Genomic DNA, 112,442 nt, shown 5'->3' with positions numbered 1-112,442 from the left:
CGTTGAGCGCGGTCCAGGCGGAGGTGAAATCATCCGTCCGGGGGTGGGCGATGGCGACATCGAAGACGCATTTGCTGTGCGCGCTTTTCGGCACACCCGCCGTGGCCAGCGTGTTGCGGGCCTTTTCCAGCCGGCTCAGAGCCGTGGCCGGTGTTTCATTGCCGGCTGCCATCATCGCCGCATAGGTTTCCTCGGCCGGCGGATAGCGGCGCCACCAGGGGGCGGCGACTTCCTCGAGAATGTCGTAGAACATGCTGGCTTGCGAATAGCTGCCCCCGGCACACAACATGACAAGCGCGGCGGGGGCACCGCCGGATGACAGGCTGCGGCCGCCGCGCCGCTTGCGCTCCGCTTTCAGCGTTTCCATCATCTTGACCAGGCCGCCGCCATCACGGTTCGAGGCCGCCAGCGCGGCCCCGTAGACCAGCCGCATGGCGGTGGACGGGCTGTGCCAGCCGGACCTTGAGGCATTGATGGCATCGCGTTCGCGGAGTGTGCGCCGCACCAGGGTCGCGGGCGGATCCTTTGCGCCCAGACAGGCTGCGGCCGCAAAGCGCGCGGACATGCGTTCGGATTTTTTCGTGGTGTCAAAAAAGGCGGATTCGAGTGTGCGATATTCCTCAATGGCTGCATGAGCCATGGCTGTCCCTCACAAGTCTGCGCTCCCCCGAGCGGGGCCTGTCTAGCAAAATACCCACAGGATGGCAGGGGGAATGCCACTCAAAGTGTCCCCCTTTTGCGGATTCGGGCCTGTGCGCGGCGGAACCGGCAGGCTAGATTTGCGCCGATGAGCGATCCAGTCCTGCCTTCGCGGTTTGCCCGCTGGTTTGCGGCGCGCGGCTGGCAGGCCCGGCCGCATCAGCTGGAGATGATCGACGCCGCCCGCAAGGGTGAGGATGCGCTGCTCCTTGCGCCCACCGGGGGCGGCAAGACGCTCGGCGGCTTTCTGCCCAGCCTGATTGATCTGGCGGATGTGGTGGCCGACGGGCCGAAACGCCCGCACCGCCTGCACACGCTCTATATCTCGCCGCTCAAGGCGTTGTCCGTCGATGTCGCCCGCAATCTGATGACGCCGGTGGCGGAGATGGATCTGGATATCCGTATCGAGACGCGCACGGGCGATACACCGGTCTCCAAGCGCCAGCGCCAGCGCGACAAGCCGCCCGACATCCTGTTGACCACGCCGGAACAGCTGGCGCTGTTTTGCGCCTCGCCCAATGCGCGGGCCTTTTTCGGCGACCTCGAACGCATCATCATCGACGAAATTCACGCCCTTGCGCCGCAAAAACGCGGAGACCTGCTGTCGCTGGGCCTGGCCACGCTGGCACAATGGGCCCCAGGGGCCAGCCGCGCCGGCCTGTCGGCGACGGTGTCGGACGAAGGCGGGCTGGCGCGCTGGCTGACGCCGCAGGGCGAGACACCGGCTTTTGCCCGGATCGTGCGCGGCCGTGAGGGTCCGAAACCGCAGATCGACATTCTGTCCAGCACAGAACGCATTCCCTGGTCCGGGCATTCGGCACGGCACGCCATGGGCGAGGTCTATGCCGCGATCAAACAGGCGCGGCTGACCCTCGTCTTCGTGAATACGCGGGCCCAGGCGGAAGCCACTTTCCAGGCGCTCTGGCGCTTGAATGAGAACGGGCTGGCGATTGCGCTGCATCACGGCTCGCTGGCGGTGGAACAGCGCCGCAAGGTGGAAGCCGCCATGGCGTCCGGCCAGCTCAAGGCGGTGGTGTGCACCTCGACGCTGGATCTCGGCATTGACTGGGGCGATGTCGATCTGGTCATCCAGATGGGCGCGCCCAAGGGCTCGGCCCGGCTGATCCAGCGTCTGGGCCGGTCCAATCACCGGCTGGACGAACCCTCGCGGGCGCTGCTCGCCCCGGCCAACCGGTTCGAGCATCTGGAATGCGAGGCTGCGCGGGCGGCCGTTGCCGAGGGCGTTCTGGATGGTGAGCCCTTGCGTGCCGGAGCGCTGGACGTGCTGGCCCAGCACATGACGGGCCGGGCCTGTGGCGAAGCCATATCCAGCGATGATCTTTTCGCCGAAGTGACGCAGGCCGCGCCCTATGCGGGCCTCACCCGCCGTGAATTCGACCGGGTGCTGGAATTCTGCTCCACTGGTGGATATGCGCTCGACAGTTATGAGCGTTTCCGGCGCCTGATCCGCAACCGGGACGGGCTGTGGCAGGCGCGCAATGCGCGCGTGGCCCAGCGGCACCGGATGAATGTCGGCACGATTATCGAGGCCGAGATGTTGACCGTACGGTTGAAGGGGCGCGGCGCGCGAGGCGGCAAAGCGCTGGGCGAGGTGGAGGAATGGTTCCTCGAACAACTGGTACCGGGCGATACTTTCGTCTTTGCCGGGCAGATCCTGGAATTCCAGGGCATATCGGAAAACGCGGCGCTGGTGACACGATCCTCCGCCAGCGAGCCGAAAGTGCCGTCCTATAATGGCGGCAAGTTTCCGCTGTCGACCTATCTCGCCCGGCGTGTGCGCGAGATCGCGCATGATCCGGCGCAATGGTCCGTCCTGCCCGATCAGGTGCGCGACTGGCTGACGCTGCAGCAGGAGAAATCGCGCCTGCCGCAGCCGGATGACCTGCTGGTCGAGACCTTTCCCAAAGGGGGCAAGCATTACCTGGTCTGCTATCCGTTCGAGGGCCGTCTGGCGCATCAGTCTCTGGGCATGTTGCTGACGCGGCGGCTGGAGCGGTTGCGGATGCGGCCAACCGGCTTTGTCGCCAATGAATATGCACTGGCGGTGTGGGGGCTGCGTGATCTCTCCGGCGTCGATATGGACGCGTTGTTTTCAGAAGACATGCTGGGCGATGATCTCGATGCCTGGCTGGCGGAGAGCCCTCTGATGAAGCGGACCTTCCGGCAATGCGCAGTGATTTCCGGCCTCATCGAGCGGCGGCTTCCGGGCCATGAAAAGACCAGCCGGCAGGTCACTTTCTCCGCCGATCTGATTTATGATGTGCTGCGCGAACACGATCCGGAGCATATCCTCTTGCAGGCGGCGTGGCGCGATGCGGCGACAGGGCTGCTGGACATTCGCCGTCTGGGCGAGGCGCTGAAGCGCGTGAAGGGGAATATCCATTCCATCAATCTGCCGCGGGTCTCGCCGCTGGCGGTGCCGGTCCTGCTCGAAATCGGGCGCGAACCGGTTTACGGCGAAGCCCATGAGAGCCTGCTGGCGGATGCGGCGGATGATCTGGTGAAAGAGGCCATGACGGATGACTGAGGCTGCACGGAAAATCGAGGAGCCGGTTTGCCGCGTCAATGGCGTGACGGTCGTGCCGCATCTGTCTGGCGCGCTGTATGTGCCGGATTTTTCGGCGCTGCTGGTCGCCGATCTGCACCTTGAAAAAGGCTCGGCCTTTGCCGCCGGTGGCCAGCTTTTGCCGCCCTATGATACGCGGAAAACGATTGCGCGCCTGTCTGAAGCGATTGCCGCCTGCGGCGCGCAAACCGTCATCGCGCTGGGCGACAGTTTTCATGACCTTGGCGCGGATCATCGTATTCATGACGAGGATGCGGAAAGGCTGGCCGGGCTTGTCCGGTCCGTTGGCGACTGGATATGGATCGAGGGCAATCACGATCCGGAGCCGCCGGCGCGTTTTGGTGGCCGCACCGTGCCGGAGATGGCGCTGGGCGGGCTGATGCTGCGGCATGAACCGTCAGCGGATGATGCGCCGGGCGAGATTTGCGGGCACCTGCATCCCGCAGCAAAGGTCGCCGGGCGCGGGCGGCGGCTGCGTTGTTTTGCAACCGATGGCCGGCGCATGATCCTTCCGGCCTTTGGCGCTTATGCGGGCGGGCTTTCGGTGCGGGATGAAGCGATCCTGTCGGTCTTCGGGCGCTGCCCCGATGCCTGGGTCATGGGCCGTGATGCGGTCTATCCGATCCCGGCGAAACGCATTTCAGGCTAGATCAGCATGGCGGAGAGCAGGCTGAGCACTGCGCCCGCCGTCAGAAGAATCCGCAGCGGCAGATACCATTTCGGGAAAAACCCGCTGCGGATGGCGGTCATGTCCCACAACAGCTGAAGCAGAAATGCTGCCGTGAGCACGCCATACGCGGTGGCCGGGTGTCCCGATGTATACACCAGGATAGCGGTCCAGCCGGCCAATGGCGGTGCCATGGCTATTGTCAGAACCACCCCGTTGGGGGACTGCTGTTGACGCGAAATCTCGGCTCCCCAGTGCGCCCCGCCCAGAAAGGACAGGATGGCGGCGCCATAGCCGATCAGTGCCAGATTGGTTGCGTCCAGCGACACGCCGAATCCGAGCACATGCAACAGCGCAAAAAAGAAGAAGGGTACCAGCCCGGCCATGCCGAGTGTGAAAGGCCAGACTCTGTGCGATGTCATGTCTACCTCCGGCTGAAGATGGCGGCGGCGCCCCAGCCGAACAACAGGGCAAGGGCGACGGCGACGAGACCATACAGCCAGCCATGGGTGTGGGCAAAATTATAGATGACCCGCTCCAGCCCGGCCTTCCGCACTTCCAGCGTGACCGTGCCGGCGGCCACCGCATTGCCGTTGCGGAAAAGATAGACATCGGCCTCGTAATCGCCGACCGGCGTGGCCGGGGGCAGGGCGACATTGGCGCGGAACAGCCCGCCCTCCAGCATCTGGACGCCGGTCGTGGTTTCCGCGAACAGGGCGTCGCGCCGCCGGTTGCGGCTGATGGCATCGCGGTATTCGATGATGTCCTCGCCGATCTCGCTGACCGTGACCTCGACGCCGAGGCGGATTTCGGTGCGCTCGGATTCCGGCGCTGACAGGCGCAGATGCTGCAGGCCGATGCCTTCCCGCCGTAGGGCGGAGAAACCGCCCACATCGGAGAGGGGCCGGGTCGAGGCGACGGAATAATAGCTCGGTACATCCTCGAACCGCACCGGTGCGCGATTGATCCAGATGCCGAATGTGCGCTCCTTACGCATGACACGCAGATCGGCTTCGGGTCCGCGCACGACGATGACCAGGTCATCCTCCGCCTGCATGTTGGTCACGGCCCCGAAGAGGATGATTTCCGCGCCGGCAAAATCGGAACGGATTTCCACGACTTCCTGGCTCAGCGCGGCAACGACTCTTGGTGTGCTCTGCGGTTCGATATCCAGCGCGGGCTGGCCTTGCAGGAGGATGGCGGCGGCGAGTGCGGTGATCAATGTCCCCCCTCCCTCAGTGGCAGGATGGCGAACAGGTCGGCAGGGGTGGCGACCAGATCCCAGCCCAGCTTGGTGCAGACGGCCAGCACCATCAGCGCCAGGGCAATGCGCAATTCCTCGGCCTTCACATGGCGGCCGGCGCGCGCGCCGAATTGGGCGCCGATGACCCCGCCGACGATCAGCAGAAGCGCCAGGACGATGTCCACCGTCTGGTTCTGCGCGGATTGCAGGAAGGTGGTCAACGCGGTGACAAAGAGGATCTGGAAGAGCGATGTGCCGACCACGACACTGGTCGGCATGCGCAGGATATAGATCATGGCCGGGACCATGATGAAGCCGCCGCCCACACCCATGATCGCCGCCAGCGTGCCGACGAAAAAGCCGATGATGATCGGCGGAATGACCGACAGGTAGAGCCCGGAGGCCGGAAAGCGGGTCTTGAAGGGCAGGCGGTCGATCAGGCGGCGTTTGCGGCGTTTCGAAACCGGCTGGCTGGCATGCCGGGCGCGGTTGCGGCGCAGGACGGCGCCGACACTCTCGATGAACATCAGCCCGCCAATGATGCCGAGGAAGCCGACATAGCAGAGCGAGATGATGAGATCGATCTGGCCGAGACTTCGCAAGAAGGAGAAGAGCTGGACCCCGGCGATGGAGCCCGAGGCCCCTCCCACCAGCAGGAGCAGGCCCATCTTGATGTCCAGCGTCTTGCGCCGCCAGTGCGCCAGCGCGCCCGAAGACGACGAGGCAACGATCTGGTTGGCTTCGGTCGAGACGGCGACGGCCGGGGGGATACCGATGAAGATCAGCAGCGGCGTCATCAGGAAGCCGCCACCGACGCCGAACATGCCGGACAGAAAGCCGATGCCGAGGCCAAGACCGAGCAGGAGGAAGATATTGACCGAAATTTCGGCGATTGGCAGGTAGATCTGCATCGCCCGCCGGCCCTAACCTGAGCGGGCGTTTTCCAGGCGCCCGATCAAGGCTGGATCGATTATGCCGGTCACCGGCAGACCCCGGTCTGTCTGGAAGGCGCGGACCGCGGCCTCGGTACGAGGGCCCGGCTGTCCGTCGGCCTGACCGGCCTCATAGCCGAGCGCGTTGAGCAGGCTCTGGGCGGAGGCAATCAGCTCGGTGTCGAGGGTGATGGTTGCCCCCCAATTGCGGCTGTACTGGCCATTGATCTCGGCGTCGAAAGGCCGGGGCGTGAAGCTGGAGACGATCTGGTCGGCCTGTGCCCGCACGGACGGATCCAGGGTGGGCGCAATCGCGGCGGCCTGCTCGCCGGCACCGCTGTCGCCACCGGCCGCGGCAATCGAGAACCAGGCATAGGCGTCGGCATCGCTTTGCGGCATGCCCTGGCCCTGCTGGAACAGGACGGCGAGATTGAATTGTGAATCCGTCAAACCGTGCAGCGCGGCTTCCTCGAACCAGTGTGCGGCCTCATCGAGATTTTCCTCGCCGCCCGATCCGGTGGCAAACATGACACCGAGATTGTGCATGGCGCGGCGGTGGCCGGCTTCGGCGGCGCGGCGCGTCCATTGACGCGCGGCGGGCAGGTCCTGCTCCACGCCTTCGCCGCGTTCCAGAAGCTTGGCATAGCGGTACTGGGCGGCGGGCACATTCTGCTCGGCGGCGCGGCGGATCAGGGCGGCTGCCCCGGCCACATCGCCGCTCGACAGGCGCTGTTCGCCGAGGAGATAGCGCGCCACCGGATCACCGGATGCAGCGGCCTGCTGCAAGGTGGGCAGGGTCACAACAACCGGTTCGGCGGACGGTGTTTGTGCGGGGGATGCCGATTGCAGATCCGCCTCGCGTGCGGGAGCCGTTGGTTCCGGGACATCCCGTGCGGCGGTCTGTTGCGGCGCGGGCGTGACGTCTTCTTCCGGCGCAGCTGACTCTTCCGGCGGTGTGGCCGCAGGCGTTGCGGCAGGCTCGCTCGTATCGCGGGTTTCCCCGGCCCCGATTCTGTCCGGTCCGCCGGCGGCAGGGAGATCGCCCAGCACTTCGGATGACAGGGCTTCGGCGGCGCTGGCCGGCTCGCGGTTGAAATTGTCGTACAGCAACATGCCGGCCGCGGAGGCGATGGCGAGGAAGCCGAGCACGCTGGCCGCGATCATGATGGTGCGGCCGTTTCCGCTTTCGCTGCTTTCGGTGACATAGGGATCAAAGCTGGATGAGCGGTCGCCGCGCGTGCGGCTGCGCGCCGCTGCCAGGAAATCGGCATCGGCGGTGGCTCCCAGCGGGGCCCGCGATTTCGGTGCTGACTGTTGTGGCTGTTGGCTCTGCTGTGGGCGGGGGCGCTGTTGACGCACCGGCTCATCGACCGGCTCCATCGGCTGCAGGATCATGCCGGTATCGGCTGACGGGCCACGGCCGGGCCGGTCCGGCGCGCGCGACCGGGGCTGCGCTGCCGCGACTTCCGCGTCCAGGGTCCGCTCGTCGATCAGGAATTCATCATCCTCCGCTTCCCGGACCGGCGCACGCGATGGCGGTGTGGCGGCCTCGGCGATGATGAAGGGGTCATCGACCTCGTCTTCGTCAAAGCCCGGCGGTGTTTCCGCGTCCGGTGGCGGGGGCAGGGGGGTGTCGAAATCCGGCTCGTCATAAGCGGGCTGGCGCATCGCCGGGGCAGGTTCGGGCTGAGGCTCGGGTGCGGCCTCTTCTTCCACATGGCGGTTCTCGATGGCTTCCAGCCGGTCGGCCAGCGCATTCATGGCGCGTTGCACCGGTGACAGGCTTTCCGCGGTTTCCGCACGGGCTTGTTCCAGCCGTTCGGAAATGCCGCCGATTGCATCCTCGATGCGCTTCGCCGTGCGCTCCTCGGATTGGCGCAGGCGCTCTTCGAGATCGCTTTCCTGGGCCCTGGCGGTCTGGCGTTCTTCCAGCCGGGCCACCGCTTCGGACATCGACTTTGTGGCCGTCTCGATGGCTTCGGCGGCGCGGCTTTCGCTTTTCTCGACGCGCGCATTCAGGGACTGGCCGAGCGCGGACACGTCATCGCCCAGTTTGCGGATGGCTTCGCGGTTTTCCGCGCGCACGGAGTCGAAACGCTGCGCCAGCTCGCGGTCGGCCCTGTCGGTATTGTGGAGGGCTTCGGCTTTCTTCTCGCTCTCGCTGATGCGGTCGTCCATGACGCGGGCGAGGCGGGTGATTTCGAGGCCGATCCGGCTCAGCGATTCCGAATGCGAGGTCTCGGCAGCGGCAATGCGCGTTTCCGCGGTTTTCAGGGCGCGCTCGAGGCGTTCGACGCGCGGTTCGGAAACCGCGTCCTCCAGTTCGCGCGCCACTTGCGCCCGTGTGTCGGCAACGACGCGGGCCAGCTCGTCGGACAAAAGATCGAAGCGGCGGTCCAGATCTCCGGTATCGGTGGAGAAGGGCCGGCTTTCGAGCGAGCGCAGGCGGGCATCAATGCGGGCCACGGATTGCTCGAAGGCGCTGGCCGCATCATTGGTCAGGCGCTCGGTATCCTCGATCCGGCGGCGCAGGCGGTCGGCGGTCGTGTGCAGGCCCTGCAGGACCTGACCTGTGCCTTGCGTGCGCCCAGCGGTCTTGCGCAGATCGTCGCTCAGACGGTTCTGGCCCGCCTCGATGGCTTCGATACGCTTCTGGAGCGAGACGGTCGCCGTCTCGGTGGCCTCGCCGAATTCCTCCAGCGCGGACTGCATGATTTCCGCCGAGCGCAGGCTGTCATTCTCGTTACGGAAAACGCGCGCTGCGAGCTTGCCGAAAGCGGATTCGAACGTCTTCAGGGTTTGCGGGTCAGCTGTGCCTCCCGCGTCCTCGATGCGTTTGACGCGCAGGGCCAGCGCCTCTGCCGCGGACCGGGCGGCCTCGGCCAGTTCGCGCGTCTTCTGCTGGTCCTGACGGATGGTCTGATCGGTGGTCTCGACGCGCTCGGCGAGATCGGAAATCGAGCGGTCGACCTCGTTCAGGAAACTGGCGGAATGCTGTTCGGTGGATTCAATGCGTTCGGTCAGACGCTCGACCATGCCGCGCAGCAGGGCGTCGCCCTCATCGCTGCGGCTGCCAAAGCCCGGATAGCTCTCGAGATTGGACTCCCAGCGGGGTTCGCCATCGCGGTCGGGGCCGGAATCCAGAATGACGGTGTTCAGCCATTCGCCCAGCGTCATGCCTTCCCGGCGCGCTGCGGTTTTGGCGCGGGCGCGGGCGCGGGGGTCTATACCTTTGACACTCCAGGGTCCCGCCGAGGACATGACGAATCGCACTCCATTCCGATATCCCACGCTAGCTGACTGGTTAATCTTGTGTAAACCAACCACAGACCCTCAAGATATGGTATATCCACAGGTCTAACAGCAACGCAGCGCAGGCCGACAGCCACACAATCCGTTAATGACTGCGGTTTCGGTTAATCCCGGGTAAAGATGTCTTAAGACCAGAGCCCTAGCGCGGCAGGAAGAATTCAGGTGCCAGCGTGCGCAACCGGTCTTCCAGTACGGCCGCCTGTTGCAGCAAGCCGGCTTCGCCTTCGGGCAGCACAGAGCGGCCGGTATCGAAGACCGTCCAGCCCGACAGCGGGTCACGCAGGACGAGCAAGGCATTGCCGGTTTCCCACCAGACGCCGCTGGCAGCGGGATCCAGCTCGATGGCTTCGGCAAACAGATCAAAGGGCGACAAATCCCCGGGCGGGCCTTCAGGGTCGCGCGCCGCCCAGGCCAGCAGCGCCTTGGCTGTCAGCACGCGGGCGGCGGCACCGGCCAGATTGTCATCGCCGCGATAGGGGGCCATCGCCTCGACCATCTGCTCGTTTCCGGTTCCCACAGGACCGGCAATCAGGCCGAATAATTGTTCAAAAGCGGAATCGCCCAGACCGGCGGCAATCAAACCGCTCACCTCTGCACAGACCGGCCGGAGGGCGGACTGCGCGGCGGGTGGACAGGCGCCGTTATGGTTCAGCTCCTGCAGGCTGACGAGATAGGCGCGGACAAAATCTCCTCTGGCGCGGTGGGCTTCGAGCTCGTCCAGGAAACGCTGCTGATCAGCCGAATAGCCGTCCTCAATGGCCGACCGGGCGGCAGGCACCAGCCGATCAGCGATCAAATCGCGGCCGGTATAGGCCGGTGCCAGACCGGGCGCCAGACGCAGACCCGGCTCGACCGCGTCAACCGATTGCAAAGTCCAGATTTCGCGGCGGCCATCCGGGCTTTCCGGGCTGACGACGAAAAAGGCAAACTCTTCCGGAATGCGGGGCGCCCCTTCCAGCGCGCCGAGCGCGTCAGGGTGAACCGGCAGGGCATGGCGCATCCAGCGGCGCAACAATTCGGCCTGAGCCTGTTCGGCCGGATTGCCGTCCGGATAATTGATCGCAGCGTCACCGGCCTGGAGATTGATCGGGCTGGCCGCCTGCGACAGATCAAACACCACGGATTCCCCGGATGAGAGGTCGACCGGACGTGCAGCGTCGCTGATACTGACGGGACCGGTTTGGTCTGCTTCTGCTTCTGTGGATTCCGGAGCGTTGCCGGCATCCGCATCGGCGCCGGCCAGATCGCCGACATCGAACCGTGCGGACAGCACCGTCTCGCCGCCATTACGCTCAACCGTCAGGACGCCGTCACCATACGCGCGGGTCAGGGCGGCCGGCTCGCGGCGGATTCCCATGGCCGCCTCCAACCAGAAACGATGGAAGGAGCGGTCCGGCCCGAGCGGTATATCGCTCAGGCGTCCCCCTTGTGACAGGCCGAGATAGGTGTCGAGACGGCGGCGAACCTCGGCGGCAAAGGCGATGTTGGTCATCGTGCCGGCATCGGGGTCGATTTCGAGATGGCGGCTGGTCAGAAAGTCATAGACGGAAACCGAGTTCGGAGATTCGTCGCGGACAAAGCCGGGGGCAATGACGAGTGTCCGGGTGGCCGCGTCCCCCAGGGTTTCGCCCTCGGCGTTTTCGCGCCGGACCGACCAGACGAGCTGCAGCGCTTCTCCGGTGCTTTCGGGACGAAGCTCCAGATATTGTGTGCTGGTCAGGAAGGGGGTGGCGGGCGTCAGCGCCAGCGCTGACGGTTCGGCGATTGCCGTTTCAGCTCCGTCCACAGGATCGCTGTCATCTGCGGTCCCGGTACCGGATTCTTCCTCTGCATTAGTGGATGTTCGGGGGGCATCCTCAGCGGCGTCTTCCGCGGGCGCCTCCCCGTCAGGTCCGGGGGCTTCAATCTCTGCCGTTTCATCGGCCGGATCGGTGCCGTCTACGCTGTCGTCTGCACTGTCTTCGGCTGGCTCCGAGTCATTTTCTGACGCGTCCTGCGCGTCGCCTGTTTCCGCTGCCGCGCTGCCGCTGCCGGAATCTTCCGGTGCATCGGCCGGCGCGTCCCCGCCTGATGCCTCGTCTCCGGGACCCGCGGCCGGAATCTCCAGTTCGCTGCCATCATCGCCGCGCAGCGAGAGCCCGCCTGCGGCGTCCTCATCGTCTCCGGCAGATGTTTCTGCGGCGTCGGCATCGAGAAGCTCGAGCAGGTCTGCGATATCCGATTGCGCCGGACCGTCAGTGGCATCTGTTGCCGAGCCGGCGGCCTCGTCCTGGGCCCAGACGGGGGCGGCGAAAACAAGGGCGGCGAGGGGGGTGAGGAAGCGTTTCATGGCGACGTTATCCATCTGCAGCCACCCGGACACAAGCCTGCAGCGCTGATTGGTCAACACTGCCAGCCGGTTAGGAAATGTCATAAAGTTGACGTTGACGTTCGCGTAAAGGTGAGTCACATTCACCTCTCACGGGAGGACTGCATCATCAAAAGCGAATTCACCATCCGCGATCTGGCTGCCGAATTTGATGTTACGGCGCGCACGCTGCGCTTTTACGAGCAGAAGGGTCTGCTCAATCCGGGACGGAAAGGCGCATCACGCGTGTATTCGATTGCCGACCGCGCCCGCCTGGTGCTGATCCTGCGCGGCAAGCGCGTCGGCTTCTCGCTCGATGAAATCCGCGAGATGCTGGATATGGAAGCCATCACCACGCAGGATCCGTCTGCCCTGACCGATATGCTGGAGCGTTTCCATGACCGCATTGATGCGCTGAACCACCAGCGTGAGGATATTGATGCGGCGATTGCCGAGCTGGAGGCCGGGCGCACCTGGCTGGAAGACCGGCTGGCCAATCGTGAACCCACCGATGAAATCAAACACCGGGCCCGCGCTTTTGAAGCGCTGGCGGCGGCCCGCATGAATGTCTGGACGGGCGCATCGCCCGAACCGGGCTCTCACGAAACCCAGACCTGATTTTCAAGGGAGAGGTCCTGATGCCTGTCTATACTGCCCCGACACGCGATTATAAATTCGTCCTGCATGATGTTCTGAACATGTCGCAGTATGGCAATCTGCCCGGTTTTGCCGATGCCGATGCCGATACGGTGGACGCCATTCTGGAAGAGGCGGCGAAAGTCTCCGAGCAGGTGCTGGCCCCGCTCAACCGCATTGGCGATACACAGGGCTGCACCCGTCATGATGACGGGTCGGTGACGACGCCGGAAGGCTTCAAGGACGCTTACACGCAATTTGCCGAAGCCGGCTGGATGGGGCTGTCGCAGCCGCAGGAATATGGCGGTCAGGGTCTGCCGCAGGTGCTGGGGCTTGCCACCGGCGAAATGACGTCCTCGGCCAATATGGCTTTCGGCATGTATCCGGGCCTCACGGGTGGCGCGGTGCGCGCCCTGTTGGCCGGCGGCTCGGAAGCGCAAAAACAGATGTATCTGCCGAAAATGATCTCCGGGGAATGGACCGGAACGATGAATCTGACCGAGCCGCATTGCGGAACCGATCTGGGCCTGTTGCGGACCAAGGCGGTGCCGAATGGCGATGGCAGCTATAAAATCTCCGGCCAGAAAATCTGGATTTCCTCCGGCGAGCATGATCTGGCCGGAAACATCATTCACCTTGTCCTGGCCCGCATTGAAGGTGCGCCGGACGGGGTGAAGGGCATTTCGCTGTTTGTCGTGCCCAAGCACATTCTTGATGACGAAGGCAATCCGGGCACCCGCAATTCGCTGGAATGCGGCGGTCTGGAAGAAAAGATGGGCATTCACGGCAATGCCACCTGCGTGATGAATTATGACGAGGCGACCGGCTGGCTGGTCGGCGAGGAAAACAAGGGCCTCAAGATCATGTTTGTCATGATGAACGAGGCGCGCCTCGGCGTGGGCCTGCAGGGTCTGGCCGTGGGCGAGGTCGCCTATCAGAACTCGCTGGCCTTCGCGAAGGACCGCCTGCAGGGCCGGTCGCTGACGGGGCCGAAAAATGCTGATGGCCCGGCCGATCCGATCATCGTGCATCCGGATGTGCGGCGCATGCTGATGGATCAGAAATGCTTTGTCGAAGCGGCGCGCTGCCTGGTTTCGTGGACGGCGCTGCATGGCGATCTGGAAGAAAAGTCCGACGATCCGGAACAGCGCGAAAAGTCCGGTGATTACATGTCGCTGCTGACCCCGATCGTAAAGGCCTATCTGACCGACAAGGGCTTTTTGTCCGTCTCCAACGGCCTGCAGGTCTTTGGCGGTTCCGGCTATGTCGAGGAATGGGGGATGAGCCAGTTCCTGCGCGATGCGCGCATCACCCTCATCTATGAAGGCACGAACGGAATCCAGGCGCTGGACCTGGTCGGCCGCAAGCTGGCCATGAATGGCATGCGCCCGATCAATTCCTTCTTCGCCGAGCTGGATGCCTTTGCCGCGTCCAGCGGATCAGATGCGACACAGCCCTTCCTCGACGCGGTGGCCGCGGTCAAGGCGCAGCTGAAGGAAGCGACCGACTGGCTGGTCGAGAACGGGCTCAAGGACTTCAACAATGCGGGCGCGTCCAGCCATGACTATCTGCAGCTCTTCGGCCTGACCTGCCTCACCTATATGTGGGGGCTGATGGCGAAGGCCGCGGAAGCGGGCGATGCGTCCGATTCCTTCTATTCCACCAAACTCGCAACCGGCCGCTATTTCCTCGACCGCTGGGTCCCGGAAGGCGGCATGCATCTGGCCAAGGTGAAGGCGGGTGCCGCCTCCATGATGGCGCTCGAAGCGGAGGCATTCTAAATGCTGGCAGATCCCCTCAACGTCAAACGTCCCGAATGGCTCGACCAGGAAGACGTCAATATCTTCTATGAAGCGGTCAAGGGCTTCATCGAGAAGGAATGCCTGCCGCATGGCGAGCGCTGGGAGAAGGAAGGCGTTGTCGACCGCGAGGTCTGGACCAGGGCGGGTGAAGCCGGCCTGCTCTGCCCGGCCGCGCCGGAAGAATATGGCGGTGCCGGCGGGGACTGGCGTCACGACTATGTCTTCCACATGGCGGTGTCCGAACTGGGTGTCGATGGCTGGGGCGCGTCGCTGCACAATTCCATCGTCGCCCCCTATATCTGGCATTACGGCTCGGAAGAGCAGAAGAAGCGTCTCCTGCCGAAAATGATTTCCGGCGAATATGTCGGCGCGATCGCCATGTCGGAACCGGCGGCGGGCTCTGACCTCCAGGGCATCAAGACGACGGCGAAGAAGGACGGCAACGGATACCGGATCAACGGTTCCAAGACCTTCATCACCAATGGCGGCACGGCGAATTTCATCATCGTCGTGGCCAAGACCGATCCGGCCGCGGGCGCCAAGGGCACCTCGCTGTTCATGGTCGAGACGGACGGGCTGGAAGGCTTCCGCCGCGGGCGTCTGCTCGACAAGGTCGGCCTCAAGGGCCAGGACACGGCCGAGCTTTTCTTCGACGATATGTGGGTGCCGGCCGATGCGCTGCTGGGACCCGAAGAGGGCCAGGGCTTCATCCAGCTGATGCAGCAATTGCCGCAGGAGCGCCTGCAGATCGCCGTTCAGGGCGTCGGCATGATGAAGCGCGCGCTGGACGAGACCATCCGCTATGTCAAGGAGCGCCACGCTTTCGGAAAACCGATCATTGGCTTCCAGAACACGCAATTCAAACTGGCCGAGCTGAAGACCAAGGCGACGATTGCCGAGGTGTTCTGCCAGCATTGTTCCGATCTCCTGCTCAAGGGCGAGCTGGATGCGGCGACTGCCTCGATGGCGAAATACTGGGTGTCGGACACGCAGTGCGAGCTGATCGATGAATGCGTGCAGCTGCATGGCGGCTATGGCTTCATGAATGAATATCCGGTGGCGCGCATGTGGCGCGATGCCCGCGTGCAGCGCATCTATGGCGGCACGAACGAGATCATGAAGCTGCTGATTTCACGGACGCTTTAAACACGAGAATTCAACGGGAGATTCCCAATATGACCGAAGCCTATATCTACGATGCGATGCGCACGCCGCGCGGCAAGGGAAAGAAAAACGGTTCCCTGCATGAGATCACCGCCCTGCAGCTGGCCACACAGGCGCTGCAGGCGATCCGTGACCGCAACAATCTCGACACCAGCCATGTCGATGATGTCGTCCTCGGCTGCGTGTCGCCGGTGGGTGAGCAGGGCGCCGATATTGCCCGCGCCGCGGTGATCAATGCCGGATTCGCTGAAAGCACCGCCGGTGTGCAGATCAACCGTTTCTGCGCCTCGGGTCTGGAAGCGACCAATATGGCCGCGGCGAAAGTCATGTCCGGCGAAGCCGATATGGCGATTGGCGGCGGTGTGGAATCGATGAGCCGTGTGCCGATGGGCTCGGACGGTGGCGCGATGGCGGCCGATCCTGAGATGGCCTATGATCATTACTTCGTGCCGCAGGGCGTGGGCGCGGACCTGATCGCCACGCTGGGCGGCTATTCGCGCGACGATGTCGACGCCTATGCGGTGGAAAGCCAGAAGCGCGCGGGCAAGGCCTGGGAAGAGGGCCGCTTCAAGAAATCCGTCGTGCCGGTGAAGAACCAGCTCGGCCTCGTCCAGCTGGATCATGACGAGCTGATGCGCCCGCAGACCGATATGCAATCGCTGGCCGCGCTCAACCCGGCCTTCCGCGATCTGTCGGCCTTTGTCGGGTTTGATGCCGTGGCGATCCAGAAATATCCGCAGGTGGAGAAAGTCAATTTCGTCCACCATGCCGGCAATTCCTCCGGCATTGTCGATGGGGCCGCGGCGATCCTCGTCGGCTCCAAGGAGATGGGCGAGAAGCTCGGCCTCAAGCCGCGTGCGCGCATCGTCTCCATGGCCTCCATCGGCTCGGAACCGACCATCATGCTGACCGGCCCGGCCCCGTCGGCGCTGAAGGCGCTGAAGAAAGCCGGCATGAGCGCCAGCGATATCGATCTTTATGAAATGAACGAGGCCTTCGCGTCCGTCGTTCTGCGCTTCATGGACGATATGGGCATCCCGCACGACAAGACCAACGTCAATGGCGGCGCGATTGCCATGGGTCACCCGCTGGGCGCGACCGGCGCGATGATCCTCGGCACGCTGCTCGACGAGCTGGAGCGCACCGGACAGTCCACCGGCCTCGCCACGCTGTGCGTCGGCGGCGGCATGGGTACGGCGACGATCATCGAGCGGGTTTAGTTGAACCTGCGCCCTTCGAGACGGCCTGACGGCTTCCTCAGGGTGAGGTTCAACTGGTTACCTCATCCTGAGGTGCCCGCGCAGCGGGCCTCGAAGGACCGGAAAGGACAGGACACGATGAGCGACAGGGAAGCAACCGAGACATGATCCGGCTGGCACTCATATGCCTGCCGTTTCTGGCGATGGCTTGCGCGAGTGCCCCGGAGCGGGAAGCGATTGACTATTCCGAAATGCAGGCTTTGGAGGCCCCATTGAATTGGCCGGGTAGGGACAATCATTGTGGTCACTTTCAAAGCGGATCTGACGAAAGTTGGGATAGCTTTGACGCAATTGGGTTGGCAGACCGTTTTCCAAATTGGAGAAGCGGTTTGCCTTTGGAAATCTCCGAGCAAACTTTTTGGCGCGAGTTCGTTTCAGGCTGCCAGGCACAATACTTCGCGATCCGTTCGCATGATCCGCTGGAATTTTGGCTTCTGTGCGACGGCTCTACGCCACAAATTTCTGCTTATCGAACCGAAACAGATACTTTCACAGACTCGAGGATTATGATTACCGCCTGCGATAGGAACATCGGTCGAAGTCGTGCCCCGAGCAACCAGCTGGCCGAAATAGCTCTTCCGCTTCAAGAGATGACGTCCGAGAACGCGGAGGAACCGGTATCAAATCAATTCGCTGGCGCTCCAAATGTGAACGGCATGGCATGGCCTTGGCTTGGACGGGACGATAATTGCGAAGGCAACAGTATAGCGCCCGGATGGCAAGAAGGTCTTCCTGCAGAGCTAAATTTGACCACGGTCGAATCTGTCTTCCGGTTTGATAGCGCTGATCATTCGTTTGCCTGTGGCAGAACAGCATTTGCGGCGGCAAACCACGACGAAACAAGATTTTGGATCGCTTGCGCTGGAAACCCAATCCAAGTCGCCCAAATCGAAACACCCTCTTTCACAACCATAGACGAACGATTTTTGGTGGCGGCCTGCCACCCCAGTCGCGAAGCCTTAATCGATCGCAACCAACTGCGAAACAACACTCAGGAACGGAGTGACTAAACCCATGAACCATTTCAAATTTGAACTCGACGGTGACGGCATTGCGCTGATCACTTTTGACAGCCCGAATGTCTCGATGAATGTGCTGTCTGCGGGCGTCATGTCCGAGCTGGGCGAGCTGGTCGAGAAAATCTCGACCGATGACGCCATCAAGGGCGCGGTCATCACCTCCGGCAAGAAAGCCTTCTGCGCCGGGGCGGATCTGTCCGAGCTGGGCAGCGGCATGATGGATCTGTCGGGCCTGTCGGAAGACGAAGCCAAGCAGAAACTCTTCGACATGGCCTTCCGCCTGAATGCGCAGCTGCGCCAGCTGGAAACCTGCGGCAAGCCGATTGCGGCGGCCATCAATGGTCTGGCGCTGGGTGGCGGGTTCGAGGTCACGCTGGCCTGTCATTACCGCGTCATGGCCAATGATACCGGGGCCAAGCTGGGCCTGCCGGAAGCGCTGGTCGGCGTTCTGCCGGGCGGTGGCGGCACACAGCGCCTGCCGCGCCTGATGGGGGTGATGAATGCCGCGCCGATCATGCTGCAGGGCAAGCAGCTGGATGCGGAAAAGGCCAAGGAACAGGGCGTCGTCCACGAGATTGCGCCGCTGGCCGAGATTGTCGCCAAGGCGAAAGAGCTGGTGAAAGCCGATCCGATTGGCGCGAAACAGCCCTGGGACCAGGACAAGTTCAAAATGCCGGGCGGGGCGGTCTATACGCCGGCGGGCATGCAGACATTCGGCGCCGCCAATCCGATGCTGCTGAAGGAAACCAAGGGCAATTACCCGGCCCAGCGCTATATCCTGTCTTGTGTCTATGAAGGCATCCAGGTGCCGATTGATGCGGGCTTGCGGATTGAAAGCCGCTATTTCACCAAGCTTTTGATGCGGCCGGAAAGCCGCAACATGATCCGCTCCATCTTCCTGTCCAAGCAGGCGCTGGACAAGGGCGGGGCGCGTCCGGCCGGCACACAGCGCGAGGACATCTCGAAGATTGCCGTCATCGGCGCCGGCTTCATGGGCGCGGGCATTGCCACCGTCTCGGCCCAGGCCGGGCTGGAAGTCATCCTGATCGACGTCAACCAGGAAGGCGCGGACAAGGGCAAGCAGCACGCGGTTGATCATTTCGCCAAGGGTGTGGCGCGCGGCAAGGTCACGCAGGAAAAGGCCGATGCCATGGCCGCGCTGATCACGCCGACCACGGATTATTCCCTGCTGAAGGATTGCGAGCTCGTGGTCGAGGCGGTGTTCGAGAATTCCGAACTCAAGCACAAGATCACGAAAATGGCCGAGGAACACATGGCCGAAGACGCGATCTTCGGCTCCAACACCTCGACCATTCCGATCACCTCGCTGTCGGAGGCCTCGTCACGGCCGGAAAATTTCTGCGGCATCCACTTCTTCTCGCCGGTCGAGAAGATGATGCTGGTGGAGGTGATTGTCGGCGACAAGTCCGGCGACCGTTCCATCTCGCGGGCGATTGATTTCGTCACAAAGATCAAGAAGACGCCGATCGTCGTCTCCGACACGCGCGGCTTCTATTGCAATCGCTGCGTGATGCGCTTTGGCGAACAGGGTCTGGCCATGCTGTCAGAGGGCTATGCCCCGGCGCTGATCGAGAATGGCACCCGCATGGCGGGCATGCCGATGGGCGCGATGGAATTGATGGACATGACCGCCATCGATCTGGCCTGGAAAATCCAGGAGCAGACGAAAAAGGATCTCGGCGCGGCCTACGTGGCCGGCAAATCCGATCCGATCATCACCAAGATGTACGAGCTGGGCCGCTATGGCCGCAAGACCGGCAAGGGCTTTTATGATTATGCCGAGGACAAGTCGAAGAGCCTGTGGCCGGAGCTGAACCAGTTCGCGGTGGACGGTCTGAAATCCGTTCAGCCGGACGTGCAGGAAGTGAAAGACCGCATCCTCTATGCGCAGGCCATTGAAGCGGCGCGCTGCATGGAAGAGGGCGTGGTCAAGGATCCGCGCGAAGCGGATGTCGGCTCCATCCTCGCCTGGGGCTTTGCGCCCTATACCGGCGGGGTGCTGTCCTTTATCGACACGATTGGTGCGAAGGCCTTTGTCGAGAAGGCCGACCAGATGGCGAAGGATTTCGGCGAGCCGTTCAAGGTGCCCGATCTCCTGCGCGACATGGCCGCAAAGGGCGAGACCTTCTATGGCCGCTTTGGCGGCACACAGGCTGCGGCGTAGACCGGAGGGACCGGGAGCAACGCAGAGAAGGGCCGGGCGCTGAAAGGCGTCCGGCTTTTTTGTGGCGCTTTGCTCCCCTCGCCCCGGGTCAGGTCCGGGGCACTCCCCCCCGTAAACGGGGGGAGAAACTAGCAAACGTTCGCTTGCCACTCAACAAAAGGTTGATTGGTTTCTCCTCCCCCCCCCCCCCCCTTCACGGGGGAGGGAAGGGCGCTGGACAGATCCAAATGCGTCATCCCGGAAAGGCGAAGCCTTGTCCGGGACCCATGCTGTAAGGGTGACGTTACGGAATGGGTTCCGGGTTCGCGCCTGCGGCGCGCCCCGGAATGACGAAGCGAAAGGTGACAAAAACCCGTTGCGCCCTAGCTCCGCGAAAAATAATCCGTATTTGGACTTTTCCCCGGAAAGCGATTCGTTATCCACACGAATCGAAGGGGGATTGATTGACCGGGCCGCGTTTCAGGCGTTTCCTTCAGCCATCGGGACACACCGGGATCTGGTCTTCACAGGGCAGATCAACGGAAACCGGTCCTTCAGATGGCCGCTGTGTCAAAGCAGCAGAGCGCTGGAGGGTTCCGGACCGGACGGGCTTAAACCCGAACGGAAAGGAACAGGCCCGGAAAACCGGCCCGTCAAAGGATCAAACCGGCGACACGGCACGGAAACCGGACCAGCAACGGGGAAAGACCGGAAACGGAAAATCCCCCCGCGCCGCCGCCCGCCGCTATCCTCGAAAGAGGGAAGAGACGGGCGGTTGGTGTATGCGGCAGGTCCGCTGTCCCTGTCTTCCGATGTCAGCCTGACCGCTCACGGTCATCATCCTGTTCGGCTTTCAGCGCTTTACGCTGTTCCTGCAGGGCGTCCGGATAAGAGCGGACATCGCCGAATTCGAGGAAGGTATCATAGCGCTTGTGCGTGCCCTTTACCCGCTCGGCATGCTTGATCGGGCACCAGTATTGCTCGGTGCGCGAAGCGATTTCGAGAACATAGGCGAGGACGCCATTGGCATAGGCGCAATAGGTGCAGTTGATCTTCTGCATGACGTTCAGATAGGCGAGGCGGTGGCGGTCGAAGACGACATAGTCGCGGCGTTTGACCTGCCTTATGCCATAGACGCGGAAACAGACCGCCTGGAAGGCGCTGGCGAAAATATCCAGCAGGACCAGCGGGATCGTCACCGCATAGATGAAGGGCGAAGTGAGGATTTCCCAGAAGCCCGATGTCGCGAAAAAGCGCCCGGCGGAGATTTTCAGCTTGCGCTGGCGTTCTTTCACCTCGCGGCTGAAGACCGCCCGCCCGTGTGACCATTTGTATTCCAGATCGCGGCGGCGCTCGATCAGCTTCTCCTCCAGCTCGGCTTCCAGCTCCCGGATCCGGGCGGTAAGCGCGTTGATCTCGGATTTCATGTTGTGGCCCCCATTGGCGTCGCGGCGATAACCGGCGCGGCAGACATGTACGGTCACATGCCCGGTGCGAAGCTGCAAGCTGTGGTGAGAGGCATTCCGGACAGGCGGTTGCGCCTGAAGAATAAAGCCGGGCTCCGGGCTCGCACGGAGGTGAAGTCTCTTACCGGTTATTCATGTGATGAATAATTCCGCGGCCGATAGGATTGCCGCAAAAATGGGGAGAGACGCATGAGCGACTGGTTCAGGGCTGATAAAGAAGCCAAGGGTCAACTGGCAGGGCCGCGCGAGGCCGGCCTGCCGATTCCGACACGGATCATGTCCAATGGCGAGTATTCGCCGCTGCCGCAGACGGAGGACCAGCGGCGGGTCGAGGCCGCGCTTTTTGATCTCGCGGACCGCTTTGCGCCCCGGCTCGACATGGACCGGCGGCGTTTCCTGCAATCGAGCTTCGGCTTGGCGGCGGCATTCGGCGCGCTCAATTCCGTTTTCGGAGCGAGTTATGCCGTCGCCCAGGACGAGATCGCCGATACGGGTGCGGCCGCAGAATGGGCAGCGCGTCATGCCGGCCAGTTCATATTCGACGGGCATCTGCATTTTGTTCATGATGATTATGACTGGCCGGGCATTCTGGGTTTCCGCAATGCTGCGCGTTTCATGCAGGCGGATGGTATTCCGCAACGCGACCCGGACTTTGACGATCTGAAGTTCGAGAATTTCGCCAAGGAGGTCTATTTCGACAGCGATACGACGGTGGGGATTGTCTCGACCGCGACGTCGGATGATCCGGCGCGCCGGTTCCTGACCAATGCGCAGATTGCCGGTGATGTCGCCCGCCTGAATTCCGCGGCCGGATCGCGGCGCCTGATGGGGCATGCCGCTTTCCATCCCGGTGCGGATGGCTGGTGGGACGCCCTTGAAGAAGCGATCGAGGTGCACCGCCCGATCAGCTGGAAGGGCTATACGGTGGGCGATCCCCTGTCGCCGACCTCGATTGCCCCCTGGCGCCTGGATGACGAAGCCCTCGTCTATCCCGCCTATGAGCGCATGGTGGAAGCGGGGATCACCAATGTCTGTATCCACAAGGGCCTGATGCCGGCCGATTATGCCACGCGCATGCCGGATCTCTGGCCCTATGCCACGGTGGACGATGTCGGCAAGGCGGCGCAGGACTGGCCGCAGCTGAATTTCATCATTTATCATGCCGCCATGCGGCCGGTGGTGATGTTCGATCCCGGATTTATCGCGGCATTCGAGGAGACCGGACGGATGGAATGGGTCAGTGATCTGGCCGATATCCCGGAACGGTTCGGCGTTTCCAATGTCTATGCCGATGTGGGCACGAGTTTCGGGCAGGGTGCGATCACGCAGCCGCGCCTGGCGGCGGCCATGATGTCGATTCTGGTGAAGGGGCTGGGCGGTGATCATGTGTTGTGGGGGACGGATGCCGTCTGGTGGGGGTCCCCGCAATGGCAGATCGAGGCGTTCCGCCGGATTGAGGTGGCCGCCGATCTGCAGGACCGGTTCGGGCTCCCCGCCCTGGGCGCATCGGATGGCGAATTGAAGACCCGCATTTTCGGACTGAATTCCGCTGACCTCTATGGTTTTTCCGGTACGGAACGGACGGTGGCGCATTATGCGGATGACCGCCTGTCGCAGCACAAGGCCGATTATCTGCGCGATGGCGCGGACCGGTCGAACGCCTATTACGGGTTTATCACCGGCGAATAGGGCGCTTCACCTGCGGTTCGCGGAGGCGTAATCCCCGGCGCATCTTCCGGGTGGTAGACTGGCGCCGCTGGCGTCATTATGTCCCCGTCCGGCCTGCATTCCGGTCCTGCTGCTACCGCCATAATTGTAGTAGTAGTAGGAGTCGAAAACGCAAAAACTGGAAAAATGTGGCAATTCACGCCGCATTGCGGGGATAAGCAGATGAGCCAGACCGCCCTCCCGGAAGATGATTACATCATCGGGGCCAGCCAGCAGGAAATCCTGCGCCTCGGCCAGCAACACGCCATCTGGCGCGAACGAGCCCTCGCCGGATGGCGGCGGGCCGGGCTGAAACCGGGCATGACCGTGCTTGATATCGGCTGCGGGCCGGGCCATGCCAGCTTTGATCTGGCGCAACTCGTCGGTCCGTCCGGCAAGGTGATTGCGGTCGATCAGTCGGCGCTGTTTCTGGATGCCGTCAATGCGGGCGCCAAACAACGCGGGCTGATCAATATCGAGACCGTGAAATCCGATCTGGGACAGCTGGTCCTGCCAGACAACAGCGTGGATATGATCTGGTCGCGCTGGGTGTTGTCCTTCCTTCCCCATCCGCAAGGCCTGTTCGAGCGCCTGCAAACCGCGCTCAAACCCGGCGGCCGGTTCATCGCCCATGAATACGGCCATTATGAAACCTTCGGATTTTTCCCCGCCGATCCGGTCCAGGACCGCTTCATCGCGGCGGTCAAGAAGAGCTGGCGCGCCTTTGGCGGCGAGCCGAATATCGCCAAGCAGCTTCCGGCCCTGTGCCGCCGGGTTGGCTGGACCACGGAATTCATGACGCCGCACATTTTCACCACGCGGCCGGGCGAGCTGGTCTGGGAATGGCCGGTCGGCTGGCTCAAATCCGACGGCATCGACCGCCTGGTGGAGCTGGGCTTTCTGAGCGCGGAAGATGCGGAACGATTCCATACCATCATGCAGGAACGCGCGGCGGATCCGGACAGCGTTCTGACCACGCCCATGGTGATCGAGGTCATCGCCCGGCGGAAAGACGAAGGCTAGGCTGGCAAAATGGACCGCATCGATACGCTCCGCCTGTTTGTGTCCGTCGCCGAGCTCGGCAGTTTTACCAAGGCTGCTGAAAAAGAGGGGATGACCCCCGGAGCGGCGTCCAAGCAGATCACCGCGCTGGAAACCCGCCTGCAGGCGCGGCTTCTGGAACGCACAACGCGGTCCGTAAGGCTGACCGATGCCGGCGAGGCATTGCTGGAACGGATCCGGCCGTGGCTTTCGGAATTCGAATTGATCGAGGACGGGTTTGCCGAGGAAGGTGCGGCCCCGGTGGGGGTGTTGCGGATTTCCGCGCCGGTGGATTTCGGTGCCCGGATCCTGATGCCGGTGGTGGCCGATTACATGCGGAAATGGCCCGGTGTGGATGTCCGCCTGTCGATGGCTGACCGTATGGTCGACCTCGTCGATGAAGGGTTCGATCTGGCGGTCCGGATCGGTCAGTTGACCGATTCCAGCCTGATCGCCCGCAAGCTGGCTCCCGCCTGCATGTCGCTGGTGGCGTCGCCTGCGTTTCTGGAAAAAGCCGGTCCGTTGAATTCGCCGGCCGATCTGAGCGCGCTGGACTGCATTATCGACCGCAACAAGCCAGCCGCCCAATTGTGGAAATTCACGAAGGACGGAGAGACCATCGAGGCCAAGGTCAATGGCCGCATCACGCTGAACGGGGCCACGGCTGCGATTGAAGCGGCGGCGCAGGGGCTGGGCATAGCCTGCAGCCCGAGCTGGTCGGCGCGGCAGGCGCTGGCAGACGGGCGTGTGGTGCCGGTCCTGCCGGACTGGTCGCCGGATCATCGTGATCTGTGGGCGGTATTTCCGTCCAACCGTTATCTGGCCCAGCGGGTAAGGCTGTTCGTCGACCATCTGGCGGAACGCTTCAAGGATGGTCTCTAGGTGCATGGCGGCAGATTTTATGGCACCATGGCTGCACTATCTGGAATATGCGCGGGGGGTGCTTCATGAAACGGATTTTGACGATACTTATTGCCGCTGCGGGCCTGACGGCCTGTGCCACGACCAGTCCGGGCGGCGATCTGGCCAGCAATGCTTTCGACTATGAGCCGCAGCGCTCGGCCGAACTTCCGGACCGCCATTTCGGCTATGAGATGCGCAGCGATGCGGGCTGGAATGGTGCCATGATCTATGAGGCCACCGCGCAATCCATAGATGTCGATTTCACCTTTTCGGGAAATGGTAGCGAGATCGCGGCTGCGCTGGACATGGAAGAGCCCTATCTCAATGAAGGCGTCCGGCGTTTCAGCGGCCGGTCAGAGGATGGCCGCGACGTGTTCGTGATGTTGCAGGCCGGACCCTGCGGCGAGGGTGATCAATCCTATTTTGCCACGCTGGTTATCGGGGGCGAGCGGTATCGTGGCTGTGCGTCAGAGCGGGCAGCCAATGACCGGTGGTCGAACTATCTGGCCGACTGGATGCCAGCCATTGATCTGTGCATGGCCGAGCTCCGGCATCAGGCTGACCATGTCACTTTCGCCTATTCCACCGCCAGCGGAACGGCGGTCCGGATGGCCGATTCCGCCGGCAATCGCTGGGAATGCATCACGGTGAATGATGCGCGCGTGAATGCGGTTGTTCCGCTCACCGCTGTCGATGTCCGGTTGGGCGAAGCCGATCCGATTTTCGTCCGCTCGGAAATGCCCGCGCGCGGGGATGCCTGTTATGTCTATGAAACCGTAAGGGAAGCTGATGGCACGCTGATCGGGGCTTTCGGATATGATTCCTGCGCAGGTCCGCGCGCGCCGGTCAGTTAGGCATTCCTTAACCGGCGCGGCCCAGTTGGAATAGCATGCAGCGCTTCTTCTTTTCCTGCCTGTCAGGGCTTGTTTTTTCTGCTGTTGCGGCCGCGGATATCACTGATTTGCGCGAGCTGGATTCGAGCGGACAGGCGGCCATTTTCATCGGCTTTGATGATGCGCCGGAATTGTTGTCCTCACGGATCAATGGCCGCTCGATCGAACTGGAGCTTGCCGGTCAGCGAGCAGGTTCGCGCCGCATAGAAGCGGCCGGCGGGCAGTGGATCCGGGCCATTGAAGCCGTGCCGTCCGAAACCGGACAACTGATCCGCATTGAGTTGCCGGCTGGCGCTGACGGGCTCGAAATCCTGCCGACAGAAAGCGGTTACCGGCTGAGTTGGCATTCCATAAGCGCCGAAGGAGGCTGGGAAGATACAGCCGATACGGTGCTGGCAGATATGTCCGAAGCCCCTGCAGGGGGTGTGACCAGTGCCAACGCCTTGCCAGAGGGCGCGCCGACGGATTCTGTGGAGCGGCCGGCTGAAACCATTGGTACAGCAGCGGCATCAGGCACATCACTGGCGGCCGATCCTTGCACTCAGGCAGCGTCTGCCGTTGAAACCGATCCATGGGATATTGATGCGTTGACCCGCCACGCCGAATGTTTGCTGGATGCCGGGCAGGCTGATGAAGCCACCATCCTTCTGGAACGGGTGATCGCGTTCGAGCCGGGGCGCTTTGACGCCGTTATCGCACTGGCCGAAGCCCATGCGGCGCAGGGAGATGTTGATGCGGCCCGCGCCCTCTACGAACAGGCTGCCAATGTTGCTGCAACGGATGGACAGGCTATCGCTGCCCGGGCGCGCGCCCGGGACCTTGAGGACTAAACAGTCAGTTCCGGTTTGCAAACCGATTGAAGCGCGGCCAGCGTTTCGTCATCAGCCTTGACCAGCTTGCGTTCCGTAAGATCCATAATGGCTGCGACACCCTGCATTGACCAAAGCAAGCGCCCGCGGCGGTCAAATACCCAGTGAACGATGCTCCGCACATTGCGATCCGCGGATTGCACGCCCGAGCGAATGACATAGCCGTCGCCGATCGTCGGCCAGCGGCGTACGCAAATACGGCCTTCGAGAAGTGCGCCGCCGATGCGGATATTGCCCGACGCATGGGCCGCAGATTGTTCGGGAAAGGCTTCGGAAAAATTGGCGGCCGAGTTTGAAATCTTGCCCTGCAAGTGTTCCGGCATCAATTGCCCGAAGGGGCCGCAATCTTCCGGATTGATGCGGCCGCGTCCGATCTCGGCCAGGCTCAGCGCATCTGCATGCTGTAGGCGAATGCCTTTTCGTGGGGGTGCCGACGAAAGGCTGCGGGGCCTTGCCTCCTCCGGAAGCGCGCTTTTCAACGATTCGAGTTTTTGCCGGATACGTTCGGGCCATTCAAAACTCTTGCGGCGGCCCGCAACGCAATGGCGCAGCGTGATACGGAAGATGGCGGCCATTTTTCCAGATGCCGCATTGCGGACGACCAGGCAAATGCCAGCGGTTTTCGATTTGACGCCGATGACAGCGCCTTCGATCACCAGCGGGGTCCCGGGGCGGATCTCGCCCAGATAACGGATGACAATTTCACCCGGCAGCAATGTTGCGACGTTTCCCGGCCCGAATGCGCCCGGCATGCCAACCCGGTCTGCCAGATCACCGACCGCTTCCCAGGCTTTTGCCAGATAGAAGCGGACGTTGAGATGGCCGAGCTCATCGCATTCCCAGGCGTTGGCGCAGCCCCGCCAGAGCTCAATCATATCTGACTCCCGATGCCGCTAACGGCATTTCGCGCAGAGACCGTAATGCTCCACAACGGAGCGCTCGGTTTCAAATCCGTCCGGCGCATTCCGCGGCTCGGGCGCACCATGCCGCTCGTCGACCGAGCCACATTTGCCGCAGATATAGAGCTCTGCACCACCCTTGTCGTGACAATGAGCGCAAGCAATGTAGGCATTGAGGGCTTCCACCTTGTGGGCCAGCCCGACGTCCATCAGGAAATCCAGTGAACGGTAAACTGTTGGCGGCTTGGCAGACCCATCTTCCGACCGCATCTGGTCAAGAAGATCGTAGGCCTTGATCGGCTCTCCCGCCCGGACAAGCAGGGCGAGAACGTTCCTGCGCAGCGGAGTCATGCGCATCCCGCGTTCGGCGCAATGCGTCTCTGCGTGCTGCAGGGCGGTGGTTACAGAATCACTATGAGCCATCTTGCGAAGATTTAATCCAATCGGGCTGCGAAAATCGAGCCCTGATGCTTGCTGTCTACGTTATGTTATAATATCACATGCGCAGATTTTCGAGAGGTCAATCATGTCCCCGATGAAATATGGTGTGTGTGTTGCTGCGCTGCTAGGTGCTCCAGTCATGGCGCAAAGTACGGAAGAACCGGTGGTCGACCGCATTATCGTGACGTCATCACCCTTGCAGGTGCTGGCGGATGAAATAGTTGGGTCTGCCACCATCCTGACAGCGGATCATATCGAGGAAAACCTGTCCGGCAGTCTGGCGGATACGATTGCGCACGAGCCGGGTGTTACCACGACCTATTTCGGTCCGGCTTCCAGCCGCCCTGTTTTGCGCGGACTGGGGGCTGACCGGGTGAGAGTGCTGGTTAATGGAGTCGGCCTCGTCGATGCCTCGACCGCCAGCCCTGACCATGCTGTTTCATCAGAAGCACTGGAAGCCGAACGGGTCGAGATCCTGCGGGGGCCAGCGGCAATCGCCTATGGCGGCGGCGCGATTGGCGGCGTGGTGAATGTGATCGATGGCCGCATTCCGGAACGGCTGCCTGATGGTGGCGTCGAAGGGCGCTTCTATGCAGGCATGACGAGCGTTGACGAAGGTTATCAATTTGCCGGCCGGAGCCGTTTTTCGGCAGGAAATTTCGTCTTCCATGTCGAAGGGCTGGATCGGGCTTCAGAGAATTACGACATACCCGGTTTTGCCGAGTCTGCGCGCCAGCGGGCTCTGGAGGCCGAAGAACATGATGACCATGATGATCATGGCCAGCCACGTGTTGCTCTTGCGGAAGAAGATGCGCACGGCCTTGAGGAAGAAGAGGCCTTCGGGTTTGTTCCGAATACCGATCTCGCATTCACCAGTGGTTCGGTTGGCGTGTCATTCGTGTCTGACTGGGGTTTTGTTGGTGTGTCCTACCGCACCAGTGACAGCGCCTATGGTCTTCCCGGTCATGCCCACGGGCATGAGGAAGAGGGTGATCACGGCGACGATCATGATGACGGCCCGTCCCTGATCGCATTCGCTGAAGACGATGATCACGATGATGCGCATGGCGAGGAGGGCGATGCTCGACTTGTGATGACGCAGAATCGCTGGGATGCGCGCGGTGATATCCGTTTCGATGGCGCGCCTATCGAGCGTGTGAGATTCTCGCTTGGAACAGGTGATTACCGGCACAGCGAAATCGAAGGCGATGAAATTTCGACGACCTTCACGAATGAAGGCTGGGAAGGGCGGTTGGAACTGCGCCACCGTCCCTTTGGTGATGTTGAAGGCGCGTTCGGTATACAGTCCTTCAGCCGGGATTTCGCTGCCTTCGGGGCCGAGGCCTACATCGTTCCTGTGACAACGGCTGATACCGGAGTTTTCATCGTCGAGCGTTATGATGCGGGTGACTGGGGCCTTGAAGGTGGCTTGAGGGTTGAAACCCGCGATGTCGATACCGCAGCGGTATCCCGATCCTTCAACACTGCCAGCGGATCCGCAGCGGTCTTCTTCCGGCCCCAGCCGGACGTTTTCCTGGCTGTGACAGGCGCCCTGTCCGAACGCGCACCGACGGATGTCGAGTTGTTTGCCAATGGCGCTCACCTTGCGACCCAGGCCTTTGAAATCGGCGATGCCAATCTCTCGCCGGAACTCGCAACGTCCATTGACTTCACGGCCCGGCTCGACCGGAGCAACTGGTCTGCCGAGGGCGCTGTGTTCTTCGCTGATTATAACGGCTTTATCGGGTTGTTCCCAACAGGTGCAGAACAGGATGAATTGCCGGTTTTTGAGTATGCGCAGCAGGATGCGTCCCTGTGGGGATTCGAAGCCCGTGTGGAGCGCGAAATCGGTTCCGCTTCGGGCTGGGACTTCCGGGGGGAAGTGACAGCGGAATATGTCCGTGGCGAACTCGATAATGGCGGCAACCTACCGCGTATTCCGCCGCTCGGCCTGTCGGCCATGATTGAAGCGGAACGCGACATTGCGACGGCCCATCTTGAAGTGCTCTGGTCTTCCGAACAGGATAACATTACCAGTTTCGAGCTGCCCACCGACAGCTATACGCTGGTGAATGCCCAACTCGTTTTGCGGCCGGTACAGGACCGCGATGTCCGGCTGATTCTGGAAGCCCGAAATCTGACGGACGAGGAAGCGCGGCTGCATACCAGCTTCCTGAAAGACCTGCTGCCGTTGCCGGGAAGGAATTTCCGTGCGGCCCTGTCAGTGGCCTTCTAGAATGGGAAGTGCGGCAGGCTGCCGCGCGGCGTTTCGTACACTGCCCAAGTCATGCGGCGCCCCCTAAATTCCACATATCAATTGTGGACATAGGGGGTTCCCATGAAATCGACATTATTCGCCGCAGCCATTGCCAGCGTGCTCGGCAGCGGAGCATCGTTTGCGGATCAGGGCGACTGGCTCATTCGCGGGCGCTTGCTGAACGTTTCACCGAATGAAAGCGCAACCATCAATCCGATTGGCGGTGATGTTGATATCGATACCAGCTTCGTTCCGGAACTGGACATTTCGTACTTTTTTACTGACCGGATCGCCGCTGAACTCATCCTCGGCGTTACGCCACATGACGTCATGGCCGTGGGAACGGCCGCCGGGAATGTGGATCTGGGCGACGTCACGCTTCTGCCGCCCACGCTGACATTGCAGTACCATTTCCTGCCTGAAGGCACGATCCACCCGTATGTTGGGGCCGGGATCAACTACACGGTCTTTTTCAACGAAGACCTTCCGGCCGGTGGCATTGCGACATCTATCAATTATGACAACAGCTTTGGTCTCGCATTGCAGGGCGGTATCGACTTCGATGTCAACGAAAACTGGTTTTTCAATGTTGACGTCAAATACATCGATATCAATACCGATGTGACCATCAACAATGCGATCACGGCGGATGTTGATATTGACCCGTGGGTCTTCGGGATCGGCATTGGCCGCCGTTTCTAGCCGTTTTCGAAATGTCACACCTGATGGCCGTTCGGCAGTCCGCCGGACGGCCATTTAACGTCTGGGTGACGCTCTCCGTTGTGATATGCGCTTCAATTCGCTATCTAGCCCCAAATCTTGAAACCCAAAGGACGACGCCATGGCTGACGCCCCTGCCAACCAACCGCTTTCCGGACAGGTTCCCCTGTACAAAAAGCCGGAGCCCCTGAACAAGGAAAAGCACCGCAAATTCGGCATGTCACCGCCGAAAGAGCCGTTTGCCTTCCTGAAGGATGCACATTTTCTTCCGGCCATCGTCGGCGAGTTCTCGCAATATGCCGGTTTCTTTCCGGTCATCTTTCTTGGCGAGAAACGTTTGCCGGTCGTGGTGATGGGACTGAACCGGGGTGAAAATCTCTTCGTCGATGCCGATGGGAACTACGAGCAGGATACGATGTTGCCGGCCTTTGCCCGCCGCTATCCATTCGTCAGTGCCTCCAATGGTCCGGATCAGCCGTCAACGGTCTGCATCGACATCGAAGCTGACGGTATTGGTGAGAACGCCCAATTGCCTTTCTTCGACGAGAATGGCGAGCCAACCCAGGCCTTGCAGCAGGCGATCGATTTCGTCAGCGCGTTTGATGCTGATGCACGGTCAACGGAAATGTTTGTCCAGCGCATGCTGGATCTCGACCTGTTCGAACCGAAGGATGTCACGCTCAACGACAATGCGTCGGGCGAGAGCAAGAAGGTGGCCGAGTATTTCGGTATTTCGGAGAAGAAGCTGAACGCGCTGCCAACTGACGTCTATCTGAAGCTGCGGGATGAAGGCTTCCTGCCGGCAATTTATGCGCATCTGATCTCGCTCAACCGGTGGGACCGTATCCTGAACAAGGCAATCCGCCGGCAGCAGGCAGCGGCCCCCAAGGCCAACTGAAGTATTCAACACGCAGTGTTCACGAAGGTGCGAGAGGGCTAGCCCTCTCGCCCTTTTTATATATGTCCTGATGTCACCCAAAAAGAGTGACTGGATATGATCCGCTTTCTGAGTTTCATTTTCGCTATTCTGACAGCCGCGCCATTTGCGGCAGCACAGACGTCCGGACCGGGCCGTTCAGCGCTCGGCAATGAGGCGATGGTCCAGACCCGCCTCGTAGCAGACCATGTTACGGTCACCCCCGGCATGACCTTGCATGTCGGGTTGCGGATGGAAATCGAACCGGGCTGGCACACTTACTGGCGCAATCCGGGAGATTCCGGCGAGCCGACCAGCATTGACTGGGATTTACCCCAGGGCGTGACAGCGGGAGAGATTATCTGGCCTGCGCCGACAGCCTACCCTTTCGGTCCGTTGATGAATTATGGCTATGGCGATGAAGTTGTTCTTCCGGTGCCGCTGACCATTGGCGAGGATTTTGACGGCCGTTTCCTCGAAATTCGCGCTGCGGCCAACTGGTTGGTGTGTGAAGAGGTCTGCATACCGGAATCGGCTGATCTCGACCTGTTTTTGACGGTCAGTGATACGGCATCGCCGGATAATGCCGGCGCGGCGCTGATCCAGTCAGGGCTGGACCGTGTGCCATCGGAAAGTGATTTGTCCGCCGGCATAGCCCGGTCGGCGAGTTCCCTGATTCTAACCCTTGAGCGGCCCGAGGCCGGGCGCATGGTTCGCAATCCGGCATTCTACCCCTACGCGGATACGGTGATTAATCATGCCTCCGAACAGGTCGAGTATATCTCTGACGACGGAATTGCACTGAAACTGGACCCTGCACCTGAAGCCCGTTCGGGCCTGACCTGGGCACCGCAGGGCGTTTTGACCTATGAGGTTCAGGATGGCGGCGAATGGACCACCCGCGCGATTGTGATCACGCCGGAACCAGGGGTCAAAGTCATTGATGTGCGGCAGGATGCGTTCGCGGGCCCGATGCTGCCGGTGACCATCAGTGGTCTGGCCGTCACGCTCTTTCTCTCTCTGATCGGCGGGTTGATCCTCAATCTGATGCCGTGTGTTTTCCCGGTGCTCTCCATCAAGGCGCTCGGTTTCGTGGAGCGCGCGCACTCTGCTCCGGGTGAGTTGCGGCGCCATGGCCTGCTGTTTCTGGCGGGTGTTCTGGTGACATTTCTTGCGCTTGCCGCGATCCTTCTGACTTTCAAGGCTATCGGTGATCCGATCGGCTGGGGGTTTCAGCTCCAGAACCCGGTAGCGGTAGGCATACTGGCGCTGATCTTTTTCGCAATCGGGCTCAACCTGGTCGGATTGTTCGAAGTCGGTACAAGCCTTCAGGGCGTTGGTGGCCGCTGGGCGAATCTGGGCGGCGATGCAGGTGCTTTCATGACCGGCTTGCTGGCCGTCGTCGTCGCGGCCCCGTGCATTGGCCCCTTTGCGGCCGGCGCGCTTGGCCTGGCCTTTTCCCAGCCCGGGTTTGTGCTGGTTCTGGTTTCATTGATGCTGGGGCTTGGGCTGGCACTGCCCTATCTGATCCTGTCCTTCTATCCATCGTTGCTGAAGTGGCTGCCCCGGCCAGGTCCATGGATGACCCGGTTCAAGCAGTTTCTGGCTTTCCCGATGTTTGGTGCCGCCATCTGGCTGGTCTGGGTTCTGTCCATGCAGGGCGGCCCGCAGGGCGTGCTGATGCTGCTGACCGGTTTCCTTGCCGTTGCTTTCCTGGTGTGGGTTCTGAAGTTTCCGGTCCTTCTGGCACGGATCGCGGCCGCCGCAGGGGCTCTGGTTCTCGTTATTTCTCTGTTCGGGGTTTCCCGCAGCACGGTTGCGGGAGAATATGCCGGTGAGCCCTGGTCACAGGACCGCGTTGATATGCTGGTGGCGGAAGGGCGACCGGTCTTTATCGACTTTACCGCGGCCTGGTGTGTCAGTTGCCAGTTCAACAAGCAGATGACGTTGAACTCTCCACAGGTCCTCAACGCGTTTGAGGAGAATGATGTCGTGGTTTTGATTGCTGACTGGACCAATCGTGATGACCGGATCGCCGCGGCAATCCGGGGATATGGTGCAGCCGGTATTCCGCTGTATGTCTATTATGCGCCCGGCAGCTCAGAGCCCCAAATCCTGCCACCGATCATCAATACGCGTCTCGTTGTTGAAACCGTGAATGGCGGCTAGCGCAACGCTCCGCGGGGACAGCCGGGATCGACGCCCGTGAACGGTGCAATATCATCCTGATCCGCGATCGGCCCGATCTCGGCGGCATGATCGAGCAGGTAGGCCAGATTGGTATAGACGTGAATGCGATCAGAACGAATCTCTGCATTTGACAGGGCCTGACGCTGGTCCAGTGCATCCTGTGCCATCCCGCGGTAGATACATCTCAGATCTTCCGGTCCGTTGCGCCTTTCCATGGACAGGGACAATTGCATGGCGCGCGCAGAAAGCTCGCCTAATCCATTATACAGTGTATCCCCGGGGGCTAATTCCGGGGCGGATTGTGCGGCGTGGGCCTGAGCATCGACTATGCGCGCCTGAACCTCGGTTTGCAGATCTGCGGCCAGCGTTGCAAATTCCGCTCCCGGCGTTGACTGAAGGCTGGTCAGTGCAATTAACAGGGCTGAAAGGAGGGGCATTGGACTCTCTCTTGCGGCCAATCCGTGCCGGATGTGGAGTCAGGGATCATGGCGACGACCCGTGAACAAGCCGTTGAAGCAATCCGTGCGCAGGCCGAACGTGATGCGGGCCGCAGTGCACTGGATTTTCTGACGACCGAAGAGCGGAGGTTGGAGCAATGCCTCCTCGAGGGGGCCGGGCTGACATTCGATTTTTCAAAGCATAACATTTCGCTCGACGGGTTTGCCGCGCTCCTCGGTCTTGCCGCTGCGGTGGGCATTGAGAATGCCATTGCAGCTCTTGGACGTGGGGATATCGTAAACCTGACCGAGGGCCGGGCTGCGCAACACATGGCGCTGCGGGGCGGCGGCAAGGATGAAGTGCGCAAGGCGCAATCAAAAGCAGAGCTAGACCGTGCGCTCGACTTTGCCGGCGAACTTCGCTCCGGCACTTTCACCTCATCTACAAATGAGGCTTTCACGCATATCCTGCATGTCGGCATCGGGGGATCCGATCTCGGGCCGCGACTGGTTCATGATGCCCTCTCCAGTCCGCATGCGCCGGTTGATGTCCGCTTTCTGTCGAGCGTTGACCCGGATGCATTCGAACGTGCGACGTCGGGGCTGGATCCCGCAACGACACTGGTCTTCATCGTTTCGAAGTCTTTCTCCACACCGGAAACGTCGCTGAACACCCGGACGGCGATCAGCTGGCTGGAGGCTGGTCTGGAAGGCGGTATCGGGCGCCATCTTGTGGCGGCCACCTCCCGGCCTGACGCGGCACGTGCGCTTGGAATATCCGATGACCGGATTTTCGAGATGTGGGACTGGGTCGGCGGTCGCTATTCGCTCTGGTCCTGTGTGTCTCTTTCGGTAATGGCGGCCATCGGGCGGGAGGAATTCGAACGGTTGCTGGAGGGCGCGCGGCGAATGGACGAGCATTTCCTGCAGGCCCGTACCAGCGCCAATGCGCCGGTGGTCGCTGCGCTGACGGCATGGTGGCACCGGGCCATTCACGGGCGCCAGTCCTGGGCCGTTGTTCCCTATGCCACGCACCTGCGCCTTTTTCCGGGCTGGCTGAAACAATTATCGATGGAGTCGCTTGGCAAATCGGTGACGATCGGCGGCGCGCCCTTGGCTGTGCCGGCTGGTCCCGTGGTCTTTGGCGGAGAGGGGCCGGACGGCCAACATGCTTTTTTCCAGCTCCTGCACCAGGGGCGGGAGGCCATCCCCGTCGATATCATCGCCTTCGCCTGTGGTGGTGAACGCCGCCATCGCAATGCGCTGCTTGCCAATGCTGTTGCGCAGGCTGAAGCCCTGCTTTCGGGGCGCAGCGAAGCGGCAGCATTGGCGGAACTTGCGGCCAAGGGGATGGATGATGAGCAGGCGCGCGCACTGGCTTCCCATATGGTCATGCCCGGCGGGCGCAGCTCCACCTTCATTCTCGGGCAGGAGCTGGACGCCGAATCACTGGGCGCGCTGCTGGCATTCTACGAGCACCAGACCTTTGTTCTGAGCGTTCTGTTCGGCATCAATGCGTTCGATCAGTTTGGCGTTGAGCTTGGCAAGCAGCTGGCAGCAGAGCTGGAGCGCGAATGGATGGCCGGCGAAGTTGGGCAGCACGATGCTTCCACAAAGGCATTGATACGTCAGATCCGGCACTATCAGGGTGGATAGGGGATTCGGGTGCTTGACGTCCCCTCTTTGTGACGCCAAAGTAACAAACAGGACGGGACCTGACCGTTCAGTCCTTCGGCGTTTCGGGGAGGAGACGCCTCAATCGACCAAACAATTGCGGGCCGGATATTTCCGGCCCGCTTTTTTTGTCCGGATTCCAGCTTTGGCTAGAAATATCCGTGGGGGGTATCGCGTTCGCTGCGTGATGACGATGATGACGTATCGTCATCATTCGCCGGCATGCTCGCACAAGCAGCGGCTGTTGTGGCGAGAAGTGTGGCGGCCAGCATGGCCAGTATTTTCTTGATACGCATTTTTTAGACTCCCTCGAGGTTAAAGCGCACAGCGCCCCCAATCGAAGCCCCTTCCGGTATGTGGTCTGCCCGGACCTTTCCCCGCCCGGGTAAACCGGATTCTATTCGGTTTCGTCCTCGTCGATTTCGATAACAATCCGGCGGCGATCCGAATCCCGGCCGCCAGCCAGACGCTCGGTTTCGAGCCGGTTCAGCCATTCGATTCGCGCGTCGCCTTCAAGCTCCTCGCCATTGACCCAGACGCGGCTTTCGCCCTCTTCGCTGACAAACCGCAATTCGTGACCACCGCTCTCGCGTAGCGCACGGACCACCTCATCATTTATGTCCTGATTGCGTCTGGCGATCACATGAACACGGCGGGCTTCGCGTCCCGCTTCCGCCATCTCACGCTCGGCCTGCTCGAGCTCGATCCGCATGACGCGCAGGGCTTCGGCGCGATCGCCCTCAGCTTCCTGCAATTCGATCCGGACTTCACGCATGGATTCGGCGATTTCTTCGCGGGCACGCATCAATTCGCGCCGGACTTCCTCGCGTTCCTCGTCGGTCATTTCGCGGCGTTCGCCGTTGACCACGACCGTGCGTCGACCCTGATTGCGTGCCAGCTCTTCTTCGACATGGGCGAGCGCGCGTTCCATTTCCTCGCTGTGCAGATCCTCCACAATGATCCGCATGTCCTGCAGATGTTCCATCTGCGCTTCGACTTCGGCCAGGTGAAGTTCGAGCTCCTCGCCGGCGGTCGCGAATTCAAACGTGCTGTGTGCCCCGTTGATGATGCGAACATTGTCGCCGGAAATGACAATCCGGCCGTCTGCTGCGGTCCTGAGGGCATCGCCATTGATGAAGACGTCGCCATCGATCGTTTCAATGTCGACGCCGCGGATGACGATGGTTTGACCGTCAGCAGCATCGCGCTCGACGACGACATGCACATTTTCACGGTATTCATTCTGGTCGCTGGCCATGGCAGCGGTCGTGCAGCCGGCCGCGATTAACGCAGACCCGGCGACGGAAAGGCTGAGAAGCTTTTTCATATGTCCCTCCAGATTTGGAGAGGGGACATTTTCATTGCCGGGATTACCACAGGTATGCGGTTGGCTGAATTTTTCGTCATCTGGTTGAAATTGATGCGGCGGTACATGGGGAAAAGGGGAAGCATGTACCGCCGCGGGAAGGGGCCTTTCATGAAGGCGGGCTCAAGATGATCTGAAGCGCATTACCGCTCATTGGCGAAGGCGTGACGAATTCGTCAGATACAGTCCATGAAAGGGCGCAAAGCTTGCACAGTCCGGTGCCACGGTAATAATGCCATACGAAATCATGATCCGGAGTGAGTAATGCAAAGGCGAACATTCTTGCAAGGCATGGCCGCGAGCGGTGCGACGGCATTTTCGGCTCCGGCATTTGCCAGTCCACAAATGACGCTCCGCCAGAAAGCTGCGCGCATGCTGCTGATGGGCTTTATCGGCGATAATACCGATACAGACGGGGCAGCGGCGGTCGCCGGCCATCTTGAACAGGGCCGGATCGGCGGTGTGCTTTTCCTGCGCCACAATGTGCGTAGCCGCGAAGGCGTCGAGGGATTGACCCGGCTCTTCCGGTCGATTGCGCCCGGCGCCTGGATGGCGGTCGATCAGGAAGGCGGTGCGGTGCAGCGCCTGTCGAGTGATCTGGGCTATTCGCCAATTCCGCGCGCCTATGTGATTTCCGAAGAAAAGACTGTTGAGGAAGCGCGCGCGCTTTATACGGCCGCAGCCGCTGAATTCCGGGAGGCCGGCTTCAATATGAATCTGGCACCGGTTGCCGATGTGCAGGATGACGCGAATGGCGTGATCGGCCGGTGGGGGCGCGGTTATGGCGAGGATGGCCAGACGATTGCTGCCTATGCGGCAGCTTTTATCGATGCCTTCGAGACGGCGGGCGCGGCCTGCGCCATCAAGCATTTCCCGGGACATGGCCGATCATCCGGCGACAGCCACCATGGATTTGTCGATATCACCGACAGCTGGTCACAGGCCGAGCTGGATCCCTTCCGCCGGTTGATTGATGCCGGCAAGGCACATCTCATCATGGGCGGGCATCTGACCCACACCGGACTCGATCCGGCAGGTGATCCGGTCACCGTCTCCCGGCCGATCCTGACCGACCTGCTGCGTGGGCAAATGGGTTATCAGGGCGCGCTCATCACCGATGATCTCGACATGGGGGCGATCCATGAGAATTACGCGCAGCGGGATGCCGTTATCCGGTCCATCCAGGCCGGAAATGACCTGATCATGATGTCGAATTCGGCCGCGCCGGATCCGGATCTGCCACTCCGTTTTGGAGACTGGATCGAGGCCGCGGTCGCCAATGGTGAGCTCACTGAAGCCCGTATAGACGAGTCGATTGCGCGGCTGGACGTTCTGGGGCAGCGAATCTAGGCAAAGAAAAAGGGCGGCCCGATTGAGCCGCCCTTGATCGTTCAAGCATGGTTGGCGTGAACTAGAAGTCCATGCCACCCATTCCGCCCATGCCACCCATGTCAGGGGCACCACCGCCGGAGTCCTTTTTCGGCTTTTCGGCAACGGCGGCTTCCGTGGTGATCATCAGACCAGCGATAGAGGCTGCGTCCTGCAGAGCATGACGGACCACTTTTGCCGGGTCGATCACACCGAAGGCCAGCATGTCGCCATACTCTTCGGTTTGTGCATTATAGCCGAAGGTCGGGCTGTCATTTTCCAGCACCTTGCCGGCAACGATCGAGCCTTCAACACCGGCATTCGAGGCGATCTGGCGGATCGGTGATTGAATGGCGCGGGCAATGATGCCGATGCCCTGGGTCTGATCGGGGTTCTCGCCCTTCAGGCCATCCAGCGCCTTCGCGGCTTTCAAGAGAGCGACACCGCCGCCCGGCACAATGCCTTCCTCGACAGCTGCACGGGTTGCGTTCAGCGCATCATCGACACGGTCCTTGCGCTCTTTCACTTCGGACTCGGTGGCACCGCCAACCTTGATCACAGCCACGCCGCCTGCGAGTTTCGCGAGGCGTTCCTGCAGCTTTTCCTTGTCGTATTCAGACGAGGAATCCTCGATCTGGCGGCGGATCTGGCCGACGCGGGCCTCGATGTCAGCTTTTTCGCCAGCGCCATCAACGATGGTGGTGTCATCCTTGGTGATGGTCACGCGCTTGGCAGTGCCCAGCATGTCGAGGGTGACGTTTTCCAGCTTGATGCCGATGTCCTCGGAGATGACAGTGCCGCCCGTGAGAACGGCGATGTCTTCAAGCATGGCCTTGCGGCGATCGCCAAAGCCCGGCGCTTTCACAGCAGCGATTTTCAGACCACCACGCAGCTTGTTGACCACCAGGGTTGCCAGCGCTTCGCCTTCGACATCTTCCGCGATGATGAGCAACGGACGGGAAGACTGAACCACCGATTCCAGAACCGGCAGCATGGCTTGCAGCGACGACAGCTTCTTGTCGAAGAGGAGGACATAGGGGTCTTCCAGCTCGGCCTGCATCTTGTCCGCGTCGGTGATGAAGTAAGGCGAAAGATAGCCGCGGTCGAACTGCATGCCTTCAACGACATCCAGCTCGGTTTCCAGCGACTTGGCTTCCTCAACCGTGATGACGCCCTCATTGCCGACTTTTTCCATGGCCTTGGCAATCATTTCGCCGATGGCTTTCTCACCATTGGCAGAAATCGTGCCGACCTGGGCGATTTCCTCTGAACCCTTGATCGGTGTCGAAGCATCCTTGATGTGCGCGACGACCGCAGTGACCGCTTTCTCGATGCCGCGCTTGAGGTCCATCGGATTCATGCCGGCGGCAACCGACTTCATGCCTTCACGGATGATGGCCTGGGCCAGAACCGTCGCGGTGGTCGTCCCGTCACCAGCCGCGTCATTGGTCTTGGACGCGACTTCGCGGACCATCTGGGCGCCCATATTCTCGAACTTGTCTGTCAGTTCGATTTCCTTGGCGACAGAGACGCCGTCCTTCGTGGAGCGTGGAGCACCGAACGACTTCTCGATCACGACATTGCGGCCTTTCGGGCCGAGCGTGACTTTTACAGCGTTGGCAAGCGTGTCGACGCCCTTGAGCATCTTTTCGCGGGCTTCAACGCCAAACTTGACTTCTTTAGCAGCCATTTTCCGATTCCGTTTTCTTGATCTGGTTGTTCTTGAGCGAGCGGGGGAGTCCGGCGGGGCGTCAGCCCATCACACCGAGAATGTCCGACTCCTTCATGATGATCAGCTCGTCACCATTCAGGGTGACTTCAGTGCCTGACCACTTGCCGAACAGAATGCGGTCGCCGACCTTGACGTCCAGCGGACGCACGGAGCCATCGTCCTTGATGGCACCGCCGCCGATAGCGACGATTTCGCCTTCCTGCGGCTTTTCCTTTGCCGTGTCCGGGATGATGATCCCGCCCTTGGTCTTGGACTCTTCTTCCACGCGTTTCACGAGCACACGATCGTGCAGCGGACGAAATGACATATTCATACCCCTGTTAAATTTCCGCAGCCGTTTTGGCACTCACTGGTGCCGACTGCTAACGAGCGGGCAGATAGGCATACTTCCGGGCAGCGTCAAGGGGCGGGCTCTGCGAATGGCGATAGGTGCGGCCAACGCATATTCATGTCCCGTTCACCGTGAAATTTTCAACTATCTCTCGTATTTCCGCCATGATCGGCGTATAGTGACGAAAGCTAACCCAACTGGAGTGTCCCATGATTTTCCGCACAATTTTTGTTTCCGCTGCAGCGCTTTCTCTGGCCGCTGCCTGCACCACGACCGACCCCTATACGGGCGAGACGCGGCCGAACAACACGGCTCGCGGTGCGCTGATCGGTGCGGGCCTCGGCGCGGCGCTTGGCTATCTAACCAATACCAATGATTCCGAGGAAGGCCGGACCAACGCCCTGATCGGCGCAGGTATCGGTGCACTCGCCGGTGCGGGCGTGGGTAATTACATGGATCGTCAGGAAGCGGCGATGCGCGAGCAATTGCGTGATTCCGGCGTAGGCGTCCGCCGCCAGGGCAATGACCTCCTGCTGATCATGCCGGGCGATGTGACCTTCGCCACCAATTCCAGCGACATTGAACCGCGTTTTTACTCTGTTCTGAACGATGTTGCCGACGTGCTGAACACCTATCCGGCGACTTATGTCGATGTGATCGGCCACGCCGATTCAACCGGTGCGGCTGACTATAACCAGCAATTGTCGGAACGCCGGGCCCAATCGGTCGCGGGTTATCTGATTTCGCAACGTGTCCTGCGCGACCGCTTCTATGTGGCTGGCCTGGGCGAGACCTCGCCGATTGCTTCGAACGACACGCCGTCGGGCCGCGCACAAAACCGCCGCGTTGAAATCCGCATCCGGCCGCACGTCCAAAGCTAACACGGACGGTATTCGTTAACGATCTGACAACACGGCGCGATCCAACGTAGTCTCGAGCCCATCGTATTGATTCGCTCGAGATTGCCTTGGATCGCCCATGCCCCGCGCCAGCGACATTCTGATCGTCCTCACCTACGCCATGATTGCCGTGGTGTCGGCGCTGGCATTCGAGCGTCTCGGGTTGATGTCGACAAGCTTTGCCTGGCTGATGGGAGCCGGCGTCTTCCTGATCGCAGGTCAGGCGCATTCTGCTGCCGCCCGCTCTATTGAGCGGCGGCAAATGCTTGCCGAGATCGAGGCGCTTAAAGCCGCCAATCTCGACCTTGCCGAGGAAATGGCTGAAGCGCAGTCCCGGCTGGACACGATCGCCGACACGATCCGTGCAGAGGCCCATCAACGCGAAGAGACACTGACGAATGAGGTGCGTGTGCTGGAGGACCTGGTGCGGCGGATGGGCGCCGGGGCATCTGCGTCTGCCGCCAATGCCGGCGTTGCCAGTCAGAACCCGGTAGATATCGACATCGTCCGGGATGCTCTGGCCGCCAACCGGGTCGATCTTTACCTGCAGCCCATTGTCTCATTGCCGCAGCGCAAGACCTATTTCTACGAGAGTTTCTCGCGGCTGCGTGACCGTGCCGGCAATATCATTGCGCCGGCCGCCTTCATCCGTGCCGCCGAGGATGCCGGCCTGATGGCCGAAGTGGACAATCTGCTCCTGTTCCGCTGTGTCCAGATTGTGCGCCGCCTGACGCAATCAGACCGGCGGATCGGCATTTTCTGCAATGTCTCGCTCCGGTCCCTGGCGGACGAGGATTTCTTCCCGAATTTCCTTGATTACATGCGCCGGAATTCCGATCTCGCGAGCTCGCTGATTTTCGAGGTATCGCAGGCGGCGTTTGAAGCGCGGACACCCGGGGCTGCCCGGAACATGGGACGGTTGGCTGATTTCGGTTTCCGCTTCTCGGTTGACCAGATGACCGATCTCAACAGCGATTTCTCCGACATGCAGCGGGCAGGCGTCCGGTTTGCGAAAGTCGAGGGGCAGCGACTGGTCACGGCCATCCGCAATCAGGAACCGATTGGCGGCCTTGAGGCCGGTGCGATCCAGGCGGAGGATATTCCGAGCCTGTTTGCGAAGTACGGAATGGATCTGATTGCCGACAAGGTCGAGCAGGAGCAGACCGTCGTTGAGTTGCTGGATATCGATACCGGTTTTGCGCAGGGGCATCTGTTTGGCGAACCGCGTCCAGTCCGCGATGATATCCTCGACGAAACCACGACCCAGCCTATCCGCCGCTCGGCGTGAAACGGTTTGAATCGCCAGCTGATCCCGCTAGGTAGGGCGGTATGAAATCCGCACCTCATTTCAAAGATATCACCGACCGCTATTCGGCGGTCTTCTGTGATGTCTGGGGCGTCATCCGCGACGGCCATTCCATACTGCCAGACGCCATCCAGGCCCTGCAAAATGTACGCAGGCGTGGCCTTCCGGTGATACTGGTATCGAATTCGCCGCGGCCGGCCCACGATGTTTCACGTCAGCTTGCCCTGATGGGCGCACCGGACAATGCCTGGGACGGCATCGTTACGTCGGGAGACGCAACGCGGATCGCGCTGGACGACTACGCGCCGGGCCCCTTCTTCAAGATCGGTCCGCCCGGCGGAGATGATCTGCTCTATGCCGGGCTGGAGATTGCTTTCAGCGATGCCGAGGATGCACTGGCCATTGTCTGCACGGGGCTGACAAGAGTGCTGGGCGAAACACCTGATGATTACCGGCCGCTTCTGCAATCACTGGCCGACCGACAGCTGCCGATGATCTGCGCCAATCCGGATATTGTTGTCCAGGTCGGCGACGAACTTGTCTGGTGCGCGGGGGCGCTGGCGCGGCTCTATCGTGAGCTCGGCGGCAAGAGCGTCATAGCGGGCAAACCGCACAAACCCATCTATGATCTTGCCTATGACCTGCTGCAGGAGGCCGGCTGGCAGGAGGACCCGTCATCCGTGCTGGCAATTGGTGACGGGCCGGAGACCGATCTGGCCGGCGCTGCGCGCATCGGCGTCGATTCCCTTTTCATCGGAGATGGCATTCTGGGTGGGCATGTCGATGCGACTGATGCCGATGCCGTCCGTCATTTGCTGGCGCAGTACAAGGTGACAGCGACATGGTTTTCGCGGCGCCTGATCTGGTGAGTGGTCTGGACAGGGCACCGGCGTTGCCGTCTAAAGGCGCTGAATTCAATGGAGCCCCGTAAATGACGCAAAAGGCCCCCATTCCACTGGAAGATTTCTGCGTTGGCCAGTCTGCAGAGATTACACGCCTTGTTGATGATGAGACTGTGCGCGCCTTTGCAGACGTTTCCGGCGATCACAATCCACTTCATCTGGATGAGGAATTTGCGCGGCGTACGCCGTATCGCGGGCGTATTGCGCATGGTGCGCTGATTGCGTCCTACCTGTCGGCTCTGCTGGGTAATGAGCTTCCGGGGCCCGGTTCGATCTTTGTCAGCATGGATCTTGGTTTCCGGTCACCGGTCCGGATTGGCGATACGGTACGGTCGCGTGCGGAAATCACATCCATTGACCTGAAGACACGTATGCTCGAGCTGTCGTGCTCCTGCAGTGTGGGCGAGACCGAAGTCATGACGGCGCGGGCTTCTGTCATGGTCCGGACGCGAAAACGGACGTCACGGGAATAGCGCCGCAATATGCAGATTGTCGTAGGCCCGCCACAATCCGACCTGCCGCCCAGCGTTCTGGCGCTGGGCAATTTTGATGGTGTACACAGGGGACATCTGGAAGTCCTGAATACGGCGCTCGCAAAAGCCCGGGACGACGGATGTGTGCCTGCGGTTGCCGTTTTCGACCCGCATCCGCGGCGTTTTTTTCAGCCCGACTCAGCGCCTTTCCGTTTGATGGACGATATTCAGCAGACGGATGCCCTGCGCGATCTGGGGTTCGAGCGTCTTCACGTCCTGCCTTTCAACACCGCCATGTCCAGCATGATGCCCCGGGAGTTTGCCGACACTGTGCTGTGTGGCTGGGCCAATGCGCGGCATATCGTTGTCGGTGCCGATTTCGAATTCGGAAAAGGCCGCAGCGGTGATGTGACCATATTGACCGGTATCGGTTGGCAGGCCGGTTTTGGTGTGACCGGCGTGGCGCTGAAGGCTGATGCCGGCGAGAAAATTTCCTCCAGCCAGATCCGCAAATATCTTGAGTCCGGTGACGTTGGCGCTGCCGCAGACCTGCTGGGGCGTCCATGGGCCGTCAGGGGTGTAGTGGAGCAAGGTGACCAGCGCGGCCGCACAATCGGCTTCCGGACCGCGAATATCAGCTTCGGCGAATATTGCCGCCCCCGATATGGTGTTTATGCGGTCCGCATCCATGTGGCCGGGCAATGGCATTTGGGCGTGGCCAATGCCGGTTTGCGCCCCACGGTTGATGGCACAACCGAGCGGCTCGAAGTTCATATTTTCGATTTCGCGCAGGACATTTACGGTGAATTGGCGATTGTGGAATTTGCCGCTTTCCTGCGGCCTGAACAAAAGTTCAATGGACTTGAGGCCCTAAAGGCGCAAATTGCGGAGGATGCAAAGGCAGCGCGCATTGCGTTGTCTGGACCGGCCTGAACCTCCTTGCTGGAGGCAGGTTTACCAAACAGGCAAGTGGACAAGACATGTTTGAGCGGCGGACTTCCCGGGTGATTCCGATAGCCGGTTTCGGCATTGCCGTGCTTGTGATTGCCCTTGATCAGGCGAGCAAGTACTGGATGCTTTACGGGCTGGATCTGATCAACCAATTGCCCGGCGAGCGCATAGAGGTCTTTTCCTTTTTTCATCTGACGATGGTCTGGAACCGGGGGATCAGTTTCGGATTTCTGCAGGCGCAAGCTTTCTGGCAGAGCCTGTTATTGATCCTGTTCTCACTTGCCGTTTCAGGGCTGCTGTCAAGCTGGATGCTGAAAGCCACGCGATGGCTGCAGGCCTCGGCCTATGCCTTGATAATCGGTGGCGCTCTGGGAAATGCGATTGACCGTGGCATATACGGTGCGGTGGCGGATTTCCTGGATTTCTCCAGCCTTCCCTTGCCCTTCGGCTTCGAGTTTGCCTGGGTGTTCAATGTGGCAGATGTTTCCATCAATATCGGCGTTCTCGCATTGCTGATCGACCTTCTGGTCAATGATCGCGGTACAAGGTGAGGGCCGGACTGGCGAAAGCCCCTGTCTTTGGTTAGAAAACAGCCGACAGAATTTTCGGGAGTATTTTTATGCGTCAGCGTTTTATCACGCTCGCCGTTCTCGCCGCCACGGTTGCGGTCGCAGGATGTGCCGGTGGCCGGGGTGCCGAGCCGGATGAATTCCGCGTTGTCACGATTGCGCCGCTGACAGTACCGCCGGAGTATAATCTGCGTCCGCCGCGTCCCGGTGAACCTCGTCCGGAAGAAATCTACCCGGATCAGGCGGCCCGTGCCGCATTGTTCGGCGCCCAAGGCGATTTTCAGGGCTCTGACGGTGAAGCGCTGCTCGTGGCGCGTGCCGGAGGCGGTGAGGCCGATCCTTTCATTCGCGCCATTATTGATGGCGAAACCGCAGCGGTTGTCCGCAAATCCACAGCTTTCAGCAATCAGATCCTGTTCTGGCGTGAAGGCACTGAAGGCATTGGCGATAATGCAGTGCCGATCGACGCGGAGGAAGAAGCCGAGCGTTTACGGCTGATCCAGAGTGTGACCGGCGGCGGAACCGTGGAAATTGAACGTGATCGCGGCGGCATCGGGAAAATTCCGGGGCTCTAGCCAATAACATTTCCGATTCAAGGCGGCGCAGCTTCGGCTCGCCGCCTTTTTCATTGCTATGGAGAATTTGATGACACAGCTCCTCGCCATTTTCGTGACGGTTTTTCTTGCAGAACTCGGAGACAAGACACAGCTTGCGACCGTATTGTTCGCCTCGGAGCGTCAATCCTCCCCGCTATTGGTGTTTCTGGCCGCCTCGGCCGCGCTTGTGGCGTCAACAGCCCTGGCGGTCGCGCTCGGTACTGCAGCGGAAAGATGGCTGGCATTCCTGCCACTGAAATTGCTGGCGGGTATCGGTTTCATCCTGGTCGGCGGCTGGACAATTTTCGACCACTTCCGGACCGCCGCGCCGGCTTGACCCATCGCCTCGCCTCCCGGAGGCTGAGAACATGACTACGATCCGCCGACTCAGTCCCGAGACCGTCAACCGCATCGCCGCGGGTGAAGTCGTTGAACGCCCAGCCAGCGTGGTGAAAGAGCTCGTGGAAAATGCACTGGATGCCGGTGCCCGTCAGATTGATATCCACGCGGAAAAGGGTGGCCTTGCCAGGCTGACCGTATCTGATGACGGCGCGGGCATGGATGAAGTGCGGCTGGCGCTGTGTGTGGAACGTCATGCAACGTCGAAACTGCCCGTCGGCCGGGATGGGGAAGATGATCTCCTGAATATTGCGACCATGGGCTTTCGCGGAGAGGCACTGCCGTCCATCGGGTCTATCGCGCGTTTGACCATCACGACTCAGGCTCGCGGTACGAAGGAGGCATTCTCGCTCGGCGTTGAAGGTGGCCGGCAGAGTGAAATCAAGCCTGCCCCGCCGCTGGGCTTAGGTGGGACAAGGATTGATGTGCGCGACGTTTTCTACGCCACGCCTGCCCGTTTGAAATTCATGAAATCGGAACGGGCCGAGGCCAATGCGATTGCCGATGTGGTGCGGCGGCTGGCCCTGTCGCGGCCGGATACAGGCTTCACGCTGTCGATTGATGGCCGCTCGCGACTGGCACTGGCAGCCGAGCGTGGAGAGGATGCGCAGCGCCAGCGCCTGTCGGCGATTCTGGGCAAGGATTTTGGCGATAACGCGCTTGAGATTGATCAGGAGCGGGACGGGGTCAGGATCACGGGACTTGCCTCGCTGCCGACCTACAATCGCGGTTCGGCGCAGCATCAGTATCTGTTCGTGAATGGGCGCCCGGTGCGGGACAAATTGCTGGGTGGCGCTGTTCGTGGCGCCTATCAGGATTTTCTGGTGCGCGACCGCCATCCCGTTGTTGCCTTGTTTGTCGATCTTGAAGGCGGGTTGGTGGATGTGAATGTGCATCCGGCCAAGGCCGAGGTGCGCTTCCGCGATCCGGGCCTTGTCCGGGGGCTGATTGTCGGGTCCTTGCGGCATGCCCTGGCGGGCGCAGGGCACCGTGCTTCCACGACAGTCGCCGGGTATGCGCTGGGCCGCGCGCGGCCGGATGGTGCTGTCTATCAGACACCTCATACGCTAATGGCGGCCTGGGGCAGTCCCAGGCCGCCGGAAAACACACAGCTCGTGCAGGATCGGTCTGCCCGCGTGGAGGCGGATTTTGTGCGGCCAGACGGGTTTGACTCGCCCGCGCCGGACCCGGCTTCCGCACATGATTTACCGCTCGGTGTGGCGCGCGCGCAGCTGCATGAAACCTATGTTGTTGCCCAAACGCAGGACGGGATGGTGATTGTCGATCAGCATGCTGCGCATGAGCGCCTGGTCTATGAGCGGATGAAGAAGATGCTGGCGGATTCCGGTGTTGCGAAACAGTCCCTGCTGGTTCCCGAGATCGTTGATCTGGATGCGGCGGAAGCCGAGCGGGTTCTGTCACGTGCGGATGAACTTGCCGAGTTAGGCCTGGTCGTGGAAAGCTTCGGTGCAAATTCCGTTGCGGTGCGCGAGGTCCCGGCTCTGCTGGGCAAGCTGAATGTTCAGGGCCTGATCCGTGATCTGGCTGATGACCTGGCCGAATATGATGCCGCCCTGTCGCTGAAGGAAAAGCTGGAGGACGTCGTCGGCACGATGGCGTGTCACGGCTCTGTCCGGTCCGGCCGTCGCCTCTCGGGCGAGGAAATGAACGCGCTTTTGCGCGAAATGGAAGCCACACCCCATTCCGGCCAGTGCAATCATGGCCGCCCGACCTATGTCGAGCTCAAGCTGTCCGATATCGAGCGGCTTTTCGGGCGGCGGTGAAGGCAGGCGGGATGTGGCATGCGAATGCGATGCATCCAGATTCAACTTTGCTTTATCCCTTAATCCTAGTGTTTCACTAACACGAGCAATCCCTTGTCCGTTGCCGGAGTCCTTCATGGTCCGCAAGCTGCTGCCCGTTGGCGTAATTATTGCCGCCTTTCTCGTAATCTCCATGGCGGTTACAGCGTATTTGCTGATGCAAGGCGAGCGTGCGGACAGGGCCGCAGCCGCACGTGAGATCATTGTCCGGTTGACCATGATCAATAACGAGATCCAGCGGGAACGTGCCTATGTAACGGCTTTCGGTCACACCGACATGCAGCATGAAGGCGTGCAACGGGAAATCGCGGCAACGGATGAATATTGTCTCCTGCTCCTCCCGCAAATCGAGGCGATGACGGATGATGATGGTGTGCTCCGGCATCAGCGGGACACGTTTGCCGCGATTGTTCCCGCTCTGGAGCAACTGGTGGATATCCGTTCAAATGCCGGAGATCACAGTGCATCGCCATTCGAGACATTTGGCGCTTATACGGAGCTGGTGGAGATCATCACGGAAACTGCCGCAGAATTGCACGGGGAGTTGGATATACCGGCCCTTCAGCGGGCCCTTGAACTCCAGCTGCTCGCACTGATGGAATATCTCGCCCGGGAGCGCGGTTATGGAATGGCCGCGCTGACCGGTGCCATTCCGGAATCTCAACTCAATCAACCACGGCAGGTCAATCTGGCAGCACTCCAGCGATTGCAATCCGAAATACACGGGACCCATTCAGCCGACCCGACCTTCGGTATGCTGCTTGTGGCCCTTCTGACAGATATTTCCCGTCTTCATTCCGTCGCCGGCAGGGGTGAGTCCGCGCAAACCGGCGATGCAGCAGCCGATGCGGAGATATGGTTCAATTCCATGTCCGGTCATATTGATGCTGCGCGATTGTTGCATACGCGCCTGCTTGTCCCGGCCGGGCGCGATACCACGCAATAATCACTGGCTGCGTTTCAAAAACACCACTTTTGCAGCGCCCCAGATGCGTTCATCGACCGGCTCCCAGCCGGGAACATCCGGCGCGTCCTCATCCGCCGCGACTTCCAGCACGGCCAACGCATCATCGGCAACCCAATTCCCGTCAATCAGGCCGGTAAGGGCGGGCGGAGCGAGACCCCGGTCATAGGGCGGGTCAAGAAAAACGAGATTGAAGGGTGCACCGAGCTTGGCCGGTTTCTCGCCGAGATCGGTCGCGGACCGCCGGTGAAGGCGGGTAATCCCGAAGAGCTGGAGCGCCTCGATATTGTCGCGGATGGTACCGCGAGCAGCGGCATCTGTTTCCACGAAAAGGCAGAAACTCGCTCCCCGGCTGATGGCTTCGAAGCCGAGCGCGCCGGAACCTGCAAAGAGATCCGCCACCCGTGCGTCTTCAAGCGGTAGAGCCCATGCGGCATGTTCGAGCACATTGAACAGGGCCTGCCGGGCCTTGTCGGACGTGGGCCGCGTATTGGCCCCCTTAGGCGCGCTCAGAGCGCGGCCTTTGAATTTCCCGGCGACGATACGCATGTCAGTCCTTTCCGCCGAGGAAATGGCCGCACTGATCCTGCAGCACGCGCTCGGGAACGGATTTGACCTCGCCAGGTTGCAGATTGCCCAGCTGGAAAGGCCCATAGGAGATCCGGATCAGGCGGTTCACCGTCATGCCGACGGCCGCCAGCGCTTTGCGGATTTCCCGGTTCTTGCCCTCGCGCAGCGACACATTCAGCCACTTGTTGCCGCCCTGCTCGCGTTCAATCTCCACTTCGATCGGGCCGTATTTTACGCCTTCGGCAGTGATGCCCTTGCGCAGCTTTTCCAGCTCGACCTCGGTCACACGGCCAAAGGCCCGGACCCGGTAGCGCCGCGCCCAGCCGGTTGAGGGTAATTCGAGCGCACGCGAAAGCTCGCCATTATTGGTGAGAAGAAGCAGGCCTTCCGAATTCAGATCCAGACGCCCGATCGAGATGACGCGTCCGAGTTCCTTCGGCAGTTTTTGAAAGACTGTGTCGCGGCCCTCCGGATCCTTGTGAGAGGTCACAAGGCCTGTGGGCTTGTGATAGCGCCAAAGACGGGTTTTCTCCGGTTCGCCAACGGGTTTGCCATCAACGGCGATCCTGTCCTTTGGCGATACATTCAGGGCCGGGCTCGTCAACGTCTTTCCATTGACGGTCACGCGGCCATCCGCGATCAGTTGTTCCGACCCGCGGCGGCTGGCGATGCCGGCCCGCGCGAGCACTTTCGCAATGCGTTCTCCGGAGTTTCGTTGATCTGCCAATGCTTGACCCTTCTGCGCTTCACGCATACGCCGCAGGTGTCATGAGCGAGACCCGCGATCAATCCTTTATGCAGTTGGCACTGGCCGCGGCGCAAGCGGCGGCTGAAGCGGGCGAAGTGCCGGTGGGTGCCGTGATTGTTGATCCGGCAACCGATGCAGTGCTTGCCACAGCCGGAAATGCGCCTATCGCCGGGCATGATCCGACTGCGCATGCCGAAATCCGTGCGATCCGCTTGGCTGCAGAAAAGTTTGGCAATTACCGCCTTTCGGGCATGGAGCTTTATGTCACCCTCGAGCCGTGCGCCATGTGTGCCGGGGCGATCAGCTTTGCCCGGATTGGCCGGCTCGTTTTCGGGGCGGCTGACGAAAAAGGCGGTGCGGTGCTGCATGGGCCGCGATTCTTTGATCAACCGACCTGTCACTGGAAACCGGAAATTGTCCCGAGTGTGCTCGCTGATGAGTCCTCGCGACTCCTCAGGACCTTTTTCCGGGAGCGGCGCTGAGCCGCGCTTCCAGTCCCGCCCGTACCTCCGGCCACTCGTCGCTGAGCACCGAAAACCAGACCGTGTCGCGCAAATCGCCGCGCCATGTCCGCATCTGACGGCGAAGCGTGCCTTCATATCTGGCCCCCATTTTCAGCATCGCCGCCTGTGAGCGTTTGTTGAGACCATGCGTTTTCAATTCGGCGCGTTCGGCTCCGCACTCGAACAGGCGCGTCAGCAGCGCCAGCTTGCAGGCCGGATTGACTTCTGTGCCGTGCGCGGTTGCTGCATACCAGGTCCAGCCGATTTCGGCGCGCTGGTTGCGAGGCGAGATCACGAGATAGGCGGAATGTCCGACCATCTCGCCGGTTGTCTTGCGGAAGATGACATGGCTGATCTGACTGCCAGTTGCCTGCGTCTCCAGCATCAGGTCGAACCAGGCATCGAAATACTCACCATCGCCACGGATTGTTGTCCACGCCCAAAGATCCGGATCCGACGCGAGTGGCCGCAACTGCTCGCGGTGCTTCTCTGTCATCGGCTCCAGGCGCACCCAGTCATTTTCCAGTATGGCAGGTGTCAAATTCATCTCTTGCGCTTTTAGCTGAGCAGCATGACGCCACGTATCACATAGACCAGGCCAACACCCGTCACGATCCATTTCGTATATTTGCGGAAATTGGCATCGCTCATCAGATCAAGGACACGGGCGCCCAGCGTGGTGCCGAGTATGGCCAGCGGAGCGGCGGCCAACAGCCATTGCCATTGCGCCAGTGCGCCACCGGCAAGGGCCGGAGCCAGATAAAAGGCGATCTTGGCAGCGTGAGCTGCGACCTGCGTGGCTGCCTTGGTCGCCACAATGGTTCTGCGATCCATGCCGTCAGCGACAAAGAAAATGTCCAGCAAAGGGCCGGACACGCCGGCCACGATGTTCAGCCCGGTCACTGAAAAACCGCACAGTACGGCGTGGCCAGGCCGGCGGGCATCAAGGCTGAGATACTGTTTCGGAATCCATATCAGGGCGGGGACCAGACCCAGAAGGATGAAAAGCCATGGCTTCGAGACTTCGAAGGCAAATCCGATCAGGAGGGCAAAAGCCAAGGCCGACCCGCCAAGATAAATACCCAATACCCGCCAGTCGATGAATCTGCGCCAGAGAATCGCCCGCCAGCCATTGGCGACACTCTGGATAGCGCCATGCGTTACCATGGCGGCGGAAACGGGCAGGAGGAGGGCCAGCACACCCATCAGGATCAGCCCGCCTGCCATTCCGAAAATCCCGGAAATGAAAGCTGTCACAAGGGTTGCAGCAAGAATGACGGGCCAGATCATGAGAATCATCCCCCCAAAAGGATTGACCCGGCTATAGTCCGTGTCAGATCGTATTCAAAATGCAGGACCGGGACCTAAGGGGAGACTCATGGAATTTTCGTATTCGCCGCGGTGTCAGGATTATCTTGACCGCCTTCGCGCCTTCATGGATGCGCACATCTATCCGAATGAGGCCACTTATGCCGAACAACTGGCCGGCTTCGGAGAGAATCGCTGGCAGGTGATCCCGGTCATCGAGGAATTGAAAGAGAAGGCCAAGGCTGCCGATCTCTGGAACCTGTTTCTGCCGGAATCCGAAAAAGGCGCAGGATTGACCAATCTTGATTATGCGCCGCTGGCCGAAGAAATGGGGCGTGTGCCGTGGTCGGCGGAGGTGTTCAATTGTGCGGCGCCCGATACCGGCAATATGGAAGTGCTGGCGCGTTACGGTACGCCGGAACAGCAGCAGCAATGGATGGAGCCCCTTCTGGCGGGGAAAATCCGGTCTGCCTTCCTGATGACAGAGCCGGAAGTCGCTTCTTCGGATGCCACCAACATTCAGTGCAAGATCGAGCGCGATGGAGACGAATACGTCATCAATGGCCGCAAATGGTGGTCGTCGGGGGCCGGCGATCCGCGTTGTGCCATTTATATCGTGATGGGCAAGTCGGATCCGGATGCGGACAAATACCGTCAGCAGTCAATGATCCTTGTTCCGGCAGATGCCAAAGGTGCGACGGTCAAGCGCCATCTTCCGGTATTCGGTTATGACGATGCGCCACACGGGCATATGGAAGTCGAGCTGAAAGATGTCCGCGTGCCAGCCTCCAACATGCTGCTGGGTGAAGGCCGCGGTTTCGAAATCGCCCAAGGCCGGCTGGGGCCGGGCCGTATTCACCATTGCATGCGGACCATCGGAGCCGCCGAGCGAGCGCTGGAACTGATGGTGAAGCGTGGAATGAGCCGCGTCGCCTTCGGTCAGCGGGTGGCAGACTTCTCCATCTGGCATCATCGTATTGCCCGGGCCCGGATCGACATTGAAAGCGCCCGGCTGCTGACGCTGAAGGCGGCGTGGATGATGGACACGGTCGGCAACAAGGCCGCCCAGAGAGAAATTGCAATGATCAAGGTGTCCGCCCCGCGTGTGGCTCTGCAGGTCATTGACGATGCTATCCAGATTCATGGCGGTGCGGGTGTTTCGGCCGACACACCACTGGCCAGTGCCTATGCCGGAATCCGGACGCTGCGTATGGCCGACGGTCCTGACGAAGTACATGAACGGGCGATTGCGCGCATGGAAATGAAACGATTGTCCAACGAGGGGTGAAGATGGAAAGCGCTGCAATCGGTATTGCCGGACTGTTCGGGGTGATCGGTGCCGGGCTGGGCCTTGGTGCGATTATTTCTCCGGAGTGGGCAGCAAGGCTGGTCAGGATGCAGGCCGATCCGGCGAATCCAGAGGGCTATGCAGAATTCCGCGCCACGTTTGGCGGTGTTTTTCTCTTCCTCCATCTGGCGTTTCTTGCCTCGATTATTCTGAATCAGGGTGTCATCGGCGCTGCTGCTGTATTGTCGTTCGGGTGGGGCGGTGCGGCGCTCGGCCGAATCCTGTCCCTCATGCTGGACGGAGAACAGGTCCGCACGAAACATAATTTTGTTTCGATTGTCGTCGAAACGGCCGCCGCCATCGCCTTTGCTTTGCCGGTGGCAAATTTCGTGATCAACCCGCCGGCCTGACTTTTCCTTTCGCCGCTCTACATCTTTCGCAAGATCGGTTTTTCAAGGAGAGCGGGCGGATGGAGCTCATTCAGATACCAGCGGCGGGTGCTGCTGCCATTGGCTGTGCCATGGGAGCGGCAAGTCTTCTGGTTCCGCGCTGGGGCGCAACTGTCGTACGTCTGCAGCCCGATCCGCGCTGGCGGGGCGGCTGGTCGGAATTCCGCGCCAGCTATGGCGGAGCCTTTTTCCTGGGGCATGCCGCGATATTGCTGACCTTTGTTATGCAGACCCAGGCCGGAATGGCTGCGCTGATGGGAACCAGCTTTGCCATGGGCGCTTTCTGGATGGGGATGGCGCTCGGGCGTATTGTGTCGATGGCCGCCGATCATGGCCAGCATCAGACCCGCACCGGATATAATGCCGCTGCGGTGGTGTTTGAATCGCTTATGGGGCTAGCCTTATGGGTGCCGTTCCTTGCGCATCTGGGCGGCTAATTGCCTGCCTTTTCGGCAAAAGACCATGCATAATCCGCCATTGGCTCGACCATCGCACCATACTCCCTTGCCTTGGCATTGGAGGCATTGCCCTGCGTTGACCGGTGATAGACGCCCTGAACAATGGCGGCGAGCCTGAAAAGATTATAGGCGAAATAGAAGTCGAGTTGCGGCAGGCCCTCGCGACCTGTGCGGCGGCAATATGCTTCCACATACGCCGCCTCATCGGGAATGTTCAACTCCTTCAGATTGGCACCGAGAAATCCGTTCCGCATTTCTTTCGGCGTGCGCCATTGCATGAGCTGATAGGTGAAGTCCGCAAGCGGGTCACCCAGGGTCGAAAGCTCCCAATCGAGTACCGCAACGACTTTCGGTTCATTCTTGTCAAAAATCATGTTGTCGAGCCGGAAATCACCATGAACGATACTGGCGCGATCCTGCTCCGGTGCCGCATCGGGCAGCCAGTCAATCAACCGGTCCATGGAGGCAATCGTATGAGTCTCCGACGCCTTGTACTGTTTTGACCAGCGGGCGATCTGACGCGGGATATAAGCGTCAGGCTTGCCATAGTCACCGAGGCCGATGCGCTCCGGGTCAAAGGCATGGAGGGCCGCCAGCGTCTCGTTCATGGAATCATAAATGCGGGCCCGGTCAGCCGGGTCTATCGACGGCAGGTAAGGGTCCCAGAATATGCGGCCATCGATAAAATCCATGACGTAGAATGCCGTGCCGATGACGTCAGGGTCTTCGCACAGACCATGCATTTTCGGCACCGGGAAGCCCTGTGCGCCGAGCGCGCTCATCACCCGGAATTCGCGGTCAACGGCATGCGCGGACGGCAGCAACTTGCCGGGGGGCTTGCGGCGCAGCACATAGGCCTTGCCAGGCGTTTCGAGTTTGTAGGTCGGGTTGGACTGACCGCCCTTGAACTGGCCGACGCGCAGCGGGCCGGAAAAACCCTCCACATTTGCTTTCATCCAGTCCAACAGGGCGGCTTCGTTGAACCGCAGAGCCTCGGCGACGTCCTTTGTGCCGGAAAAAGTGTCGTCAAGATTGGTCATTGGCGGGAATAGACCTCTCCGCCTTGCATCACGAAATCCACATCCTCGAGCTCGGTAATGTCATCCAGAGGATTGCCGGAAACGGCAATAATATCGGCGTACCTGCCGGGCGCGATGGTCCCGATGTCATCAGCCATCTGCACGTGGGCAGCGGCTGTTACCGTGGCGGACCGGATGGCGTCCATGGGCGAAAGTCCGGCCTCCACGAGCAGCGCAAACTCACGGGCATTGTCACCATGACGCGATACGCCGCTATCGGTTCCAAATGCGATCATGACGCCCCCCGCATGAGCGCGACGGGCCATCTCGATCATATTGGGGCCGACTTCCAGCGATTTCTGGCGGACTTCCGGAGTCATCCAGTCCGCGCTGGTGGCAATTTCGGCAACCGTTGCGCCGGCGAGCAGGGTGGGTACGAGATACACATTGTTGCGGCGGAACAGACGTATGGATTCATCATCCAGATAAGTGCCGTGTTCGATGGAGTGGATACCGTTCTCGATCGCTGAATTGATACCGGTCACACCATGAGCATGCGCGGTGACATAGCGGCCCATCATGCGGGCAGCTTCCATGATGGACGCCAGCTCGTCGTCGAAGAATTGCTGTTCGGTCCCGGCAGCTGTCTGGGACAGAACGCCGCCGGTTGCGGTGATCTTGATGAGATCGACGCGGGCGCGGACCAGTTCGCGAACAACCCGCCGGCAGTCTGCGGGGCCATTGCAGGCGGCCCGGCTGGAGAAGGCATGCATGATATCTTCATTATAGCCATTGATATCGCCATGACCGCCCGTTGGTGTGACCGAGGGTCCGGATACCCGCATACGCGGGCCGGCGAAGTCTCCGTCCCGCTGGCCGTCACGCAGGGCGATGATGGCTTCGAGTTCGCCGCCGACATCCTGAACGGTTGTAAAGCCCGCCATCAGAGTCGCCCGGGCATTGCGTACCCCGTCAATTGCCCAGTCCGCAGAGGAAAAGGTGACGTTCTGCAGGCGCCGTTCAGGGTTCAGTTCCGACAAGAGGTGAACATGGCTGTCGATCAGTCCCGGCAGAACGAAGTGATCAGAAAGATCAACATATTCCGCTCCGTCGATCTCGATGAAACCGCTTTCAATCCGGTCGATGCGTTCGCCAAGGATGACAATTGACTGCTCTTCGGCAGGCGCCTCGCCGGGAATGGCGAGCAACCAGCCCGCATGGATGATGGTCACATTGTCCTGAGCCGCGGCCACCGGGCTTAAGGCCAGCGCCAGAAATGCGATTACAAACCTGATCATGATGTCTCCCCGATATTTTCACGCAGACTAGCTTGAAGTCTTCAGTGCACGCCACCCTATATCACGACGGCAGAAACCGCCGGGCCAGTCGATGACATCAACGGCCTGATAGGCCCGGTCGATGGCTTCGCGATAGCTGTTCCCGCGCGCCGTTACATTCAGAACCCGGCCGCCATTTGCCAGAAGCCGGCCCTCTGCATCGCGTTTGGTCCCGGCGTGGAATACTGTCACCTGATCCATCGCGCTGGCGGCATCGACATTGCGGATTTCAGTGCCTTTTTCATAGTCACCCGGATAGCCTTTTGCCGCCATGACAACGGTAACGGCCGCACTGCCATGCCAGGACAGGGGTGGCATCCCGCCGAGTTCCTGATCAGCGCAGGCTTTCAGATAAGGCACGATGTCGCTCAGCATCCGCATCATCAGGATCTGGCATTCGGGATCGCCAAAGCGGGCGTTGAACTCGATCAGCCGCGGTCCGTCCTCACTGATCATCAGACCGGCGAACAGGACACCGGAATACGGCATTCCCTCATCTGCCAGTGTTTTTATAGCCGGCAGGATGATCTCGTCCATCGTCTGCCGGACAATCGCTGGACCCGCAACCGGCGTTGGCGAATACGCGCCCATTCCGCCAGTGTTGGGACCCTTGTCGCCATCATGGGCGCGCTTGTGATCCTGGGCCGAGATCAACGGCATCGCCGTTATACCGTCGCAGAATGCAAAAAAGGAGGCTTCCTCGCCTTTCAGGAATTCCTCGATAACGAGTGTCTTGCCGGCGTCACCGAACTTGCCGGACATCATCTCGTCAATTTCAGCTTCGGCTTCCTCGCGCGTTTCCGGAATAACGACTCCCTTGCCGGCTGCCAAACCATCCGCCTTCAGAACATAAGGCGGGGAGAGACTGTCCAGAAAGGTTTTGGCTTCCTGCGGATCGGTAAATTTTCCATAGCGTGCCGTCGGGATTCCGGCCCTGTCGCAGAGTTCCTTTGTAAAGGCTTTCGAGGCCTCGACCTGCGCCGCGTCTGCATTGGGGCCGAAAACCGAAATGCCTATGGCCCGCAAGCGGTCGCCGAGCCCGGCAACCAGCGGCGCTTCAGGTCCGATCACGACGAGATCAATGGCTTTGTCGATAGCAAAATCGGTCAGAGCAAACACATCATCTGCGGCGATATCGACACAATCGGCTTCCTGAGCGATTCCAGCATTGCCAGGTGCGCAGTAAAGCCGCTCCACTATCGGGCTTTTCCGGATTTTCCAGCAAAGCGCGTGCTCGCGGCCCCCGCCGCCGACAACCAGAATCTTCATGTCGCACCTCCTGCTTTCTCACGGCTAGCGGATTGGAAAGCTGTTGGCGAGTCTGCCGCCGCCATTGCCGCAGCAATGCCAAGCGATTACCAACAGGGAATGGCAGAAACCGAGTCCAATACGCCGGAATTTTCCGTCTCCGAGCTGGCGAATTCGCTGAAGCGGACCGTCGAGGATGCGTACGGACATGTGCGCGTTCGCGGTGAACTGGGTCGGGTGACAACGCCGCGCTCGGGTCATGTCTATCTGGACCTCAAGGACGAGAAGGCCGTCATTTCCGGTGTCATGTGGAAAGGCATGGTATCGCGGCTCAATTTCCGGCCGGAAGAAGGCCTGGAAGTCATATGCGAAGGCAAGCTGACCACTTATCCTGGTCAGTCAAAATACCAGATCATTATCGAGCGCATGGAACCGGCGGGGGCGGGCGCTCTGATGGCGCTGCTCGAGGAGCGGAAGAAAAAACTGGCTGCCGAAGGCTTGTTCGAGTCGGGCAGGAAAAAGGCCATTCCCTATTTGCCACGCGTGATCGGCGTGGTCACATCCCCTACCGGCGCTGTGATACGGGATATTCTGCATCGGCTGGAAGACCGCTTTCCCCGGCACGTCCTGTTGTGGCCGGTTCTGGTCCAGGGCGAGGGGGCGGCAGCACAGATTGCGGCAGCGATTGAGGGCTTCAATGCCATAGACGGGACTGGCGGCATTCCACGTCCTGATGTGTTGATCGTGGCGCGCGGCGGCGGTTCGGTTGAGGATTTGTGGTGCTTCAATGAAGAGGTCGTGGTCCGGGCAGCCGCCAGCTCGGTAATACCGCTGATCTCTGCGGTCGGACACGAGACCGACACGACATTGATCGATTTTGCCTCAGACCGGCGCGCACCGACCCCGACCGGCGCCGCTGAAATCGCTGTCCCGGTCCGGTCCGAGCTGATGCAGGATCTGCGCGGCTGGGCGGATCGTCTGTCGCGGGGCCTGATGCGGCTGATCGAGCGGCGAAGGGCAGAATTCCGCGCGACTTCCCGGGTGTTTCCGGCCCCTCAGGCGCTGCTGGGGCCGATGCGTCAGCGCCTTGATCTCGCCTCGACCGGCATCCGGCCCGATGCGTTGCGGCGGGATATCCGGTCAAAGGCCGAAAAAGTGGCCGGTGCCGGTGGCCGTCTGACATCCAGCCTGCGCCGGCAAGTGAAATCCGGGCGCGAGCAAATGAGCTCTGTCAGCTCGCGTCTTGGCCGTGCCAGCCCCGCCCGTCTGGCGATTCAATGCCGGGACAGGACGGAAAAGCTTGCAGACCGGCTGGTGCAGGCAGGAAAGCGGTCATTGATCCGAAAACACCGGGATCTGGCAGCAGTCGCCGGACGTCATGCCCTGTTGGGTCATCAATCTGTACTCAGGCGCGGATTTGCCCTGATCCGGGACATGGATGGACGGCTGGTGCGGAAAAGTCGCGGCTTGTCGGCCGGACAATCGGTTTCCATCGAACTGGCGGATGGCCGCAAGAATGCCGTGATTGACGGGCAGACAGGTCAGCAACGGCCCAAATCCCGCAAGATCAAGCCGGCTGCAAGTGAAAAGCAGGGGCGGCTGTTCTAGGCTGAAACAAGCGGCTAGGATTGCAAGCATGATGAAGACACCGTTCAGCAAAGAGTTTGCCGGCGAGGCCGTGCTCGAATTTGGCGATGCCGATTTCATGATCCTGAAGCCGGGCGCCTTTGTGCGCTGCGCAGTCACCAGGGAAGAAATCCCGTTGCAGGATTTGCGTTACTGGAGCGCCGAGCTGCAGGAAGCCTACAAGGACGGCTATGCGTCTGCGGAACGCTGGAAGTCCGTTTACGAGGAGCCTGGACGATGATGATTCTTGCCGCATTGCTGGCTTTGCAGGCGCCCGGGGCCGACCCGATCGCTGATGTGTTGAGCGCGGATTCCGAATTTCCGCTGGCGGGAGAAATCCGGGAGATTGCCGAACCGGAATTGAGCTGTATTGGCCAGTATATCGAAGGGGCCGCCATTGTCTGCCGGGCCGAACCCGGGACGATCATATCACTGGGTGATCAGTCCGGAACAGCTGACAGCGATGGATGGGTCATCCTCGGGATCAATCGTGACAGCGAAGATGTATTGACGCTGACAGCTGCGCTCCCTTCGGGTGCAATGATCGAGCAGCAGTACGAGATCGAACAGCGGGAATACAATATTCAACGCGTGGACGGAGTCCCGCCGCAAACCGTCAATCCGCCGGCTGAGGCGCTTGCCCTGATCCGTGAACAATCCCGCATGAAGGCTGCCGCCTATACCAGCCGCTGGGACGGGGCGGGTTTTGCCGGCGGATTTATAGCGCCTGCCGAGGGCATTATTTCAGGCGTTTACGGGTCGCAGCGTTTTTACAATGGCGAGCCGCGCCGCCCGCATTACGGGCTGGATTATGCCAATGATGCCGGCACGCCAGTTCATGCACCGGCCGCAGGTATCGTCACTTTGGCCGATCCGGACATGTATTATGAGGGCGGGCTGATCTTCATCGATCACGGGCAGGGCTTTACCAGCGCCTTCCTTCACCTCGGTGCCGTTCACGTAACGGTTGGCGATGTCGTGGAACAGGGTGAGCTTATCGGCGAAATCGGGTCGGGTGGCCGTGCGACGGGCGCCCATCTCGACTGGCGGATCAAATGGCGCAACCGCTATATTGATCCGGCCCTGGTATTGACGCTTGATCCTGCATCCTTGCGGTAGATCGCCTTGTCCCAGCGGCGGTGGACCCAGAACCATTGTTCCGGAGCTTCTATGATCCGGTCTTCAACCCATTTGTTGATGCGGGAGACCGTTTCCAGAACGGCGGCGGACTTATCCGCCAGCCGTGAATGGGGGATCGGCTCGTAAAAGGTTACGCGGAACCGCGTTCCACCGAGTCTGCGGACACCAATCGGCACAATCGGTGCGCCAAACTTCATCGCCATCTTGGCTGGGCCGGAGGCCGTCATGGCCTGATGGCCGAAAAAGGGCGCGGCAATTCCGTCATTCATTTTCTGATCATTCATCAGCGCAACGGACATGCCCTGTTTGAGATTTGTCAGCAATTCCTTGGCGCCGACACCGCCCTTTGCGGTCAGCAGCTTGATGCCATAGGCGTGCCGGGAATCGAGAATGCGCTTGTCGACAAGCGGATTGTTCGCATGACGATAGGTGATGTTGCAATTGAGGTTCAGCTTGGCGATCGCCGCGCCCATCACCTCCCAATTGGCGAAATGACCTGCGACCAGCACATAGGGCTGCCCCTGTCGTTCAAGATCCAGAACGATCTCTTCGCCTGAAATTTCACCGCGCTCGCCATAAACCTCGGGGCGGTAATGGCGCATATTCGGATTTTCGCCGACCAGCCGGCCGAAATTATCCCACATGCGATCAAGCAACCGGTCGATTTCCGGTCCCGACGCAGTGGGAAAGCAACGCTCCATATTGATGCGGGCGACGCGGTGAACCGGGGTGAGTGGTCCAATACGCCGCAAGGCGGCGCTGCCAAAGGCCGATGCGCCCTCCAGCCCCATGGACTGGAAGGTCAGCTGAAAGCTGTCCCAGGCTAGAGCTTCCGCCCGCCAACCGATTCGCTGAAGCCATCCCGCGCTCATAACCGGGGTTTAGCGCCGCGCTGCGGCGGCGTCCAATGCCTGTTCAAGCAAGGCGGTGGCTCTCGCAGGTTCTTCAAACACTGCACGGACCGGCCAGGCTGTAATTCCCTCGCGATCCGGCGCGGGTATCCGGACCAGATCCTTTTCCGTGGTCATCAGTTGTGCGCCTGCCGCTTCTGCCAGAGACCTTAACTGGCGCAGATCATTTCGGGAGAATTCATGGTGGTCGGGATAGGCTTTTGTGCCGCCAATCCGGGCGCCGGCTTTTGCCAGAGCGTTGAAGAATTTTTCCGGACGGCCAATCCCTGCAAAGGCAAAGAGCGTGTCGGCCGGTGGTGCAGAATCCGGTTCAAGCCAAGCCTTCAGAACCGGCACTTCAACCTCCGTCAGGCCGAGGCGGTCATAATCCGGTTCGTAATCAGGGGCCGGTATCATCAGGACAATGGCATCGGCCCTTGCAAGGCCATCATCAAAATTCTCCCGCAACGGCCCGGCCGGAAAGACACGTCCATTTCCCCAACCAGCTTCGGCATCAACCACCAAAATCGACACATCCTTGTGGAGCTGCGGATTCTGGTGGCCATCATCCATGATGATGACTTCCGCCTGATGGAGAATGGCGGCTTCGGCGCCGGCGCGGCGATTCCGGCTGATCCAGACAGGAGCGGCGCGGGCCAGTAACAAGGGCTCGTCACCGACATCCCTTGCCGTATGCCGTCCGAGATCGACGCAGAGCGGGCCTTTGACCGATCCGCCATAACCACGGCTCAGCGCCTGGACATTGATGCCGGCCTCTCTCAAAGCGCCCAGCAAAGCTATTGCCACAGGGGTCTTTCCGGTCCCGCCCACTGTCAGATTCCCGACGCAGATGACCGCGGCATCCACTTTCGCAGATTTCGCATTGCGGATCCGCGTTGCGACCTGCGTTGCAAAGACTGGACCCAGAGGCTGAAGGAGCAGGGCCATTAGCTTTTCCAGCAGCGTTGCGGGCTCATGGTACCAGAAATGCGGCGGTTTCATCGTGGCCCTTCGGGCATGAGCGAAAGAATGGCCGCCAGCGTTTCGTCCATTGCGCTGCCTGTCAATTCCTGCAAGGCGCGCCGGGCCCCGGCCAGGCGGTCTTCAGTTACATCCCTAAGTGCTGCGGCGATCTCTGCGGGCGACCCGACAATCGCGACACCCTCATGTTTTCTGTAGGCAGCAAAAACGTCCTCAAAGCTGGCGGTATAAGGTCCCGAAATGACCGGGCACCCGGCCCGGGTCGCTTCCACCGGATTGTGCCCACCAATGCCGTCCCTGAGGCTGCCACCTATGACAGCCTGATCGGCAAGCGCATACCAGAGCGTCATTTCTCCCAGCGTATCCGCCAGCCAGACCTGAGTGCCTGTATCAGGCAATTCACTCCGGGACCGCTGGGCAAAAGTCAGCCCCGCTGCTCTGACAGTATTGGCGAGTTCGTGGCCCCGTTCCGGGTGCCGCGGCGCCAGAATTAACAGGGCCTCGGGACGGGTTTCCAGATAATGGCGGTGGGCCTGGAGCAGGATCTGCTCTTCACCGGCATGCGTGCTGGCGGCCAGCCAGACCGGGCGTTCGCCCAGCACGGAACGAACGGCGTCCAGCACCTTTCTGTCAGGATCGGACGCAGATATCTGGAGTTTGAGATTACCCACGAGCGGGACAGCATGTCCTGCAAGTTTGTTCAGACCTGCGGCCGTACGTTCATCGGCTGCGCCGATCCATCTGAACGCCGAGAGCAAATGCCGGGCAGCGTCCCTGCGCTTGTGCCAATTGATGAGCGAGGCTTCATTCATGCGCGCATTGACCAGTGCGGCGGGCATGTTGCGGCTTTGCATTTCTATCAACAGATTGGGCCAGAGTTCGGATTCCACGAATATGGCGGCATCAGGTTGCCAGTGATCAAGGAAACGCCGGACCGGCCCTAGCCGGTCGACCGGGATATATTGGTGCCGGGCCCCCGCCGGCAGTTTTTCAGCCATCAATCGCGCGGATGTTACCGTGCCGGTCGAGACCAGAAACTGCCAGTCTGTTTTATCCTGTAGCCGCCGGACCAGTTCCAGCAGGACAAGGGATTCTCCGACGCTGGCCCCATGCAGCCAGAGAAGTTTTCCCGCCGGACGAGGGAGTTCGGTCCGGCCAAACCGCTCGTTGAGCCGCGTAGCGTCTTCCTTGCCCCGCCGGGCCCGATTGCCGAGAATCCAGCCGGACAATGGCGTGGCCACCCAGACTGCGGCGCGATAAAGCCGTATTGAAAGCGGCAGGCTCACGCGCCTTGCGCCGCCTTGCGCGCAGGCCGGGGTTCCGCAGGTTCGATGACCGGGCCACCGACGGCCTCATCCGCTTCCTGATTGGCATCGTTCAGGCGGCGCTCGAGTTCAAGCCGCAGAGCCTCCATTTCGTCATCGCTGGCATCAGACGGCACGATCAGTGGTTCTTTCCAGACCAACACGCCCTTGCCGAAAGGATAGGGCAAGACAAAACGGTCCCATGAGTTGAAAATTCTCTTGTTCGTAATGGCCCAGGAAAAAATCATGATTGGCTTGCCCGTGATCCGGGCCAACTGAATGACGCCCATGCTGGCGCGCTGGCGCGGTCCGCGCGGTCCATCTACGGTCAGGCCCATACAGGCACGCTTCTCAATCGCGCGCTGCATGTCGCGGAAAGCCGTCATGCCGCCTTTCTGTTTGGTTTTTCGTGTGTTTCGCGATGAGCCGCGGATCACGCCGATTCCGAGATTGCGTGCAAACCGGGCAATGAAATCGCCTTCGCGCGAACGTGAAATCAGCATGGTCGGCGTCTGGGGCGCTTTACGATCCCAACCCATAAAGCTCAATCCGATACGCGAATGCCAGAATGCGGCGATCATGCCTTCGCCGGTTCGGGTGCAGACGTCCAGATGTTCCCGCCCGCGCCGGTCCCAGCTTTTGGTGGCCGCGCAAAACTGCATGTATTTCGCAAGTATCCACGAAATAGCCTGCTGGACTGCGGCGGAGGATGTGAGCGATCGCAACATTTGCGTCTTTGCTTGCGTTGATTGGTGCAGGCGTCAAGCGTTCGTCGCGGTTGCCGCCTGCGGCATGGCCCCGTAAATGAATGTTTATGAGCTACGATTTGACGAATCCTGAAGATCACAAACGCGCGTGGAACCATTATCTCTGGCGCGACCATGGCGTATTGCGGCTTCGCTTTCACAACATGCACAAGGTGGGTACAAAGGGCATGTGGCGCGCAAACCAGCCGTCACCCAATCGCCTGGCATGGTTGAAGGACCAAGGGTTCAAGACAATCCTCAATCTGCGCGGCACGCAGCCGGGCCGTTCCTATTATGATCTCGAGCATGAGGCCTGTGATCGTCTCGGCCTGGCCATTCATGACCTGCCCTGGGGGTCTCGCGAGGCCCCTTATGTTGAACGGATCGAACAGCTGATCGAGGTTTTCAACTCCATCGAATACCCGGCGATGATGCATTGCAAGTCTGGCGCGGACCGGGCCGGAATCGTTGCAGTCATGTATATGCTGCTCCATGAAAATGCTCCATTCGAAGAGGCCATCGACCACTTGTCGCTCAAATACCTCCATGTGAAACAGGGCAAGACCGGCATGCTTGATTATTTCTTTGAGCAATACCGTCTGGCCAATTCGGTCGAGCCGGTGAGCTTTCTGGACTGGGTCCGAACACGCTATGACCGTCAGGCTGTACATGACGGATTCATGGCGAGCTGGTGGGGCAGTTTCCTGACAGAAAAAGTGCTGCGCCGCGAATGATCAGTCGGCAAATTGCAGCTTGCAAAGGCGGGCATAAATGCCGCCCCTGGCCAGCAATTCGTCATGCTTGCCAGTCTCGGCGATCTGACCGTTCTCCATGACATAGATACGATCCGCATCCCGGACAGTTGCCAGCCGGTGCGCTATCACAATGGTGGTTCGGCCTTCGGACAGGCGCTGGAGTGCGGATTGCACACGCGCCTCTGCTTCGGCATCAAGTGCGCTGGTGGCTTCATCCAGAAGCAGTATCGGAGCATCCGCGAGAATGGCGCGGGCAATCGCAATGCGTTGTCTTTGCCCGCCCGATAACTGCCCCCCGCGCGGACCCACCGGGGCGTCGTAGCCGCCCGGTAGCTCCATGATGAATTCATGTGCATCGGCGGCTCTCGCAGCTGCTTCGATCTCGTCCCGGCTGGCGGTCATGCGGCCGAAAGCGATGTTGGCGGCGATCGTGTCATTGAACAGGACGACATCCTGGCTGACCAGCGCCACGGCATCGCGCACGGATTTGATCGTGGCTTTACGAATGTCCTGATTGTCAATCAGGACCGCTCCCCCGGCCGGATCATAGAGGCGCGGCACAAGATTGAGCAGCGTTGTCTTTCCAGAGCCTGAAGCTCCGACGATTGCGGTGGTTTTTGCCGCATCTGCCACCAGGTCGATATGGCTCAGGGCGGCACCTTCTCCGTTATAGGCAAAGCTGACATTGTCAAACTCCAGCCGCCCGCGGGTGACTTTCAGCGGCTTCGCACCCGGTATCTGGATGACATCATCGGTTTCATCCGTGACATCATAAATTCTTTGCAGTACGGCGACGCCTTCCTGCATGGCTGCGCCAAGGGTACCAACCGCACGAACGGCAGGGGCCATGATGCCGATGGCGGCGATGAATCCGGTAAAGTCGGCAATCGAGGCCGCGCCCTGTGAGATCCGCCAGCCAGCGAATGCCAGTACACCGGCGAACGCTGCCCCGCCGACCACTTCCAGTATCGGATCCACGCGTGCTTTGGAGGCGGCCAGCGACAAGGCGAGCTGGAAGCGTTTGAGAAAGGCAAATCGCGAGCGCTCGATCTCGTGATCTTCCAGCCCGTAGGTCTTGACCATCCGCGCACCGGAGAAGCTTTCCTCCAGGAAGCTGGTGACTTCGCCCATCTGGGTCTGCGCTTCGCTGGATGTCTTTCTGAGCATATTGCCGATACGGATGACCGGCAGGGCAGCCAGCGGATAGACGACAAGGATGAGCAAGGCGAGCATCCAGTCGAAGACAAACATGGCGATGACAGCGCCCAGAATGGTCAGCGTATCCCGCAACAGATTGTTGGCGGCCCGCACCAGTAAATCGCGGAGAATGGTAATATCATTGGTAAAGCGCGAGACGATTGCGCCGACCGGTTCGGATATCAGGCGCGCATAGTCCGCACGAACGAGACGGGTAAACAGGGTTTCCTGCAAATCCTGCATAACCCGCAAGGCGAGCCGGTTGGTTTGTACTGTTTGCAGGAAAAGAGAGCCGCCGCGAATGGCGGTGATGATGACAATGACGATGGGAGCCAGCCAGATCACCTGCGTGTCCTGGCGCTCGAGCATGCCGACTGCCCAGCGGATCATGAAGGCATAGCTGGAAGCGGCGGCGGCGGTGGTCGCAGAAAGAATGACTGCAATAGTGACCAATCGCCATCGCGGAGCGATCCGATCTCTCCAGAAGCGGGCGATCAACGACCTGACCGGCGACGGATCCGGGCCGTCCGAAAGAGTGGGCAGGCTAGTGTGCGTGCCCGTCATTTCGGGGATCCAGAAGACGGTGGGCGTGAATTATGAAATAGCGCATATGCGCATTATCCACGGTACGTTGAGCGGCGGATTTCCAAGCGCGCCGGGCATCGTCATAGTTGGCAAATGCGCCGACGAAATCGATCCGGGACAGGTCCTTGAACTGGTTGGCGTCGGGGCCGAGATCCGTCAGTTCGCCGCCAATGACCAGATGCAGCAGCTGCTTGTCGCTCATGTTTACCTTCCTGTTCAAGCGCCGCCGATGGAAAGATTGTCCACCAACAGGCTGGGTGAGTTGACCGAAGACCAGAATTTCAGATCATTCGCCGGAATGAGCCGCGAGAAAATGTCCTTCAGATTGCCGGCAACGGTGATCTCGCTGACCGGATGGGCAATTTCGCCGGAAAGAATTGCAAACCCGGAAACGCCGACCGACCAGTCACCGGTATTGGGATTCTGGGACGGGCTGAACATCTCGGTGACCAGCAGTCCATCGGAAATGGCCGCGATCATGTCTGCACGGGATTGTACTCCGGATTCAATGTGAAGATTTGTGGTGGAGACACCGGGCGACCCGCCAAGTGACCGGGTTGCATATCCATTGGGTTCGAGGCCAAGTTGACGCGCGGATGGAGAGTTCAGTAGCCAGGCCGTGAGCACACCGTTTTCGATGATATTGCGCTTGCTGTTCGGCAGGCCTTCACCATCGACGGGCCGCGAGCCCAGGCCCCAGGGGCGGTGCGGATCATCGATGATGTTGATATGTTCACCAAAGACGGGTTTGCCCATCCTGTCTCTCAGGAATGAAACGCCGCGCGCAATGGACGGGCCGGAGATCGCTCCTTCGAGCGATCCGAGAAATCGCGCGGCCACCCGGCGGTCGAATATGACCGGCCGGACTCCCGAGGACATCTGGGCGGCACCCAGGCGGCTGACGGTTCGTTCTCCGGCCTCGGCACCGATCTCGGTACAGCTTCGCAGGTCCGCGAGGCGGCGCGCGCTGGTCATGGAATAGTCGCGTTCCATGCCGTTATCTCCAGCTGCAATGACGCTGACACCATAACCGCTGTTAGACCGGCGGGCTGTGTGCGACACACCATTCGTCGAAACCGAGGCTGATGCCGTCTCGCCTGTGCTGGCAAAGGCGGTTTCGGTCATGGTTATGCCGGGAATGGCGCGTGCGGCGGTTTCAACTTCGCAGGCCAGGCGCGACAATTCCCCGCTGGTCCAGACAGGAGGTTCGTAAAGGTCGAGATCAGGTATTGAAGTGGCCAGACGCCCGGTTTCGACGAGACCGCACCAGGGATCTTCGGGGGCCAGCTTTGCCATTGCGATAGCCCGCTCAACCGCCAAGGCGACGCCTTCATCTGAAAGGTCGGAAAAGCTGACTCCAGCCTGCCGCTTGCCAAAAAATACGCGCAGCCCGGCATCTTTGCTCTCCGAGCCTTCAACCGACTCCAGCTTGCCATCGCGAACCGCGACCTCTGTCGCGCGAGATTGCGTCACGGCGGCTTCGGCAGCATCCGCGCCCAGCTTGCGGGCGCGTTGCATCAGGTCCTCGGCAATCGAGAGAAGCTGGTCTGTGTCTGGAGCGTCGTTCGGTGTGGCCATGACCCTCACCTAGCCCGTGACATACTGCCGGGGCAATGCTTCGTTCAGCTGAGCGCTTTCCAGATCAACAGGCCGGCTATCACGAGAAATACCAGGAACGTCATGCCAGCACCGAATACGCGGCCCGGGCCAGTCGTCTGACCGGACAGGAAAGCATAAGCATGAGCGGCACGTGCCAGTGTGAACAACAGGCCCAGCACGTGAATGACGAGTGTGCCCATTCCTGTCATAGCCAGAAGCGTCAGACCGATCAGCGCGCCGGGAATCCATTCGGCTGCGTTGCCATGGGCACGGATCAGGGCATTCATCTGACTGTCCCCGCCATCGCCGAGGCTGATCTTCTTCTTGTTGCGATTCAGCCCGATGGGCAGCGACAACAGGCCGAGAATCAGAAGATTGAGTCCGGCGTAAAGAGCGACAGCCTGCATTGCAGTCATATCCGGGCCTTTCTATTGGCGGCCTTCGCGGGCGCATTGTGTTGAGGCATTCGCCATGAACATTGCGGCGGTGGCCATTTCTTCCATATCCATCCGGGTGCGCATCTCCATTACAGCCTCGGATTCCTCATTCAGCGTTGCAATCAGGAATTCCCGGCTGTTATCGCTCAGATCCTCATCGGCCTTTTCCGAAAGGCAGGTGCACATCGACACGGACTGATTTGAGGCGCTGAGGCAGGCGGCTACAAAATCGTCGCCGGCATTTCCAGATGATGTGCCCGTTTCTGTTGTCATATCATCTGTGGCGCCATCATTGCCGCTGGCAGCAGCACTCCCATCAGTTTCGGTCGTGCTTTGTGCGGGCGGATCGCTGGCATCAGGGCTGTCATTGCTGCAGGCAGCCAGAGCAAGTGCGGCCAGAATGGCCAGAGGGGTGAGCGTGTTCATTGAAAACCTCCTGTCCCGGGGTGGATGGCAGTATGACCCGGAGAGCCGTGGCCGGTAAAGCCTAATCACGTTCCGGCAGGTTTGCAGCTTGCCGCAAGGCGTCGGCCAGAATGGCAGGCTCGGCTGCGCCCGGCACCGCAAACTGGCCTTCGAAGATAAAACTGGGAACGCCGGTAACGCCCAGTTGGCGGAAGAAGCCGGCTTCCTGCCGCACATCATCCTTGTCGCGATCGGTAGAAAGCAGGTCGGCGACTATGGCCCCGTCCAGACCTGCATCCACGGCGATACTGGTCAGAACGTCCTTGTCACCGACATCCTTGCCATCGCGGAAGAAGGACGCAAACAGGCCTTCGGCGACGGCATCGGCCTTTTTTGCGCTCTGGCCACGCGCCCAGCGGATCAGGCGATGCGCGTTGACCGTGTTCGGCCGGCGGGTGATGGAATCGAAACGGAAATCGATGCCCGCGCCGGGGCCGGCGGCTTCCAGATGGGTGCGCATGGCTTTCCAGCGGTCGGCATTTTCGCCGGAGAATTTGGCTTTCATGTAGTCGCGATAGGGTGCGCCCTCTTCAGGGATTGCGGGGTCCAGCTCATAGGGCCGCCAAGTCACCTCCGTCCGGATGTCAGGTGCGAGCTTCTTCGCGGCGAGCCAGTTGCGCCACCCCAGCCAGCACCAGGGGCAGACGAAATCGGCGACCAGATCAATCCGGACGGGGGCGGGCATTTATTGCGCGCTTTCCGTCACCGGTGCTTCCGCGAAGCAGGTGCCGACGGCGGATTGCAGGATGGGTTGAACGCCGGCCTGGTCTTCCGGTGTCATTTCAAGGAAAATCTGCTGGCTCTCTGCCTGCGCAGCGGCGGCGTCGATCTGCGCATTTTCACCGATGGCGCCCTGGCTGCCGAGCGCGAAAATGCGATAGAGTTCGTCAGTGGCGGTTGCGGCGAGTTCTGCGTCCAGGCAGGTACAGAAGGGCAGGTTTTCCTCTGCCGTTGCGCCATTGCGGCCTTGCTGTTGCACCAGGCAGGCCTGAACCATGTAGCCGCTTAAAACCTCCCGGTCGCGGGTGAATTCACTGGTCTGGACGGTCAGGCTCAAGGCGGCGGCAAGCAAGGTCAGCATGGATACATCCTGTCGGTTGAAATCGGTCAGGCGACAGGATGACGTGTTGTGACGCGGGCCTCAAGCCATGATGTCGATCAGATGCCGGTCCATATCAGCGGCGGTGCGGGCGGCGCTGGCGGCAGCGGCATGGAGCGTTTCGGCTTCCCTGACGGCGATCAGGGCCTCGATGACACCGCTTTCATCGGCGCGGGGATTGGCGATCTGCCGGGCCGATTGCGCGACTTGCGCCTGCGCGGCGGTCATGGCGTTCAGCGAGATGTTATAGGCCGTATTCATTCCGCCAGATTGCGCCGCCCTGATGTGGCAAGCGAGTGAAAGCTGGCGGCAGGCTTAATGTCCGGTTTCCGTTTCTCCCTGATTTCGCGACAGGATCCGGCAGGCGGCGAGGTCGCCGGTGACATTGACGACGGTGCGCGACATGTCCAGCAGCCGGTCGACGCCGATGACAAAGACCAGCCCGGCGGCCGGGATGCCGAAGCTGGCCAGCATGCCCGACAGGATGGCGATGGAGACGCCCGGCGCGCCCGGCGCGCCGATGGAGGCGGCGACAAGGCTGAGCACGATCAGCGAGACTTCCGGCAGGGAAAGCTGGACCCCGGCGACCTGCGCCACGAAAATCACGGCGATGGCCTGGTAGAGCGCGGTGCCGGCCATGTTCATGGTGGCGGCGAGCGGAATGATGAAACTGGCGGTGTCGCCCGGCGTGCCCAGCCGGTTGCGGGCGGTTTCCATCGACAGCGGCATGACGGCGGCCGACGAGGAGGTTGAAAACGCCAGAAGCTGCACCGGGAAGATGGCTTTCAGAAAAGTGACGGGGCCCATCCGCCCCAGCACCATGACCAGCCCGACATAGAGCATGAGCAACAGCGCCAGCCCGCCGAGGACGAGGCCGACATATGCAGCCAGCGTGGTCATCGCCGAAACGCCCATGCGCGCGACGAGCTGGGCGGTGAGGCCGAACACGGCCAGCGGGGTGATGTGCATGGCCCATTTCACCACGGTCATCGAGACTTCCAGCATGGCCTCGAACAATTGCTTCAGCGGCGCGAGGCGTGCCTGATTGCTGGAGGCGACGAAGGCGAGGCCGACAAAGATCGAGAACACGACAATGGCGAGCATCTCGCTGTTGGCCGCGGCGTCGAGCGGGTTGGACGGCACGATGCGGGCGATGAGGTCGGGCGCGCGCGTAGCGGCTTCGGTCAGAGGGTCGGTCAGCGTCTCCGGGTCCGGGCGCAGGCGCGGCAGTGGCATGGGGTTGGTCACGACCGAAAGCCCCGGCCGGAACCAGAGCGCCAGTGTTGCGCCCAGGGCGGCGGCAAACAGGGTGGTGCCGGTGATATAGAGGGCGAGTCGTCCGCCGAGGCGGCGCAGCTTTTCCGGGTCGGAGGCCCCGGCGGCGAGGCCGAGCACGATGGAGGCGGCGACCAGCGGCATCAGCACCATCTGGATGAGGTTGAGAAAAAGGCCGCCGGGCAGGGCCAGCCAGCGCCCGGCCAGATCCGCCGCTTCGGCGCTGACGAGGCCGGTATCCGGACCGATCAGAAAGCCGAGGCCGGCACCGAGGACAAGCGCGGTGATGACCTGCGCCCACAGCCGGCCGCGAATCCAGCTTTCCAGCTTCTTGCGGAGGTCTCTTGTGCGGATGCGTTTGGGCTCGGTCATTCAAAATGTCTCATAATTCTGCAAGAAAAGAGTCTCCTACTACGACTACTATAATTTCCGGCGATGGGTGCAGCCCGGACACCGGGATCTCCTGTCCTGACTTCATGATCCCGGTTCTGGCGGCTTCCCGACATGACTCCGGTTTTTCCTCCAGTGACTCCGGTTTTATCCTCCAATGACTCCGGATTCTCCGGCATTTGCGGCCCCCGGCCCTATATGCCGGTCTGCACCGGTTACGGTCAGCTCCACCGGGCAGTTTAATGCCGCAGAGGGCGGCGGGGATAGGAAGGGCGTTGTTCTGCCGGCAGGTGGGCGCGGCCTTAGGCCTCGATGTCCGCACTCCTGAGTGCGCCTTCGACCAGGAATTTCGAGCGGGTCAGGCCGGATTTGCGGGCGGCGCTGTCGATGCGCTCCAATTGAAACTCGTCAATGCTGATATTGATCCTCAGGCTTTTGCCGGTTTTCGGCGCGGGCGCGATGGTGGAAACCAGAATGGCCTCCGCCCGGTCGTGAGCAAATGCCGGATCATTGATCACGTCTTCCAGCGGCCGGGCCTCCGGCACGTCGAAGCCCTCATCCTGCAAGGCGTTGAAATGCGACCGCAGGCCCTTGCGGCCGGATTCAAGGGCCTCTTCAATGCTCCTGCCGACCGCCACCACGCCCGGCGCGTCAGGAAATGACACGCCATAGCTTCCGGCCCCGTCCGTATGAACGAGCGCAACAAATAATCCGCTCATGTGATCTCTCCCTGTATCGACCCGGCCGGTTCGCAAACCCGGCATGATTGGTTCGATACGCAACATATACACACGATATATCAGGAAAGAAATCTGGAGGCGTGGGTTTTGGTCAGTAGATAATACTCGGGTAAATAGGAAAACGTATATACCCATTATTTACACTACGTATGAAATATGATTTATGGGCATATCAGATAAATGAAACACCCATGCATGGTGTGCGACGTGATTTTGAAAAGAGGAAATAGCCATGGTTTCGATAAGAGACACATTCGATGAACGGCTGGAAGAATTTCGGGCCGAGTATGAGTTTAACCCTCAAGACGAGGTCATCCGGTCCCTGTCGGTCATTGGTGAAATGCTTGATTTAGTATTCATCGGCGATGAGGCTGGCATGACAATGGCCGTTCTTGAGAAGGTCATTGCAAAGGGCCGACGTGAAGGATGGGACTGGGCCGAGCTCGCCTCAGTTCAGCCAGATGAGAATTGGCGTGAAACTTGGTCGAAGATCGATGGCTGGGATGCAAGTTCGACTCCGCCATTTCTTGATGAACTTCATGACCTTAGCGCTTTTGCAAAATATGGTATCGTAACTCTTTGGGATATCGAGCCGGGCGCTGTCGATATGGCGTCAACTGAAAACCATATTCGCCATCGTATCGATCAGGTAAAAAATCTACCGAAGTGGGTGCAAGGCGTCTGTGCAAAAATTGATCAATTCGAAAGGCTGGCCTTGCGTAATGAAGGTGGCAAAACCGAGTTGTTTCATCTTACCCATGTTCGCGATCATGCTCGCGCTCGTATTAAGTATGATGCTGGCGAAACTCTGACTGTCGGTGAGCTGGCAATCCTCTCTGGCGTTAGCACGAAACGGCTTCAAAATGCGATATATGCACGCTCTGAAGGCGCTCCCACAGTATCGAAGAGCGGCTTGATATCCACAGATGCCTGTAAAAGGTGGCTGGAAGATCGCGACTACAAGGCATCTATCTGGAAAGATGTGATCGCGCTTTACCCATTGCATCCGAATTGGGGGCGGAACACCGAGTATCAACCTGATCAAGAATTGCTGGAGCATGATGACTATTTGTTTGTGCCCGTCGACAAGGATGGTTCGATTTTTCATCCTGGATTGAAGAGAGGTCTGGGTGGTGAATCTGTATTCCGAATAGGCCCGAAGGGTGGGGAAGATGTCGTTGCTAACTTTGACGAGGCTTTGAGCAGGCTTTCCCGTATGCAAACGCCACGCTGGCGACGCCCGAATAAGGATAGCGGCAATTGGGGCATTGTGAGCGGTCAGTCTTGGAAACGCATAAGGCGTTCAGAGCTGGAGGCCTTGTCTGATGACTAATCGACATCTTGAAAGAACAGCGCATGGCCACAGTCGTGTCACCGAACGCGGCATCCCTGAACTTGCTATTCAATTGCTGCGAGACTACGGCACAGAGAAGCCAGCAGGTGGCGGTGCAATGCGCTATGACTTCGACAACCGATCTTGGAAAGAAATCGAGCGACTATTCGGAAAATGGCGCTTGAAGGAGATGGAAAAATTTCGTCGCGCATATTTGATTGTCACGTCGGAAGACCGCGTGATCACCGTAAGTTACAGGAAATAGACATGGATAAATTCATCCAGCATTTAGCGTCTGCGAATCAAGCGTGTCGTTGCGGTGATCCAAGTCTTTTAATGAGCGAAGACGGGTCATTGACAGTAGAATGGGCACCTTTCGACCATATCGAAAAGGAGGCCAAGCTTGTGATTGTTGGCCTGACGCCGGGGCGGCAACAGGCAGATAATGCGCTCAAGTCGTGCTTTGAACATTTACAGCTTGGAGCCTCTATCAGTACTAGTCTTAAGGCGGCTAAGAAGTTTGCTAGTTTTAGCGGGCCCATGCGGACCAATCTAATCGCAATGCTCGACAAGATTGGCCTTTCCAACCCATTCGGCGTTGAAACGTGTGCCGACTTTTTCAAGGATAAATCCTCAAGCGTACATTTTACATCTGCAGTGCGATATCCGGTTTTCAAGTCAGGACTAAACTACTCTGGGTCTCCTCGCCCATTGGGTAATAGCATGTTGCGAAGCCTGATTGAAACCAAACTCGGGGAGGAGGTGCTTGCGATACCAGGTGCAGTCTGGGTTCCTCTGGGACATCACGCAGAATCGGTACTTCAACACTTCGTTGATTGCGGGTCGCTATCTTCGAAAGTTGTTTTTTCGGGCTTGCCTCATCCCAGCGGCGCAAACATGGAACGAATCGCATATTTTCTAGGCAAAAAGCCGCGAAATATGCTCTCGCCGAAGACGAACCCAGACAAGATCGACTTTGCGCGACAATCGCTTCTCGATAAGGTCGCTTTGATTTGAGTTTATTGGCTCAGTGAGGTTCGGCGTAAACCCTCAACGCCTCCCACATCTCGTCGCTGTGTTCCCGCCTGCAGCCTCGTCCCGGTGCGGCGCCCGCAAAGCGGAACGCCGGACCGGTTGGAAATTGCCGCCTCAGGCGGCGGTCTGGATGTCGACCAGTGTCAGGCCGAAATGCAGATCCTCGCCCGCCAGCGGGTGGTTGCCGTCGACGGTGACGCTTTCCTCGCCGACCTTTGTGATGGTGAGCTGCTGGGTCGAGCCATCCGGCTGCTGTGCACCGAGCGTCATACCCGGTTGCGGCGTCAGATCGCCCGGCAGCTGGGCACGCGGAATGTCGATGACCATTTCCTCGCGGCGCGGGCCAAAGGCATTGCCGGAACTGACCACGGCGGCGCTTTCCTTGCCGACTTCCAGGCCGTCCAGCGCGGCTTCGACTTCGGGGAAAATCTCGGCATTGCCGATGGTCACCGGCACGGGCGTATCGTCTTCCGTCTTGCCGACGACGGTGCCGTCGGCGGTTTTTACAATGTAGGTGAGCAGGACGGTGTCGCCCTTTTTTGCTGTTGGCATGAATTCTTCCTGGTGGAGGGTGAAAAGGTGTCGCGCGTTCCAGTGACGCGCTGCGGTCCCTAAAGGTCGCAAGATGAGCGGCGGGTGTCAAATTCGGGGGAGTTGCATCCGTCACTGCCCGGCATGTTCTGTTGACGCCATCGACGTGGATGCCCCCGGCATGCGGCGAAATTCCTTCGGTGTTTGCCCGGTCTCGCGCTTGAAGGCTTTATAGAAGGTCGAGCGGGAGTTGAAGCCGACATCCAGCGCGATGTTCAAAACAGAATCATCGCCTGCGAGGATTCGTGATTTTGCGTCTTCAATTCGCCATTGAGCGACGAAGTCGAAAAACGTCATGCCCAGCTGTTCATTCAGGGTTTGCGACACCAGGTTCGGCGGCGTGGTGACATGCCGGGCCAGTTTCTGCAGGGAGAGGCCGGGATCGAGGTAGAGTTTTTCGGTTTCCATGGCCTTGAGAATGCGTTCGGCGATCTTTTCCGCGCGCTCGGTGGAGAGGGCGGATCGCGCATATTTTTCCGTGGCCGGGTCGCCGGACGGCGAAGTCGGCAGATCCAGCGCATCAGGTGGAACAGGGGCGTTGGCAAAAGCAGTGAGCGTCAACAGGACGCCGCCTGCGAGGGCAAATACGAGCGTGTCCGGCGTCAGAAAGCCGATGCCCAGATTGTCGCTCAACAGGGAGATGGCGGCGGCGGCCCACACGCCGACCAGAAGGATCAGAAATCCATCGATCCAGCGCAGTTCAAAGGCTTCAGTGTTCGAATACAGGGATTTGAGAGTCGCCCGGTAGCGGGCCAGCGTCCGCAAGGTGGCGATCAGATAGAGGATAGACGCGGCCACCCACACGAAGATCAGTGCGAAGGTCAAAAGGGTCAAAGCCGCCGGTGCGATGCCGCCGGGAAGGTCGCCGTTGATGAACAAGTCGCGCCGGGCCGGCGCAGGAAGCATCCAATAACCCAGCATGACGCCCAGACCGGCCAGGGGCAGTATGGCATCCCGCCGCCAGTTTCGCCGTTCGGCCGTGCCGGTCAGGCGGCTGTTCGCATAGCGATAGACGGCGACGGGCAAGGCGAACATCAGCGGCAAAAGCGCGGGCATGTAGAAGGTGAAGAGGGCTGGCTGCACGGCCGTTGCCAGCGGCAGAGCGCATAGTCCGGCCATCGTCACGAAAACCGAGAGCAGATAAATCCGGCTCGACCTGGCGGAATTCTGGCGTGCGCCGGTCACGGCCACCGCCAATGCACCGGCCAGCGCAATTCCGGTCACCAGTGCCGAAAGCAAAAGAACGCCATCTGTCTGCATTGGCGTGGTCTAGGGGAGAGCGGCCCACCGATCAATCTTTGTGCAGGCAATTTGTCCGCGCCGTCCCGCACGGACGACAGACAGTTGCGGGATGCGGAATAGAGGGTTCCAGACGACACATCGCCGGCCCGTTTACCGGCATTCACAACGGACGAAACATGACTGAACCGGAACTCCTCGGCGATCTTCACTTCTGGATCGGGTGCGGCGCGATTATTGCGGGCTTTGCGGCGTTTGCCTCGCGCAAGGGCGAAGGTGTGCACCGGAAAGCGGGCACGCTGTTTGTGGTCTCAATGGGATTGCTGGCGATCAGCGGTCTCTGGCTCAGCCTGGCGCGCGACATTCTGTTCACGGTCTTTCTGTCCGCGATCAGCTTTCACGCGCTGATCACCGGATGGGCGGCGGCCAGGAATCGTTCCGTTCTGTGCCGCTGGATCAGCCGTCTGGCACCGATCGTGTCCGGCCTTATTGTGCTGGGGGCAGCGGCGGGCGGCATGATCGCTGGCGCAAGCCCGGATGGCGCTCTCGACGGTCTGCCCCCGGACGCCTTCTACGGGCTGGCGCTCGTCAGCGCTGTCCTCTGCGGGCTGGATATCTTCTACGCCCTTATGTCTGCGCCTGCGCTCCGGATGCGGCTGACGCGGCATTTATGGCGGATGGGTTTTTCCTTCTTCCTGGCGACCGGCATCTTCTTTTTCGGCAACAACCACGTGCTGCCGGAAGTCCTGAGAACACCGTGGTTTCTGGCCCTTCCCGTTCTCGCCGTTGTTGTCTGGACCGCTGTCCATGCTGTTCGCACAAGATTCGGCCAGAAATTCGCGGACCGAGCCCCTTCCATTCCAACGCTATGAAAGAGCAGCGGCCGCGAGCCGGTCAGACTCGCTCAGCCCATAAAACAAGAAAGGCAAAACCAGATGAATTTCCAGAAGATAAGCGGCCTTGCGGCCATAGCCGCCGGCGCAACCTATATCATCGGGTTCTGGGTCTACTTTTCAGTGCTCGGGCCCGCGCAATACGGCAGCCTGGCCGTGCCCGCCGCCAACCATGTCAGCTTTCTCGTGGACAACCAGGCGCTGATGACGCTCTGGAACCAGGTTATCTATGTGCTCAATGCGGTGCTGATGGTGTTCATCGTCATTGGCCTGCACCGGCGTCTGACGGCCAGCGGTGCCATCGCACAGACCGCTTCGGCGTTCGGCTTGATCTGGGCCGGCCTGATCCTCGCCACCGGCATGCTGGAAAACATCGCCATCGGCCAGATCGTCCGGCTGGCAGAGGTGGATATGGATTCGGCGGTCGCGCTCTGGCGGTCGACGACGGTCGTCAGCGCCGGACTGGGCGGCGGCAATGAAATCACCGGCGGCATGTGGATTTTCGTGCTGAGCCTGGCCGGATTCCAGACCAAGACTCTGCCGCTGGCCGTGAACGGGCTGGGCTTTGTGGTGGGTGGCGCCGGGATAATCTCGACGATCCCGGCACTCTCAGCCGCAACAATGGTGTTCGGCCTCGGTTTCATTGTCTGGTTTATCGTGGCGGGCATTGCCTTGATCGTGCTCAAAGCGCCCAAACCGGCCGAGTCGGCCTAGCCGTCAAATATGAGGGCTGGGGATCAACCCAGCCCCAACTCGGCCCACATCTCGTCCACGCGGCGCTTCGTGGCTTCGTCCATGTCCAGCTTGTCGCCCCATTCCCGCGTCGTTTCGCCGTCCATCTTGTTGGTGGCGTCGAGGCCGATCTTGGAGCCGAGACCGGAGACGGGTGAGGCAAAGTCGAGATAGTCGATCGGCGTGTTCTCGATCAGGGTGATGTCGCGCGCCGGGTCCATGCGGGTGGAGATCGCCCACATCACATCCTTCCAGTCGCGCGCATTGATGTCGTCATCCACGACGATCACCCATTTCGTGTACATGAACTGGCGCAAGTAAGACCAGACGCCGAGCATGACCCGCTTGGCATGGCCGGCATAGGCCTTCTTCATCGAGACCACGGCGATGCGGTAGGAACAGCCCTCCGGCGGCAGCCAGAAATCGGTGATTTCCGGAAATTGCTGCTGGAAAAGCGGGATGAAGACCTCGTTCAGCGCCTCGCCCAGAACGCTGGGCTCGTCCGGCGGGCGGCCGGTGAAGGTGGAGAGGTAAATCGGGTCCTTGCGCATGGTGATGGCGCTGATCTGGAACACCGGGAAGGGTTCGACGGAATTATAATAGCCGGTGTGGTCGCCATAGGGGCCTTCCTCGCCGTACTCGTCCAGCAGGACATGGCCTTCGAGGATGATCTCGGCCTCGGCGGGCACTTTTAAGGGCACGGTCTTGCAGTCGACGAGCTCCGCCTTGGCACCCCTCAAGAGCCCGGCGAACTGGTATTCCGAGAGCGTGTCCGGCACCGGCGTGACGGCGGCGAGGATGGTGCCGGGATCGGCGCCGAGCACGACGGCGGCGGGCAGGGGGTCGGGCTTTTTGTCTTTCCAGCGCTGATAATGCTGCGCCCCGCCACGATGCTTCAGCCAGCGCATCAAGGTGCGGTCCTTGCCCAGCTTCTGCATGCGGTAAATGCCGAGATTGAAATCATCTTCCTTCGCGTCCGACGGGCCCCTGGTGACAACCAGCGGCCAGGTGATGAGCGGGGCGGGTTCGCCGGGCCAGCAGGTCTGGATCGGCAACTTGTCCAGATCGATCTCATCGCCGGTCAGCACCACTTCCTGGCAGGGGGCGTTGCGCACGGTTTTGGGCCGCATGCTCATCACCGTTTTCGCCAGCGGCAGCATGGAGAGCGCATCCTTGAGGCCGCGCGGCGGTTCGGGCTGGCGCAGGAAGGCGAGGAGCTCGCCGACCTCGCGCAATTCGGCGGCGGTGGAACGCGGCGTACCGCCCAGGGTGACGGCATTGGCGACGCGCTGCACGGTGCCGAAGAGATTGGCCAGCACCGGCATGTCCGAGCGCTCGCCCTTTTCATAGATGACATGCTCGAACAGCAGGGCCGGGCCGCCGGCGGCGAGCACGCGGCGGTGAATCTCGGTCATTTCCAGATGGGTCGAGACCGGCGCGGTGATGCGCTTCAGGTCGCCATTTGCCTCCAGCATCGCCAGAAAATCACGCAGGGATTTGTACGCCATGGCTTTTGCCTCTTGTCCTGCGTGCCAATCTGCGGTTTGCCGCCGCGATGTCCAGTCTTTCGCCTGCGGCGAATGGTTCAGAGGTTGAATATGCGGTTGAGCGGCTTACCGTGAGCCTCATGTCCATCCTCTATCAGATCCTTGGTGTCGTGCTCATCCTGCTGGGCCTGCCGCTGTTCTGGACGCCGATTCCGGTCGGGCTGGTCCTCATCGCCGCCGGGCTGGCGCTGATCGTCTCCAATTCCAACCGGGCACGGGACGGCGTGCGCGCCCTGCGCCGCAAACATGACCGGCTGGATAAATGGCTGTGCAAGGCGGAGCGCATTGTGCCGCATCCGTTCGACCGGATTCTGCAACGCACGGAGACGGATACGGACGGTTGGGAGAGGCTGCGCGACTAGTCCTCCAGCGCCGCGATGATGTCCCGCACCATGTCCCACGTGCCGGTGCGGGTATAATTGGTGGCACCCATGCGCACGATCACCAGGTCATGGTCCGGAATGGCGAGCGTTGACTGGCCCTGGAAGCCGGACATGTAGAAGGCTTGCGGCGTCAGCTCCGGTGCGAGCCAGAAGCCCGACCCGTAAATTCCGTCCGACCCCGGTGTTTCCGTGGTGACATAGTCCCGCCAGTTTTCCGGCAGGATCCGCGTGCCATTGGCCATGCCGTCATCGAGATAGACCTGCATCAGGCGTGCCCAGTCGTGCGGGGTGGCATAGATGTAGGACGAGCCCTGCAGCGTGCCGGTAGCATCGGCTTCAAAGATCGGCGAATGGATGCCCGCCGGTTCGAAGATGAGGGCGCGCAGGGCGCGGACCTGCTCGTCCAGCGTGCCGCCGAGGCGCGACTGCATCTCCCAGGTCGCCAGCACGGTATCGCCGGACTGGTATTCCCAATGCTCGCCCGGCGGATGGAGGCGATCGCGCGTGGCGGAAAAGCGGGCCATGTCGCGCTCGGTGAACAGCATGTCGGAATTGGGGTCCGTGCCGTCATTGATTTCATGCACGGCGCGTCCGCCTGTCATGCGCAATAGATCGTCGATCGTCGTGGCTTCTGCCTCGGCGCCCAGACCGCCGAGCAGCTCGATCGTGCCTTCCTCATATATGTCGAGATCGCCACTGAGCGTCATCGCGCCGGCCAGGGTGGCGGCCACGGATTTCGCCATGGACCAGGAATGCAGGCGGTTTTCGCGCGAAAAGCCCGGCGCGTACTGCTCGGCGACGAGACGGCCCTCATGCAGCACGACCACGGCCAGCGTGTTGCGCGCACCGAAGCCATCATCGAACGCCCCATCAATGGCGGTTTGCAGGGCGTCCGTGTCAAAATTCGCGTCGCGATGGAGCGTATCCAGATCATAATAACGCGGCTCGTCATCCCATGGCACGGTCAGATCGCGGTCGAACTCCTGCGCGCCATGCACCAGCGTGCAGCCCAGGCCTTCGCGATAGACTGCTTCGGCATGCCAGAGGCCCAGAAGGCGCGAGTGAACGGATCTGTCCTCACGATCGACATTGGCGCTGATCAGGGACGCGGGATCGCCGAGCAAGGGATCGACATAAAGCGATCGCGCCAGCTGTGGCTCGATATCCGAGACGAATGTCATCGAGCAGACCTGCTTGGCGGTAATACCGGTGGCGGTCGGAATATAGATGCGGCCAATAGCCGACGTGTTCAGCCAGACAAGGCCGGCGATGATGGCGATGACGATGATGCCACCGGTCCAGCGCAGGATTTTCATGTGGTTCTCCCCCCGAAACGTGTTGGCCGCAGCCTAGTCGAAAATACCGGCGTCTTCAGGATGTTTTTGCGCCCAGGATTTCACATAGGGACAGAGCGGGATGATTTTCACATCCGCTTCCCTGGCGGCGGCGACCAGCGCGCGCACGAGCTGGCCGGCAATGCCCTTGCCGCCATGTTCGTCCGGTACGCCGGTATGGTCCGCGATCCAGCGGGTTTTTCCGGCAATCGAATAGGTCAGCTCGGCTTCCGCACCTCCGCCGAGATCGATGACGAAGCGGCCTTTGGTCTCGCCGACTTCGTGTTTCACAGGTGTGTCGGTCATGGGCGGTTCTCCAGCTTGCGGGCTTTCAGCGTCTCGTAATGCGGGCGGCTGGCCTCGACGGCAGGGCGCAGCATGTCCGGCAGATCGTGCGGGCTCGGCTGTGGCGGCTCGAAACCGGTGGAGGCCTCCACACGATCATACCACCAGGGTGCCCAGACGCCGTCACTCTCCCGCCTGCCCGCCGGCCAGGACAACATGGCGGCATCAAAGGGAATGTCGATGGCGGCGCAAAGCGCGCGTAGCATGCCCTCGGGATCGGAGAGCACATCCGCCCCCTCGATCACCGGCCAGGCCTGGCCGGTCAGCTGGCAGGCATATTCGAACAGTTCGGCCTGGCGGATCGCTCCCAGATCGTCTGCGGTCGCACCACCGGTTGTTGCCGCGAAGCTGGCGGCGACTTCGGCCGGATCGCGGATCAGGAAGATGTGACGGCAGGCGGCCATCCAGTCGCGCGGGATATCATCCAGCATGTGCTGGCACATATGTTTCTGGAAGAAGAGCGGCGCGCTTTCGGGGGCCTCACCGGCACAGCGGGCAGCAATATCGTCTTCATCCAGAGGCACGGCGGCGAGGATGGTGTCGCGGCCGGGATGATCGAGCCCGGTCCGGACCAGGTAAGGCCCGTAGAAGGGTTCGTCCCAGACCGCGCAGTCGGGGCGGTTTTCAAACGACCGCATGGTGGCCGTCGAGATGTTGCGCGGGCCGGACCACAGGCAGATGCGGATGGTTTCCCTCATTGCGCCGCGATTGTCTCCCGGTAGAGCGCCTGCAGGCGTTCCACCATCGGGCCGCGGCCCCCGGAAATCGTGCGGCCATCAACCTCGGTGACCGGGACGAGGCCGGCAAAGGTGCCGGTGGTGAAGGCCTCGTCGGCAGAATAGACCTGTGTGAGGGTGAAATTCTTTTCAAACACCGGAATGCCGGCCTGGCGGCAGATATCGATGATCACGCCGCGCGTCACACCGCCCAAGCAATAATCACCGGTCGAGGTCCAGACCTCGCCCTTGCGGACGATGAAGAAGTGGGTCGAGTTGCAGGTGGCAACAAAGCCGTGCGGGTCCAGCATCAGGGCTTCGTCCGCCCCGGCCTTGGTGGCCTGGATGCAGGCGGTGATGCAGTTGATCTTGGAGTGCGAGTTCAGCTTCTGGTCCTGCACATCGGGATAGCCGCGCCGGACATGGACGGTGAAGAGGCGCAGGCCTTTTTCGGCGACTTTCGGATCAGGTGTTTTCCACTCCGGCAGGATGACGATGGTGGCGGGCGATATGGTGACGCGGGGATCCTGATAGGGGGTGGCCTTCAGCCCGCGCGTGGTCATCAGCCGGATATGGACGCCATCGCCGTCCAGCATGTCATTGGCCTTCAGCGTGTCATAAAGCGCCCGGGTCAGCTCGTCCCGTGTCAGGCCGAGCTCATAATCCAGCGCCTTGGCACCTTCTTCCAGCCGGTCGAGATGCCGGTCCAGAAAAGCGATTTTGCCCTTGTGGACGCGCAAGCCTTCCCAGACGCCATCGCCCAGCACGAAGCCGGAATCGAGCACCGAGACCTTGGCTTCGGCGCGCGGGAAAAGCTCGCCATTGATCCAGACCCGAACCTCCGCATTGCGCGGATCGTCGATATAGGAGTGCGCGCCCTTGCCCATCAGCCGAACTTCGAGAAATCGGGCGCCCGGCGTTCCATGAACGCGCCCACGGCTTCGGCAAATTCGGGCGATTGCAGCATTTCGGCAAAAATGCCGCCTTCGCGTTTCATGCGGTCTTCAACCGGTTCTTCCGCGGTCATCATCAGCGCCTTGGCCTTGCGCACGGCGCCCGGCGACTTGGCGGCGAGGGCCAGCGCCTTCTTGCGCACCTCATCGGCAAGACTGGCGGACGGAAAGATATCCGTGATGAGGCCGGCCTCTTTCGCCCGGGTGGCATCCCAGACACTGCCCAGCATCAACAGGTCGGAAGCGGCGGCGCGGCCAAGCCGCGTCGGAAACAGCAGGCTGGAGGCAAATTCCGGGGCCAGTGCCAGATCCACGAATGGCGTCTTGAACGCTGCATTTTCGGACGCATAGGACAGATCGCAATGCATCAAAAGCGTGGTGCCGATGCCGATGGCAAGACCGTCGACCTCGACAATTACGGGCTTCTCCGCATTCATCAGCGCGCGCATGAAGCGTTCGACCGGGGGTGTGTCGGCGCCGCCGATATGGGGCGGGGCTTCCATGAAGTCGACGAGATCATTGCCGGCGGTGAAGAGACCGGGCTGACCGCCCAGAATGAACACGCGCACGTCTTTTTCGGTTTCACCCGTTTCAAAGGCTTCCGCGGCGGTGTCATACATTTCGCGCAACAGGGCGTTTTTCTTTTCCGGCCGGTTCCAGCGGATTGTGCGGACGCCTTCAGACGTTTCAACCGAGACGAGATCACTCATGGGCACACTCCGTTGCTGTTGCCAGCGGCATGTGTAGGCAGTTCCGGCGGCCAAATCCAGTTCGCGCAGACGTCAACTTTCCGCGATAACAATCCGGGTAAAGGCATCATGGAGGATGTCGGAAACCTCGTCTCCGAGGCGCGCTTCCAGATCCGCATTCAAATCGCGCAGCACGATATCGGCGCGCTCGGCCGCCTCGCTGCCCTCGGCGGTGAGAGCGACCATGGCCCCGCGCCCGTCGGTCTGATCGGTGGTCTTTGTGACCAGCCCCGCCCGGACCATGCGGTCCACCAGGCCGGTGACGGCAGGCGGGTTCAGGGACAATGTCTTGCTGAGGCTGCCCATGCGGCGCTGGCCGCGCCGGAGCAGAAGGAAAAGCACGCCGGCCTGGGCCGCAGAGACGCCGGCCTCGGCTTTCAGGCGCTTGTCGGCCTCCCGGTTCAGGCGGCGGGCGGCAATCTCGATCAACAGGAATAATCGCCGGTCAACGGCACGAATTCTGGCCATTCCGGAAGATAAGGCCGATTCGTTCGTTTCCGAAAGAAACCGGGTTGAAATAATTGCCTAAAGGGTGTGCAATTCCAAACCTGAAACAGGGGCCTTGGAAAGACCCGACGCCTGAAATTTGAGATGCACTCCGGTCATAACGCCCAAGGTGGGATTGCGAACATAACTACCGGTTTTACAGCACATCTTCGCGAGGGTTCTGATGAATGTCACCGTGATCAGGTTTGTAGTGCTAACTTTGGTTTTGCTAGTGACAGCAAACTGTCAAGGCCGGCGCGGGCAATACGAAACGGAACCGCGGCAGGCTGTGTGCTTTACAGTCGAGAGTGCCGACAATTTTTCCACAGAGCTATTCGATTTTCTAAGAAATAATAGCATGGGTGCCTCCCGGCACGTCAATCCTTCCGGGACCCACAACATTAACGTAATAAATGCATGGAACGATAACATGTTTGTTACTGCTGTTAACGGATTATATGAGCATGAAATGACAATATATTTTTATTTGAAAAATAATCAGGAAGATCAATATGAAATAGACGTTATGAATTCAAGTATACGCGATCACATGATGGATTTGGGTTATGATTTATGTCAAAATGCTGACCCGACTTAACCTTGGTTGCATCTGATTCCCCGCAGGGTTCCGCAAGAAAAGAAGGGCCGGGCTTTTTTTGAGCCCGGCCCTTCTCTCGGTCAAGTCTGCCTATTCTTCATCGATGATGAATTCGGCATCGGCAAATTGCGGGAAAGCCTGCAGGCCTTCCCCGATGGTGGCGAGATCGCCGACCACGACGACGACCATCTGACCGGGTTGCAGATATTCCGATGCAACAGCCGATATGTCGCCATTCGATACCGAATTGATCCGGTCGACATAGGTTTCGAGATAATCATCCGGCAGGCCGAAGAAATCGCGGTTGGAGATCTGGGCGATAAGCCCGCCCGTCGAGGCATTCTGCAAGATGAAGAGGCCGGAGAGCCAGTTGCGCATGCCGCCGGCTTCTTCCTCGTCCGGCGGAGTCAGCTGCAGCGTCTGGATCTCGCTGAAAATCTCGGCAAAAGCCTCGACCGTATTGGGCGTGCTGATGTCCGCATTGAAGGTCCAGTAGGACGAGCCCAGGCGGTTGGTGACGCCCGATCCCGGTGAATAGGTCCAGCCATGTTCCTCGCGCAGATTGCTGGTGAGGCGGGAGGTGAAAGAGCCGCCGAGGATCGCATTCATCACCGTCATCCGGTAGGCGTCTTCGGTGCCGATCGGTGCCACCGGATAGCCCAGCCGCACCGTGGCCTGGGGCGCGCCGGGCCGGTCGATCAGCTGAACCACAGGACCGCCGCGGATTTCTGCTGGCGGAACGTCGGGTTCGGGACCGGCTTCCCAGTCTCCGAACGCGTCACGGATCGCAGCTTCCATGGCGGCATGGTCGAACCGGCCGGCCACATAGATGCGGGTCCGGGCGGCGCCGTAATTCGCATCATAGAATTCACGCACCTGGTCCAGCGTGTAGGAATCCATCTGGCCGACATCGGGCAGGCCCTGACCATAGGGGTGGCCCTCCCCATAGAGCAGGGCGGCATAGGCTTCGGATGCGACCGGGCCCGGCTGTGAGCGGGCGACGGTCATATTGCGGATCTGCGATTGCAGAATGCGGTTGAATTCGGATTCCGGAAAATCGGGCTGACGGATGACGGTGGCCATCCGGGCGATGGCGTCGGGACCGAATTCGGACAGGACGTTGGCCGAGAAGCCGGTCGTGTGCATGCCGACGCCGACATTCATGTCTCCGCCCATGGAGGCAAAGGCGCGTGCGATGGACTCCGGGGATTCCCCGCCTGCGCCTTCTTCCATCATGGCGCCGACGACATCGGCCATATAGGTGTTTTCGCCATCAAAGACGTTTCCGGCGAGGACCTGGACCGAGATATTCACCTTCGGCGCGAGGCCGAAATCGATGAAGGTGATCTCGAGGCCGTTATCGAGTTCGATGGTGGTGGTTTCGGGCAGCTCGAAGTCCGGAGCAGGCCCGATGTCCGGGCGCGGCAGGGCTTGCGAGAAAACCGGCGCGGCCGTGAGGAGCGCGGCGGCGGCTGCCATCAGAATGGTGTTTGATCTCAACATCGTCATATCCTCCAGATCACTCTTCGCCGCTCATCGTGCCGTCCGGGTCAGGAATGACCCGCAGCACCGATCGGTTGGTGGGACGCAGATATTCCTGCGCGGTCGCCAGAACGAGTTCCGGTGTGACCTGATCAAAGCCTTCCTCGATGCGGTTGATGCGCGTGGGATCATCATCGAACATGGCGAACACCGCGAGCAGATCGGCCAGGCCGAAGCGCGAGGAGGAATCGACAATATTGTAGAATTGCGACCGCAATTTCGTGATCGCCCGGTCCAGCTGTTCCTGGCTGATCTCTTCGGTGCGCAGGCCCTCAATGACCTCATCGACATCGCCCATGATCACTTCATGGTCGTATTCATCGCCATGGATCATGCCGGCGGACCAGAGCATCGGGCCATTGTAATTATACATGTTGCCAAGAAGGTTGATGCCGCCAAAGACGCTCGAGGCATAGCCTTCCTCATTGACGATACGCTGGTTCAAGAGGCTGTCATCGCCCTGGACCAGAATCTGGTCGAGCACCGCCATGGCATAGTATTCCGGCGTGCCGCGTTCCGGCATGTGATAGCCGAAGCCGAGCGCCGGTTGCGGGGCGAGACGGTCATAGATCTCGCCGAATTTCTCTTCTTCCTGGCGCGGTTCGGAAATGTCGATCTCCGGCAGGGGCGGGCCGGGTTCGATATTGCCGAAATTGGCCTCGATCCAGCCGAGCGTCTCGTCATAGTCAATGTCGCCGACGACGACGATCACGGCGTTGTTGACGGCGTAATAGGTGTCGAAGAAGGCCTGGACATCGTCCAGCGTTGCGGCCCGGAGATCCTCCAGATCGCCATAGAAATTGTGCGCATTGTGCCAGTTTTCATTGGCCAGCATGGGCAGATCGATCCAGATCCAGCCGCCATAGGGCTGGTTGATGACATTCACCAGCACTTCGTTTTCGACGACCCCGCCCTGGGCGGCCAGGTTTTCCTCGTCAATGATGGGGCGCGCCATGCGGTCGGCTTCGGCCCAGATGACGGCTTCCAGCGCATTCCGCGGCACGACCTCGAAATAGTTGGTGAAATCGAAACGCGTCGAGCCGTTCTGAACGCCGCCGGCATTATAGATGAGATTGGTCATCGTGCCGCCGGGAAGGTTTTCCGACCCCTCGAACATCAGATGCTCGAAAAGGTGGGCAAATCCGGTGCGGCCGCGCGGCTCGTTGCGGAAACCGACGCCGTAATAGACCGCCACGGTCGCGGTCGGCACCGAGGCATCGCGCGACAGGACGACCCGCAAGCCATTGTCCAGCGTGTGATATTGCACATCCAGCTGAATGCCCGAAACGGTGCTGTCGGTCTGTGTGTGGTCCGTCGTGGTATCGGTGTCCGGTGGGGTCACCGGTTCGCTGCAGGCAAACAGCGCAGCGGCTCCCAATACGGCCAATAGCCGGTTTACCATAAATCGCCTCCCTCAATTCGCGCCGCTTCTGGCGCAAGTTTCACGCTATCCCGCCACGTTGCGCGGCAAAGGTCAAATGAACGAACAGACAAGAAAGGCCGCTGCCAGCAGGAGGCCGGTTGTCCGGTTGCTTCTGAACACGGCCAGGCAGGCCCGCCCGTCTTCCGGATCGACCTTGCGGATCTGGTCGAACAGGTGAAACGTGAAAGGCAGGAGGGCCAGCGCGAACCACACAGGCGCTCCGGCGAGTACGCCCGCGAGGGCGGCAAGCGCTGCGGTGAGCCCGTAAAACCCCCACAGCCAGAGATGCAGATGAGCCTGCAGGGCCCGGGCCGTGGACTTGACGCCGACAAGCGCGTCATCCTCCCTGTCCTGACAGGCATAGATGGTGTCATAGCCGATCGTCCAGAACACGCTGGACGCATAGAGGAGCAGCATGGGCGCATCGATCCGGCCGGCAATGGCGGCATATCCGACCAGCACACCCCAGTTGAAAGTCAGCCCCAGCCAGGCCTGCGGCCACCAGGTGATCCGCTTCATGAACGGATAGGCGGCGACCAGCACCAGCGATCCGAGTGCCATCCAGATGGCCAGCGGCGGCAATTGCATCAGGATGACAAAGCCGGTGAGGCATTGGGCCAGCAGGAACAGCCAGGCCGAACGGACAGAGATCGTGCCCGCCGCCAGCGGCCGGTCTGCGGTGCGCGCGACGCGGCGGTCGAGATCGCGGTCCACGATATCGTTATAGGTGCAGCCGGCGCCGCGCATGGCGATGGCGCCGATGGCGAATAATACGGCCAGGCCGAGATCACTCCATTGCGGGGCAAGGCCGCTGCCGAGACGGGCGAGCAGCAGACCGGTCCAGCAGGGAATCGCCAGCAGCCAGAACCCCACGGGCCGGTCATAGCGGGCGAGCCGCAGGAACGGCCGGAACCGGTCCGGGGCATGATCCACCCAGCTTTTCGGGAGGCTGTCTGCCACCCGCCGATCCGATTGCATAACCATGCGCCCAATCTGCCCTGATCCGGCAAAGCCGGGCAAGAGAGTTGACGCCGCAGCTGCACATGCGTACCGGCAAGGCATGACAGACCCGCGCCTATACTACGGCGATCCGCTGCGCGCTTCGGACGAGATCAGGCTCGGCCGCGATGAGAGCCATTACCTGGTCTCCGTCATGCGCCGTCAGGCCGGTGATAGTGTCAGGCTTTTCAATGCCCAGGACGGGGAATGGCGCGCCGTCATCCTGACAGCCGACCGCAAGGGCACGATCCTGCGGCCCGAAGAAAAGCTGCGCGCTGCGCAGGGCGTCCCGGATCTCGATCTGCTGTTCGCGCCGGTCAAGAAAGCGCGGACCGATTTCATTGTGGAAAAAGCCACGGAACTCGGCGTGCGCCGGATCCGCCCGGTGCTGACCCGGCGGACCATTGCCGACAAGGTGCGAATCGACCGGCTGGCGGCGCTGGCACGGGAAGCGGCCGAGCAGACCGAGCGTTTTGACCTGCCGGAGATTTTTGAAGCTGAAAAACTGGACGCCGTTCTCAATGGATGGCCGGCTGACCGCGTCCTGATCTTTTGCGACGAGGCGGGGGAAGCGCCGCCGATGGCAGAGGCATTGCGGGGCCGCGGCGCCAGCAAGGCCGCCATACTGATCGGGCCGGAAGGCGGGTTCACACCCGAAGAGCGTGACCGCATCCGCCGCCTGCCTGCCGCAATGCCGGTCAGCCTCGGGCCGCGCATATTGCGGGCGGATACGGCTGTGGCGGCGGCCCTGACGCTCTGGCAAAGCGGTTGCGGGGACTGGGCCGGGCACGCACAAGCGCGTGATTAATGCGTGTTCCGCCTTGCCGGACGCATACCGGCTGACTACCTAGGCGAAAAGGGCAAGGGGAGCGGCAAGCTTTTGAGCGGATCCTATTCAGACGGCGGCCAGGGGCCGGTCATCGAAACCATCAGCGAGATGGCGGACCATCTGGCCACGGGCTGCAAGCCCAAGGACCGGTGGCGCATCGGCACCGAGCACGAGAAATTCGGCTTCCGTCTGAGCGATCACGGCCCCTTGCCCTATGAAGGCGACGGCCCGACCGTGCGCAAGATGCTGGAAGGCCTGACGCGGTTCGGCTGGGAGCCCGTGCTGGAAAAGGGCAAGCCGATTGCCCTGAAGCGCGAGGGTGCCAGCGTCAGCCTGGAACCGGGCGGGCAGTTTGAACTGTCAGGCGCGCCGCTGGAAACCGTCCACCAGACCTGTGCGGAAGTGAATTCGCATCTGCGCGAAGTGCGCGCCGTGGCCGATGAAATCGGGGCCGGCTTTCTGGGGCTGGGTTTTTCGCCGAAATGGACGCTTGAAGAAACGCCGATGATGCCGAAGGGCCGCTATGGCCTGATGAAAGCCTACATGCCCAAGGTCGGCACGCTGGGGCATCAGATGATGTTCCGCTCCTGCACGGTGCAGGTGAATCTCGATTTCGACAGCGAAGCGACGATGGTGAAGATGTTCCGCGTCTCGCTGGCGCTGCAGCCGGTAGCAACCGCGCTGTTCGCCAATTCGCCCTTCACCGAAGGCAAGCCGAACGGCTTCATGTCCTACCGGGCGCATATCTGGACCGACACGGACAACAACCGCACCGGCATGCTGCCCTTCGTGTTCGAGGACGGGATGGGTTTCGAGCGCTATGTCGAATATGCGCTGGACGTGCCGATGTATTTCGTCAAACGCAAGGGCGAGTTTATCGATGCCACGGGGCTGAGCTTCCGCGATTTCCTCGCCGGAAAGCTGCCGGTGTTGCCGGGCGAGCGCCCGACCATGGAGGATTTCGACGATCACCTGTCGACCATCTTCCCCGAAGTGCGGCTGAAAACCTTTCTAGAAATGCGCGGCGCGGATGGCGGTCCCTGGAACCGGCTGTGTGCGTTGCCGGCCTTCTGGACGGGTATTCTCTATGATGACGCGTCGCTGGATGCGGCGTGGAATCTGGTCCGGGACTGGACCGCCGAAGAACGCGAGGATTTGCGCCGTGGAGCCGCGAAGTTGGCGCTGCATGCGCCCTTCCGCGACCGGACTCTGCAGGACATTGCCAAGGATGTGCTGGCCATTTCCCGGGACGGATTGCGGGCGCGCGGCCGTCCGAACGGGCATGGCGAGAATGAAACCATCTTCCTGGACGAGCTGGACGCGATTGCCGCTAGCGGCCGCAGTCCGGCGCGCGAACTCCTGCAGCGCTATCATTCCGGATGGGAGTATTCGGTCGATCCCGCTTTCCGCGAATGCGCTTACTGACAGTTTCGTGACAGGACCCGGCTTGTTCTGTGGTTAACGCCGTGGTCAAGTGCCGCCCGACACCCGGCGCATGCCGGAATCGGGGAGGTTTTTTTGACTGATACAACGGCTTCGGTAACGCCTGCATCGCAGGACACCAGTTTCTTCGGCCACCCGAAAGGGCTGGCCATCCTGTTTTTCACCGAGATGTGGGAACGCTTTTCCTATTACGGAATGCGCGGCCTGCTGATCATCTATCTGACACAGCACTTCCTGTTCTCGGATGAGCGCTCGACCCTGATCTATGGTGCCTATACGGCGCTGGTCTATGTGATGACGATCATCGGCGGCACGCTCGCCGACCGTTATCTGGGGCAAAGAAAAGCGGTGACCTACGGGGCGATTCTCCTCGTTCTGGGTCACGGCATGATGGCCTTTGAAGGCGCCGGCTCCCGCGAAATCATGACGTATGAAGGCGCGGAATACCAGCTGACACTGGATGGCCGCGGCGGCGATGCCAACCAGATCGTCATTTCAGATTCCGGCCAGTCCGTCATCCGGTTTGAAAACCAGGGCAGCGTCATGATCGTGGACGACCCGGCGGCGGTCGGTCTTCCCGCGCAGATCGAGTTTTCCGGCGACATGACCCGGATCGAGCAGGAAGAATTATACGTCAATATCCTCTATTTCGCGCTGGCCCTGATCATTGCCGGTGTGGGCTTTCTGAAAGCCAATATCTCGACCATTGTCGGCACGCTTTACGGGCTGGGCGATACGCGCCGGGATTCCGGTTTCACCCTGTTCTATATGGGCATCAATCTGGGGTCCTTCCTGTCCTCGATCACGGTCGGGATTATCGGCATTGTCTATGGCTGGGCGTGGGGCTTCGGGCTCGCGGGTGTGGGCATGCTGGTCGGTTTGCTGACCTTCCTGTTCTTCCAGGGATGGCTGGAGGGCCGTGCCGATCCGCCGGATGCCGAGAAGCTGAAAAAGAAGGTCTTCGGCCCGGTCAATGTGGAATGGGCCTGCTATCTGGCGGGACTGGCGATTATCGGCATTTCCATGCTGGCGGTGATGAACCCGCAATATATGGGCGGCATTCTGGGTCCGCTCGGCCTGATCATGCTGGCTTTCCTGGTGATTTACGCTTTCACCAAGACGGCCGGCCAGGAACGCGGTCAGATGTTCGCCGCGATCTATTTCGTGCTGGCTCAGATCCCGTTCTGGGCGCTGTTTGAACAGGCCGGCTCCTCGCTGAACCTGTTTACCGACCGGCTTGTTGACCGCACCATGTTTGGCTGGTCGGTGCCGGCACCGGTCTTCCAGAGCCTGAATGCGGCTTTCATATTCATCTTCGCGCCGCTGATCGCCTGGCTGTGGATCTATCTCGCCAAGCGGCGGATGAATCCGTCGACGCCGGTGAAATTCGCCTTCGGCGTTTTCCTCGTCGGTCTCGGATTTCTGGCACTGGTGCTGGGCATGAATGTCAGCGGCACGGCGGGGATGACAGCCGTTTACTTCATATTCCTCATCTACTTTGTTCACACGATGGGCGAGTTGATGCTGTCGCCGGTCGGCCTGTCGGCGGTCACCAAGCTGGCCCCGGCGCGCGTGGTGGGCATGACGATGGGGGCCTGGTTCCTCTATTCCGGCCTGTCCAACTTCCTTGCGGGGATCATTGCCTCGTCAACGGGCGCGGAAACCATTGGCGGGCAGCTGACCGATGTGGAAGCGGCCAAGGCCACCTATACGGCGGTCTATACGCAGGTTGGTTTGATCGCGATGGCGATTGCGGTCGGCATGTTGCTGATCTCACCGATCATCAAGAAGCTGATGGGCGATGCAGACGGCACGATGACACCGCATCCGGAGGATACCGAAGCGGGAGGTCCGTCCATGGACCGTTCGTCCGGAGCCCCGTGACGCTTTATTGAGAGCGGAAACCAAACCGCCGCGGAACCGGGTTCCGCGGCGGTTTTTTCTTATCCGGAACGGGGCTCAGTCATCGCCCCAGCGGTCATAGATGAGATTGCGGTCGAGCAGGCTGGACGACCGCCGCCGGCAGGCCGCGGAGCTGTCGATGGTGAAAACACCGTTGGTAAAGTCGATCCGGATCACGCCCTGGTCGAGCAGGTCCAGGCCGACGATCATGGCCGGCTCATCGGCCAGATCCAGCGTTTCAAAGATCGGAAAATCGCTCGCCAGCGCCCTGACATTGCGATGACACAGGCCGGTGAAGCGCACGGTGCCGATGCCCACCTCGCCGGCATTGCCGCCTTGCGGGCCCATGCCGAACACTTCGACACGCTGCATCTGACGGCCGGTCATGACTTCTTCTGCGAGCGCGCGGTTGATGAAGCTGCGGGTCGCGCCGGTATCGATCATGAAGGTGGTTTCGATGCCGCTCACCGTGCCCCGGGCGAGCAACATGCCATTGCGCGAGATCCGGCCTTCGAGTTCATCCAGATCCCATGGCGCATCCGGATCGACCCGGATCACATATTCCGTCAGGTCGATTTCGAGACGCTGGCCGCGGAAGGCATCTGTCCCGATAATGCCGAAAGCCACCAGATCGGCATTGACATCGGCATCTATCGTCACGGCCCGCTCGACCGGCGCGGGGCCGGCCCCGAAATCCAGCGCGGCAACCCCGAGAATGACGGTGGCATTCGAGCCGGTCAGACCATAGAGCGTGTCCGGAACCCCGTCCCGCAGCGACAGATCCAGCTGGTGCGCGAGCAGTTCAAGGATGGCCGTGTGATTGGCACCGGTGTCGAGAATGAAGGGGAAGGGGCCGCGATCGCCCACCATGGTCGGCAGGACATAATGTCCGGCATAGGATTGGCGGAGTTCGAGTGCATCATCGGCCCCGGCCATTCCCCAGGCCGTCAGGCTGAGAGCGGCCGCAGATATCATTGTACGAATGGACATAACTCTCCCTTTTGCGTCCATGCTTAGGCGGGCCTCTGGTCAACTGGAAAACACAAAAGCGTTAGCGGTTCAGAAGGTGCCGCGAAGCTGCAGATAGATCAGCGGCCCTTCGCGGCGATTCTGGTATTCGGTGGCGTCGATCACATTCAGCGCGCGGGACCCGTTGTAGAAGACACGTTGCCGCGAAAACCCGTTATCGAGCGCCTGGTCGATGCCGAGACGGGCCGTCAGCCCGGCCCAGCGCGTGGTCTCGACATAAATATCGAGATCGCCGTCGGTATGGCCTTCGAGCCGGTATTCGCGGGCGCGGAACACCTCGCCGTCCGAGAGCCAGAAATAGTCCCATCCCCAGGCGAGGTCGAGCGCCGGGAAAGTCTGGCGGTAGTCCAGGCGCAATTCCCACTCCCGAAAGTTCGACAGATGGCGTTGCTGCTGTGTCAGCGTGTCGTAGATGTCCGTGTCATACCATTCCAGAAACCCATCGAGCACGGCATTGGAAAGACCGATCGAGTCGAGCGGCATTGAAAATTCGCCGGTCAGGCGGAAGATCGTGCCATCGCCGATATTGCCCGGCGCATCGAAGACCCCATTGGGTGTGACAATCGAGATAAAATCATCAACGCCTTCAATCCAGTCCTGACCGATGCGGAAGGTGACCGAGCCACCTTCGCCGATCCGGCGTTCGGCTTCGGCTTCCAGTGTCCAGGTGCGCTGGGGTTCATAGTCGGGATTGCCGACGACGGCGTTATTGTCGGCGACATCCACAGAGCTTGCGAATTTCCCGAAGTTGAGCTGGTCGACATCACGGCGTCCGGCGATTCGGATGCTGGTATCCGGACGGGCCTGCCAGGTCAGGGCTATGGACGGTTTCGGGTAAGAGAATGTCCGCGATTGCCGGGTGTCGCCAGTCTGCTCGATTTCGGACGCCTCGAAGCGGATGCCGGATTCCAGATTGACCACGTCATTGATGGCCCAGACATGATTGATGAAGGCCTCCGCGCGGCGTTCCTCGACGCGAGTATCGGCGACGGGGACAGGAATCGGCGTGACGCTGTTGCCGTCATCGAGCTGCAGGCTCAGCGATGTGTCGCGCCAGTTGATCGCGGCTTCCGCCCCGAACTCGACGGTGTGGCGGTCATTCACGGTATAATTCAGGCTCTGACGGAGCACGGTTTCTGAAGTGTAGGCATTCGCCGTAAAGATGACGGCGTCGACAAAATTCACGGGATCGAAGGTTTCGAACGGCTCCGGACCATCATCCCAGAATTCGCGCCGCCACAGGAGTGTCGTCGTGGATGAGAGCCGGTCACTGAAATCATGGTTCAGTGTGCCGGTGAACGATCCGCCCTGACCGTAATTCGTGGTCGCTGACTGTTCATAGCGAAGCGGGAAGACCGTGCCGCCGGCAAAGCCGTCGACGAAGGAATTCTGATGCCGCCGCCATTCCCAGAAGAAAAACCGGCCATCCAGTTGCAGACGTGTGTCCTCGCCGAGCTGGCGGGCCAGGGAAGCGGTCGCAACATGTTCCCAATAGCGGCGCTGCTCATTCTCGTCGCGCGCCTCGGTTTGCGCACCAGCCCCGTCAAAGAGCGATTCGCGGCGCCGGATGCGGGGGCCGCGCAAAATGGATTCGAGGCCGATATTCAGATCGGTTTCGCCCAGCCGCGTGGCGTATGCGATCTCAGTGACACCGCCGATTCGCCCGCCGTCAAAATGATTGACCCGCGCCGACCATGAACCGGACGAGCCGGCGCCCTCGCGCAGCACGACATTCACCAGCCTGGCATGGCCGCGCATTTCGTATTGCGGTACGGGTTCGCGGATCAGCTCGACCCGCTCGACATCTGCGGCATTGATCCGCTGCAGCACGGTTTCGAGCGAGATCGTCTTGTTCGAGGGCCGCCGCCCGTCAACCAGCAGATTGCCGAAGGAATCGGCCAGTCCGCGGCGCTCGGTATCTCCGCCGGACAGGGAAAAGCCCGGAATGCGGCTGACCATGTCCAGTGCGGTGACCGGATTGAAGGATGTGAAGAAGTCGGTGCCGAAGCCGACAATCGCCGAACTTGGGTTTTCACCGGAATGGGTGGTGTTTTCCTGGGCATTTGCCGTGGCGGCAAACAGGCCCAGAGCCAGCGCAGACGCGCAGGCCGCAAATCTCCCTCGCATGAAGATCTTCCCCTGTCAGGCCCCCAAAGCCCGGTGGGTTGCAATCTAGAGATATTCGCGGCTGGCGGGATTAAATGACCGTAATTTCAATCACCAAAACGCGAGATGGCGTGATCAGCCGGCCCCGCCGACGGTCAGGCCGGCGATTTTCAGCGAGGGCTGGCCCACGCCGACGGGCACGCCCTGGCCGGCCTTGCCGCAGACACCCACGCCGGGATCCATCGAGAAATCATTGCCGATCATCGAGACTTTGGTCAGGGCAGTCGGGCCATCGCCGATCAGGGTTGCGCCCTTGACCGGTTCCTCCACCCTGCCGTTGCGGACGCGGTAGGCTTCGGTGCACTGAAAGACGAATTTGCCGGAGGTGATGTCGACCTGTCCGCCGCCAAAGCCGACCGCATAGAGCCCGTCATCCAGGCTTTCCAGCATCTCGGCCGGCTCATGGTCTCCTGCCAGCATATAGGTATTGGTCATGCGCGGCATGGGCGTATGGGCATAGGATTCGCGGCGGCCATTGCCGGTGGCCGGCATTCCCATCAGCCGGGCATTCTGGCGATCCTGCATATATCCGACCAGGATGCCGTCCTCGATCAGCACGGTGCGTTCGGTCGGCGTGCCTTCATCGTCGATTGTCAGCGAGCCGCGGCGTTTTTCCATCGTGCCATCGTCGACGACGGTGACGCCCTTGGACGCGACTTGCTGGCCCATGCGGCCGGCAAAGGCGGATGTGCCCTTGCGGTTGAAATCCCCCTCCAGCCCGTGGCCCACGGCCTCGTGCAGCAGCACGGCGGGCCAACCCGGTCCGAGCACCACATCCATCTGCCCGGCCTTGATATCGACGGCATCGAGATTGACCCGGGCAATCCTCAAGGCCTCGTCGGCGAGCGCTTTCCAGCTGTCCGGCGCGATCCAGGCTTCGAAGACATCGCGCCCGCCGGCCCCGGCGGACCCGGATTCGCGGCGGCCATCGCGTTCGACCGTGACGGACACATTCAGCCGCACCAGCGGGCGGTCATCGGTTTTCAGATCGCCATCCGGACGCAGGATGCCGACAATCCGGCGCGAGCCGGCAATGGAGGCAGACACCTGGACCACGGAAGGATCGCGGGCACGCAAATAGGCGTCAATCTCCTGGAGGAGCGCCGATTTGGCCTCGAATCCGGGCTCGTTGACCGGGTCGATGGCATCGTAGAGATGGCGGTTCGTGCCGGCCGGTGCCTCGGCAAATGTGCCATTGCGGCCTTCCCGTGCCGCGCCGACTGTCGCGGCAGCGCGTTTCAGCGCGTCCAGGGTCGGATCGCTGGAATGGGCATAGCCGGAGGCTTCACCGGACACGCAGCGGAGTCCGAAACCGCGGAGCGCGTCGAAAGAAGCGGTTTTCAGGCGGCCATCATCGAACACCAGGGTTTCCGAGGTGCCGTGTTCGAGGAAGAGTTCCCCGTCGTCGGCGCCGCTCAAGGGGTCTGCAATGACGGAACGCGCCGCATCGGCATCAAACTGAAACGGTGCGAAAGGATCGCTCGACATGTCCGTACTCCTGCAAGCCATGAAACAGACATAGCTGTGCGGCGCTCCGGTTGCGAGCCTTGTAACTGTTGAAGGTGAGGCCGGTCAGCTGCCGCGGGAAACGCTGAAGCGCGCCAATTGCTCGCGCGGGGCGGCCCAGTTCGGCGCCGCGGCCCGGGCGGCCCGGAAATCATCATAGGCTTCGGCGATCCGGCCGAGGCGTTCATATGCGACGGCGCGGTTGAAATAGGCTTTCTCCGAATCGCGCAATCCGCCTTCCAGCGCCAGCGTGGCAGCTTCAATGGCTTCCTCGAAGCGCGACAGGCGAATCAGGGCAGCCGACCGGTTCATCTCGATCTCGGGCGAGTCAAAACCGAGGCGGACGGCCTGATCCAGATCGTGGAGGGCGCCTTCGGGCTCACCGAGATGCAGATTGATAACGGCACGATTCACCCAGGTCCGCTGACGGTCGCGCAGCGGCAGATCCGAAGCGGCGAGGGCGGTATCACAGGCGTCCAGCGAGGATGGATAGGCCCGGGCCCAGCGGGCATTGTCAAAACATTGCGACGCCGGGCTATCGCCAATCACCATTAGCGATTGCGCGGTCGCCGTGCCGGCCAGAAGGCAGGTGGCCAGAATTCCGATTGCCAGCTTTTTCATCGCCTGCACCCTCCATGTGCGGACCCTGATCCAGGGCAGATCCATAAACTAGCAGAATGCCGTCAATTTGGAAAATACTGAATTATGCGGATGTTTTTCATCGACATTCCGGGTAGAGGCACGTATGCGACAAAAAAGCGCTGATAGCGGCCTGACAGGCTTGATCCGGCGCTCTATATTCCGGCTCAACCCGCGAGGGGGCTACTCGCGGAAAAACAATTATTTGGGGAAGCCATGCGATTTCTAACCGCGTTACTCGCCATCTGGACCGGCCTTGCTGCGGCCTCTGCCGCCCAGCCCGGAGCTCCGACGCCGGATGCCATCGGCATCCGCGAGGCCGTCACACCCGTGATGGAGTCGGTCGTCGATTTCCATACACTCGTCATGTACATCATCACGGCCATCGTCATCCTGGTGATGGTGTTGCTGTTGTATGTGATGGTCCGGTATAATCGCCGCGCCAATCCCACGCCCTCCAAGAACAGCCACAATACGCTGATCGAGATTATCTGGACGGCGGTGCCGGTCCTGATCCTCGTCGTGATCGCGATCCCGTCCTTCCGGCTCCTGTATCTTCAGGACGTCGTCCCGGAAGCGGAGCTGACGATCAAGGCCACCGGGTATCAGTGGTATTGGGGTTATGAATACGCCGATCTGGGCATTGGCGAGTTCTACGCCAACATGATCCCGGACGAGGAGATCGATCCCGCTGCCGGCCAGTTCCGCCTGCTGTCGACCGATTATCCGCTGGTGGTTCCGGTCGATGCGAATGTGCGGCTGAATGTGACCGCTGCCGACGTGATCCATTCGTGGGCGATGCCGAATTTCGGCGTCAAGATCGACGCCATTCCGGGCCGCTTGAACGAGACCTGGTTCCGTGCGGAGCAGCCGGGCGTGTATTTCGGCCAGTGCTCGGAGATCTGCGGTCTGCGTCACGCCTACATGCCGATCGAGATACATGTCGTTCCGCGCGATGTCTTTGATGCCTGGGCGGCGGCCGCTGCCGAGGACATCGATGCCGGCCGGACGATGATAGCTGAATACCAAGCCGGTGTCCGTGAGACCCGGATGGCCTCGCGCTGAGGAGAAGAGATATGTCAGACGCTGCAGTACAACACGACGATCACGACCACTCGCCCAGCATCTGGGATCCGCGCCGCTGGCTGTTCTCGACGAACCACAAGGACATCGGCACGATGTATCTGGTGTTCGCGATCGTGGCGGGCGTCATCGGCTTTGCGATGTCAGGTGTCATCCGCTGGGAACTGGCGGAGCCGGGCATCCAGGTCTTTGACGGCACATCGCTTCTGGGTGCGCTGGCCGCGAACGAGCACTCCTATAATGTGTTCATCACCGGCCACGGGCTGATCATGGTCTTCTTCGTGGTGATGCCGGCCCTGATCGGCGGCTTCGGAAACTGGTTTGTCCCGATCCAGATCGGTGCGCCGGACATGGCCTTCCCGCGGATGAACAACATCTCCTTCTGGCTGTTGCCGTTTGCCTTCGCGCTGCTGCTGCTCTCGATTTTCGTGCCGGGGTCCGGTGCCGGAAACGGCTTTGGCGGGGGCTGGGTGATCTATCCGCCGCTCTCGACCAGCGGACACCCCGGACCGTCAATGGATCTGGCAATCCTGTCGCTGCACCTGGCCGGGGCCTCGTCCATTCTCGGTGCGATCAACTTCATCACCACGATTTTCAACATGCGTGCGCCGGGCATGACCATGCACAAGATGCCGCTGTTTGTCTGGTCGATGCTGATCACGGCCTTCCTGCTGCTGTTGTCGCTGCCGGTTCTGGCCGGGGCGATCACCATGCTGCTGACGGACCGCAATTTCGGCACCACCTTCTTTGACCCGGCCGGTGGCGGCGATCCGGTGATGTTCCAGCACCTGTTCTGGTTCTTCGGACACCCGGAAGTCTACATCATGATCCTGCCGGGCTTCGGCATGATCAGCCACATCGTGTCGACCTTCTCGCGCAAGCCGGTCTTCGGCTATCTCGGCATGGCCTATGCCATGGTCTCGATCGGTTTCATCGGTTTCATCGTCTGGGCGCACCACATGTACACGGTGGGAATGGACGTTGACCTGAAGGCCTATTTCGTGGCGGCCACCATGATCATTGCGGTGCCGACCGGCATCAAGATCTTCTCGTGGATTGCGACCATGTGGGGCGGCTCGATCGAGTTCAAGGTGCCGATGGTCTGGGCGATCGGTTTCATCTTCCTGTTCACCGTGGGCGGTGTGACCGGTGTGATGCTCGCCAATGCCGGTGTCGACGCCTATCTGCACGACACCTATTATGTGGTGGCACACTTCCACTATGTGCTGTCGCTGGGTGCGATCTTCGCCATTTTCGCCGGTTTCTACTACTGGATCGAGAAAATGAGCGGCTATCAGTATTCAGAAGTCCTCGGACAGCTGCACTTCTGGATCACCTTTATCGGCGTCAATCTGATCTTCTTCCCGCAGCACTTCCTGGGGCTCCAGGGGATGCAGCGGCGGGTGCCGGATTATGCGGATGGCTATGCCCTCTGGAACCAGGTCTCGTCGATCGGCTATGTCGTCACCCTGGTCGGGACAGTGGTCTTCTTCGTCATGCTGGCCGACATCTTCCTGCGCCGCCGCAAGGGCGTGGCCAATCCGTGGGGCGAAGGCGCCACGACGCTGGAGTGGACGCTGTCCTCTCCGCCGCCTTTCCACCAGTTCAATGAACTGCCGGTGGTGAAGTCGGACAGTCACTAGGACACAGGTCAGGGGCGGAGGGAAACTTCCGCCCCAACCGCAACTGATTGAGAACATGGAAACGCGAAGCGATATCGCCCTGACGGAGCTTGTCTCGTCCAGACCCGCTGAATGGCGGGACTATCTCTCGCTGATGAAGCCGCGGGTGATGACGCTGGTCGTGTTCACAGCTTTCGCCGGCTATATCGCGGCGCCGGACTCCCTGCATCCCGTCATGGCGGCCATCGCCATTCTCGCTTTGGCGATGGGGGCGGGCGCGGCCGGTGCCCTGAACATGGCCTATGATGCCGATATCGACCGGCGCATGCGGCGGACACGGCTCCGCCCGGTGCCGCTGGGCAAGGTCCGGCAGGAAGATGCCTATGGTTTCGGCATTGTCACCGCCGCCATCTCGATCGTGCTGATGACACTGGCCGCGAACCTGTTTGCCGCGGCGCTGCTGGCCTTCTCGATTTTCTTCTACGCGGTCATTTACACCATGATCCTGAAGCGGCGGACGCCGCAGAATATCGTCATCGGCGGTGCCGCCGGGGCCTTCCCGCCAATGATCGGCTGGGTGATCGCCACGGGCAGTGTGTCGATGGATGCGGTGATCCTGTTTGCCATCATCTTTTTGTGGACGCCGCCGCACTCCTGGGCGCTGGCGCTCTACAAGGCCGGCGATTATGCCGATGCCGGCGTGCCCATGATGCCGGTGGCCAAGGGAGCCAAACGGACGCGGCTGGAAATCCTGATCTATTCGCTGATCCTGACGCCGTTTGCGCTGGCCCCGGTGCTGACCGGCCTCGGCGGCGTGCTCTACGGGCTGGCGGCTTTCCTGGGGGGCGCGGTCTTCATCATCCTGGCGTGGCGGATTTTTGATTCGCGCGCCGGAGAAGCCGGATCCGCCGAGGAGGGCGCGCTCTATGCCGTGCGGGCCGGTGACAAGGCCGCGCGCGACCTGTTCGCCTATTCCATCGGATATCTGGCCACGCTGTTTGCCGCGCTCATCGCCGAACATGCCATGGGCGCCTATATCGCGACTCCGCTGGGAGGTGTGCTGTGAGTGATGATCCGGTAGCCGGTGAAACTGAAGGCAGCGGCGCTACGGAACCGGCAGGCAATGCGCCGACGCAGCAGGACTTCATCAAGGCGCGCAAGCGCCGCAATGTGATGATTGCCTTGTCGCTGGTGGCTTTCATGGTGCTGATCTTTTCCATTACGGCCATCCGCCTGACCCAGAATCTGGCTGCACGGCAGGACGCTGTGATGGAACAGGATGCAAATGCTCCGGCAGGAGAGGAGGCCGGTTACGATGAATAAGAATACCCGCCTCTTGGTGACGCTGTCCGGTGTCGCGGTGGCCATGGTCGGTGCCGCCTATGCCGCGGTGCCGCTGTACAATCTGTTCTGCCAGATCACCGGATATGGCGGCACGACACAGGTAGCGACCGCGGAAGCCGGTTCGGTGCTCGAACGCACGGTGGAAGTCCGGTTTGATTCCAGCATGGAACGCGGCCTGCCCTGGACGTTCGAACCTGTGCAGACGTCCATGACGGTGAATGTTGGCGAAACATCGCTGGCCTTCTACCGGGCGACCAATAATTCGGACCAGCCCGTGACCGGCATGGCGACCTATAATGTCACACCCTTCAAGGCCGCTCCCTATTTTTCCAAACTGGAATGTTTCTGCTTTACCGAGCAGACCTTGCAGCCGGGCGAAAGCATTGAAATGCCTGTCTTGTTCTTCGTTGATCCGTTGATTGACGAGGAAAGACGCATGGATGATGTGCGCACCATCACATTGTCCTACACCTTTTTCGAACAGGATGCCGACGGCGCCGGCGCGACAGGTCGCCGCGAAGCGGCACCATAGCATTGATCCTTCCCCCGGCGGCCTGTATCAGGATTTGAAATTCGTCCGGGGACGACTCGCAGGAGACAGGACATGGCCGGTCACGCCGTCAAACACGATTACCACCTCGTCAATCCGAGCCCATGGCCGGTTGTCGGTTCACTGTTCGCCTTTATCATGATGCTGGGCGCTGTCGTCTGGATGAAGGGCCTTGCAGAGGGCAATTTCTTCCTTGGCGAAGGTCAGCCCTGGCTGTTCTTCACCGGCCTGCTGGGCATCTTCTATGTGATGTTCGGCTGGTGGGGCGATGTGATCAAGGAATCACGCGCCGGTGATCACACGCCGGTGGTCGATATCGGCCTGCGCTATGGCATGATCCTGTTCATCGTGTCGGAAATCATGTTCTTCGTGGCCTGGTTCTGGGTGTTCTTCGAAGGCGCACTTTTCCACGAATTGCGGGCTGGCGAGAGCTGGGATGCGATTGCCATCGGAGCCGATTTCGCTGGCTGGGAAAGCTGGCCGCCGCCGGGTGTCGAGACGTTTGATCCCTGGCATCTGCCGCTGATAAACACGCTGATCCTGCTGCTCTCGGGCACGACGGTGACCTGGGCGCACCATGCGCTGCAACATGGCGACCGCAAGGGGGCCATCCAGGGCCTGATCCTGACCGTGCTGCTCGGCATGAGCTTCACCGCGGTCCAGATCTATGAGTATAGCCACGCGCACTTCGCGTTCGATGGCAACCTCTATGGCGCGACCTTCTTCATGGCGACGGGCTTCCACGGGGCGCACGTTGTCATCGGGACGATCTTCCTGGCGGTCTGCCTGATCCGTCTGTTGATGGGCGGCATGACTCCGCAGAAGCATTTCGGCCTCGAGGCCGCCGCCTGGTACTGGCACTTCGTGGACGTGGTCTGGCTGTTCCTGTTCGCTTTCGTCTACGTCACCTTCCAGTAGGACATGACCGCCGTCTCCCCCTTCCTCGCGGGCGCAAAAGGCCGCTGCCCGCGATGCGGGGAGGGGGCGATGTTTTCCGGCTTTCTGACGATCGCGCCGTCCTGCAGCGCCTGTGATCTGGATTACGGCTTTGCGGATGCGGGGGACGGTCCGGCGTTCTTCGTGATGTCGATTGTCGGCTTTCCGGTGGTGTTTCTGGCGCTGCTTTTTGAAGTCGCGGTTGGCCCGCCGCTCTGGGTGCATATGGTGGTATGGCTGCCGGTAACAGTGGCGCTCTGCCTGCTCCTGCTGCGGCCGTGCAAGGGCATATTGTTTGCCCTGCAGTTCAAGCATGCAGCCGAAGAAGCACGCTTCAATGACGACCACTGATGCGAGGCGCTGATGTTCCGCCCGCTTCCCATTCTGACTCTCCTTTTCATTCCTGCGCTGGCCTTGTTGATCTGGCTGGGCAGCTGGCAATTCGGGCGTATGGCGGAAAAGGCCGATGCGATTGCCGCCTGGGAGGCCCGGCAGGGCGGGGAAGTGCTCGACTGGCAGGCCGCGCTCTGTGATATCCGGGCCAGCTTTACCGGCATCGATATCCGCCCGCCCGAGGGCGTTGACTCCGCGCAGATCCGGTTTCATGGCCGGTCGGCATCGGGGGAGCTGGGCTGGCGGCTGATGTCGCCCCTGGAGGTGCCCGCCTGCTTTGATCCGGCGGCCGGGGACTACATGCTGGTGCAGACCGGATTTGAAACCTTCGAGGGCGCGGTGCTGCCGGCACCGTCGACGCTGGTGTTTGCCCGGCCGCCGGAAGCGGGCCTGTTCGATGCCGCCAACAATCCGGAAACCGGTGAATTCTTCCGCTTCGAACCGGATTCGCTGTCGTCTGCGCTTGGCGGCCGGCCGATGACCGGGGAGGCGTGGCTGATCGAGGCGGAAAACGGCTTGCCGCCGCATCTGGCCAATGTGCCGCCAGGTCAGCATCTGGGCTATGCGCTCACCTGGTGGGGGCTGGCCATCGGTCTTGTGGCTGTCTATCTGCTGATGCATGTGCAGGCCGGGCGGTTGCGTTTCACCCGGCGTTAGCGGGTTTGGTGTATACAGATCATCGACGAGCATGAGGCTGACCTATGGCGCTGTGGCGCGATGATTCTCCCACCATTGAGCTGGAAACCCGTGATCTGGTGCTCAGGGCCCCGCGCGCCGAGGATTACGAGGCCTGGGCGAAGCTGCGCGCGGCCAGCCGCCGCCATACCGAGCCGTGGGAGCCGTCCTGGACCGAAGACGAGCTGACGCGCACCGCCTATCGCGGCCGGTTACGGCGGTATGATCTGGACTGGAAGGAGGGGCGCGGCGCGCCTTTCTTCGTGATCCGCAAGCGGGGCAATCTTCTGATCGGGGCCTGCAATCTCAACAATATCAAACGCGGTGTGATGCAGTCGGCAGATATCGGCTACTGGATCGGCGCGCCCTATGTGCGTCAGGGCTATGCGCGGCAGGCTGTCCGCCGCGTCCTGGCCTTTGCCTTCAGTGAATTGCATTTGAACCGTATCGAGGCCGCGGTGCAGCCGGCGAATACCGTGTCGCGTGCCCTGCTGGAAGAGATCGGGTTCCAGCATGAGGGGCTGGCGCGGCGGCTCCTGTTCATTGCCGGCGAATGGCGGGATCATGACAGGCTGGCGCTGCTGGCCGGAGATCCGATCCGTGGATGACGCCCTGTTCAGCCGCGCCGCAAGGGCGACCGGAGCCGTTGCGTTTTCGCTTGATCTGGACCGGGCGCATTTTTCCGGTCCGGTTGGCGAGATCGGGCTGTTGAAGCCGGATTACCGGATGGATGATATCATCGACATGCTGGCGCCCGGCGACCGCGAGGATTTCACCGCTGCGCTGGTCTCCGGCGATATCGATCTGCGCGTGCGCATGGTCGGCGAGGAGGGCGCGGTCCGCTATCTGCGCTTTATCGGTTCGCGCGCGGGCGATGAAAGCCTGACCGGACTCATCCTGCCGGCCGGCCGGTTTTCCATTGACGCCCGCGATCAGCTTGACCGGGAAACACGCGTCACCGACGCCGTCGAGGACGGTGAAATCCTGGCCCATTACCAGCCGATCATCGCGCTCGAGACGGGCCGGCTGGCCGGGTTTGAGGCGCTGGCGCGATGGGACCGGCCAGGCGTGGGCATTATCGGGCCGGATGATTTTCTGGCGCTGGCCGATGATCTCGACCTTCTGGGCCGGATTGGCGATCAGGTCCGCGAGACCGCGGCGCGCGATCTGGCCGCCTGGCGCCGGTCAGCGTCCGGGGCTCCGCTGTTCATGGCGGCCAATGCCAGTGTCGGCGAGCTGCTGGCTGACGGGTTTACAGACCGGTTGATCGCCGCTGTCACCAAGGCCGGGCTGCGGGCGGGCACCTACAAGCTGGAAATCGCCGAAACCGAGATCATGCGCGAGCCGGACCGGGCGGCGGCGGTGATTGCGGAGCTGAAAGCCGCGGGCATACAGATTGCGCTGGATGATTTCGGCACCGGTTATTCCTCGCTGTCCCGGCTTGATGAATTCAGCTTCGATACGGTCAAGATCGACCGCTATTTCGTCCGCGCCATGTCGGCTTCGGCGAGTGCGGCCAAAGTTGTCGAATCCGTGCTGCAGCTGGCAAAGCATTACGGCATGACCGTGGTCGCCGAAGGCATTGAGTCGGCCGAGACCGCCGATCAGCTCGCGGCCATGGGGTGCGATTTCGGTCAGGGCTTCCGCTTTGCCGGCGCGGTGGCTCCGGAACTGGCCGCGGAGATCGTAAGATCCGGCCTGCCGGGGCGGATCATATCGCCACTGGGCTGAGGCTCAGGCGTGGCCGGAAATAGCGGACAGCCGCGCGGGGTCGACGCCGATCTGTTGCAGGGCCCGCTCCCATTTGTCGTCGAAACGGTCATCGAAGATCAGACCCTCTTCCGGGTCGGCCACGAGCCAGGCGCTGGCCTGTAACTCGTCCTCCAGCTGGCCCGGCCCCCAGCCGGCATAGCCGAGCGCCAGAACGGCCTGCCGCGGCGGGTGATCGGACGCCATCGCATCCAGCACCTCGCGCGTCGCTGTCAGGCAGATATTACCCGAGACCCGCATGGTGGCGCTGTCATGGGCAAAGTCCGGTGTATGCAGGACGAAACCGCGATCGCCATCGACCGGTCCGCCATTCAGCACGGCACGGTCGGGCAGGATGATGTCGCTTTCAATGCCGAGCTGCCCGAACAGGGCGGGCAGGCGCAGATCCTCGACCGGATTGTTGATGGCGATGCCCATGGCGTGGTCCTCGTCATGGTCGCAGACATAGATCAGGGCGCGATCGAATCGCGGATCGCCGATCGCAGGACTTGCGATCAGCAGCTTGCCGGTGAGATATCCTTCTTCGCCCATATCTGTATGCTTGCCGGAATCCGGGGACAGGTAAAGTCAATTTCCCGCTGTTCAGGCGGGATTTGATCGGGCAGACATGAATTATAACAGAAAATGCGAGGAGCATGAAATATGACGATTTCCAAAGGTGACCGCCTCCCCGACGTCAAGTTCGGCATCATGACGGAAGATGGCCCCTCCCAGAAAAGCACGTCCGACGTTTTCGCCGGCAAGACGGTGGCGCTGTTTGCCGTGCCCGGCGCTTTCACGCCGACCTGCTCGGCCAAGCATCTGCCGGGATTTGTCGAAAAAGCCGCCGAGCTGCGGGCCAAGGGTGTTGATGACATCGCCTGCGTGTCCGTCAACGATGTGTTTGTCATGAATGCCTGGGGCAAGGATCAGGGCGTCGGCGACGACATTGTGATGCTCGCTGATGGCAATGGCGATTTCGCCAAGACGACGGGCCTGACCATGGATGGCAGCGGCTTTGGCATGGGCACACGCTCGCAGCGCTTTTCCATGCTGGTGAAGGACGGAGTGGTCGAGATACTGAACACGGAAGAGCCGGGCGATTTCCGCACCTCCAGTGCCGAACACATGCTCGGCCAGCTCTAATCTGACACAGGAGTGAAGGCCCATGGGCACTTTGATCTTTATCGGCGTTGTCGTTCTTCTGGCGCTTGTCCTGGTCACGTCGACCATCAAGGTCGTGCCGCAGAGCATGGAATACACGCTCGAGCGGTTCGGCCGCTTCACCCGGAAGATGGGCCCGGGCCTTCACTTCATCATCCCCTTCTTCGACAAGGTCGGGTACAAGATCAATATGCGCGAGCGCGTTCTGGACGTGCCCAAGCAGGAAGTGATCACCAAGGACAATGCCATGGTATCGGTCGATGCCGTGGTCTTCATCCAGGTGATGGAAGCGGCGCGGGCCGCCTATGAAGTCGATAATCTCGACTTTTCCATTCTCAATCTGGCGATGACGAATGTGCGGACCGTGGTCGGCTCGATGGATCTCGACCAGGTGCTGTCCAACCGCGATGATATCAATGCCCGGCTGCTGTCGGTGATCGATGCGGCCACCAATCCCTGGGGGGTGAAGGTGACGCGGATCGAGATCCGGGACCTGTCGCCGCCGCCGGACATTACCGAGGCCATGGCACGGCAGATGAAGGCCGAACGCCTGAAGCGCGCGGAAATCCTGGAAGCTGAGGGCCAGAAGCAGTCCGAAATTCTCCGTGCCGAGGGCGAAAAACAATCCCAGATCCTGGAAGCCGAGGGCCGCAAGGAAGCCGCGTTCCGCGATGCCGAAGCCCGCGAACGGGCGGCGGAAGCGGAAGCCAAGGCCACCGAGATGGTGTCGAAGGCGATTGCCGAAGGCGATCTCAATGCGATCAACTATTTCCTCGGCCAGAAATATGTCGAGGCCTTCGGCAAGCTGGCCGAGAGCGATCAGCAGAAAACCGTGATCATTCCGGCGGAATTCTCGAACATTGTCTCGACCGTGATGGGGGTCGGCGAGCTGGCCAAGGCAGCCCGCAATTCGGCCAAGGATGCCGCCGAGGGCGCCGTCAAACAGAACCGCGGCAGCGTTCCGCCAACCGGCTAGGGAGGGAAGGTCATGGATATCATCCTCACAGCTCTGGACAGCCTGAATATCTGGTGGTGGCTGGGCTTTGCCGCGATCCTGCTGGTCTCCGAAGTGCTGACCGGCACGACCTATATATTGTGGCCGGCGGCCGCTGCTCTTGTCACCGCCCTGCTGGCCAGCTTTGTGGGCTGGCCCGTGGAATTGCTCAGCTTTGCCGTCTTCGGCGTGATCTTCCTCATTCTCGGCGACCGTTTCGTGAAGCCGCTCCTGAAAAGCGCGCCGGAAAGCGGGCTGAATACCCGGGCGACCTATCTGGTCGGCGAACGGGTGACGGTGGTCGGCGGTTTCACCGAAGGCCGCGGACGGGTCCGCCATGGCGACACGGAATGGTCGGCGAAAACCGCGGACGGATCCGATCTGGCCGAAGGGGCCAATGTTGTCGTTGCAGCGCTGGACGGCACACGTCTGATCGTGAAACCTGCCTGAGCCGGATCCGGCCTGCAACGGTCTGAACGCCCGGCCTGCGCGCCCGGCGCGGCCCGCCGCCTCCCCTGAACAGGGGATGCCGCTCCGGGCCGGGATTCCATATTCCTCCTGCTGACGGTGTGAACAGAGAGGAATTCATCATGTCCAAGTCACTATCCATCGCCGCAGTCTGCCTGCTGGCCAGCGGGGCGGCCGCAGCGCAGCAAAGCCAGGTGATCCTGCTGGGCGATTCGGCGATGACGTGTCCGGAAATTGTCGTGGCGGCCAATGAAGCCACCGAAATTCTCGGCGGCGCACCGGAAGGTGGCGTGTTCGCAAGCGAGCAGGCGATCAATGCCGCGACCGGCCTTGCCATGCAGGGCGCTCTGCATTCGGGTGTGGGCCGCGCCATACCGGGAATCGGGGCCGTGGGGGGCATGCTCGGCCGGGCAGCGCAGCGCCGTCGCGAGGAAGAGGAGGCCCGCCAGGTGATTGCTGAACGCCGGTGGTATTATCTCAACGGTCTCTATGAGGGACGGGAATGCGATGCCGTCCTGCGCCGTGCCGCCGAGGCCGCCGCGCAAGCCAGCGTAGCTGAAACCGCTCCCGCCGAAACCGGCGCGGATGACGGCATGGCCGGGGTTGAGGGCAACTGACGGACTGCCGGGCGATCAAACTGCGGTGCCGGTCCTCATATCCGGCCGGCACCGGCTTCGTCCCGGCCTTTGACGGCCAGGGCATCGGCGCGTTCATTGCCGGGATCGCCGGAATGGCCCTTGATCCAGTCCCAGCGGACATCATGGCGGCGGGCAGCCTCTTCGAGCCGCCGCCATAAATCCTCGTTCTTCACCGGCTTTTTCGCGGCTGTTTTCCAGCCATTCTTCTTCCACCCGTGAATCCATTTGGTGACGCCATCGCGGACATAGACGCTGTCGGTGACCAGACGGACGGTGGACGGGCGTTTCAGGCTTTCCAGCGCGCATATCGCCGCCATCAATTCCATCCGGTTAT

The 112,442-nt window shown here is 60.9% G+C and carries 113 protein-coding genes (2 of these 113 running past the window's edge); 60 read left to right on the top strand and 53 right to left on the bottom strand.

Annotation, left to right across the window (positions count from 1 at the left end):
* A protein-coding gene (locus DBR16_RS09620) for a hypothetical protein (protein WP_109261045.1) crosses the window boundary here: on the bottom strand, positions 1–640 show its 5' portion. It extends 314 nt beyond the left edge of the window; the window shows 640 of its 954 coding nt (coding positions 1–640); its start codon is at positions 638–640; its stop codon lies off the left edge, out of view.
* Between the two features lie 147 nt (positions 641–787).
* Between DBR16_RS09620 and DBR16_RS09615 the strand changes: the two genes are divergently transcribed.
* Both DBR16_RS09615 and pdeM read left to right on the top strand, forming a co-directional pair.
* Positions 788–3,247 carry a ligase-associated DNA damage response DEXH box helicase gene (locus tag DBR16_RS09615; RefSeq protein WP_109261044.1) on the top strand — a complete coding sequence of 820 codons (2,460 nt, stop codon included), beginning with the start codon at positions 788–790 and terminating at the stop codon, positions 3,245–3,247.
* On the top strand, positions 3,240–3,935 hold the full coding sequence (pdeM, locus tag DBR16_RS09610) for a ligase-associated DNA damage response endonuclease PdeM (RefSeq protein WP_109261043.1): 696 nt from the start codon (positions 3,240–3,242) through the stop codon (positions 3,933–3,935). Before DBR16_RS09615 ends, pdeM begins: the two co-directional genes overlap by 8 nt.
* Here pdeM and DBR16_RS09605 read toward each other — a convergent pair.
* From DBR16_RS09605 to DBR16_RS09585, 5 genes are all read right to left on the bottom strand, one after another.
* Positions 3,932–4,375, bottom strand: a complete 444-nt coding sequence (locus DBR16_RS09605) for a DUF3429 domain-containing protein (protein ID WP_109261042.1) — start codon at positions 4,373–4,375, stop codon at positions 3,932–3,934. The genes pdeM and DBR16_RS09605 overlap by 4 nt on opposite strands.
* 2 nt (positions 4,376–4,377) lie before the next feature.
* The gene (locus DBR16_RS09600) at positions 4,378–5,175 is read right to left on the bottom strand and encodes a TIGR02186 family protein (RefSeq protein ID WP_109261041.1); all 798 of its coding nucleotides are present in this window, start codon (positions 5,173–5,175) and stop codon (positions 4,378–4,380) included.
* Positions 5,172–6,107, bottom strand: a complete 936-nt coding sequence (locus DBR16_RS09595) for a sulfite exporter TauE/SafE family protein (protein ID WP_109261040.1) — start codon at positions 6,105–6,107, stop codon at positions 5,172–5,174. Before DBR16_RS09595 ends, DBR16_RS09600 begins: the two co-directional genes overlap by 4 nt.
* Positions 6,108–6,119: 12 nt before the next feature.
* Complete coding sequence (locus DBR16_RS09590) at positions 6,120–9,389, bottom strand: peptidoglycan-binding protein (RefSeq protein ID WP_109261039.1); 3,270 nt, start codon at positions 9,387–9,389, stop codon at positions 6,120–6,122.
* 190 nt (positions 9,390–9,579) lie between these two features.
* Positions 9,580–11,784: an ICP22 family protein gene (locus DBR16_RS09585; protein ID WP_125184545.1), complete on the bottom strand. Its 2,205-nt coding sequence runs from the start codon at positions 11,782–11,784 to the stop codon at positions 9,580–9,582.
* A gap of 96 nt (positions 11,785–11,880) precedes the next feature.
* Here DBR16_RS09585 and DBR16_RS09580 point away from each other — a divergent pair, with 96 nt between their 5' ends.
* The 6 genes from DBR16_RS09580 to DBR16_RS09555 all read left to right on the top strand — a co-directional run bounded on the left by DBR16_RS09580 (position 11,881) and on the right by DBR16_RS09555 (position 19,852).
* Positions 11,881–12,405, top strand: coding sequence for a MerR family transcriptional regulator (locus tag DBR16_RS09580; protein ID WP_170108335.1), 525 nt, complete (start codon positions 11,881–11,883; stop codon positions 12,403–12,405).
* A gap of 20 nt (positions 12,406–12,425) precedes the next feature.
* Positions 12,426–14,204 carry an acyl-CoA dehydrogenase C-terminal domain-containing protein gene (locus DBR16_RS09575; RefSeq protein ID WP_109261037.1) on the top strand — a complete coding sequence of 593 codons (1,779 nt, stop codon included), beginning with the start codon at positions 12,426–12,428 and terminating at the stop codon, positions 14,202–14,204.
* Positions 14,205–15,371 carry an acyl-CoA dehydrogenase family protein gene (locus DBR16_RS09570; RefSeq protein WP_109261036.1) on the top strand — a complete coding sequence of 389 codons (1,167 nt, stop codon included), beginning with the start codon at positions 14,205–14,207 and terminating at the stop codon, positions 15,369–15,371.
* 29 nt (positions 15,372–15,400) lie between these two features.
* A complete protein-coding gene (locus tag DBR16_RS09565; RefSeq protein ID WP_109261035.1) occupies positions 15,401–16,609 on the top strand; it encodes an acetyl-CoA C-acetyltransferase in 1,209 nt (402 codons plus the stop codon).
* Between the two features lie 143 nt (positions 16,610–16,752).
* Positions 16,753–17,658 carry a hypothetical protein gene (locus DBR16_RS09560; protein ID WP_109261034.1) on the top strand — a complete coding sequence of 302 codons (906 nt, stop codon included), beginning with the start codon at positions 16,753–16,755 and terminating at the stop codon, positions 17,656–17,658.
* A 4-nt stretch (positions 17,659–17,662) separates the two neighbouring features.
* A complete protein-coding gene (locus tag DBR16_RS09555; RefSeq protein WP_109261033.1) occupies positions 17,663–19,852 on the top strand; it encodes a 3-hydroxyacyl-CoA dehydrogenase NAD-binding domain-containing protein in 2,190 nt (729 codons plus the stop codon).
* Between the two features lie 794 nt (positions 19,853–20,646).
* Here DBR16_RS09555 and DBR16_RS09550 read toward each other — a convergent pair.
* Positions 20,647–21,258 (bottom strand): hypothetical protein, encoded by a 612-nt coding sequence (locus tag DBR16_RS09550; RefSeq protein ID WP_109261825.1) that lies wholly within the window; start codon positions 21,256–21,258, stop codon positions 20,647–20,649.
* A gap of 228 nt (positions 21,259–21,486) precedes the next feature.
* On the opposite strand from DBR16_RS09550, the gene DBR16_RS09545 reads away from it, so the two are divergent.
* The 5 genes from DBR16_RS09545 to DBR16_RS09525 all read left to right on the top strand — a co-directional run bounded on the left by DBR16_RS09545 (position 21,487) and on the right by DBR16_RS09525 (position 26,671).
* Positions 21,487–22,986: an amidohydrolase family protein gene (locus tag DBR16_RS09545; protein WP_109261032.1), complete on the top strand. Its 1,500-nt coding sequence runs from the start codon at positions 21,487–21,489 to the stop codon at positions 22,984–22,986.
* Between the two features lie 201 nt (positions 22,987–23,187).
* Positions 23,188–24,027 (top strand): class I SAM-dependent methyltransferase, encoded by an 840-nt coding sequence (locus tag DBR16_RS09540; RefSeq protein WP_161539466.1) that lies wholly within the window; start codon positions 23,188–23,190, stop codon positions 24,025–24,027.
* 9 nt (positions 24,028–24,036) lie between these two features.
* A complete protein-coding gene (locus tag DBR16_RS09535) occupies positions 24,037–24,927 on the top strand; it encodes a LysR family transcriptional regulator (protein WP_109261030.1) in 891 nt (296 codons plus the stop codon).
* Positions 24,928–24,992: 65 nt separating this feature from the next.
* On the top strand, positions 24,993–25,802 hold the full coding sequence (locus tag DBR16_RS09530) for a hypothetical protein (RefSeq protein WP_109261029.1): 810 nt from the start codon (positions 24,993–24,995) through the stop codon (positions 25,800–25,802).
* Between the two features lie 35 nt (positions 25,803–25,837).
* Positions 25,838–26,671 carry a tetratricopeptide repeat protein gene (locus DBR16_RS09525; protein ID WP_109261028.1) on the top strand — a complete coding sequence of 278 codons (834 nt, stop codon included), beginning with the start codon at positions 25,838–25,840 and terminating at the stop codon, positions 26,669–26,671.
* Here the strand turns inward: DBR16_RS09525 and DBR16_RS09520 are convergent.
* Entirely contained in the window at positions 26,668–27,585 is a 918-nt protein-coding gene (locus DBR16_RS09520) for a thioesterase family protein (RefSeq protein WP_109261027.1), read from the bottom strand. The two genes, DBR16_RS09525 and DBR16_RS09520, sit on opposite strands and share 4 nt — an antisense overlap.
* Before the next feature lie 18 nt (positions 27,586–27,603).
* A complete protein-coding gene (locus DBR16_RS09515) occupies positions 27,604–28,032 on the bottom strand; it encodes a transcriptional repressor (RefSeq protein WP_109261026.1) in 429 nt (142 codons plus the stop codon).
* A 103-nt stretch (positions 28,033–28,135) separates the two neighbouring features.
* Between DBR16_RS09515 and DBR16_RS09510 the strand changes: the two genes are divergently transcribed.
* The 4 genes from DBR16_RS09510 to DBR16_RS09495 all read left to right on the top strand — a co-directional run bounded on the left by DBR16_RS09510 (position 28,136) and on the right by DBR16_RS09495 (position 34,112).
* Positions 28,136–30,286, top strand: a complete 2,151-nt coding sequence (locus DBR16_RS09510; protein WP_109261025.1) for a TonB-dependent receptor — start codon at positions 28,136–28,138, stop codon at positions 30,284–30,286.
* A 102-nt stretch (positions 30,287–30,388) separates the two neighbouring features.
* Positions 30,389–31,009, top strand: coding sequence for an OmpW/AlkL family protein (locus DBR16_RS09505; RefSeq protein WP_109261024.1), 621 nt, complete (start codon positions 30,389–30,391; stop codon positions 31,007–31,009).
* 139 nt (positions 31,010–31,148) lie between these two features.
* Positions 31,149–31,925 (top strand): SapC family protein, encoded by a 777-nt coding sequence (locus DBR16_RS09500; protein ID WP_109261023.1) that lies wholly within the window; start codon positions 31,149–31,151, stop codon positions 31,923–31,925.
* A gap of 96 nt (positions 31,926–32,021) precedes the next feature.
* Positions 32,022–34,112, top strand: a complete 2,091-nt coding sequence (locus tag DBR16_RS09495) for a protein-disulfide reductase DsbD family protein (protein WP_109261022.1) — start codon at positions 32,022–32,024, stop codon at positions 34,110–34,112.
* On the opposite strand, the gene DBR16_RS09490 is transcribed toward DBR16_RS09495, so the two are convergent.
* Complete coding sequence (locus tag DBR16_RS09490; protein WP_109261021.1) at positions 34,109–34,570, bottom strand: hypothetical protein; 462 nt, start codon at positions 34,568–34,570, stop codon at positions 34,109–34,111. The genes DBR16_RS09495 and DBR16_RS09490 overlap by 4 nt on opposite strands.
* Positions 34,571–34,618: 48 nt before the next feature.
* On the opposite strand from DBR16_RS09490, the gene pgi reads away from it, so the two are divergent.
* On the top strand, positions 34,619–36,226 hold the full coding sequence (gene pgi / locus DBR16_RS09485; protein ID WP_109261020.1) for a glucose-6-phosphate isomerase: 1,608 nt from the start codon (positions 34,619–34,621) through the stop codon (positions 36,224–36,226).
* 167 nt (positions 36,227–36,393) lie between these two features.
* Here pgi and DBR16_RS14005 read toward each other — a convergent pair whose 3' ends face one another.
* Positions 36,394–36,540 (bottom strand): hypothetical protein, encoded by a 147-nt coding sequence (locus DBR16_RS14005; RefSeq protein ID WP_161539465.1) that lies wholly within the window; start codon positions 36,538–36,540, stop codon positions 36,394–36,396.
* A 101-nt stretch (positions 36,541–36,641) separates the two neighbouring features.
* Complete coding sequence (locus DBR16_RS09480) at positions 36,642–37,571, bottom strand: hypothetical protein (protein WP_109261019.1); 930 nt, start codon at positions 37,569–37,571, stop codon at positions 36,642–36,644.
* Positions 37,572–37,874: 303 nt separating this feature from the next.
* Here DBR16_RS09480 and DBR16_RS09475 point away from each other — a divergent pair, with 303 nt between their 5' ends.
* Positions 37,875–38,960, top strand: coding sequence for a glycoside hydrolase family 3 N-terminal domain-containing protein (locus tag DBR16_RS09475; RefSeq protein WP_109261018.1), 1,086 nt, complete (start codon positions 37,875–37,877; stop codon positions 38,958–38,960).
* Between the two features lie 61 nt (positions 38,961–39,021).
* Here the strand turns inward: DBR16_RS09475 and groL are convergent, their stop codons facing one another.
* Both groL and groES read right to left on the bottom strand, forming a co-directional pair.
* Positions 39,022–40,668, bottom strand: a complete 1,647-nt coding sequence (gene groL / locus DBR16_RS09470; RefSeq protein ID WP_109261017.1) for a chaperonin GroEL — start codon at positions 40,666–40,668, stop codon at positions 39,022–39,024.
* Between the two features lie 61 nt (positions 40,669–40,729).
* Entirely contained in the window at positions 40,730–41,023 is a 294-nt protein-coding gene (gene groES, locus DBR16_RS09465; protein WP_199288385.1) for a co-chaperone GroES, read from the bottom strand.
* 227 nt (positions 41,024–41,250) lie between these two features.
* Here groES and DBR16_RS09460 point away from each other — a divergent pair, with 227 nt between their 5' ends.
* The 10 genes from DBR16_RS09460 to DBR16_RS09415 all read left to right on the top strand — a co-directional run bounded on the left by DBR16_RS09460 (position 41,251) and on the right by DBR16_RS09415 (position 49,905).
* A complete protein-coding gene (locus DBR16_RS09460) occupies positions 41,251–41,922 on the top strand; it encodes an OmpA family protein (protein WP_109261016.1) in 672 nt (223 codons plus the stop codon).
* A gap of 97 nt (positions 41,923–42,019) precedes the next feature.
* The gene (locus tag DBR16_RS09455; protein ID WP_109261015.1) at positions 42,020–43,228 is read left to right on the top strand and encodes an EAL domain-containing protein; all 1,209 of its coding nucleotides are present in this window, start codon (positions 42,020–42,022) and stop codon (positions 43,226–43,228) included.
* A 41-nt stretch (positions 43,229–43,269) separates the two neighbouring features.
* Entirely contained in the window at positions 43,270–44,115 is an 846-nt protein-coding gene (locus DBR16_RS09450; RefSeq protein ID WP_109261014.1) for a TIGR01459 family HAD-type hydrolase, read from the top strand.
* 62 nt (positions 44,116–44,177) lie between these two features.
* Positions 44,178–44,621: a MaoC family dehydratase gene (locus DBR16_RS09445; protein WP_109261013.1), complete on the top strand. Its 444-nt coding sequence runs from the start codon at positions 44,178–44,180 to the stop codon at positions 44,619–44,621.
* Between the two features lie 9 nt (positions 44,622–44,630).
* On the top strand, positions 44,631–45,554 hold the full coding sequence (locus DBR16_RS09440) for a bifunctional riboflavin kinase/FAD synthetase (protein WP_109261012.1): 924 nt from the start codon (positions 44,631–44,633) through the stop codon (positions 45,552–45,554).
* Positions 45,555–45,601: 47 nt separating this feature from the next.
* Positions 45,602–46,123: a signal peptidase II gene (lspA, locus tag DBR16_RS09435; RefSeq protein WP_109261011.1), complete on the top strand. Its 522-nt coding sequence runs from the start codon at positions 45,602–45,604 to the stop codon at positions 46,121–46,123.
* A 68-nt stretch (positions 46,124–46,191) separates the two neighbouring features.
* Positions 46,192–46,716, top strand: a complete 525-nt coding sequence (locus tag DBR16_RS09430; protein ID WP_109261010.1) for a DUF3035 domain-containing protein — start codon at positions 46,192–46,194, stop codon at positions 46,714–46,716.
* 70 nt (positions 46,717–46,786) lie between these two features.
* Positions 46,787–47,074, top strand: coding sequence for a TMEM165/GDT1 family protein (locus DBR16_RS09425; protein WP_199288384.1), 288 nt, complete (start codon positions 46,787–46,789; stop codon positions 47,072–47,074).
* A 31-nt stretch (positions 47,075–47,105) separates the two neighbouring features.
* Positions 47,106–48,920 carry a DNA mismatch repair endonuclease MutL gene (gene mutL / locus DBR16_RS09420; RefSeq protein ID WP_109261008.1) on the top strand — a complete coding sequence of 605 codons (1,815 nt, stop codon included), beginning with the start codon at positions 47,106–47,108 and terminating at the stop codon, positions 48,918–48,920.
* A 115-nt stretch (positions 48,921–49,035) separates the two neighbouring features.
* Positions 49,036–49,905, top strand: coding sequence for a nitrate- and nitrite sensing domain-containing protein (locus tag DBR16_RS09415; protein ID WP_161539464.1), 870 nt, complete (start codon positions 49,036–49,038; stop codon positions 49,903–49,905).
* Here the strand turns inward: DBR16_RS09415 and rsmD are convergent, their stop codons facing one another.
* Together rsmD and DBR16_RS09405 are read right to left on the bottom strand one after the other, a co-directional pair.
* The gene (gene rsmD, locus DBR16_RS09410; RefSeq protein WP_109261006.1) at positions 49,906–50,472 is read right to left on the bottom strand and encodes a 16S rRNA (guanine(966)-N(2))-methyltransferase RsmD; all 567 of its coding nucleotides are present in this window, start codon (positions 50,470–50,472) and stop codon (positions 49,906–49,908) included. It lies immediately after the preceding gene.
* Between the two features lies 1 nt (position 50,473).
* On the bottom strand, positions 50,474–51,220 hold the full coding sequence (locus tag DBR16_RS09405) for a pseudouridine synthase (protein ID WP_233347720.1): 747 nt from the start codon (positions 51,218–51,220) through the stop codon (positions 50,474–50,476).
* 41 nt (positions 51,221–51,261) lie between these two features.
* Between DBR16_RS09405 and DBR16_RS09400 the strand changes: the two genes are divergently transcribed.
* A complete protein-coding gene (locus tag DBR16_RS09400) occupies positions 51,262–51,723 on the top strand; it encodes a nucleoside deaminase (RefSeq protein WP_233347718.1) in 462 nt (153 codons plus the stop codon).
* On the opposite strand, the gene DBR16_RS09395 is transcribed toward DBR16_RS09400, so the two are convergent.
* Both DBR16_RS09395 and DBR16_RS09390 read right to left on the bottom strand, forming a co-directional pair.
* Positions 51,695–52,291, bottom strand: coding sequence for a GNAT family N-acetyltransferase (locus tag DBR16_RS09395; RefSeq protein ID WP_109261004.1), 597 nt, complete (start codon positions 52,289–52,291; stop codon positions 51,695–51,697). The two genes, DBR16_RS09400 and DBR16_RS09395, sit on opposite strands and share 29 nt — an antisense overlap.
* 11 nt (positions 52,292–52,302) lie before the next feature.
* Positions 52,303–53,034: a sulfite exporter TauE/SafE family protein gene (locus DBR16_RS09390; protein ID WP_109261822.1), complete on the bottom strand. Its 732-nt coding sequence runs from the start codon at positions 53,032–53,034 to the stop codon at positions 52,303–52,305.
* An 88-nt stretch (positions 53,035–53,122) separates the two neighbouring features.
* Here DBR16_RS09390 and DBR16_RS09385 point away from each other — a divergent pair, with 88 nt between their 5' ends.
* From DBR16_RS09385 to DBR16_RS09375, 3 genes are read left to right on the top strand one after another with little or no spacing between them, the layout of a single operon-like run.
* Positions 53,123–54,340 carry an acyl-CoA dehydrogenase family protein gene (locus tag DBR16_RS09385; RefSeq protein ID WP_109261003.1) on the top strand — a complete coding sequence of 406 codons (1,218 nt, stop codon included), beginning with the start codon at positions 53,123–53,125 and terminating at the stop codon, positions 54,338–54,340.
* A 2-nt stretch (positions 54,341–54,342) separates the two neighbouring features.
* A complete protein-coding gene (locus DBR16_RS09380; RefSeq protein WP_109261002.1) occupies positions 54,343–54,750 on the top strand; it encodes a DUF4345 family protein in 408 nt (135 codons plus the stop codon).
* Positions 54,751–54,809: 59 nt separating this feature from the next.
* Positions 54,810–55,226: a hypothetical protein gene (locus tag DBR16_RS09375; protein ID WP_109261001.1), complete on the top strand. Its 417-nt coding sequence runs from the start codon at positions 54,810–54,812 to the stop codon at positions 55,224–55,226.
* Here DBR16_RS09375 and DBR16_RS09370 read toward each other — a convergent pair.
* The 3 genes from DBR16_RS09370 to purD are packed head-to-tail and all read right to left on the bottom strand — an operon-like array spanning position 55,223 to position 58,872.
* Entirely contained in the window at positions 55,223–56,287 is a 1,065-nt protein-coding gene (locus DBR16_RS09370; RefSeq protein WP_109261000.1) for a phosphotransferase family protein, read from the bottom strand. The two genes, DBR16_RS09375 and DBR16_RS09370, sit on opposite strands and share 4 nt — an antisense overlap.
* Positions 56,284–57,564 (bottom strand): metal-dependent hydrolase family protein, encoded by a 1,281-nt coding sequence (locus DBR16_RS09365; protein ID WP_109260999.1) that lies wholly within the window; start codon positions 57,562–57,564, stop codon positions 56,284–56,286. Before DBR16_RS09365 ends, DBR16_RS09370 begins: the two co-directional genes overlap by 4 nt.
* Positions 57,565–57,591: 27 nt before the next feature.
* On the bottom strand, positions 57,592–58,872 hold the full coding sequence (gene purD / locus DBR16_RS09360; RefSeq protein WP_109260998.1) for a phosphoribosylamine--glycine ligase: 1,281 nt from the start codon (positions 58,870–58,872) through the stop codon (positions 57,592–57,594).
* Positions 58,873–58,971: 99 nt separating this feature from the next.
* Here purD and xseA point away from each other — a divergent pair, with 99 nt between their 5' ends.
* The 3 genes from xseA to DBR16_RS09345 are packed head-to-tail and all read left to right on the top strand — an operon-like array spanning position 58,972 to position 61,596.
* Positions 58,972–60,459, top strand: coding sequence for an exodeoxyribonuclease VII large subunit (xseA, locus tag DBR16_RS09355; protein ID WP_109260997.1), 1,488 nt, complete (start codon positions 58,972–58,974; stop codon positions 60,457–60,459).
* 28 nt (positions 60,460–60,487) lie between these two features.
* Positions 60,488–60,718, top strand: a complete 231-nt coding sequence (locus tag DBR16_RS09350) for a DUF2093 domain-containing protein (protein WP_233347715.1) — start codon at positions 60,488–60,490, stop codon at positions 60,716–60,718.
* Positions 60,715–61,596 carry a M23 family metallopeptidase gene (locus DBR16_RS09345; protein ID WP_109260996.1) on the top strand — a complete coding sequence of 294 codons (882 nt, stop codon included), beginning with the start codon at positions 60,715–60,717 and terminating at the stop codon, positions 61,594–61,596. Before DBR16_RS09350 ends, DBR16_RS09345 begins: the two co-directional genes overlap by 4 nt.
* On the opposite strand, the gene DBR16_RS09340 is transcribed toward DBR16_RS09345, so the two are convergent.
* The 4 genes from DBR16_RS09340 to DBR16_RS09325 are packed head-to-tail and all read right to left on the bottom strand — an operon-like array spanning position 61,545 to position 65,520.
* Positions 61,545–62,489, bottom strand: coding sequence for a lysophospholipid acyltransferase family protein (locus DBR16_RS09340; RefSeq protein ID WP_109260995.1), 945 nt, complete (start codon positions 62,487–62,489; stop codon positions 61,545–61,547). The genes DBR16_RS09345 and DBR16_RS09340 overlap by 52 nt on opposite strands.
* Positions 62,490–62,498: 9 nt before the next feature.
* Positions 62,499–63,509 carry a tetraacyldisaccharide 4'-kinase gene (gene lpxK / locus DBR16_RS09335; protein WP_109260994.1) on the bottom strand — a complete coding sequence of 337 codons (1,011 nt, stop codon included), beginning with the start codon at positions 63,507–63,509 and terminating at the stop codon, positions 62,499–62,501.
* Positions 63,506–64,774, bottom strand: a complete 1,269-nt coding sequence (locus tag DBR16_RS09330; protein ID WP_109260993.1) for a 3-deoxy-D-manno-octulosonic acid transferase — start codon at positions 64,772–64,774, stop codon at positions 63,506–63,508. Before DBR16_RS09330 ends, lpxK begins: the two co-directional genes overlap by 4 nt.
* Positions 64,771–65,520: a lysophospholipid acyltransferase family protein gene (locus DBR16_RS09325; RefSeq protein WP_109260992.1), complete on the bottom strand. Its 750-nt coding sequence runs from the start codon at positions 65,518–65,520 to the stop codon at positions 64,771–64,773. Before DBR16_RS09325 ends, DBR16_RS09330 begins: the two co-directional genes overlap by 4 nt.
* 86 nt (positions 65,521–65,606) lie before the next feature.
* On the opposite strand from DBR16_RS09325, the gene DBR16_RS09320 reads away from it, so the two are divergent.
* Complete coding sequence (locus DBR16_RS09320; protein ID WP_109260991.1) at positions 65,607–66,272, top strand: fused DSP-PTPase phosphatase/NAD kinase-like protein; 666 nt, start codon at positions 65,607–65,609, stop codon at positions 66,270–66,272.
* Here DBR16_RS09320 and DBR16_RS09315 read toward each other — a convergent pair whose 3' ends face one another.
* The 10 genes from DBR16_RS09315 to DBR16_RS09270 all read right to left on the bottom strand — a co-directional run bounded on the left by DBR16_RS09315 (position 66,273) and on the right by DBR16_RS09270 (position 74,059).
* Entirely contained in the window at positions 66,273–67,943 is a 1,671-nt protein-coding gene (locus DBR16_RS09315) for an ABC transporter ATP-binding protein (RefSeq protein ID WP_233347713.1), read from the bottom strand.
* Positions 67,944–68,034: 91 nt separating this feature from the next.
* Complete coding sequence (locus DBR16_RS09310) at positions 68,035–68,277, bottom strand: DUF4170 domain-containing protein (protein ID WP_109260989.1); 243 nt, start codon at positions 68,275–68,277, stop codon at positions 68,035–68,037.
* Between the two features lie 14 nt (positions 68,278–68,291).
* The gene (locus DBR16_RS09305; RefSeq protein ID WP_109260988.1) at positions 68,292–69,653 is read right to left on the bottom strand and encodes a TldD/PmbA family protein; all 1,362 of its coding nucleotides are present in this window, start codon (positions 69,651–69,653) and stop codon (positions 68,292–68,294) included.
* A 44-nt stretch (positions 69,654–69,697) separates the two neighbouring features.
* Positions 69,698–70,090 (bottom strand): MAPEG family protein, encoded by a 393-nt coding sequence (locus DBR16_RS09300; RefSeq protein ID WP_109260987.1) that lies wholly within the window; start codon positions 70,088–70,090, stop codon positions 69,698–69,700.
* Positions 70,091–70,102: 12 nt separating this feature from the next.
* Complete coding sequence (locus tag DBR16_RS09295; protein ID WP_109260986.1) at positions 70,103–70,537, bottom strand: hypothetical protein; 435 nt, start codon at positions 70,535–70,537, stop codon at positions 70,103–70,105.
* A 61-nt stretch (positions 70,538–70,598) separates the two neighbouring features.
* Positions 70,599–71,261: a DsbA family oxidoreductase gene (locus DBR16_RS09290; protein WP_109260985.1), complete on the bottom strand. Its 663-nt coding sequence runs from the start codon at positions 71,259–71,261 to the stop codon at positions 70,599–70,601.
* Entirely contained in the window at positions 71,262–71,657 is a 396-nt protein-coding gene (locus DBR16_RS09285; protein WP_109260984.1) for a hypothetical protein, read from the bottom strand.
* A gap of 60 nt (positions 71,658–71,717) precedes the next feature.
* The gene (locus tag DBR16_RS09280; protein WP_109260983.1) at positions 71,718–71,936 is read right to left on the bottom strand and encodes a hypothetical protein; all 219 of its coding nucleotides are present in this window, start codon (positions 71,934–71,936) and stop codon (positions 71,718–71,720) included.
* Between the two features lie 54 nt (positions 71,937–71,990).
* Positions 71,991–73,322, bottom strand: coding sequence for a dicarboxylate/amino acid:cation symporter (locus DBR16_RS09275; RefSeq protein WP_109260982.1), 1,332 nt, complete (start codon positions 73,320–73,322; stop codon positions 71,991–71,993).
* A 320-nt stretch (positions 73,323–73,642) separates the two neighbouring features.
* On the bottom strand, positions 73,643–74,059 hold the full coding sequence (locus tag DBR16_RS09270; protein ID WP_161539463.1) for a type II toxin-antitoxin system HicB family antitoxin: 417 nt from the start codon (positions 74,057–74,059) through the stop codon (positions 73,643–73,645).
* A gap of 253 nt (positions 74,060–74,312) precedes the next feature.
* On the opposite strand from DBR16_RS09270, the gene DBR16_RS09265 reads away from it, so the two are divergent.
* Genes DBR16_RS09265 through DBR16_RS09260 form a run of 3 tightly spaced genes read left to right on the top strand, consistent with a single transcriptional unit; the run spans position 74,313 to position 76,430 of the window.
* Positions 74,313–75,413: a hypothetical protein gene (locus tag DBR16_RS09265; RefSeq protein WP_109260980.1), complete on the top strand. Its 1,101-nt coding sequence runs from the start codon at positions 74,313–74,315 to the stop codon at positions 75,411–75,413.
* On the top strand, positions 75,406–75,678 hold the full coding sequence (locus DBR16_RS14000) for a hypothetical protein (RefSeq protein WP_161539462.1): 273 nt from the start codon (positions 75,406–75,408) through the stop codon (positions 75,676–75,678). The genes DBR16_RS09265 and DBR16_RS14000 overlap by 8 nt, the downstream gene beginning before the upstream one ends.
* 2 nt (positions 75,679–75,680) lie before the next feature.
* Complete coding sequence (locus DBR16_RS09260; protein WP_161539461.1) at positions 75,681–76,430, top strand: hypothetical protein; 750 nt, start codon at positions 75,681–75,683, stop codon at positions 76,428–76,430.
* Between the two features lie 132 nt (positions 76,431–76,562).
* Here the strand turns inward: DBR16_RS09260 and DBR16_RS09255 are convergent, their stop codons facing one another.
* Together DBR16_RS09255 and DBR16_RS09250 are read right to left on the bottom strand one after the other, a co-directional pair.
* Positions 76,563–77,000 (bottom strand): FKBP-type peptidyl-prolyl cis-trans isomerase, encoded by a 438-nt coding sequence (locus DBR16_RS09255; protein ID WP_109260978.1) that lies wholly within the window; start codon positions 76,998–77,000, stop codon positions 76,563–76,565.
* 111 nt (positions 77,001–77,111) lie between these two features.
* A complete protein-coding gene (locus tag DBR16_RS09250; RefSeq protein ID WP_109260977.1) occupies positions 77,112–78,299 on the bottom strand; it encodes a helix-turn-helix domain-containing protein in 1,188 nt (395 codons plus the stop codon).
* A 158-nt stretch (positions 78,300–78,457) separates the two neighbouring features.
* On the opposite strand from DBR16_RS09250, the gene DBR16_RS09245 reads away from it, so the two are divergent.
* A complete protein-coding gene (locus DBR16_RS09245; protein WP_109260976.1) occupies positions 78,458–79,150 on the top strand; it encodes a hypothetical protein in 693 nt (230 codons plus the stop codon).
* Between the two features lie 63 nt (positions 79,151–79,213).
* Positions 79,214–79,885, top strand: a complete 672-nt coding sequence (locus tag DBR16_RS09240) for a DUF4386 domain-containing protein (RefSeq protein WP_109260975.1) — start codon at positions 79,214–79,216, stop codon at positions 79,883–79,885.
* Positions 79,886–79,908: 23 nt separating this feature from the next.
* Here DBR16_RS09240 and DBR16_RS09235 read toward each other — a convergent pair whose 3' ends face one another.
* Positions 79,909–81,411 carry a UbiD family decarboxylase gene (locus DBR16_RS09235; protein ID WP_109260974.1) on the bottom strand — a complete coding sequence of 501 codons (1,503 nt, stop codon included), beginning with the start codon at positions 81,409–81,411 and terminating at the stop codon, positions 79,909–79,911.
* Positions 81,412–81,521: 110 nt separating this feature from the next.
* Here DBR16_RS09235 and DBR16_RS09230 point away from each other — a divergent pair, with 110 nt between their 5' ends.
* Positions 81,522–81,812, top strand: a complete 291-nt coding sequence (locus DBR16_RS09230; protein ID WP_161539460.1) for a hypothetical protein — start codon at positions 81,522–81,524, stop codon at positions 81,810–81,812.
* Here DBR16_RS09230 and DBR16_RS09225 read toward each other — a convergent pair.
* The 9 genes from DBR16_RS09225 to ubiA form a co-directional block, all read right to left on the bottom strand.
* Entirely contained in the window at positions 81,809–83,149 is a 1,341-nt protein-coding gene (locus tag DBR16_RS09225) for a serine hydrolase domain-containing protein (protein ID WP_109260972.1), read from the bottom strand. The two genes, DBR16_RS09230 and DBR16_RS09225, sit on opposite strands and share 4 nt — an antisense overlap.
* Before the next feature lie 33 nt (positions 83,150–83,182).
* Complete coding sequence (locus tag DBR16_RS09220; protein ID WP_109260971.1) at positions 83,183–83,473, bottom strand: GNAT family N-acetyltransferase; 291 nt, start codon at positions 83,471–83,473, stop codon at positions 83,183–83,185.
* Positions 83,470–84,210 (bottom strand): sulfotransferase-like domain-containing protein, encoded by a 741-nt coding sequence (locus DBR16_RS09215; protein WP_109260970.1) that lies wholly within the window; start codon positions 84,208–84,210, stop codon positions 83,470–83,472. The genes DBR16_RS09220 and DBR16_RS09215 overlap by 4 nt, the downstream gene beginning before the upstream one ends.
* Positions 84,207–85,115 (bottom strand): aminotransferase class IV, encoded by a 909-nt coding sequence (locus DBR16_RS09210; RefSeq protein WP_109260969.1) that lies wholly within the window; start codon positions 85,113–85,115, stop codon positions 84,207–84,209. The genes DBR16_RS09215 and DBR16_RS09210 overlap by 4 nt, the downstream gene beginning before the upstream one ends.
* Positions 85,115–85,891: an enoyl-CoA hydratase gene (locus tag DBR16_RS09205; RefSeq protein WP_109260968.1), complete on the bottom strand. Its 777-nt coding sequence runs from the start codon at positions 85,889–85,891 to the stop codon at positions 85,115–85,117. Before DBR16_RS09205 ends, DBR16_RS09210 begins: the two co-directional genes overlap by 1 nt.
* 72 nt (positions 85,892–85,963) lie before the next feature.
* On the bottom strand, positions 85,964–86,398 hold the full coding sequence (locus DBR16_RS09200; RefSeq protein ID WP_109260967.1) for a MarR family winged helix-turn-helix transcriptional regulator: 435 nt from the start codon (positions 86,396–86,398) through the stop codon (positions 85,964–85,966).
* A 706-nt stretch (positions 86,399–87,104) separates the two neighbouring features.
* Entirely contained in the window at positions 87,105–88,517 is a 1,413-nt protein-coding gene (locus tag DBR16_RS09195; protein WP_161539459.1) for a M16 family metallopeptidase, read from the bottom strand.
* Between the two features lie 16 nt (positions 88,518–88,533).
* Positions 88,534–89,958 (bottom strand): M16 family metallopeptidase, encoded by a 1,425-nt coding sequence (locus tag DBR16_RS09190; protein ID WP_109260965.1) that lies wholly within the window; start codon positions 89,956–89,958, stop codon positions 88,534–88,536.
* Positions 89,959–90,030: 72 nt separating this feature from the next.
* Positions 90,031–90,939: a 4-hydroxybenzoate octaprenyltransferase gene (gene ubiA / locus DBR16_RS09185; protein WP_233347711.1), complete on the bottom strand. Its 909-nt coding sequence runs from the start codon at positions 90,937–90,939 to the stop codon at positions 90,031–90,033.
* Positions 90,940–91,039: 100 nt separating this feature from the next.
* Here ubiA and DBR16_RS09180 point away from each other — a divergent pair, with 100 nt between their 5' ends.
* The 3 genes from DBR16_RS09180 to DBR16_RS09170 all read left to right on the top strand — a co-directional run bounded on the left by DBR16_RS09180 (position 91,040) and on the right by DBR16_RS09170 (position 95,134).
* Positions 91,040–91,786 carry a 16S rRNA (uracil(1498)-N(3))-methyltransferase gene (locus DBR16_RS09180; protein ID WP_109260963.1) on the top strand — a complete coding sequence of 249 codons (747 nt, stop codon included), beginning with the start codon at positions 91,040–91,042 and terminating at the stop codon, positions 91,784–91,786.
* 129 nt (positions 91,787–91,915) lie between these two features.
* On the top strand, positions 91,916–93,232 hold the full coding sequence (locus DBR16_RS09175; protein ID WP_109261820.1) for a glutamate--cysteine ligase: 1,317 nt from the start codon (positions 91,916–91,918) through the stop codon (positions 93,230–93,232).
* A gap of 93 nt (positions 93,233–93,325) precedes the next feature.
* The gene (locus DBR16_RS09170; protein ID WP_233347708.1) at positions 93,326–95,134 is read left to right on the top strand and encodes a peptide MFS transporter; all 1,809 of its coding nucleotides are present in this window, start codon (positions 93,326–93,328) and stop codon (positions 95,132–95,134) included.
* 75 nt (positions 95,135–95,209) lie between these two features.
* Here the strand turns inward: DBR16_RS09170 and DBR16_RS09165 are convergent, their stop codons facing one another.
* From DBR16_RS09165 to DBR16_RS09150, 4 genes are all read right to left on the bottom strand, one after another.
* Positions 95,210–96,142: an aspartyl protease family protein gene (locus DBR16_RS09165; RefSeq protein WP_161539458.1), complete on the bottom strand. Its 933-nt coding sequence runs from the start codon at positions 96,140–96,142 to the stop codon at positions 95,210–95,212.
* Positions 96,143–96,211: 69 nt separating this feature from the next.
* The gene (locus tag DBR16_RS09160) at positions 96,212–98,308 is read right to left on the bottom strand and encodes a TonB-dependent receptor plug domain-containing protein (RefSeq protein ID WP_109260961.1); all 2,097 of its coding nucleotides are present in this window, start codon (positions 98,306–98,308) and stop codon (positions 96,212–96,214) included.
* A 114-nt stretch (positions 98,309–98,422) separates the two neighbouring features.
* Positions 98,423–99,835, bottom strand: coding sequence for a metalloprotease TldD (gene tldD / locus DBR16_RS09155; RefSeq protein WP_109260960.1), 1,413 nt, complete (start codon positions 99,833–99,835; stop codon positions 98,423–98,425).
* An 84-nt stretch (positions 99,836–99,919) separates the two neighbouring features.
* Positions 99,920–100,474, bottom strand: coding sequence for a tetratricopeptide repeat protein (locus DBR16_RS09150; RefSeq protein ID WP_161539457.1), 555 nt, complete (start codon positions 100,472–100,474; stop codon positions 99,920–99,922).
* 234 nt (positions 100,475–100,708) lie between these two features.
* On the opposite strand from DBR16_RS09150, the gene coxB reads away from it, so the two are divergent.
* From coxB to DBR16_RS09100, 10 genes are all read left to right on the top strand, one after another.
* Positions 100,709–101,557 (top strand): cytochrome c oxidase subunit II, encoded by an 849-nt coding sequence (gene coxB / locus DBR16_RS09145; protein WP_109260958.1) that lies wholly within the window; start codon positions 100,709–100,711, stop codon positions 101,555–101,557.
* 11 nt (positions 101,558–101,568) lie between these two features.
* A complete protein-coding gene (gene ctaD / locus DBR16_RS09140) occupies positions 101,569–103,218 on the top strand; it encodes a cytochrome c oxidase subunit I (RefSeq protein WP_109260957.1) in 1,650 nt (549 codons plus the stop codon).
* 55 nt (positions 103,219–103,273) lie between these two features.
* Positions 103,274–104,263, top strand: a complete 990-nt coding sequence (locus tag DBR16_RS09135) for a heme o synthase (protein WP_109260956.1) — start codon at positions 103,274–103,276, stop codon at positions 104,261–104,263.
* On the top strand, positions 104,260–104,520 hold the full coding sequence (locus DBR16_RS09130) for a protoheme IX farnesyltransferase (RefSeq protein WP_109260955.1): 261 nt from the start codon (positions 104,260–104,262) through the stop codon (positions 104,518–104,520). Before DBR16_RS09135 ends, DBR16_RS09130 begins: the two co-directional genes overlap by 4 nt.
* On the top strand, positions 104,513–105,073 hold the full coding sequence (locus DBR16_RS09125) for a cytochrome c oxidase assembly protein (protein ID WP_199288383.1): 561 nt from the start codon (positions 104,513–104,515) through the stop codon (positions 105,071–105,073). The genes DBR16_RS09130 and DBR16_RS09125 overlap by 8 nt, the downstream gene beginning before the upstream one ends.
* 72 nt (positions 105,074–105,145) lie before the next feature.
* Positions 105,146–106,009, top strand: coding sequence for a cytochrome c oxidase subunit 3 (locus tag DBR16_RS09120; protein ID WP_109260953.1), 864 nt, complete (start codon positions 105,146–105,148; stop codon positions 106,007–106,009).
* A gap of 3 nt (positions 106,010–106,012) precedes the next feature.
* Complete coding sequence (locus DBR16_RS14105; RefSeq protein WP_109260952.1) at positions 106,013–106,378, top strand: DUF983 domain-containing protein; 366 nt, start codon at positions 106,013–106,015, stop codon at positions 106,376–106,378.
* A gap of 12 nt (positions 106,379–106,390) precedes the next feature.
* Positions 106,391–107,077, top strand: a complete 687-nt coding sequence (locus DBR16_RS09110; protein WP_109260951.1) for an SURF1 family protein — start codon at positions 106,391–106,393, stop codon at positions 107,075–107,077.
* 44 nt (positions 107,078–107,121) lie between these two features.
* Positions 107,122–107,703, top strand: coding sequence for a GNAT family N-acetyltransferase (locus tag DBR16_RS09105; protein WP_109260950.1), 582 nt, complete (start codon positions 107,122–107,124; stop codon positions 107,701–107,703).
* Positions 107,660–108,826, top strand: coding sequence for an EAL domain-containing protein (locus DBR16_RS09100; protein ID WP_161539456.1), 1,167 nt, complete (start codon positions 107,660–107,662; stop codon positions 108,824–108,826). The genes DBR16_RS09105 and DBR16_RS09100 overlap by 44 nt, the downstream gene beginning before the upstream one ends.
* Positions 108,827–108,829: 3 nt before the next feature.
* On the opposite strand, the gene DBR16_RS09095 is transcribed toward DBR16_RS09100, so the two are convergent.
* Complete coding sequence (locus DBR16_RS09095; protein ID WP_109260948.1) at positions 108,830–109,396, bottom strand: YqgE/AlgH family protein; 567 nt, start codon at positions 109,394–109,396, stop codon at positions 108,830–108,832.
* A gap of 111 nt (positions 109,397–109,507) precedes the next feature.
* Between DBR16_RS09095 and DBR16_RS09090 the strand changes: the two genes are divergently transcribed.
* From DBR16_RS09090 to DBR16_RS09075, 4 genes are all read left to right on the top strand, one after another.
* The gene (locus tag DBR16_RS09090; RefSeq protein ID WP_109260947.1) at positions 109,508–109,990 is read left to right on the top strand and encodes a peroxiredoxin; all 483 of its coding nucleotides are present in this window, start codon (positions 109,508–109,510) and stop codon (positions 109,988–109,990) included.
* Positions 109,991–110,012: 22 nt separating this feature from the next.
* On the top strand, positions 110,013–110,984 hold the full coding sequence (locus tag DBR16_RS09085) for an SPFH domain-containing protein (RefSeq protein ID WP_109260946.1): 972 nt from the start codon (positions 110,013–110,015) through the stop codon (positions 110,982–110,984).
* A 12-nt stretch (positions 110,985–110,996) separates the two neighbouring features.
* Positions 110,997–111,452, top strand: coding sequence for an NfeD family protein (locus DBR16_RS09080; RefSeq protein ID WP_109260945.1), 456 nt, complete (start codon positions 110,997–110,999; stop codon positions 111,450–111,452).
* 140 nt (positions 111,453–111,592) lie between these two features.
* Positions 111,593–112,087, top strand: coding sequence for a hypothetical protein (locus DBR16_RS09075; protein ID WP_109260944.1), 495 nt, complete (start codon positions 111,593–111,595; stop codon positions 112,085–112,087).
* 35 nt (positions 112,088–112,122) lie between these two features.
* Here DBR16_RS09075 and rnhA read toward each other — a convergent pair whose 3' ends face one another.
* Positions 112,123–112,442 carry the 3' portion of a ribonuclease HI gene (gene rnhA / locus DBR16_RS09070; RefSeq protein WP_109260943.1) on the bottom strand. 127 nt of this gene lie beyond the right edge of the window, so only the last 320 of its 447 coding nucleotides appear in the window; its start codon lies off the right edge, out of view; it ends in the stop codon at positions 112,123–112,125.

Origin of the sequence: Hyphobacterium indicum (assembly GCF_003129605.1) — a bacterium.
GTDB classification, from domain to species: Bacteria; Pseudomonadota; Alphaproteobacteria; order Caulobacterales; family Maricaulaceae; genus Hyphobacterium; species Hyphobacterium indicum.
The sequence above is the reverse complement of the archived record's forward strand: the minus strand, read 5'-3'. Positions and strand labels throughout refer to the sequence as shown.

Excerpts from the sequence above, each read along its gene's own strand:
- mutL (WP_109261008.1), top strand. The coding sequence starts at position 47,106 with ATGACTACGATCCGCCGACTCAGTCCCGAGACCGTCAACCGCATCGCC.
- DBR16_RS09310 (WP_109260989.1), bottom strand. The coding sequence starts at position 68,277 with ATGAGCGACAAGCAGCTGCTGCATCTGGTCATTGGCGGCGAACTGACG.
- purD (WP_109260998.1), bottom strand. The coding sequence starts at position 58,872 with ATGAAGATTCTGGTTGTCGGCGGCGGGGGCCGCGAGCACGCGCTTTGC.
- DBR16_RS09175 (WP_109261820.1), top strand. The coding sequence starts at position 91,916 with ATGGCGGACCATCTGGCCACGGGCTGCAAGCCCAAGGACCGGTGGCGC.
- DBR16_RS09270 (WP_161539463.1), bottom strand. The coding sequence starts at position 74,059 with ATGAGCGGATTATTTGTTGCGCTCGTTCATACGGACGGGGCCGGAAGC.
- DBR16_RS09540 (WP_161539466.1), top strand. The coding sequence starts at position 23,188 with ATGAGCCAGACCGCCCTCCCGGAAGATGATTACATCATCGGGGCCAGC.
- DBR16_RS09590 (WP_109261039.1), bottom strand. The coding sequence starts at position 9,389 with ATGTCCTCGGCGGGACCCTGGAGTGTCAAAGGTATAGACCCCCGCGCC.
- DBR16_RS09605 (WP_109261042.1), bottom strand. The coding sequence starts at position 4,375 with ATGACATCGCACAGAGTCTGGCCTTTCACACTCGGCATGGCCGGGCTG.
- rsmD (WP_109261006.1), bottom strand. The coding sequence starts at position 50,472 with ATGCGTATCGTCGCCGGGAAATTCAAAGGCCGCGCTCTGAGCGCGCCT.
- DBR16_RS09430 (WP_109261010.1), top strand. The coding sequence starts at position 46,192 with ATGCGTCAGCGTTTTATCACGCTCGCCGTTCTCGCCGCCACGGTTGCG.
- DBR16_RS09160 (WP_109260961.1), bottom strand. The coding sequence starts at position 98,308 with ATGCGAGGGAGATTTGCGGCCTGCGCGTCTGCGCTGGCTCTGGGCCTG.
- DBR16_RS09125 (WP_199288383.1), top strand. The coding sequence starts at position 104,513 with ATGAATAAGAATACCCGCCTCTTGGTGACGCTGTCCGGTGTCGCGGTG.
- DBR16_RS09290 (WP_109260985.1), bottom strand. The coding sequence starts at position 71,261 with ATGCCCGCCCCCGTCCGGATTGATCTGGTCGCCGATTTCGTCTGCCCC.
- DBR16_RS09305 (WP_109260988.1), bottom strand. The coding sequence starts at position 69,653 with ATGGCCACACCGAACGACGCTCCAGACACAGACCAGCTTCTCTCGATT.
- DBR16_RS09235 (WP_109260974.1), bottom strand. The coding sequence starts at position 81,411 with ATGGCGTACAAATCCCTGCGTGATTTTCTGGCGATGCTGGAGGCAAAT.
- DBR16_RS09505 (WP_109261024.1), top strand. The coding sequence starts at position 30,389 with ATGAAATCGACATTATTCGCCGCAGCCATTGCCAGCGTGCTCGGCAGC.
- DBR16_RS09150 (WP_161539457.1), bottom strand. The coding sequence starts at position 100,474 with ATGAAAAAGCTGGCAATCGGAATTCTGGCCACCTGCCTTCTGGCCGGC.
- DBR16_RS09515 (WP_109261026.1), bottom strand. The coding sequence starts at position 28,032 with ATGGCTCATAGTGATTCTGTAACCACCGCCCTGCAGCACGCAGAGACG.
- DBR16_RS09525 (WP_109261028.1), top strand. The coding sequence starts at position 25,838 with ATGCAGCGCTTCTTCTTTTCCTGCCTGTCAGGGCTTGTTTTTTCTGCT.
- DBR16_RS14005 (WP_161539465.1), bottom strand. The coding sequence starts at position 36,540 with ATGCGTATCAAGAAAATACTGGCCATGCTGGCCGCCACACTTCTCGCC.
- DBR16_RS09615 (WP_109261044.1), top strand. The coding sequence starts at position 788 with ATGAGCGATCCAGTCCTGCCTTCGCGGTTTGCCCGCTGGTTTGCGGCG.
- lspA (WP_109261011.1), top strand. The coding sequence starts at position 45,602 with ATGTTTGAGCGGCGGACTTCCCGGGTGATTCCGATAGCCGGTTTCGGC.
- DBR16_RS09190 (WP_109260965.1), bottom strand. The coding sequence starts at position 89,958 with ATGGTAAACCGGCTATTGGCCGTATTGGGAGCCGCTGCGCTGTTTGCC.
- DBR16_RS09350 (WP_233347715.1), top strand. The coding sequence starts at position 60,488 with ATGATGAAGACACCGTTCAGCAAAGAGTTTGCCGGCGAGGCCGTGCTC.
- DBR16_RS09395 (WP_109261004.1), bottom strand. The coding sequence starts at position 52,291 with ATGAATTTGACACCTGCCATACTGGAAAATGACTGGGTGCGCCTGGAG.
- DBR16_RS09520 (WP_109261027.1), bottom strand. The coding sequence starts at position 27,585 with ATGATTGAGCTCTGGCGGGGCTGCGCCAACGCCTGGGAATGCGATGAG.
- pgi (WP_109261020.1), top strand. The coding sequence starts at position 34,619 with ATGGCGACGACCCGTGAACAAGCCGTTGAAGCAATCCGTGCGCAGGCC.
- DBR16_RS09325 (WP_109260992.1), bottom strand. The coding sequence starts at position 65,520 with ATGTTGCGATCGCTCACATCCTCCGCCGCAGTCCAGCAGGCTATTTCG.
- DBR16_RS09165 (WP_161539458.1), bottom strand. The coding sequence starts at position 96,142 with ATGTCCATTCGTACAATGATATCTGCGGCCGCTCTCAGCCTGACGGCC.
- DBR16_RS09085 (WP_109260946.1), top strand. The coding sequence starts at position 110,013 with ATGGGCACTTTGATCTTTATCGGCGTTGTCGTTCTTCTGGCGCTTGTC.
- DBR16_RS09510 (WP_109261025.1), top strand. The coding sequence starts at position 28,136 with ATGTCCCCGATGAAATATGGTGTGTGTGTTGCTGCGCTGCTAGGTGCT.
- DBR16_RS09320 (WP_109260991.1), top strand. The coding sequence starts at position 65,607 with ATGAGCTACGATTTGACGAATCCTGAAGATCACAAACGCGCGTGGAAC.
- DBR16_RS09255 (WP_109260978.1), bottom strand. The coding sequence starts at position 77,000 with ATGCCAACAGCAAAAAAGGGCGACACCGTCCTGCTCACCTACATTGTA.
- DBR16_RS09135 (WP_109260956.1), top strand. The coding sequence starts at position 103,274 with ATGGAAACGCGAAGCGATATCGCCCTGACGGAGCTTGTCTCGTCCAGA.
- DBR16_RS09100 (WP_161539456.1), top strand. The coding sequence starts at position 107,660 with ATGACAGGCTGGCGCTGCTGGCCGGAGATCCGATCCGTGGATGACGCC.
- DBR16_RS09180 (WP_109260963.1), top strand. The coding sequence starts at position 91,040 with ATGACAGACCCGCGCCTATACTACGGCGATCCGCTGCGCGCTTCGGAC.
- DBR16_RS09225 (WP_109260972.1), bottom strand. The coding sequence starts at position 83,149 with ATGAAAATCCTGCGCTGGACCGGTGGCATCATCGTCATCGCCATCATC.
- DBR16_RS09425 (WP_199288384.1), top strand. The coding sequence starts at position 46,787 with ATGACACAGCTCCTCGCCATTTTCGTGACGGTTTTTCTTGCAGAACTC.
- DBR16_RS09560 (WP_109261034.1), top strand. The coding sequence starts at position 16,753 with ATGATCCGGCTGGCACTCATATGCCTGCCGTTTCTGGCGATGGCTTGC.
- xseA (WP_109260997.1), top strand. The coding sequence starts at position 58,972 with ATGGCAGAAACCGAGTCCAATACGCCGGAATTTTCCGTCTCCGAGCTG.
- DBR16_RS09260 (WP_161539461.1), top strand. The coding sequence starts at position 75,681 with ATGGATAAATTCATCCAGCATTTAGCGTCTGCGAATCAAGCGTGTCGT.
- DBR16_RS09380 (WP_109261002.1), top strand. The coding sequence starts at position 54,343 with ATGGAAAGCGCTGCAATCGGTATTGCCGGACTGTTCGGGGTGATCGGT.
- DBR16_RS09195 (WP_161539459.1), bottom strand. The coding sequence starts at position 88,517 with ATGTTGAGATCAAACACCATTCTGATGGCAGCCGCCGCCGCGCTCCTC.
- DBR16_RS09450 (WP_109261014.1), top strand. The coding sequence starts at position 43,270 with ATGAAATCCGCACCTCATTTCAAAGATATCACCGACCGCTATTCGGCG.
- coxB (WP_109260958.1), top strand. The coding sequence starts at position 100,709 with ATGCGATTTCTAACCGCGTTACTCGCCATCTGGACCGGCCTTGCTGCG.
- ctaD (WP_109260957.1), top strand. The coding sequence starts at position 101,569 with ATGTCAGACGCTGCAGTACAACACGACGATCACGACCACTCGCCCAGC.
- DBR16_RS09415 (WP_161539464.1), top strand. The coding sequence starts at position 49,036 with ATGGTCCGCAAGCTGCTGCCCGTTGGCGTAATTATTGCCGCCTTTCTC.
- DBR16_RS09480 (WP_109261019.1), bottom strand. The coding sequence starts at position 37,571 with ATGAAAAAGCTTCTCAGCCTTTCCGTCGCCGGGTCTGCGTTAATCGCG.
- DBR16_RS09200 (WP_109260967.1), bottom strand. The coding sequence starts at position 86,398 with ATGGCCAGAATTCGTGCCGTTGACCGGCGATTATTCCTGTTGATCGAG.
- DBR16_RS09475 (WP_109261018.1), top strand. The coding sequence starts at position 37,875 with ATGCAAAGGCGAACATTCTTGCAAGGCATGGCCGCGAGCGGTGCGACG.
- DBR16_RS09365 (WP_109260999.1), bottom strand. The coding sequence starts at position 57,564 with ATGATCAGGTTTGTAATCGCATTTCTGGCGCTGGCCTTAAGCCCGGTG.
- pdeM (WP_109261043.1), top strand. The coding sequence starts at position 3,240 with ATGACTGAGGCTGCACGGAAAATCGAGGAGCCGGTTTGCCGCGTCAAT.
- DBR16_RS09075 (WP_109260944.1), top strand. The coding sequence starts at position 111,593 with ATGTCCAAGTCACTATCCATCGCCGCAGTCTGCCTGCTGGCCAGCGGG.
- DBR16_RS09215 (WP_109260970.1), bottom strand. The coding sequence starts at position 84,210 with ATGAGGGAAACCATCCGCATCTGCCTGTGGTCCGGCCCGCGCAACATC.
- DBR16_RS09340 (WP_109260995.1), bottom strand. The coding sequence starts at position 62,489 with ATGAGCGCGGGATGGCTTCAGCGAATCGGTTGGCGGGCGGAAGCTCTA.
- DBR16_RS09240 (WP_109260975.1), top strand. The coding sequence starts at position 79,214 with ATGAATTTCCAGAAGATAAGCGGCCTTGCGGCCATAGCCGCCGGCGCA.
- DBR16_RS09245 (WP_109260976.1), top strand. The coding sequence starts at position 78,458 with ATGACTGAACCGGAACTCCTCGGCGATCTTCACTTCTGGATCGGGTGC.
- DBR16_RS09285 (WP_109260984.1), bottom strand. The coding sequence starts at position 71,657 with ATGCTGACCTTGCTTGCCGCCGCCTTGAGCCTGACCGTCCAGACCAGT.
- DBR16_RS09110 (WP_109260951.1), top strand. The coding sequence starts at position 106,391 with ATGTTCCGCCCGCTTCCCATTCTGACTCTCCTTTTCATTCCTGCGCTG.
- DBR16_RS09490 (WP_109261021.1), bottom strand. The coding sequence starts at position 34,570 with ATGCCCCTCCTTTCAGCCCTGTTAATTGCACTGACCAGCCTTCAGTCA.
- DBR16_RS09535 (WP_109261030.1), top strand. The coding sequence starts at position 24,037 with ATGGACCGCATCGATACGCTCCGCCTGTTTGTGTCCGTCGCCGAGCTC.
- DBR16_RS09530 (WP_109261029.1), top strand. The coding sequence starts at position 24,993 with ATGAAACGGATTTTGACGATACTTATTGCCGCTGCGGGCCTGACGGCC.
- tldD (WP_109260960.1), bottom strand. The coding sequence starts at position 99,835 with ATGTCGAGCGATCCTTTCGCACCGTTTCAGTTTGATGCCGATGCGGCG.
- DBR16_RS09495 (WP_109261022.1), top strand. The coding sequence starts at position 32,022 with ATGATCCGCTTTCTGAGTTTCATTTTCGCTATTCTGACAGCCGCGCCA.
- DBR16_RS09090 (WP_109260947.1), top strand. The coding sequence starts at position 109,508 with ATGACGATTTCCAAAGGTGACCGCCTCCCCGACGTCAAGTTCGGCATC.
- DBR16_RS09595 (WP_109261040.1), bottom strand. The coding sequence starts at position 6,107 with ATGCAGATCTACCTGCCAATCGCCGAAATTTCGGTCAATATCTTCCTC.
- DBR16_RS09575 (WP_109261037.1), top strand. The coding sequence starts at position 12,426 with ATGCCTGTCTATACTGCCCCGACACGCGATTATAAATTCGTCCTGCAT.
- DBR16_RS09095 (WP_109260948.1), bottom strand. The coding sequence starts at position 109,396 with ATGGGCGAAGAAGGATATCTCACCGGCAAGCTGCTGATCGCAAGTCCT.
- DBR16_RS09550 (WP_109261825.1), bottom strand. The coding sequence starts at position 21,258 with ATGAAATCCGAGATCAACGCGCTTACCGCCCGGATCCGGGAGCTGGAA.
- DBR16_RS09375 (WP_109261001.1), top strand. The coding sequence starts at position 54,810 with ATGGAGCTCATTCAGATACCAGCGGCGGGTGCTGCTGCCATTGGCTGT.
- DBR16_RS09250 (WP_109260977.1), bottom strand. The coding sequence starts at position 78,299 with ATGCAGACAGATGGCGTTCTTTTGCTTTCGGCACTGGTGACCGGAATT.
- DBR16_RS09105 (WP_109260950.1), top strand. The coding sequence starts at position 107,122 with ATGGCGCTGTGGCGCGATGATTCTCCCACCATTGAGCTGGAAACCCGT.
- DBR16_RS09570 (WP_109261036.1), top strand. The coding sequence starts at position 14,205 with ATGCTGGCAGATCCCCTCAACGTCAAACGTCCCGAATGGCTCGACCAG.
- DBR16_RS09300 (WP_109260987.1), bottom strand. The coding sequence starts at position 70,090 with ATGACTGCAATGCAGGCTGTCGCTCTTTACGCCGGACTCAATCTTCTG.
- DBR16_RS09275 (WP_109260982.1), bottom strand. The coding sequence starts at position 73,322 with ATGACCGAGCCCAAACGCATCCGCACAAGAGACCTCCGCAAGAAGCTG.
- DBR16_RS09545 (WP_109261032.1), top strand. The coding sequence starts at position 21,487 with ATGAGCGACTGGTTCAGGGCTGATAAAGAAGCCAAGGGTCAACTGGCA.
- DBR16_RS09460 (WP_109261016.1), top strand. The coding sequence starts at position 41,251 with ATGATTTTCCGCACAATTTTTGTTTCCGCTGCAGCGCTTTCTCTGGCC.
- DBR16_RS09555 (WP_109261033.1), top strand. The coding sequence starts at position 17,663 with ATGAACCATTTCAAATTTGAACTCGACGGTGACGGCATTGCGCTGATC.
- DBR16_RS09080 (WP_109260945.1), top strand. The coding sequence starts at position 110,997 with ATGGATATCATCCTCACAGCTCTGGACAGCCTGAATATCTGGTGGTGG.
- groES (WP_199288385.1), bottom strand. The coding sequence starts at position 41,023 with ATGAATATGTCATTTCGTCCGCTGCACGATCGTGTGCTCGTGAAACGC.
- DBR16_RS09455 (WP_109261015.1), top strand. The coding sequence starts at position 42,020 with ATGCCCCGCGCCAGCGACATTCTGATCGTCCTCACCTACGCCATGATT.
- DBR16_RS09585 (WP_125184545.1), bottom strand. The coding sequence starts at position 11,784 with ATGGATAACGTCGCCATGAAACGCTTCCTCACCCCCCTCGCCGCCCTT.
- DBR16_RS09345 (WP_109260996.1), top strand. The coding sequence starts at position 60,715 with ATGATGATTCTTGCCGCATTGCTGGCTTTGCAGGCGCCCGGGGCCGAC.
- DBR16_RS09120 (WP_109260953.1), top strand. The coding sequence starts at position 105,146 with ATGGCCGGTCACGCCGTCAAACACGATTACCACCTCGTCAATCCGAGC.
- groL (WP_109261017.1), bottom strand. The coding sequence starts at position 40,668 with ATGGCTGCTAAAGAAGTCAAGTTTGGCGTTGAAGCCCGCGAAAAGATG.
- DBR16_RS09390 (WP_109261822.1), bottom strand. The coding sequence starts at position 53,034 with ATGATCTGGCCCGTCATTCTTGCTGCAACCCTTGTGACAGCTTTCATT.
- DBR16_RS09210 (WP_109260969.1), bottom strand. The coding sequence starts at position 85,115 with ATGGGCAAGGGCGCGCACTCCTATATCGACGATCCGCGCAATGCGGAG.
- DBR16_RS09440 (WP_109261012.1), top strand. The coding sequence starts at position 44,631 with ATGCAGATTGTCGTAGGCCCGCCACAATCCGACCTGCCGCCCAGCGTT.
- DBR16_RS09400 (WP_233347718.1), top strand. The coding sequence starts at position 51,262 with ATGAGCGAGACCCGCGATCAATCCTTTATGCAGTTGGCACTGGCCGCG.
- DBR16_RS09220 (WP_109260971.1), bottom strand. The coding sequence starts at position 83,473 with ATGACCGACACACCTGTGAAACACGAAGTCGGCGAGACCAAAGGCCGC.
- DBR16_RS09385 (WP_109261003.1), top strand. The coding sequence starts at position 53,123 with ATGGAATTTTCGTATTCGCCGCGGTGTCAGGATTATCTTGACCGCCTT.
- DBR16_RS09280 (WP_109260983.1), bottom strand. The coding sequence starts at position 71,936 with ATGAATACGGCCTATAACATCTCGCTGAACGCCATGACCGCCGCGCAG.
- DBR16_RS14000 (WP_161539462.1), top strand. The coding sequence starts at position 75,406 with ATGACTAATCGACATCTTGAAAGAACAGCGCATGGCCACAGTCGTGTC.
- DBR16_RS09205 (WP_109260968.1), bottom strand. The coding sequence starts at position 85,891 with ATGAGTGATCTCGTCTCGGTTGAAACGTCTGAAGGCGTCCGCACAATC.
- DBR16_RS09295 (WP_109260986.1), bottom strand. The coding sequence starts at position 70,537 with ATGAACACGCTCACCCCTCTGGCCATTCTGGCCGCACTTGCTCTGGCT.
- lpxK (WP_109260994.1), bottom strand. The coding sequence starts at position 63,509 with ATGAAACCGCCGCATTTCTGGTACCATGAGCCCGCAACGCTGCTGGAA.
- DBR16_RS14105 (WP_109260952.1), top strand. The coding sequence starts at position 106,013 with ATGACCGCCGTCTCCCCCTTCCTCGCGGGCGCAAAAGGCCGCTGCCCG.
- DBR16_RS09565 (WP_109261035.1), top strand. The coding sequence starts at position 15,401 with ATGACCGAAGCCTATATCTACGATGCGATGCGCACGCCGCGCGGCAAG.
- DBR16_RS09265 (WP_109260980.1), top strand. The coding sequence starts at position 74,313 with ATGGTTTCGATAAGAGACACATTCGATGAACGGCTGGAAGAATTTCGG.
- DBR16_RS09500 (WP_109261023.1), top strand. The coding sequence starts at position 31,149 with ATGGCTGACGCCCCTGCCAACCAACCGCTTTCCGGACAGGTTCCCCTG.
- DBR16_RS09445 (WP_109261013.1), top strand. The coding sequence starts at position 44,178 with ATGACGCAAAAGGCCCCCATTCCACTGGAAGATTTCTGCGTTGGCCAG.
- DBR16_RS09370 (WP_109261000.1), bottom strand. The coding sequence starts at position 56,287 with ATGACCAATCTTGACGACACTTTTTCCGGCACAAAGGACGTCGCCGAG.